At 33.7% G+C, this 115,343-nt stretch carries 88 protein-coding genes, 1 tRNA gene, 1 CRISPR repeat array and 1 riboswitch (1 of these 91 running past the window's edge); of the genes, 33 read left to right on the top strand and 56 right to left on the bottom strand.

Annotated features, from left to right (window positions below; genetic code table 11):
* The 6 genes in view from CLV55_RS03235 to CLV55_RS03210 are tightly spaced (at most 16 nt apart) and all read right to left on the bottom strand, a layout consistent with a single transcriptional unit that may run on beyond the window.
* A protein-coding gene (locus CLV55_RS03235; RefSeq protein WP_112112311.1) for a TIGR03643 family protein crosses the window boundary here: on the bottom strand, window positions 1-307 show its 5' portion. The gene continues 5 nt to the left of window position 1, outside the view; only the first 307 of its 312 coding nucleotides appear in the window; its start codon is at window positions 305-307; the stop codon falls past the left edge of the window.
* A 2-nt stretch (window positions 308-309) separates the two neighbouring features.
* Window positions 310-1,836, bottom strand: coding sequence for a cryptochrome/photolyase family protein (locus tag CLV55_RS03230; RefSeq protein ID WP_317048362.1), 1,527 nt, complete (start codon window positions 1,834-1,836; stop codon window positions 310-312).
* Window positions 1,836-3,146 (bottom strand): DASH family cryptochrome, encoded by a 1,311-nt coding sequence (locus CLV55_RS03225; RefSeq protein ID WP_112112309.1) that lies wholly within the window; start codon window positions 3,144-3,146, stop codon window positions 1,836-1,838. Before CLV55_RS03225 ends, CLV55_RS03230 begins: the two co-directional genes overlap by 1 nt.
* Window positions 3,124-3,237 (bottom strand): DUF2256 domain-containing protein, encoded by a 114-nt coding sequence (locus CLV55_RS03220; RefSeq protein ID WP_394338231.1) that lies wholly within the window; start codon window positions 3,235-3,237, stop codon window positions 3,124-3,126. The genes CLV55_RS03225 and CLV55_RS03220 overlap by 23 nt, the downstream gene beginning before the upstream one ends.
* A gap of 16 nt (window positions 3,238-3,253) precedes the next feature.
* Window positions 3,254-4,561 (bottom strand): ABC1 kinase family protein, encoded by a 1,308-nt coding sequence (locus CLV55_RS03215; protein ID WP_112112307.1) that lies wholly within the window; start codon window positions 4,559-4,561, stop codon window positions 3,254-3,256.
* Window positions 4,558-5,232 carry a TetR family transcriptional regulator C-terminal domain-containing protein gene (locus CLV55_RS03210; RefSeq protein ID WP_245902673.1) on the bottom strand — a complete coding sequence of 225 codons (675 nt, stop codon included), beginning with the start codon at window positions 5,230-5,232 and terminating at the stop codon, window positions 4,558-4,560. The genes CLV55_RS03215 and CLV55_RS03210 overlap by 4 nt, the downstream gene beginning before the upstream one ends.
* A gap of 118 nt (window positions 5,233-5,350) precedes the next feature.
* Here CLV55_RS03210 and gldA point away from each other — a divergent pair, with 118 nt between their 5' ends.
* Window positions 5,351-6,250, top strand: coding sequence for a gliding motility-associated ABC transporter ATP-binding subunit GldA (gldA, locus tag CLV55_RS03205; RefSeq protein ID WP_112112306.1), 900 nt, complete (start codon window positions 5,351-5,353; stop codon window positions 6,248-6,250).
* Between the two features lies 1 nt (window position 6,251).
* Here the strand turns inward: gldA and CLV55_RS03200 are convergent, their stop codons facing one another.
* The 8 genes from CLV55_RS03200 to CLV55_RS03165 all read right to left on the bottom strand — a co-directional run bounded on the left by CLV55_RS03200 (window position 6,252) and on the right by CLV55_RS03165 (window position 13,950).
* A complete protein-coding gene (locus CLV55_RS03200) occupies window positions 6,252-7,001 on the bottom strand; it encodes a head GIN domain-containing protein (protein ID WP_112112305.1) in 750 nt (249 codons plus the stop codon).
* Window positions 7,002-7,003: 2 nt separating this feature from the next.
* Window positions 7,004-8,089 (bottom strand): acyloxyacyl hydrolase, encoded by a 1,086-nt coding sequence (locus CLV55_RS03195; protein ID WP_112112304.1) that lies wholly within the window; start codon window positions 8,087-8,089, stop codon window positions 7,004-7,006.
* A gap of 86 nt (window positions 8,090-8,175) precedes the next feature.
* Window positions 8,176-9,132: a methylenetetrahydrofolate reductase [NAD(P)H] gene (gene metF, locus CLV55_RS03190; protein WP_112112303.1), complete on the bottom strand. Its 957-nt coding sequence runs from the start codon at window positions 9,130-9,132 to the stop codon at window positions 8,176-8,178.
* A gap of 79 nt (window positions 9,133-9,211) precedes the next feature.
* Window positions 9,212-11,872: a methionine synthase gene (gene metH / locus CLV55_RS03185; protein ID WP_112112302.1), complete on the bottom strand. Its 2,661-nt coding sequence runs from the start codon at window positions 11,870-11,872 to the stop codon at window positions 9,212-9,214.
* The gene (locus CLV55_RS03180) at window positions 11,872-12,861 is read right to left on the bottom strand and encodes a homocysteine S-methyltransferase family protein (protein ID WP_112112301.1); all 990 of its coding nucleotides are present in this window, start codon (window positions 12,859-12,861) and stop codon (window positions 11,872-11,874) included. Before CLV55_RS03180 ends, metH begins: the two co-directional genes overlap by 1 nt.
* A gap of 53 nt (window positions 12,862-12,914) precedes the next feature.
* Window positions 12,915-13,021: riboswitch (SAM riboswitch) on the bottom strand.
* A 117-nt stretch (window positions 13,022-13,138) separates the two neighbouring features.
* Window positions 13,139-13,399, bottom strand: a complete 261-nt coding sequence (locus CLV55_RS03175; RefSeq protein ID WP_112112300.1) for a T9SS type A sorting domain-containing protein — start codon at window positions 13,397-13,399, stop codon at window positions 13,139-13,141.
* A complete protein-coding gene (locus tag CLV55_RS13030) occupies window positions 13,400-13,525 on the bottom strand; it encodes a hypothetical protein (RefSeq protein ID WP_112112299.1) in 126 nt (41 codons plus the stop codon).
* Window positions 13,525-13,950 carry a choice-of-anchor J domain-containing protein gene (locus tag CLV55_RS03165; RefSeq protein ID WP_112112298.1) on the bottom strand — a complete coding sequence of 142 codons (426 nt, stop codon included), beginning with the start codon at window positions 13,948-13,950 and terminating at the stop codon, window positions 13,525-13,527. Before CLV55_RS03165 ends, CLV55_RS13030 begins: the two co-directional genes overlap by 1 nt.
* A 243-nt stretch (window positions 13,951-14,193) precedes the next feature.
* Between CLV55_RS03165 and metK the strand changes: the two genes are divergently transcribed.
* Entirely contained in the window at window positions 14,194-15,444 is a 1,251-nt protein-coding gene (metK, locus tag CLV55_RS03160) for a methionine adenosyltransferase (protein ID WP_112112297.1), read from the top strand.
* A gap of 60 nt (window positions 15,445-15,504) precedes the next feature.
* Here the strand turns inward: metK and CLV55_RS03155 are convergent, their stop codons facing one another.
* Window positions 15,505-18,228, bottom strand: coding sequence for a carboxypeptidase-like regulatory domain-containing protein (locus tag CLV55_RS03155; protein ID WP_112112296.1), 2,724 nt, complete (start codon window positions 18,226-18,228; stop codon window positions 15,505-15,507).
* 58 nt (window positions 18,229-18,286) lie between these two features.
* Window positions 18,287-19,231 carry a GLPGLI family protein gene (locus CLV55_RS03150; protein ID WP_112112295.1) on the bottom strand — a complete coding sequence of 315 codons (945 nt, stop codon included), beginning with the start codon at window positions 19,229-19,231 and terminating at the stop codon, window positions 18,287-18,289.
* A gap of 130 nt (window positions 19,232-19,361) precedes the next feature.
* Between CLV55_RS03150 and CLV55_RS03145 the strand changes: the two genes are divergently transcribed.
* Window positions 19,362-20,153 (top strand): hypothetical protein, encoded by a 792-nt coding sequence (locus CLV55_RS03145; RefSeq protein ID WP_146739522.1) that lies wholly within the window; start codon window positions 19,362-19,364, stop codon window positions 20,151-20,153.
* The gene (locus CLV55_RS03140) at window positions 20,153-20,767 is read left to right on the top strand and encodes a deoxynucleoside kinase (protein WP_112112293.1); all 615 of its coding nucleotides are present in this window, start codon (window positions 20,153-20,155) and stop codon (window positions 20,765-20,767) included. Before CLV55_RS03145 ends, CLV55_RS03140 begins: the two co-directional genes overlap by 1 nt.
* A 181-nt stretch (window positions 20,768-20,948) precedes the next feature.
* On the opposite strand, the gene CLV55_RS03135 is transcribed toward CLV55_RS03140, so the two are convergent.
* From CLV55_RS03135 to CLV55_RS03115, 6 genes are all read right to left on the bottom strand, one after another.
* Entirely contained in the window at window positions 20,949-21,986 is a 1,038-nt protein-coding gene (locus tag CLV55_RS03135) for a LamG-like jellyroll fold domain-containing protein (protein ID WP_112112292.1), read from the bottom strand.
* 301 nt (window positions 21,987-22,287) lie between these two features.
* A complete protein-coding gene (locus tag CLV55_RS12785; RefSeq protein WP_146739521.1) occupies window positions 22,288-22,536 on the bottom strand; it encodes a hypothetical protein in 249 nt (82 codons plus the stop codon).
* Window positions 22,537-22,672: 136 nt separating this feature from the next.
* Complete coding sequence (locus tag CLV55_RS03130) at window positions 22,673-25,243, bottom strand: sodium-translocating pyrophosphatase (RefSeq protein ID WP_112112291.1); 2,571 nt, start codon at window positions 25,241-25,243, stop codon at window positions 22,673-22,675.
* A gap of 214 nt (window positions 25,244-25,457) precedes the next feature.
* A complete protein-coding gene (locus CLV55_RS03125) occupies window positions 25,458-25,949 on the bottom strand; it encodes a DNA-3-methyladenine glycosylase family protein (protein WP_245902672.1) in 492 nt (163 codons plus the stop codon).
* Between the two features lie 2 nt (window positions 25,950-25,951).
* Window positions 25,952-28,432 (bottom strand): DUF5686 and carboxypeptidase-like regulatory domain-containing protein, encoded by a 2,481-nt coding sequence (locus CLV55_RS03120; RefSeq protein WP_112112290.1) that lies wholly within the window; start codon window positions 28,430-28,432, stop codon window positions 25,952-25,954.
* Window positions 28,433-28,494: 62 nt separating this feature from the next.
* Window positions 28,495-29,472 (bottom strand): pyruvate dehydrogenase complex E1 component subunit beta, encoded by a 978-nt coding sequence (locus CLV55_RS03115; RefSeq protein WP_112112289.1) that lies wholly within the window; start codon window positions 29,470-29,472, stop codon window positions 28,495-28,497.
* A gap of 246 nt (window positions 29,473-29,718) precedes the next feature.
* Between CLV55_RS03115 and CLV55_RS03110 the strand changes: the two genes are divergently transcribed.
* The 4 genes from CLV55_RS03110 to CLV55_RS03095 all read left to right on the top strand — a co-directional run bounded on the left by CLV55_RS03110 (window position 29,719) and on the right by CLV55_RS03095 (window position 33,308).
* On the top strand, window positions 29,719-30,465 hold the full coding sequence (locus tag CLV55_RS03110) for an electron transfer flavoprotein subunit beta/FixA family protein (RefSeq protein ID WP_112112288.1): 747 nt from the start codon (window positions 29,719-29,721) through the stop codon (window positions 30,463-30,465).
* 81 nt (window positions 30,466-30,546) lie between these two features.
* Window positions 30,547-31,515: an electron transfer flavoprotein subunit alpha/FixB family protein gene (locus CLV55_RS03105; protein WP_112112287.1), complete on the top strand. Its 969-nt coding sequence runs from the start codon at window positions 30,547-30,549 to the stop codon at window positions 31,513-31,515.
* A 317-nt stretch (window positions 31,516-31,832) separates the two neighbouring features.
* Window positions 31,833-32,453, top strand: a complete 621-nt coding sequence (locus CLV55_RS03100; protein WP_112112286.1) for a bifunctional nuclease family protein — start codon at window positions 31,833-31,835, stop codon at window positions 32,451-32,453.
* Between the two features lie 30 nt (window positions 32,454-32,483).
* Complete coding sequence (locus CLV55_RS03095) at window positions 32,484-33,308, top strand: thymidylate synthase (protein WP_112112285.1); 825 nt, start codon at window positions 32,484-32,486, stop codon at window positions 33,306-33,308.
* Between the two features lie 167 nt (window positions 33,309-33,475).
* Here CLV55_RS03095 and CLV55_RS03090 read toward each other — a convergent pair whose 3' ends face one another.
* Window positions 33,476-33,685 (bottom strand): hypothetical protein, encoded by a 210-nt coding sequence (locus CLV55_RS03090; RefSeq protein WP_394338227.1) that lies wholly within the window; start codon window positions 33,683-33,685, stop codon window positions 33,476-33,478.
* Window positions 33,686-34,023: 338 nt separating this feature from the next.
* Here CLV55_RS03090 and CLV55_RS03085 point away from each other — a divergent pair, with 338 nt between their 5' ends.
* From CLV55_RS03085 to porT, 3 genes are all read left to right on the top strand, one after another.
* Window positions 34,024-34,506: a dihydrofolate reductase gene (locus CLV55_RS03085; protein WP_112112284.1), complete on the top strand. Its 483-nt coding sequence runs from the start codon at window positions 34,024-34,026 to the stop codon at window positions 34,504-34,506.
* An 81-nt stretch (window positions 34,507-34,587) separates the two neighbouring features.
* Complete coding sequence (ubiE, locus tag CLV55_RS03080; RefSeq protein WP_112112283.1) at window positions 34,588-35,328, top strand: bifunctional demethylmenaquinone methyltransferase/2-methoxy-6-polyprenyl-1,4-benzoquinol methylase UbiE; 741 nt, start codon at window positions 34,588-34,590, stop codon at window positions 35,326-35,328.
* A gap of 6 nt (window positions 35,329-35,334) precedes the next feature.
* Window positions 35,335-36,039, top strand: coding sequence for a type IX secretion/gliding motility protein PorT/SprT (gene porT / locus CLV55_RS03075; protein ID WP_112112282.1), 705 nt, complete (start codon window positions 35,335-35,337; stop codon window positions 36,037-36,039).
* Here the strand turns inward: porT and CLV55_RS03070 are convergent.
* A complete protein-coding gene (locus CLV55_RS03070) occupies window positions 36,026-36,763 on the bottom strand; it encodes a TrmH family RNA methyltransferase (protein ID WP_112112281.1) in 738 nt (245 codons plus the stop codon). The two genes, porT and CLV55_RS03070, sit on opposite strands and share 14 nt — an antisense overlap.
* 34 nt (window positions 36,764-36,797) lie before the next feature.
* Here CLV55_RS03070 and tamL point away from each other — a divergent pair, with 34 nt between their 5' ends.
* The 3 genes from tamL to accD all read left to right on the top strand — a co-directional run bounded on the left by tamL (window position 36,798) and on the right by accD (window position 41,381).
* On the top strand, window positions 36,798-39,347 hold the full coding sequence (gene tamL / locus CLV55_RS03065) for a translocation and assembly module lipoprotein TamL (RefSeq protein WP_112112475.1): 2,550 nt from the start codon (window positions 36,798-36,800) through the stop codon (window positions 39,345-39,347).
* 47 nt (window positions 39,348-39,394) lie between these two features.
* Window positions 39,395-40,462, top strand: a complete 1,068-nt coding sequence (gene fbaA / locus CLV55_RS03060) for a class II fructose-bisphosphate aldolase (protein ID WP_112112280.1) — start codon at window positions 39,395-39,397, stop codon at window positions 40,460-40,462.
* A gap of 64 nt (window positions 40,463-40,526) precedes the next feature.
* Window positions 40,527-41,381 carry an acetyl-CoA carboxylase, carboxyltransferase subunit beta gene (gene accD / locus CLV55_RS03055; protein ID WP_112112279.1) on the top strand — a complete coding sequence of 285 codons (855 nt, stop codon included), beginning with the start codon at window positions 40,527-40,529 and terminating at the stop codon, window positions 41,379-41,381.
* Window positions 41,382-41,491: 110 nt separating this feature from the next.
* Here the strand turns inward: accD and CLV55_RS03050 are convergent, their stop codons facing one another.
* The 8 genes from CLV55_RS03050 to CLV55_RS03015 all read right to left on the bottom strand — a co-directional run bounded on the left by CLV55_RS03050 (window position 41,492) and on the right by CLV55_RS03015 (window position 52,580).
* Window positions 41,492-42,739: an ABC transporter permease gene (locus tag CLV55_RS03050; protein WP_112112278.1), complete on the bottom strand. Its 1,248-nt coding sequence runs from the start codon at window positions 42,737-42,739 to the stop codon at window positions 41,492-41,494.
* 92 nt (window positions 42,740-42,831) lie between these two features.
* Complete coding sequence (gene rodA / locus CLV55_RS03045) at window positions 42,832-44,097, bottom strand: rod shape-determining protein RodA (protein WP_112112277.1); 1,266 nt, start codon at window positions 44,095-44,097, stop codon at window positions 42,832-42,834.
* A 10-nt stretch (window positions 44,098-44,107) separates the two neighbouring features.
* Window positions 44,108-46,084: a penicillin-binding protein 2 gene (gene mrdA, locus CLV55_RS03040; RefSeq protein ID WP_112112276.1), complete on the bottom strand. Its 1,977-nt coding sequence runs from the start codon at window positions 46,082-46,084 to the stop codon at window positions 44,108-44,110.
* Entirely contained in the window at window positions 46,081-46,587 is a 507-nt protein-coding gene (locus CLV55_RS03035; RefSeq protein WP_112112275.1) for a rod shape-determining protein MreD, read from the bottom strand. Before CLV55_RS03035 ends, mrdA begins: the two co-directional genes overlap by 4 nt.
* Window positions 46,580-47,407 (bottom strand): rod shape-determining protein MreC, encoded by an 828-nt coding sequence (gene mreC, locus CLV55_RS03030; protein ID WP_112112274.1) that lies wholly within the window; start codon window positions 47,405-47,407, stop codon window positions 46,580-46,582. Before mreC ends, CLV55_RS03035 begins: the two co-directional genes overlap by 8 nt.
* An 86-nt stretch (window positions 47,408-47,493) precedes the next feature.
* Window positions 47,494-48,522, bottom strand: a complete 1,029-nt coding sequence (locus CLV55_RS03025; RefSeq protein ID WP_112112273.1) for a rod shape-determining protein — start codon at window positions 48,520-48,522, stop codon at window positions 47,494-47,496.
* Window positions 48,523-48,666: 144 nt separating this feature from the next.
* Window positions 48,667-50,193, bottom strand: coding sequence for a bifunctional phosphoribosylaminoimidazolecarboxamide formyltransferase/IMP cyclohydrolase (purH, locus tag CLV55_RS03020; protein WP_112112272.1), 1,527 nt, complete (start codon window positions 50,191-50,193; stop codon window positions 48,667-48,669).
* 125 nt (window positions 50,194-50,318) lie between these two features.
* Window positions 50,319-52,580, bottom strand: coding sequence for a carboxy terminal-processing peptidase (locus CLV55_RS03015; RefSeq protein ID WP_112112271.1), 2,262 nt, complete (start codon window positions 52,578-52,580; stop codon window positions 50,319-50,321).
* A gap of 154 nt (window positions 52,581-52,734) precedes the next feature.
* On the opposite strand from CLV55_RS03015, the gene surE reads away from it, so the two are divergent.
* From surE to CLV55_RS02990, 5 genes are all read left to right on the top strand, one after another.
* Window positions 52,735-53,505, top strand: a complete 771-nt coding sequence (surE, locus tag CLV55_RS03010) for a 5'/3'-nucleotidase SurE (RefSeq protein ID WP_112112270.1) — start codon at window positions 52,735-52,737, stop codon at window positions 53,503-53,505.
* A 20-nt stretch (window positions 53,506-53,525) separates the two neighbouring features.
* Window positions 53,526-53,798, top strand: coding sequence for a hypothetical protein (locus CLV55_RS03005; RefSeq protein WP_112112269.1), 273 nt, complete (start codon window positions 53,526-53,528; stop codon window positions 53,796-53,798).
* 1 nt (window position 53,799) lies between these two features.
* Window positions 53,800-54,915: a lipid-A-disaccharide synthase gene (gene lpxB / locus CLV55_RS03000; RefSeq protein ID WP_112112268.1), complete on the top strand. Its 1,116-nt coding sequence runs from the start codon at window positions 53,800-53,802 to the stop codon at window positions 54,913-54,915.
* The gene (locus tag CLV55_RS02995) at window positions 54,903-55,409 is read left to right on the top strand and encodes a C40 family peptidase (protein ID WP_112112267.1); all 507 of its coding nucleotides are present in this window, start codon (window positions 54,903-54,905) and stop codon (window positions 55,407-55,409) included. The genes lpxB and CLV55_RS02995 overlap by 13 nt, the downstream gene beginning before the upstream one ends.
* 76 nt (window positions 55,410-55,485) lie before the next feature.
* Window positions 55,486-57,519, top strand: a complete 2,034-nt coding sequence (locus CLV55_RS02990; RefSeq protein WP_112112266.1) for a ComEC/Rec2 family competence protein — start codon at window positions 55,486-55,488, stop codon at window positions 57,517-57,519.
* Between the two features lie 2 nt (window positions 57,520-57,521).
* On the opposite strand, the gene CLV55_RS02985 is transcribed toward CLV55_RS02990, so the two are convergent.
* The 8 genes from CLV55_RS02985 to CLV55_RS02950 all read right to left on the bottom strand — a co-directional run bounded on the left by CLV55_RS02985 (window position 57,522) and on the right by CLV55_RS02950 (window position 71,521).
* A complete protein-coding gene (locus CLV55_RS02985) occupies window positions 57,522-58,067 on the bottom strand; it encodes a thioredoxin family protein (protein ID WP_112112265.1) in 546 nt (181 codons plus the stop codon).
* Window positions 58,068-58,112: 45 nt separating this feature from the next.
* Entirely contained in the window at window positions 58,113-59,636 is a 1,524-nt protein-coding gene (locus CLV55_RS02980) for a peptide MFS transporter (protein WP_112112264.1), read from the bottom strand.
* Between the two features lie 70 nt (window positions 59,637-59,706).
* Window positions 59,707-61,227, bottom strand: a complete 1,521-nt coding sequence (locus tag CLV55_RS02975) for a peptide MFS transporter (RefSeq protein WP_112112263.1) — start codon at window positions 61,225-61,227, stop codon at window positions 59,707-59,709.
* Window positions 61,228-61,255: 28 nt separating this feature from the next.
* On the bottom strand, window positions 61,256-63,424 hold the full coding sequence (locus tag CLV55_RS02970; RefSeq protein WP_112112262.1) for a S9 family peptidase: 2,169 nt from the start codon (window positions 63,422-63,424) through the stop codon (window positions 61,256-61,258).
* 277 nt (window positions 63,425-63,701) lie between these two features.
* Complete coding sequence (locus CLV55_RS02965; protein WP_112112261.1) at window positions 63,702-64,106, bottom strand: hypothetical protein; 405 nt, start codon at window positions 64,104-64,106, stop codon at window positions 63,702-63,704.
* A gap of 78 nt (window positions 64,107-64,184) precedes the next feature.
* Window positions 64,185-64,769: a transposase gene (locus CLV55_RS02960; RefSeq protein WP_112112474.1), complete on the bottom strand. Its 585-nt coding sequence runs from the start codon at window positions 64,767-64,769 to the stop codon at window positions 64,185-64,187.
* A gap of 197 nt (window positions 64,770-64,966) precedes the next feature.
* Window positions 64,967-65,989: a CRISPR direct-repeat array (repeat unit 36 nt; unit sequence AATATCGTGTTTTCTAATCTTTAATCAAACCACAAC).
* Between the two features lie 209 nt (window positions 65,990-66,198).
* Entirely contained in the window at window positions 66,199-69,591 is a 3,393-nt protein-coding gene (cas9, locus tag CLV55_RS02955) for a type II CRISPR RNA-guided endonuclease Cas9 (RefSeq protein WP_112112260.1), read from the bottom strand.
* 661 nt (window positions 69,592-70,252) lie between these two features.
* Window positions 70,253-71,521 carry a hypothetical protein gene (locus tag CLV55_RS02950; RefSeq protein WP_112112259.1) on the bottom strand — a complete coding sequence of 423 codons (1,269 nt, stop codon included), beginning with the start codon at window positions 71,519-71,521 and terminating at the stop codon, window positions 70,253-70,255.
* A 150-nt stretch (window positions 71,522-71,671) separates the two neighbouring features.
* On the opposite strand from CLV55_RS02950, the gene CLV55_RS02945 reads away from it, so the two are divergent.
* Together CLV55_RS02945 and CLV55_RS02940 are read left to right on the top strand one after the other, a co-directional pair.
* Window positions 71,672-72,988, top strand: coding sequence for a hydroxymethylglutaryl-CoA reductase, degradative (locus tag CLV55_RS02945; protein WP_112112258.1), 1,317 nt, complete (start codon window positions 71,672-71,674; stop codon window positions 72,986-72,988).
* 18 nt (window positions 72,989-73,006) lie between these two features.
* Window positions 73,007-73,921 carry a GYDIA family GHMP kinase gene (locus CLV55_RS02940; RefSeq protein WP_112112257.1) on the top strand — a complete coding sequence of 305 codons (915 nt, stop codon included), beginning with the start codon at window positions 73,007-73,009 and terminating at the stop codon, window positions 73,919-73,921.
* Between the two features lie 48 nt (window positions 73,922-73,969).
* Here the strand turns inward: CLV55_RS02940 and CLV55_RS02935 are convergent, their stop codons facing one another.
* The 7 genes from CLV55_RS02935 to CLV55_RS02905 form a co-directional block, all read right to left on the bottom strand.
* On the bottom strand, window positions 73,970-76,069 hold the full coding sequence (locus CLV55_RS02935; protein ID WP_112112256.1) for a peptidylprolyl isomerase: 2,100 nt from the start codon (window positions 76,067-76,069) through the stop codon (window positions 73,970-73,972).
* 105 nt (window positions 76,070-76,174) lie between these two features.
* Window positions 76,175-77,434 (bottom strand): hemolysin family protein, encoded by a 1,260-nt coding sequence (locus tag CLV55_RS02930; RefSeq protein WP_112112255.1) that lies wholly within the window; start codon window positions 77,432-77,434, stop codon window positions 76,175-76,177.
* A gap of 6 nt (window positions 77,435-77,440) precedes the next feature.
* Window positions 77,441-77,641, bottom strand: coding sequence for a hypothetical protein (locus CLV55_RS02925; protein WP_112112254.1), 201 nt, complete (start codon window positions 77,639-77,641; stop codon window positions 77,441-77,443).
* A 3-nt stretch (window positions 77,642-77,644) separates the two neighbouring features.
* Window positions 77,645-78,193, bottom strand: a complete 549-nt coding sequence (gene lptC, locus CLV55_RS02920) for an LPS export ABC transporter periplasmic protein LptC (RefSeq protein ID WP_317048363.1) — start codon at window positions 78,191-78,193, stop codon at window positions 77,645-77,647.
* 12 nt (window positions 78,194-78,205) lie between these two features.
* On the bottom strand, window positions 78,206-79,450 hold the full coding sequence (locus CLV55_RS02915; protein ID WP_112112252.1) for a hypothetical protein: 1,245 nt from the start codon (window positions 79,448-79,450) through the stop codon (window positions 78,206-78,208).
* A gap of 14 nt (window positions 79,451-79,464) precedes the next feature.
* Window positions 79,465-80,733, bottom strand: coding sequence for a hypothetical protein (locus CLV55_RS02910; RefSeq protein ID WP_112112251.1), 1,269 nt, complete (start codon window positions 80,731-80,733; stop codon window positions 79,465-79,467).
* Entirely contained in the window at window positions 80,726-81,457 is a 732-nt protein-coding gene (locus CLV55_RS02905; RefSeq protein ID WP_112112250.1) for a type III pantothenate kinase, read from the bottom strand. Before CLV55_RS02905 ends, CLV55_RS02910 begins: the two co-directional genes overlap by 8 nt.
* 141 nt (window positions 81,458-81,598) lie before the next feature.
* Here CLV55_RS02905 and CLV55_RS02900 point away from each other — a divergent pair.
* Window positions 81,599-81,671, top strand: a tRNA-Phe gene (locus CLV55_RS02900).
* A 118-nt stretch (window positions 81,672-81,789) separates the two neighbouring features.
* Here the strand turns inward: CLV55_RS02900 and CLV55_RS02895 are convergent.
* The 5 genes from CLV55_RS02895 to CLV55_RS02875 form a co-directional block, all read right to left on the bottom strand.
* Window positions 81,790-83,451, bottom strand: a complete 1,662-nt coding sequence (locus CLV55_RS02895) for a T9SS type A sorting domain-containing protein (protein ID WP_112112249.1) — start codon at window positions 83,449-83,451, stop codon at window positions 81,790-81,792.
* A 73-nt stretch (window positions 83,452-83,524) separates the two neighbouring features.
* Window positions 83,525-86,368, bottom strand: a complete 2,844-nt coding sequence (locus CLV55_RS02890) for an alpha-amylase family glycosyl hydrolase (RefSeq protein WP_112112248.1) — start codon at window positions 86,366-86,368, stop codon at window positions 83,525-83,527.
* A gap of 8 nt (window positions 86,369-86,376) precedes the next feature.
* A complete protein-coding gene (locus CLV55_RS02885; protein WP_158527012.1) occupies window positions 86,377-87,687 on the bottom strand; it encodes a SusE domain-containing protein in 1,311 nt (436 codons plus the stop codon).
* A 30-nt stretch (window positions 87,688-87,717) separates the two neighbouring features.
* Window positions 87,718-89,307 (bottom strand): RagB/SusD family nutrient uptake outer membrane protein, encoded by a 1,590-nt coding sequence (locus tag CLV55_RS02880; protein WP_112112246.1) that lies wholly within the window; start codon window positions 89,305-89,307, stop codon window positions 87,718-87,720.
* Between the two features lie 11 nt (window positions 89,308-89,318).
* Window positions 89,319-92,288 (bottom strand): SusC/RagA family TonB-linked outer membrane protein, encoded by a 2,970-nt coding sequence (locus CLV55_RS02875; protein WP_112112245.1) that lies wholly within the window; start codon window positions 92,286-92,288, stop codon window positions 89,319-89,321.
* 227 nt (window positions 92,289-92,515) lie between these two features.
* On the opposite strand from CLV55_RS02875, the gene CLV55_RS02870 reads away from it, so the two are divergent.
* The 10 genes from CLV55_RS02870 (at window position 92,516) to CLV55_RS02825 (ending at window position 107,169) form a co-directional block, all read left to right on the top strand.
* Window positions 92,516-93,538: a LacI family DNA-binding transcriptional regulator gene (locus CLV55_RS02870; protein ID WP_112112244.1), complete on the top strand. Its 1,023-nt coding sequence runs from the start codon at window positions 92,516-92,518 to the stop codon at window positions 93,536-93,538.
* Window positions 93,539-93,732: 194 nt separating this feature from the next.
* Entirely contained in the window at window positions 93,733-95,061 is a 1,329-nt protein-coding gene (locus CLV55_RS02865; RefSeq protein ID WP_211306479.1) for an MFS transporter, read from the top strand.
* 13 nt (window positions 95,062-95,074) lie between these two features.
* Window positions 95,075-95,728, top strand: coding sequence for a beta-phosphoglucomutase (gene pgmB / locus CLV55_RS02860; protein ID WP_112112243.1), 654 nt, complete (start codon window positions 95,075-95,077; stop codon window positions 95,726-95,728).
* Window positions 95,729-95,803: 75 nt separating this feature from the next.
* A complete protein-coding gene (locus CLV55_RS02855) occupies window positions 95,804-98,107 on the top strand; it encodes a glycoside hydrolase family 65 protein (RefSeq protein WP_112112242.1) in 2,304 nt (767 codons plus the stop codon).
* Between the two features lie 184 nt (window positions 98,108-98,291).
* Complete coding sequence (locus CLV55_RS12990) at window positions 98,292-98,507, top strand: GxxExxY protein (protein WP_245902671.1); 216 nt, start codon at window positions 98,292-98,294, stop codon at window positions 98,505-98,507.
* A gap of 144 nt (window positions 98,508-98,651) precedes the next feature.
* The gene (locus CLV55_RS02845; RefSeq protein WP_112112241.1) at window positions 98,652-100,487 is read left to right on the top strand and encodes a glycoside hydrolase family 13 protein; all 1,836 of its coding nucleotides are present in this window, start codon (window positions 98,652-98,654) and stop codon (window positions 100,485-100,487) included.
* Between the two features lie 76 nt (window positions 100,488-100,563).
* The gene (locus tag CLV55_RS02840) at window positions 100,564-102,933 is read left to right on the top strand and encodes a glycoside hydrolase family 31 protein (protein ID WP_112112240.1); all 2,370 of its coding nucleotides are present in this window, start codon (window positions 100,564-100,566) and stop codon (window positions 102,931-102,933) included.
* 3 nt (window positions 102,934-102,936) lie between these two features.
* On the top strand, window positions 102,937-104,595 hold the full coding sequence (locus CLV55_RS02835; RefSeq protein WP_112112239.1) for an alpha-amylase family glycosyl hydrolase: 1,659 nt from the start codon (window positions 102,937-102,939) through the stop codon (window positions 104,593-104,595).
* 1 nt (window position 104,596) lies between these two features.
* The gene (locus tag CLV55_RS02830; RefSeq protein WP_112112238.1) at window positions 104,597-105,943 is read left to right on the top strand and encodes an alpha-amylase family glycosyl hydrolase; all 1,347 of its coding nucleotides are present in this window, start codon (window positions 104,597-104,599) and stop codon (window positions 105,941-105,943) included.
* 17 nt (window positions 105,944-105,960) lie between these two features.
* The gene (locus tag CLV55_RS02825; protein ID WP_112112237.1) at window positions 105,961-107,169 is read left to right on the top strand and encodes a BaiN/RdsA family NAD(P)/FAD-dependent oxidoreductase; all 1,209 of its coding nucleotides are present in this window, start codon (window positions 105,961-105,963) and stop codon (window positions 107,167-107,169) included.
* Between the two features lie 123 nt (window positions 107,170-107,292).
* On the opposite strand, the gene CLV55_RS02820 is transcribed toward CLV55_RS02825, so the two are convergent.
* From CLV55_RS02820 to CLV55_RS02805, 4 genes are all read right to left on the bottom strand, one after another.
* Window positions 107,293-107,532, bottom strand: a complete 240-nt coding sequence (locus tag CLV55_RS02820; protein ID WP_112112236.1) for a hypothetical protein — start codon at window positions 107,530-107,532, stop codon at window positions 107,293-107,295.
* An 838-nt stretch (window positions 107,533-108,370) separates the two neighbouring features.
* Entirely contained in the window at window positions 108,371-109,945 is a 1,575-nt protein-coding gene (locus tag CLV55_RS02815) for a hypothetical protein (RefSeq protein WP_112112235.1), read from the bottom strand.
* 776 nt (window positions 109,946-110,721) lie between these two features.
* Window positions 110,722-112,500 (bottom strand): DUF885 domain-containing protein, encoded by a 1,779-nt coding sequence (locus tag CLV55_RS02810; RefSeq protein WP_112112234.1) that lies wholly within the window; start codon window positions 112,498-112,500, stop codon window positions 110,722-110,724.
* A gap of 10 nt (window positions 112,501-112,510) precedes the next feature.
* A complete protein-coding gene (locus CLV55_RS02805; RefSeq protein ID WP_112112233.1) occupies window positions 112,511-113,410 on the bottom strand; it encodes a NifU family protein in 900 nt (299 codons plus the stop codon).
* Between the two features lie 131 nt (window positions 113,411-113,541).
* Here CLV55_RS02805 and CLV55_RS02800 point away from each other — a divergent pair.
* On the top strand, window positions 113,542-115,343 hold a 1,802-nt coding region (locus CLV55_RS02800; protein ID WP_211306478.1), incomplete at its 3' end, for a choice-of-anchor L domain-containing protein.

The raw sequence follows: 115,343 nt of genomic DNA, 5'->3' as shown, positions 1-115,343 counted from the left end.
TTTTTGAAATTTTATTTCCTGTAATTTGTCTTTGTCTTGTACATTTAAATCGCTTTATTTCAGGATTGCGTTTGTATGCATGCTTTTGACTGACACCCGAATGGACTCTTTTACGCCATAGATTGAACGAGGAACGTTTTAATTCTTTCCGCATCAATTGAATGACTTCTTTTTCGGTCAAACCAAATTGATAGGTAATCGCTTCAAAAGGCGTTCGGTCTTCCCATGCCATTTCTATGATTCTATCTACCTCAACTTCTGTCCATACCCTAGAGGTTCGTGGCGCTATAATTTTGTCTGCACTCATACTTAACAAGTTCGTGTTTCAATTAAATTTCGAGCTTTTTGATTGATTTTCTCTAACTCGGTTTGATTCATTTTATGCAACAACGCATACATCATTTTCATGCGTGGGTTGTTTTGAAATTTATCTTGATTCTTATCTAAAAAATGCCAATATAAACTGTTGAACGGGCAACTGTTTTCTTCCGTTTTTGTCTTTTTATCATAGTCACAAGCCGTACAATAATTACTCATTTTATCAATGTAATTGCTTGAAGAGACATACGGTTTAGTCGCTACGATTCCTCCATCAGCAAATTGACTCATGCCCCTAGTATTGGGCAATTGCACCCATTCAACTGCATCCACATAAACCCCCAAATACCAAGCATCTACTGCATCGGGGTGTGTTTCCATCAACAAAGCATAATTTCCCAACACCATAAGTCGCTGAATATGATGCGCATAGCTATGATCTAGCGAATTTTGTGCACACGTTGCTACACATAACATCTTCGATTTTCCTGTCCAAAATACGTTAGGTAATGGCTTTGTATGTTCTAAAAAGTTACTCGTTTTCAGTTCCGAATAGGTATTCCAATACACCATGCGTACGTATTCTCTCCAACCTAAAATTTGACGAATAAAACCTTCTACTTGGGCTAAGTCTATCGTATCTTGATGTTGATTATAATAGTGTTCCGTAGCCTGCACAACTTCTTTTGGAGAAAGCATTTTCACATTCAAAGCAAACGATAAATTGGAATGAAACAACAGCTTTTCCTCTGTATGCATCGCATCTTGATACGTGCCAAAGTGACGCAATACGTGTTCTAAAAAATAAGACAACTGTTCCAAAGCCTGAGCTCTAGATTTGGGATATTCTGAAATTGTATTTATTTTTCCAAATGTCGAAATACCAGCGTTTTTTAAATTTTGTGTTATTTCGGAAGCGTCATTTTCAAATCGTAATGCTTTGGGAATATGCACTTGATTTTTCCATTTGTTTCTATTGTCAGTATCAAAATTCCATTTCCCACCAATAGGTTTGTCGTTCACTACTAAAATCTGGTGCTTCTTTCGAAGATGACGATAAAAATTTTCTAGTAAATACTGCTTTTTTTCGGCTCCCATTAGGGCAATCTCTTGTAGACTGCAATAATAATGTTCCGAATCAAATGCTTTTACTTCAAAATGGAATACCGATTTAAAACGCTTAAATTCTTGATATAAGCGATATTCATCGGGCCATTGATAATGGAAAGCGGCAATCTTGTATTGTGTGTGTAAAAATTGAAGATTCTTTTCAAAAGAATGTTGATTAAAAGGATCATCAATTTTAAAGTAAAATACATTACATCCTTTAGCTTTCAGTTCTTCTGAAAAATGACGCATAGCAGCAAAAAAGGCAATCACTTTTTGATGATGATGCGTTACATAATTGGTTTCCGACCGCATTTCCATCAACACATACAAATAGTTAGCCTGTGCTTCTTCTCGAAACCATGAATGTTCGCTGTTTAGTTGGTCTCCTAATATCAAACGTACTATCATTATTTAGCGTTTTTTTTAGGCAACCATAAATTTCTATATACATGAAATCCATCATAATTCTTGGCTTGCAATTCGATATTAAATTTTCTATCTCTAGGATCGTTACCCACACCTGCCAAATAGTTCCAATTGCCATAATTGGAATGGACATCATAATCTAGTAATAATGCTTCGAAATAGCTTGCACCGATTCGCCAATCGCACTCCATTTCTTTCGCAAAATAACTGGCTACGTTTTGTCTGCCTCTGTTGCTCATCCACCCCGTGTACTTTAACTCTAACATGTTGGCGTTAACAAAATCGTATTTTGTCTTACCATGAATCCAATCTTGAATGGCTTTATCGTCTGATTTCCAGCGGTAGGTTCGATTCAAAATACCATTTACATGAAATAGTTGATTTCCATATTTCAAGCTTACACATTTAAAAAAGTCACGCCAAAGCAGCTCAAATAGCACCCAATAGGTAGAATCATTTTCGAGGACTTTTGCTTCAAATTGTCTAATTTCATGATAAATCATTTTGGGAGACAGCGATCCGTTGGCCAACCAAGGGGATAATTTAGTGCTGTATTGAATTCCAACAAGCTCATTCCTCGTTTGTTTATAGGTTAAGATTTGTTGGTGTTCCCAAATATATTTTTTGAGATGATGAAGGGCTTGCGTCTCTCCTCCTTTACATGGAAAAGCCGAACGCTCATCTACAGAAACCGTGTCATAACCTAAGTCCTCCACCGAAGGAATTTTTGTAGAAAAAGGTAATTCTACAGAGGAAAATTGTGTATTGGGTTTGGCTACCAATTCATTGACAGCCCATCGTTGTTCCGCTTTTTTTCGGTAAACCGTAAATACATCAGGAAATTGCTCTATAGAAAAAGGTACGTTGCCTGGCTCAATTAAAAACTGGTCATAAAACGAAATCCATCTAACTTCAGGAAATTGTTCTTTGATTTGAAATTCTAACGCTTTTTCTTCAGAAGTCCATTCGTTTTGAGTGAGAATGGTTGTAAAAGGAAAATAAGAATAAAGCTGTTGAAAAACTTTAGAGGCTGTTTCTTCAAAGCAATAAAAAGATATTCCCGATTTGGCTAAATTGTGTTTTAAATCGGCTAAAGTCTCCATCAAAAATTGTGCGCGAAATACCTCCATCTTTTTCCATCCAAAAGGCGTTTTTTTAAACCATTCAGGTTCAAGACAAAAAACAGCAATCACTTCATCATTTTCATGAATATGATTCCAAAAAGAGGCATCATGCGTGCGCAAGTTATTTCTAAACCAAATGATTTTTTTACTTCCTTTTTCTACAAGCATCGCTACAATATTTTACATCTTCCCAATTTTTTTTCCATTTTTTTCGCCATGAAAAAGGCTTTTCACAAGTAATACAAATCTTACTTGGCAAATACGATTTATTTCCTTTAGGAGAGGTATTTTTCAAAATCGTTAATTTTAATTTTAGCTTTGATATCAAACATCAAATTATACAAACCGAAAAACGTTCTATTGACATAGATAAAATGTTTGGAGCCTCTATTGCCATTCATTTTTCGCAATTCTTTGTCGTTGGCAAATTTTTCGCTCAAAGCAGCTATTTTTCCAAAAAAAATTGGATCTGAAAAATCAAACTCAGTCTTGTGAATGGGTTCCGTAAACACCGTTAGCAACTCATGAAACATGGCTGTGAAAAAATCCATTTCTTTTGGAGTATCCGTGCTTTTCAAAATTTCTAATTCGAATAATTTCTTTTTGAAATAGGTGTTATCTGCTAAGGCACTAGGCGTAGAAACTTCAAAATAAGGCTTATAAAAAGACTCTGGAATTTGTTTCATACAACCAAAATCAATCGCGATTAAATTGGCTTCTTCATCAACTAAAAAATTTCCAGGATGCGGATCGGCATGAAATTTTTTCAATTGGTGCATTTGAAACATATAAAAATTCCAAAGTGTTTGCCCTACTTTGTTCCGTTTTTCTTGATTGTTTTCGACTTTGCAAAATTCAGAGAGATGCATTCCTTTCATCCAATCCATGGTGATAATTTTATCTGAAGACAGCTCTGGATAATACGTCGGAAATTTCAAATGATCAATTCGTTCACATGCTTTACGTACGGTTTCACTTTGATGCAATTCTAGTTGATAATCGGTTTCTTCTGTCAATTTATTTTCAACTTCTTGAAAGTATTCATCGGATGTCCCCTGCAAATTAAACATTCGAATCGCAATAGGTTTTACAAGTGCTATATCAGTACTAATGCTTTCACGAACACCAGGATATTGAATTTTAACCGCTAAATCTTTTCCGTATTTTTTTGCTTTGTGTACTTGTCCAATACTAGCCGCATTTATGGAATCAGAAGCAAATTCATCAAATAATTCTTCAGGATACTTTTTAAAATAATTTTTAAATGTTTTTCGCACTAAAGGAGCGGATAATGGCGGAACAGAAAATTGAGACAGTGAAAATTTTTCCACGTACGATTGCGGGAGCAAATTCTTTTCCATGCTCAACATTTGGGCTACTTTGAGCGCACTCCCTTTCAATTCTTTAAGCCCATCATAAATATCTGTGGCATTATTCTCATGCAATTTGTCTTTGGTTAGATTCGGATTTACCACCTTTTCACTGTAATACTTAAGGTAATTCCCGCCAACTTTGACGCCAGTTGTGACTAATTTAGCCACACGTTCCACTTTTTTTGTTGGAATTGAATCTATTTTTTTCATCCTTTAGTATTAAAAGTTCCTAATTTTTCTTTCCAAATGAATTTTCCAAAATCGAGAATACTTTCTATGGGCACATTATACACCATATCAAAACTAGCTTTCACCGATTTTTCAATGAAAACATCTGTCTTTTCAAAACGTACAGAAGTATCTTCCATCCAATATTTTAATATGGACAAAAATTGCAACCAAGCCCCTTCATGAACCACTCGATTTTGTAAGTCTGTTATCTTTTGATGATCAATTTTGTAGGGAGTCTCCAAGACAGTCTTCACAAAAATCAGAAAGTCTTTTCTTAATATTTTTAGTTTCATAAGACTTCTCAGAGGCAACTGATCTTGATTCAACAAGTACAACACAAAACTTCGGTTAGCTGTTGCTATTTCAAAAAAAGTAAAGTAGAAACATGACATTTTTTGAGCCGCATTATAGGTTTTATAATCGGGTGACTTTTCCAACATTTCTATAGCATAATGAAACATATCAGAAAAAAATTGAGATTCTAATATCTCAAATGAAGCAAAGAATTTGTAAAAATCTACTTCATCAAAATTATTGTTTCTAGCAAACTCATAAACCGAATGAGGTCTTTTTCCTTGTGCTAGAACAAAATCCGTGTAAAGAGTTACTATTTTTTCTTTATCTACTTTTATGCTATTCTTTTTTGCCATGATTAAATACATTTTGTTTAACAAAAATACAAATTGTTTAAACAAAATAATCATGTTAACAAATTTTTAATCTATTATAAGATAACTTAAATTTATTACTTTTGCTAAAAAAGAATTAATGTCTATAGAAGTTCAAAATATTTCAAAAAGTTATGGGGCACAAAAAGCCCTTGACGCTGTTTCATTTTCAGTAAAAAAAGGTGAAATTGTGGGTTTTTTAGGTCCGAACGGCGCTGGAAAATCAACATTAATGAAAATATTAACAACCTATATTCAACCCGATGAAGGAAAGGCTTTTGTCAATGGATGTGATATTACAACCCAACCTAAAGCGGTGCAAGTAGCTGTGGGCTATTTGGCGGAGCACAATCCGTTGTACTTAGATTTATATGTTAGAGAATATTTAGAATTTAATGCTGATGTGTATAAAGTACCTCAAAGTAGAATTTCTGAAGTAATTGCTTTAACAGGATTACAGCCTGAATGTCACAAAAAAATCGGACAACTTTCTAAAGGATACCGACAACGCGTAGGTTTGGCAACTGCCTTACTCCATGACCCAGAGGTTTTGATTTTGGACGAACCCACAACAGGTTTGGATCCGAACCAATTGGTAGAAATCAGAAACGTTATCAAAACCGTTGGAAAAAACAAAACCGTTTTTTTATCCACACACATCATGCAAGAAGTTGAAGCCATTTGTGATAGGGTTATCATTATTAACAATGGAAAAATAGTTACGGACAAAAAATTAGACACATTGGTTTCTGAAGTTCACGAACAGATTATTGAAGTCGAATTTGACAGTCTTGTTTCTGAAAAATTATTCTCCTCATTGCCAAATTTGAGTTCTTTTTCCAACACCTATAATAATGTTTGGGAACTGATTTTTGACACCGAAAAAGATATGCGCTCTGTGGTTTTTGATTTTGCACATACCAATGGATTAAAAACACTCCAACTGAGTCACAAAAACAAAAATCTAGAACAGATATTCCGAGAAAAAACTAAAAAATAAGTTAGTTTAAAATCACATGTCCTTGATAGAGTTGTTGCACATCTATCAAAGGTGGATTGTTTTTTAGGATTATATTTCCCGTGCTGTTCATTATACCCGTGATACTTTGTATCGGTTTCACTATCATATCATTAGAACCTCGATGGTAGACATGGATATTTTGTATTGTTAAATCAGATGCTTCAATTCTGCTATCTCCCGCCCAAAAATTAAAGTATGCCTCTTGGACAGTACCAGACAAAAAATAACGTGAAACATTGTTGCTTTCAATATTCAATTGTGTTGCGTTTAGCGTTAAGTAGAAATCTCCCGTCCCTGCTTCATTTTCACCATCTCCATTTTTATCGAGGGCATAGAGGGTTAATTTAGGAAAATTAAGGGCCCCATTAGAACTAATAGTACGATCGGTTTTAGAATATATTTCTTCAATATTGGGTGCCGAAATATAAACTTTGGTTTGACCATAATCTCGTAACCAATTACAGGTCGTATTGTCTTTAATAACCAACTGATTATCATTTTGAGAAATCTCAATATTATCGATTAAATTACTACCCGACTCTACTTCTACTTTGTATTCATTTGCTTGCGTAACAACCAACTCAATTCCATGATACAATTTAATTTTTATAAATGGGGTTACAGGAATGATTCTTTTAACAATATCTCCCGTACTCTCAATACATTCAATTGGCTTCTCACAAGAAACAAACAGAATCAATATTCCAAAGATTGCTATTATTTTTTTCATATTTATAATCGTATTCCAAGACCGTATTCTAATGCCTCTGCCAAAAACATGTGGGTTTTAACAGAAAAACTTGCAAACAATTTTTTTTTAAAATGATATTTAAATCCAATTCTATCATAAACTGAAATATCGTTCACAAAAGGTCTGTAAATGTAATATCCTACTTGCGCTTCAAGAGAAATTTTATTGACAAACAACTCATAACCTACAAAAGCACCCACGCGTTTGTAGTCGATATTAGGATCGATATTCAACTCAGGATAGGCATTTGCTTTATATTTTATATAATCCTTAAATGATTGTGTTAGAAATAATTCGGTTCCTACTTGTAGAGCACTTTTACGACTGAATCGTTTGTCAACAAAAAAACCAATATGGTAAAAAGGATATTGCCCACTACCTATAATTTGACTTTCATTATATCCAGAGCGAAAGACAAAATTATATCGAATAGGTTCTACAATTTTTTGATTGGCAACTAAGTCTCTTACATTTTTAGTCGCCTCTGAAAAATTATATTGTAACCCTAGATTCAAAAGGAATGTATTAATCCCGCTGTTTGGAGACTTGGTTCGTCCATTTGAAAAATGCGTAAAAAGAAAGCCTGCATAAACACCAAAATGATTATAGATATTATCCTTTTTGAAAAATAACCCAATATTGGTATTTGCCATCAATGTAGACCCAAAGGCTTTGTTCTTACTGTTTTCAACTTTATCATAGGGATTTGTTGCGTATCCAATACCCTGAGCTATTTTTAACTCAAGGTGTCTGTTGAGAAAATAAAAATTATACAAAGCGCCGAGCGCATATACTTTTCCCAGAAACTCATTGTTGTAATTTTGATATTGAAAATACACCCCATAATCTGGGAAATTGTATACAGAATGCCACGCTTCTTTACCATGCGTTTGCTTTAAGAAATTAACCATCATCCCATCTGGATGGCCTTGTAGATGGTATAAATCGGTTGTGTGTGGCAAAACATTCCCTCTAAAAAGAGAAACTTCTATCGCATTCGTATCTTGATTGTTTTGAGACCAAAGAACACTAGAACATAGAAACAATCCTAAAAACCACTTTTTCATGCACTTTCTTTAATTCGTACAAATATAGAAGAATTAGTTTAAGATACTAAATCAGCTTTCCTTCTTGTGGAAATATTTAGTTAATCTTAAAATACTTCTTTAGCAATCGCTTTAATATTCGCAGCTTTTCCCATTGAGTAGTAATGCAATACTGGAATACCCGCTTTGACCAATTCTTTACTTTGCGCAATACACCATTCAATCCCAATTTGTTTCACCTCATCATTATCCTTAGCCTTTACCACCTCCATGATTAAATCATCAGGTAATTCTAAACTAAATCGGTGTGGAATCAAGTTCAATTGTTTCTTCGTAGCAATAGGTTTCAACCCTGGAATAATAGGAACAGTAATGCCTGCAGCTCTACATTTATCTACAAATTCAAAGAATTTCTTGTTATCAAAAAACATCTGTGTAATAATGTAATCCGCACCATTTTTAATCTTCTGCTTCAAAAAATGAATATCACTGTCCAAACTCGGCGCTTCCATGTGCTTCTCCGGATAACCCGCCACACCAATACAAAAATTAGTCTTAGCCGTGTTCTTCAAATCCTCATCCAAATAAATCCCTTTATTCAAATTACTAATCTGTGTCACCAATTCCGAAGCATAAGCATTACCCTCTTTCTCCGGATGAAAATAGGTTTCCGTCTTCAAAGCATCACCTCTCAAAGCCACCACATTATCAATCCCCAAGAAATCCAAGTCAATCAATAAGTTCTCTGTATCCTCTTTAGTAAATCCACCACAAAGAATATGAGGAATAGCATCCACATTATATTTATTTTGAATACCCGCACAAATTCCTACCGTCCCTGGACGTTTCTTCACAATCTTTTTCTGCAAAAGACCATTAGGCAATTCTTTATACTCATATTCCTCTCTGTGATACGTCACATCTATAAACGGCGGATTAAATTCCATCAAAGGATCAATTCCATCATAAATAAATTGAATGTTTTGCCCTTTTAAAGGCGGTAATATTTCAAACGAAAATAAAGGTTTCCCGTTGGCGTTTTCTATATGTTGCGTTACTTTCATCTTTTTTAGGTTTTTAGGTTGTAGGTTTTACAGGTTGTAGGTTTTTCTAATACCTACTACCTATAACCTAACAACTTATTTAATCTGCTATATTTGGTGATAGCCATTTGTTGGCTTCTTCTATACTTATATTTCTTCTTTTGGCATAATCCGTCACTTGGTCTTCTTTAATTTTTCCTAAACCAAAATATTTACTCTCAGGATGTGCAAAATAATACCCCGAAACCGATGCTGCTGGCCACATCGCCATACTTTCTGTTAGCTTTACGCCAATTTCCTGTTCTACGTTCAATAGTTTCCAAATCGTAGGTTTCTCCAAATGGTCTGGACACGCCGGATAGCCTGGCGCAGGGCGAATGCCTTTGTATGCTTCCTCAATTAAATCCTGATTACTCAATTTTTCATTGGCAGCATAACCCCAAATTTCTTTTCTAACTTTCAAATGCAAATATTCTGCGAATGCTTCTGCTAATCTGTCGCCCAAAGCTTTCACTAAAATAGAGTTATAATCATCCAATTGTTTTTCAAACTCAGTAGCCTTTTCATCTACTCCAAAACCCGTGGTCACACAAAAACAACCGATGTAATCCTGCTTACCACTTTCCTTTGGAGCAATAAAATCCGCCAAAGCAATATTAGGTGCTCCTGCAGTTTTTTGGGATTGCTGACGAAGAGTCAAAAGTCGAAAGTCAAAAGTCGAAAGCTTGATGTCATCATCATTTATTGTATTTGCAGGAAAAATTCCAAGAACTGCTTTTGCAGTCAACCATTTTTCGGAAACGATTTGTTGCAACATTTTTTGAGCATCTGCAAACAATGTTGTGGCTTGTTCGCCCACAACCTCATCGCTTAAAATCGCTGGATATTTTCCATACAATTCCCAAGAACTGAAAAACGGTGTCCAATCTATAAAATCAATCAATTCTGTTAGTTCAATTTCTATAGTCTTTGTTCCAATAAAATTTGGGGGGACAGGTTGATAATTTTCCCAATCCAATTGCAGTTTATTTTTTCTAGCTTCTTCAATAGACAAGAAATTTTTATATCTGCTTCTACTCAAATACCCTTCACGAAGTTTATCATATTCAGCACGAACAGATTGAGTATAGGCTTCCTTTGTTTCTTCCTGCAATAAATTACTGGCTACGGTTACAGCACGAGAGGCATCATTCACATGAACAACTGTTGCTGCATATTCTGGTGCAATTTTTACCGCTGTATGCGCACGAGAAGTCGTAGCACCACCAATCATCACAGGAATTTTGATATTTAATTTATCCAATTCTTTGGCCAAACACACCATTTCGTCTAACGAAGGCGTTATCAATCCGCTCAGTCCAATGATATCCACTTGTTCTTTGATAGCCGTTTCTATAATCTTCTCTGGTGGAACCATTACACCCAAATCAATAATTTCGAAATTATTACAACCCAAAACCACCGAAACTATATTTTTTCCAATATCATGCACATCGCCTTTTACGGTTGCCATTAAAACCTTTCCAGCCGAACTAGATTTTCCATCTTTTTGAGCTTCGATATAAGGCAATAGATAAGCCACCGCTTTCTTCATTACACGAGCCGATTTTACTACTTGAGGCAAAAACATTTTTCCACTTCCGAATAAATCGCCGACTACATTCATCCCATTCATCAAATAAACCTCAATGACTTCAATGGGTTTGGCACAGAGTTTTCTGGCTTCTTCCACATCAATTTCAATGAACTCGTCTATACCTTTAACTAATGAATGAGTTAAGCGTTCTTGTACAGAACTATTTCGCCATTCTTGAATTACTTTTTCACTCGATTTGTTCTCGCCTTTGAAACTTTCCGCCAAATCCAATAATCGCTCTGTAGCGTCTTCTCTTCTATTCAACAAAACGTCTTCTACATGCTCTAATAAAACGGGGGCAATCTCATCATAAATCTCAAGCATTTCAGGATTAACGATACCCATTGTCATACCATTTTTAATAGCATGAAAAAGAAAAGCCGAATGCATGGCTTCACGAACTTTATCATTACCACGGAACGAAAACGAAACATTACTCACACCACCAGAAACTCCTGCATAAGGCAAGTTTTCTCTAATCCATTTGGTTGCTCTGAAGAAATCTAAAGCATTTAATTTATGTTCTTCCATTCCTGTGGCAACAGGGAAAATATTCGGATCAAAAATGATATCTTCTGCTGGAAAATGAACCTCATTAACCAAAATATCATAACTCCTTTTACAGATTTCAATTCTTCTCTCGTACGTATCGGCTTGACCCACTTCGTCAAAAGCCATTACTATTACAGCTGCGCCATATCTCTTGATTAATTTGGCATGATGTACAAAGGCTTCTTTTCCTTCTTTTAAAGAAATCGAATTCACCACACCTTTCCCTTGAATTACTTTCAATCCAGCTTCGATAATTTCCCACTTTGAACTGTCTATCATCACCGGAACTCGAGCAATATCGGGTTCTGCCGCTATCAGATTTAGGAATTTAGTCATAGCATACACACCATCCAACATGCCTTCATCCATGTTGACATCTATAATTTGTGCGCCACCTTCTACTTGTGAACGAGCAATTTCAATAGCTTCTTCGTATTTTTCTTCTTTAATTAATCTGAGAAACTTACGTGAACCTGTTACATTTGTTCTCTCACCAACATTGATAAAATTGCTTTCAGGTGTAACAATTAATGGTTCAAGACCTGATAACTTTAAGTATTTTACTTCCGCCATTATATCGTTTCTAAAATTTGTCTTGGTTTAAATTCCTTTGCTACTTCAGCTATCGCTTTGATATGCTCTGGTGTCGTACCACAACAACCGCCGATGATATTGACCAAATTATCTTGAAGATATTCTTTTATCAAAGCTTGCATTTCCTGAGGAGTTTGGTCGTATTGCCCAAATGCATTAGGCAAACCTGCATTAGGATGGGCAGAGATATTAAAAGATGTATTCATTGCCAAACGTTTTAAATACGGTTTTAATTGGTCAGCTCCAAGTGCACAATTAAAACCAATACTTAGTAGAGGAATATGTGATATGGAAATCAAGAAAGCTTCGACCGTTTGTCCAGATAGTGTTCTTCCAGAAGCATCCGTTATCGTTCCAGAAACCATCACGGGTATATCAAGGTTTCGTTCTTCTTTTACTTCTTCGATGGCAAACAATGCTGCTTTGGCATTCAATGTATCGAAAATTGTTTCCACCAAAAGCACATCAACTCCACCATCAATCAAAGCTTCTACTTGTTGTTTGTAGGCAATTCGTAAATCATCAAACGTCACCGCGCGAAATCCTGGATCATTTACATCGGGAGACATAGAGGCTGTTCTATTAGTTGGCCCGATAGAACCAGCCACAAAACGTGGTCTATCTGTAAATTCATCGGCAACTTCACGTGCTATTTTAGCCGATTGAAAGTTGAGTTCGTAGACTAAATCTTCCAAGTAATAATCAGTCATACCTATGGTAGTTCCAGAAAAAGTATTGGTTTCTACAATATCTGCTCCTGCTAGAAAATACAAACGATGTACTTTTTTTACTGCTTCAGGTTGCGTGATAGAAAGCAAATCATTATTGCCTTTTAACGGATGTGGAAAGTCTTTAAAACGTTCTCCTCTAAAATCTTCTTCAGAGAAGTTATTGCGTTGCAACATGGTTCCCATGGCCCCGTCGAGCACTAGGATTCTTTTTTTAAGTTCGGTTGTGATTAATACCATCTGATAACTTTTTATATATGTATTTGTTATCAGAATTGGTGAGAGAATTCTTCTAGTTATCTTTTCCTGATTCACATCAGAATAGAATGTAGCACCTTCTATAAGTATAGGGTTGCTAAGCTTTCAATGGGTCTATTCCCTCCAGCTTTCGTGATAACAAACATCATGTATTAGAACGGTACAAAGTAAAAGTATAAAAATTAATATTCCAACTAAAATGTAAAATAAAAAAGGAGCAACGTATTGCTCCTTTAAAATTATATTTGTCAGAATAGATTTATTTTTTTACCACTTTAGTAGTACCAACAACTATTTGTGATTTTACTTTAACAAAGTATACTCCTGAATTAATTTCAGAAATATTCATTGTAGTAGCATCTTCAAAAGTAGCATTCATCTCTTTAATAACTCTTCCATTCATATCCAGAACTTGAACTGATTCAACTGGAATATTATTTTTTGTAGCTATTGTAATTACATCTGAAGCTGGATTTGGAGTTACTGAAAAATTTGATGCAAAAAATTCGTCATTTCTCAATTATGTCGATGTCACAGTAACATTATCTACATCAACTACAAATTGATCTGTAACATCGTGATGTCTGAATGCTACATATATTGTACCTGTTAATGTTGAAGGTAATGTAACCGTTCTAGTGGTCATCACATTAACACCTCCAAAACTTCATTAAAAACAGGTGTAGTTGCCAACATAGCTGTATCTGTATTTCCATTTGAAACATAAACAGAATAATTTTCTAAATCCCAATCTAGGTCACGAGCTACAACATTCCATGATAATGTTATGGTGTTTCCTGCTCCAACATCAATTCCTCTAGAAATTGCCCAATTGTCTGGTGTTAAAGCACCGTCAGTAGAAGACCAAGACATAGAACGCATCCCTTTATACAATGGTGCTGTAGTTGCCATAGTTACTGGTAGCCAATCCCATCCGTCGCCATCAGCATCGATTAAAGTCCAATCTGAGATATCGCTATCCTCAAAATCATCACTAAATAAAGTTACTTGAGCATTCGAATGAAATGCAACAGCAACAAAAAGCAAACTAGAAAGTAATAGTTTTTTCATATAAAATTGTTTTAAATTGGTGCTGAAATAATATTATTTTTTCAGAAAAACACAAAAAACAAAATTTTGTGTATATTTGCACCTGAATAAAAGAGGAAAAATTTGTACTGATTGCAACCTCTATTCTTGCTTTTACAATGTAAAAAAGTAAAGAATAAAAAAAATGCTAAAGCAGAATCCCTTCTTTAGCATATACCTTGCAATTTTTTCCTCACACATTAATTTAAAAAAATAAATTATATTATGGCTTATTTATTTACGTCAGAATCCGTGAGCGAAGGACATCCTGACAAAGTAGCTGATCAAATTTCAGATGCGTTAATTGACAATTTTTTAGCCTTTGACCCTGAGTCAAAAGTGGCTTGTGAGACTCTTGTTACTACGGGTCAAGTCATCCTTGCAGGAGAAGTAAAATCAAACACTTATCTTGATGTTCAATCTATTGCAAGAGACGTTATTAAGAAAATTGGGTACACCAAAAGTGAATACATGTTTGAAGCTAATTCTTGTGGGGTTTTATCAGCCATTCACGAACAATCAGCCGACATCAATCAAGGGGTAGACCGCGCTAGCAAAGAAGAACAAGGCGCTGGGGATCAAGGGATGATGTTTGGATATGCTACCAACGAAACCGAAAACTACATGCCTTTGGCTTTAGATTTATCACATGCTCTATTAATTGAATTAGCCAACTTGAGAAGAGAAAATTCTGAAATTACTTATTTACGTCCAGATGCGAAATCGCAAGTAACTTTAGAGTATTCTGACGACAACAAACCACAACGCATTGATGCCATTGTCATCTCAACCCAACACGATGATTTTGCTGATGAAGCAACTATGTTAGCGAAAATTAAAAGTGATTTGATTTCGATTCTAATCCCTAGAATCAAAGTTAAATATCCTCAATACGCTCATTTGTTTAATGACGATATCACTTATCACATCAACCCAACCGGAAAATTTGTAATTGGAGGTCCTCATGGCGATACAGGTTTGACAGGAAGAAAAATTATAGTAGACACCTATGGTGGAAAAGGGGCTCACGGAGGTGGTGCTTTTTCTGGAAAAGATCCAAGTAAAGTAGACCGTTCGGCTGCTTATGCCACGCGTCATATCGCTAAAAACTTGGTAGCAGCTGGATTATGTGATGAAGTTTTAGTTCAAGTTTCTTATGCTATTGGTGTAGCAAAACCAACCTCAATCAACGTAAACACTTATGGTACTGCCAAAGTGAATCTAACGGATGGTGAAATCAGTAACGTTGTAGAAACTATTTTTGACATGCGTCCTTACTTTATTGAACAACGCTTAAAATTGAGAAACCCAATCTATAGCGAAACGGCTGCTTATGGACACATGGGAAGAACTCCTGAAACAGTTACCAAAATCTTTAAATCTCCAAATGGCGATGACAAAACGGTAACCGTTGAACTTTTTACATGGGAAAAACTTGATTATGTTGACAAAGTAAAAGCTGCGTTTAATATCTAAACAAAGTCCTTTCTATAAAAACAAAAAACCTGATGCTCTCACATCAGGTTTTTTGTTTGTCTATAAATTATATTTTAAACTTAAGATTACATATCGCGGCTGAACAAAATATTGAGAACTTGAAATGGTAAATTGGTTAAAGCTGTTATCGTTCAATGATTTTGTATTGAGCACATTAGTCGCTCCAATTTTATATTCAAATTTTCCATCTTTATTTTGATACGACAAACTAGCATTTAAAAATTGATAATTATTGTTTATCGTGTTGTCTTTATTAAAATAATGGTAATATTGATAATCCGTTACAAAAGCAAAGCCTTTTAGGAAATAGTAGTCCAAAGTTGCCGAAGGTGTGTTAGTATAATATTTTGTATGGTTGTACTCATTAATAGTTGTGGAATATCCTAATTCAATATTCGGCATATTTTTGAAATTAGTAGCCGCTTTAACAGAGTACGTTTGGGTAAAACTCTCAGTAGCTACGGGATCATAAGAACTAGTTGCTGGAGTAAATTGTATGTTATTGAATTTTGACCAATTCACATTTACATTGGCTGATGCTTTATAATTCTTTAAGAACGACCTTCCATAAGCCCCCATAACCGTTGCCGTTTCGTCGGCAAAATTCGAATTATACGGTGTTGAGGTTTGATTAGCGTCAACAAATTTCACAATAGATTTCACTGCATCTATGGTTTTTGTATAGGTCGCATTGGCAAAAATATTCTCAAAATTAAACATATTGTATTTAAAATATCTTAACGAATGTACTTGACTTGTGGCATTCTCTAAGTTTCTATTTCCTCTAAACAAACTGTTATAGCCATTCAAGATATACCCTTGGACCAGTTTACTAATATCGGTAAAGGCGTTATTTAAAGAATAATTATACGTTAATGTTTCCGATTTTTTGATTTGATACAACACATATACATCAGGTAAAAATTTTGAAAATTTGTTAGTAACATCGGTTCCCAATTGCTGATTGGTCATGGTATAGGTATGTCCACTAAAACCAGGGGTTATCGTAAATTTTCCTAGCAACATTTTGTAATGCAATCCAATAAAAGCATCGTTGAAATTATAATTTACTTGGTTGGTGTTGGACGCATCGGTCAAATTGTTTTGAGTCCCATTATCCATCATTTGAAAAATGGAAGAATTAAAATTTTGATAAGAATAAGTATCCCCAAAAGTTATATTAAAATTCGTTTTGGGTGTAATCATATAATAATAATCCACTTTTGAATCGAGCTTATTGGTTTTCACGAAACGATTTTGATTTAGATCATTCCTGTTTTGAGTTCCATCATATCCTATTAATTGAAAGGGTTGTACTCTTAAATTAGCATTATAAAACGGATTTTCATCCTGATACAAATGCTGAATTTCCACATCAAAAACACTTTTCTCTTTCAGAGTGTAGTAGATGCTAAAATTCTGATTGACCGAAGTAGGATTTTGTTTTTTATACGTTGAAATCGTTTCTGAATTGGAACTACCATTCATTATCGTCTCTCTATCAATGAAAGAATTTTCGGTCTGACTCGATTTTTTCATTAACACATCATAATCAAACTGAAAGTTAGTATTAGGCTTATAAGACGAACTCATTTTTACCAAGCCATAATTAGTCTGTTGTATTGGCTTTTCTCCCGTGTTTGTCTGTGTTTTAGAGGCTAAAATAGTCGTTTGCGATTGGGTTTCAATTTGAGTATTGGAATACGATAAAATTCCAAAACCACTTAACGTCCACGATTTTGTTGGATTGTATGAAAAATTGGTAGCACCAAATTTAGTTTCAATTTCTTTAGCTCTATTATTTCGTAAAGCAGAAATTCCTAAATCATTACTGGCCACATTGAACGTACTTCCTCCCTTTTTCATCATCCCCCTAAAACCACCTGTCATTTTAAAATAGTCTTGAATGGTTAGCGGCAATTCTCCTATATTGTTAAAATTTGATATAAGATTCACACTAAATTTAGGATTGTAATAAAACACCTTTGGGTTTACAATATAGCGGTCAAATTTTGAGGCAGTACCCTGCGAACCGGTTCCTCCTCCAGCCGTCATGTCACCAAACCAAAAGTTTTTCTTACCCTCTTTCAGTTTAATATTCATGGCCACATTTTCTTCATTATTTTCTAGAGGTTTCAGCTGACTAATCTCGTTGTAATTTCGCAATACCTGAACTTTATCAATTGCATCGGCAGGAATATTTTTTACGCCTAATTTGGTGTCACCATCAAAAAAATCCTTACCTTCTACCATTAATTTTGATACTTTTTTCCCCTCCACTTCCACTTCGCCGTCGGCATTAACTTCTACACCGGGTAATTTTTTGAGTACATCTTCCAACTTTTTTTCGGTACCCGATTTAAAAGAATCGGCGTTATAAACAATCGTATCTCCTTTAATAGAAACAGGCATTTCTCTCACAATTTCAACACCATCTAGTTGAATTCCACCAGCCTCCATAGTAATATTTTGATTGATGTTTTCTGTCTTAGTTACTACTGTGAGTTCTTTATTTTGCATTCCTATGTAACTCAACTTAATTGTATAGGTCGAATTTGCTTTTAAGTTCAAAACAAATTTCCCTTTGTCGTTCGTAATGGCATACGCATCCATGCCTTTAGTTGCTTGATTGACAGCCATAACATTGGCCATTTCAAGAGGCGCTTTCCCTGATTCTAATACTGTTCCTTCAAAACGAACATTTTGAGAAAAACCAATAATTGAAATAAAACTTGCTAATAGTGTATAAAATGTTTTCATCATTTTTTTTGCATAAAAAAGAAGAATCTATTTTATTCCGATTCTTCTTAGATGTATTATATTAGTTCCCCATTCTCATGTGAAAACGCCCTTCGCCGCCTCCTGGTCCTTGATTCATTTCCCGAAACTCCTCCATTTTTTTAATTACGGTTTCATCATATTCTTTTTGAGACACCGACTTCCCATTTGTTGGAGCCTTAATTTCAACTTTATCTTTTGCATTCAACACTACTTTTGAACACAAAATGGTGGTTCTGCCATCATTTACTTCTAATATCAATCCTGGCAACCCCCAATATCCTTCAGGCCCTTGATTGATAGGAATTTCTGGAGTATACCAAGCCGTTATGGTAATCTCTTTAGGCAAATCTATTTCACTCATAAAATTGGTCTTTTTTTCAGTAGTAGCCCCGTCAGTTTTCGTTTCTGTAGTCGTCTCTGTTTTGGCATCCTGTTTTTTTGCGTCATCTTTATTTTCTTCAGGCCTTTTGGGTCTAAAATTTCTAAAATCAGTTTTACTAGCTGGAATTACCGTGGTTGCTTTATAACAAGTATAGCCTCCTATTTGTCTGCTTTCGGTGTCCATTTTCCATTTATAATTGGTTAAAGTGTCTTTTACCAAAAACTCTTTTCCCATAAACTCTTTGTCGACAGTATAGGCTTTTTCTTTTACATTTTTATAAAAAGTTCCACCGCCACCCATCATGGAAGACATCATTCTAAAACCTCCTTGACCTTGTCCTGGAGCATCTAATTTTTCTTCTTCTTTGTATATCGAAGCTTGCATATCAAAGTTTAAAATAAAGGTTTTTTCAAACATTTTTTTCATGCGTTCTTCAATCATTTTTTGCATTTCGGGCGTGATCTCTTTATTGCCTTCGAAGCGTTTTTTGAAATCGGAGGTGCTGGTTTTGGATTCATAAACAGCCATTCCTTGAAAATCTTTTTGCGCATTTGAGGCAAAGCACACCAATAATAGCGCTAATTTTATGGTAATATTTCTCATTCTAAAGTGATTTACTTTTATTTTCGAAACAAATATGACGATAGATTTCTGGATTTGTTACTAATTTTTTGTTAAAAATTTTACATATCCAATAATAAAAATGACTAGTTTTAAGGCGTTAATTTTTTATATGAAAAAGACAATTTTTTTTATGATGTGCCTCTTTTGGGGAACACTTCAGGCACAAATTGAACAAATTACTCCGGTTGCAATAGATTCTATTACGGTAGATTGCGACCGATTTATTGGTACCGATGGTGCTAAAAACTATTTTTACATAAAAGACAATGTTTTGTATAAAAAAAATGACAAAACAGTAGTGCAATATCAAAATATAGCCTTAGGAAAAATTAGTAGTGTGTCTTTTATCAATGCGTTGCGATTGGTGATTTTTTACGACGCTTTCAATACCATCTGTATTGTTGACAGCCAGTTGAACGAAATCGAACAGATTAATTTTTCAGACAGTGACGCTTCCTTGTTTGCGTCGGCAGTGGGTATTTCAGGACAAAATAAACTTTGGGTATTCAACCAACTCAATCAACAATTGTTGCTCTTCGATTTGCTTTCAAAAAGCTACAAAACTATTGGGGTCCCTTTTTCTAATGGCATTCTCTTTTGCAGTGGAGATTTCAACAACTTTCAATGGATTGATAAGAATTACCAATGGCAAGTGGGTTCGATATACGGAAATACAATTTCCAACGGAACGCTTGAAGTATGCGATGCTGTGCAATTTATCAACCCATATTGTTTGGTTTTTCAAAAGGGCATAGAGTTATTTATAGAAGACAAGAAACAAAACAAACGATTTAAAATAGCACTTGTTGAGAAAAGCTTTAAAAATTTTTATTACAAAGACCAAATTTTATCTATTTTTACATCCAACAGAATTACAAACTATAAACTAAATTTACCATAATGCATATAGCGGTCGCAGGAAATATTGGCGCAGGAAAAACAACTTTAACTCGCTTTTTAGCAAAACATTTTAAGTGGGAACCTCATTTTGAAGACGTGGTTGACAATCCTTATCTAGATGATTTTTACCACCAAATGGAACGTTGGTCGTTCAACTTACAGATTTATTTCTTGAACAGTCGTTTTCGTCAAGTGTTGCAAATTCGTGAAAGCGGAAAGAAAATCATTCAAGACCGAACGATTTATGAAGATGCTCATATTTTTGCGCCCAACCTTCATGCCATGGGTTTGATGACCAATCGTGATTTTGAAAACTACAAATCGCTTTTTGAATTGATGGAAAGTTTGGTAAAAGCGCCCGACTTGCTGATTTACTTGCGCAGTTCGATTCCCAATTTGGTGGGGCAAATTCACAAAAGAGGGCGTGATTATGAAAACTCTATTTCTATTGACTATTTGAGCCGATTGAACGAGCGTTACGAAGCGTGGATTACCACATACAACAAGGGGAAACTTTTAATCATAGACGTTGACGATATTGATTTCGTAAACAACCCAGAAGATTTAGGAAACATCATCAACCGCATTGATGCTGAAATTAACGGATTGTTTTAACCCAAAATAACCTCAACTTGAAAGGCTGTCTATTGATTTAGACAGCCTTTTTTATGTATAGCTATTTTAGGACAAGACAGCAAAGCTTTATCTAAAAATGGTACACGAAAGAATTAGCTACGCTGAACTTCGTTTCGTGCACCAGCGGGGGAAAATTTTCAGATTATTCCCAATTGAAAATTTATTGTAAAATTATTTTTTTGATGTTTAATAAATTATTGGAAGCGTCATAAACTTTAACAAAATAAACACCTTGACCTCCCCAGCTATTAAGTGGTACAACATATTGTTGTGTATTCATAGCTCCACCAAACACTTCTTGCCCTAAAGTATTTACAATTTTTATAGTCCATCCTGAAACATTAGATAAATTACCGCAATCAATTGTAATATGGTCATTAGCTGGATTTGGATATATAGTAATTGTATTATTATAAGTTGGTGGGTTAAAACTCAAAACACCTGTATTAATTACCAAAGATTGGCAAGTATTTTCAGAATAATACAAATTGGTAATTTCCTGTTGAGTTAATGCCCGATTCCATATTCCGATATCATCCAATTTACCTTTCATTCTTCCAACAATATCATCTGGATTAGAACTATTATTAGTACCTCCAAAAACTAATGGTAAAATAGTTTGTTTAATACTATTAGCAGTAATAGTAGAATAATAAATCCCATCTAAATACATTATCATATTTGGTTTATTAAAAGATAAAGTCAGCATATGCCAAGAAGATGTATCACAAAATGCGCTATTTCTAATATAATTTATATTTCCATCTACATCTGTTTGATAAACAGTTGGTCCGCAATTATTTTCATTATATAAAGAATATGAAGAGTTTAAAGAACTACTTTGGTGTTTTGAAACAAAGACCGTATTTAATGTTATAGACCCCATACTATCACTAATCTTGTACCAAACATTTATTGATAAATTATCACTAAGATTATAAAGGCTTGAATTGTTAACTTTAATGTAATTCATATTAAATTCATATGCGTTATTAGAATTTCCAAACCTGTCTATCGTTAATGTAGCACCATTAACTGTCCCGTTATTTCCATTTCCACTTTGGTCATTAGCATTACCACTAAATGGCCAATAACCAACTAAACCATTCGTCGGAACATAAGAAGGAACTTGAGAAAAAATCATTTGGGAAAATAAACCTATTCCCAAAATTAAAAGAAGTAATTTTTTGTTATTCATTTTATTATTATATTAGTCTACAACGTCCCAATTGTAGTGTTAATATAATAAAATCAGCGTGGGACACTTGCTTTACTTGCAACTGAGGTCCGACCAAGAACCCACACAACAAAGTAGAGCAAAGCCCACGCCTTGACGTAAGCATTTACATATACTTTCCCGTTGTGTTTTGAAAATTGGTCGGTTTCAGTCACAGGAACTTATAGCAAACGCTAATATATTTTTTCGATAAAATGGTGCACTTCTAATAACGAGTACCTTGCAAAGGTATAAAAATTAATGTATTATTTATATTCGCAATTCATTTATTAATAGAAAATCCATCACGCTTTAATTTGTGATGGTAAATCAGTACGTTTTCGAGAGGATGCATTAGGGTAATTGATGTCATCCGTTCGGTTTTTACACAAATCCTAACGATTCCAGAGCACTTCCGTTTGGTTTTGAGACAGAATCGTTCGGCTTTGGCGTCAACCTGTATTCCCGTGAGGTAAAACCGTTGGGTTTTGGCGTAAATCCATACGGCTTTGGTGCATGGCACTAGTGCCACGCTTCAAAACCAAACGGATTTGACTCAAAGTCGAACGGTTTTGGGTTTTTGCCGTATCATTTTGTAAAAATCAACAATAGATTAAAAAAAATGCCCCACTTTCGTGAGGCATTGTTGTATCAACTTTTTTGAAATACTATTCCAAAGCTTCCACTTTCGCTTTTACTTCTTCTAAAGAACCTTCAAATACTTGTGTATTTACATTTCCTTTTTCGGTAATTGTTACGGTTGCTTTAGCTTTTCCGTTTTCGTTAGTCATTTCTACTTTTACGTTTTTATCTCCTTTACCGCAACACGATTTTCCTTCTCCTTCTTTGCAAGATGGAGCAATAAATTTTCCGTTAGCGTCATAGTGAGACAAACAAGCTTCTTTTTGTTCTGGTGTACATTTAAGACTGTCGCACATTTTAGCACATTCGTCTTTAGTCATGGTAGCACATTTAGACATGTCGCAATTTCCATTCATTGCCCCTTCAGAACAAGAAGATTTCATTTCGATAGTACATTTCATTTCTTTTCCTTCTGGAGCAGAACCATTTCCTAAGATTGGAGCAATTACTAATCCAATCAAACACGTTAATTTGATTAAGATGTTCATAGATGGACCTGAAGTATCTTTAAATGGATCTCCAACCGTATCCCCAGTTACCGCTGCTTTGTGCGCATCAGAACCTTTGTAGGTCATTTCACCATTAATTTCTACCCCTGCTTCGAATGATTTTTTAGCATTGTCCCAAGCACCTCCAGCATTGTTTTGGAACACAGCCCAAAGCACACCCGATACCGTTACTCCTGCCATGTAACCACCTAACATTTCAGCGATTAATTGGTTGTTATCACCATAAACTAATTTACCTAATAATACAATAGCTATTGGGAAACCAATAGTTAACACTCCTGGCAACATCATTTCGCGTAATGCCGCTTTTGTAGAAATCTCCACACATTTACCATATTCTGGTCTTCCAGTTCCTTCCATAATACCTGCAATTTCTTTGAACTGACGACGCACTTCATACACCATATCCATTGCAGCTTTACCCACTGAATTCATTGCTAATGCAGAGAATACCACTGGAATCATTCCTCCAATAAACAACATCGCTAATACTGGCGCTTTAAAGATGTTGATACCATCAATTCCAGTAAAGGTTACATAAGCCGCAAATAAAGCTAATGAAGTTAAAGCTGCTGAGGCAATTGCAAAACCTTTTCCTGTTGCTGCAGTAGTATTACCTACGGAATCCAAGATATCGGTTCTGGTACGAACTTCTTTTGGTAACTCACTCATTTCAGCGATACCGCCCGCATTATCAGAAATTGGTCCAAAAGCATCAATCGCTAATTGCATTGCAGTTGTAGCCATCATTGCCGATGCGGCTAAAGCCACCCCATAGAATCCTGCAAAAGCATAAGACGCCCAAATAGCACCCCCAAACAACAATACGGTTGGGAACGTAGAAATCATCCCTGTTGCCAAACCTGCGATAACGTTAGTTCCGGCACCTGTTGATGATTTTTGAACAATAGCTAATACAGGTTTTGTTCCCAATCCAGTGTAATATTCAGTAACCGATGAAATAGCTCCTCCTACGATTAATCCGATAATTGTAGCATAAAACACTCTCATCGAAGAGATTTCTTTTAAGCCTTCTCCAAAGAAATTCATATTCATTTTGGCAGGCAACATATATTGAACTAAGAAGAAACAAGCCACAGCTGTTAATACAATAGAAACCCAGTTTCCAATGTTTAATGCTTTTTGAACTTGTGCTTCTTTAGCGTCATCGCTAGATATTTTCACCAACATCGTACCGATGATAGAGAATAAAATTCCAAATCCTGCAATAGCCATAGGTAATAAAATTGGGCCGATTCCGCCAAAAGCGTCTTCGATTTTACCACCCATATCTTTAATTACATAATTTCCTAATACCATAGCAGCAAGCACTGTAGCCACATAAGAACCAAATAAATCGGCACCCATACCAGCCACATCTCCTACGTTATCTCCTACGTTATCTGCAATCGTAGCAGGGTTTCTAGGGTCATCTTCTGGAATACCCGCTTCTACTTTACCAACAAGGTCAGCACCTACATCGGCAGCTTTAGTATAAATACCACCACCCACACGAGCAAACAAGGCAATAGACTCAGCTCCTAATGAAAACCCAGCCAAAGTCTCTAATACTTTAGTCATGTCTTCTCCATTAGTCCAAGCTCCTTTCATAAAGATGGTATAGAAAACAATGAAAAATCCTGTTAAACCAAGAACCGCTAAACCAGCCACTCCAAGCCCCATTACAGTACCACCACCAAAAGAAACTTTTAAAGCTTGAGGTAAACTAGAACGAGCCGCTTGCGTAGTTCTTACATTGGTTTTAGTGGCAATTTTCATCCCCATATTTCCTGCTAAAGCCGAGAAAAATGCTCCAAAAACGAAAGCAATCACAATTAACAAATGCGTTTTAACTCCAGGTAAAAAAGTAATACCTGCTAATACCACACTAGCAATAAGAACAAACACGGCTAACAATCGGTATTCTGCTTTAAGAAACGCCAAGGCGCCTTCATAGATGTAATCTGAAATCTCTTTCATTTTACCATCTCCAGCATCTTGTTTTAAAACCCAAGATCTCTTGATTGACATGAATGCCAACCCAATTAATGCCATTACAATTGGCACATAAATCATCATTGATTCCATAAATATAATTTTTGTTATAAATTTTATCGGACGCAAAAATAACAAAATTTTAAGAACTTCTGCAATTTCAAAGACTTAATAAATCATAATTGCGCTAATTTTATATAGTTTTATTTAATTTATTTCTCTTCATTAAATAATAATGCCATAATATAAAGGAGGCGAGCGTTCTATATGGACTCCATTTATTAGTCAAATATTGCATTTCATCATCTTATTTACAGTTATATAATTCTTTTAATGTATTTTTTATAGCAATATCACCAAGGGGAATATTATCTGGTGATTGAAGACAGAACATCAAATACACTTCAATACTCCAATTGCCAACGCCTTTAATAGAAATGAGTTCATTGCGAATTTGCACTTCAGATTTTGTTGCATAACTTTCAAAATCAATTTCTTTAGAAAGTACTTTGTTGGCTAAATCTTTTAGATAAATTATTTTCTGACGAGAAACTCCACAATTCCTTAATTCTAAATCATCTGAATTTAAAATATTATCTGGCGAAATTGCTTTAAAATGATTTTCTAATTTGACATAACAAGCATTAGCAGAAGCTATAGAGACTTGCTGTTCAAGGATGATATGGCACATTGAAGCAAATCCTTCTGCTCTTTTCTGAATTATTGGATTTCCAAAATTATCAAGAATAAATTTTAGTTTTTCATCTTTAGATGTAAGAAAAGAAATTGCTTGTTGCATTCTTAAAAATAAAATCCAAATTCGCCTTTAATCGTGAAATTATTCGTTCCTGGAATATCTCTATAATTTCCTCTCCAAGAAGCATCTATTCGGAAGAATTTGAAAATATTTCCAATCCCTACACTATACTCCCAATAAGGGGTTGTTGGTGCTTTATACACTAATCCCGAAGCATTTAGCTGTTTATTTTCTTCTGAAAAATCACCATACACTGTTCGAGCCCCAATAATTTCTCGCCAATTTAACTTTCTAAAATAGGGGATTCTTGAAAACAAACGCCCTTGAAAATTATGTTCCCATTGAAATGTAGCATAGCGATCTGTGACAAATTCGTAAAAATTAAGATTGCTAAACGTATTTCCTATAACAAAATAGGATTGGTTTCCTGGAATCACACTCATTAAACCCAAAGGTACAGCACCATTTATTTTACCTAATTCCATCGTAATATTGGTTCTTCCTAATGGGCCGATGGTGATGGGTTGTTTATAATAGAGTTGCAACTTCGAATAATTAAAATCGCTTCTCATCAACCCTTTAAATCCTTGGCTGTAATTGACAAAAAATCTACTGTAGGGACTATCAACAATCATGCGTTCTACCCCATACCCAACTGTTTTTTTCTTAGGTGTGTATTCTATTTGTACATTTATTTCAGTTTGTTTTACGGAGTTTTTAATGGCTGCATGAGTATCGTCTGCATAATAATCTAGACTAAATGTTGGAGAAGCAGAAGCCAACGTTCTGTATGAAAATCCCGTTTGAAACGTAACATTTTTTATAGGCTCTATCTCAATGGATGCCGTGGTTAAGTTAATATTCGTCAACTTTCCATTCGTACGTGTATTAAAAACACCAGAAGACGCAAAACTTCTTCCCAATACATCGTTTGTTGTTGTCAAACTCGCTCCTATCTGCTCTACATCCCTTCTATTTCCACCCTCTAAAATGATACGATTTTTGGAATCAATCATCCATTTTCCAGAAATTCCATATTTGAATTTATCATCTAAAAAACCATAGGCTGTATAGCCTTGCAAACGCCATTTATCATTGGGACCAAAATAGGTTCGTCCTCCTGCCCGTAGCCTCCACCCTTCAACAACATTATACCCTATAGTTGAAAAAATAGGACCATAGTCAAATTTATGATAATTGATGTAACCACTTCCTAAAATACTAGCAAGATTATACATTTGCTTAAACTTGTGGACTGTTTTTAAAGTATCGAGCATTTTGTAAATACCGATTTCATCTTTATTGAGCTTTTCAAACCTATTTTTTTCCCAATACTCGTCGTCTCTTTTATAGACCGCATTGTCAATATAATTGACTTCTTCTTTATAAAATTTTTCTGGTTTTTGTTCGTTAAACTTATGATTTCTAAAAAGTGTCGTACGTTTTCCATAAACCCCCTTGGAGGTCTCTTTTTTGTTGAGCGCAAAATCGGACATCATGTAATCTCTTGTCAACAAAAAAACAGAATCATTGACTACATCAAATTCTTGTTCAATGTAAATATCTTTAATCCAGTTAATGTTGGCACTTTTGGACACAGCCATATTTATGGTTTTAACCGCAAATGTGGTATCATTTACCCAAAAATCCCCTTTAAAAGTAAGTTCGTTTTTTCTTCTGGGATAAAACACAATATTATAGCACCATTTATTTTCAACAAAAGCACTATCTCGCAACACATAATTATATGTATCAATTCCAGTAGTTGACAAGGGACTAGTAAAACTTTTCTCAAAAAAATTCAGGTGATTATTGTAAATATCATAATCATTATACAAATCTTTAATGAAAGTATTTACCCCTTCCCCATCACCTAAGCCCGAATTTTTATTGGCTTTAATAACCGCTTTTTCCTTTTTCAGTTTGGTATCCCCATACACATCATACAACGATTCATTTATAAAGATAGGTAAGTATGTTTTTCCCGTCACTTTTGAGGTGTCAACATTTTTAAAGACAAATTCCATTCCTTTGAAAACTTTGTTTTTCATGAACGCACTGTCAATCGTATTCAAGTCAAATTCTACCTTTTCGTACTTTTCATACTGGTATTGATCAAACATTTTGAGACCATTCTTTCTTTTTCGTGCCCAAATTTTTCTAAGAATGGCGAGAGCGGGATTATTTTTTTTAGATGTTTTTCCTGAATAAATGACTACTTCTTGCAAAACTTTCTCATCACTTAATATGATTTTGAGATTGTATACCACATTTTTTTCTAATGACACCTCCCTTTTAGTGTATCCTACGAAAGCAACAACAATTTCTTTGTATGTTTTACTCGATTCCAGATAAAATTTTCCATTTTCATCGCTAACCGTTCCTTCGTTTGATCCTTTGAAAACAATATTAGCATAAGAAATAGGTTGGTTTTTATTGTCTATCACAATTCCTTCCACTTTTGTTTGTGAATAAACCGAAAAAAAATTTCCTATTAAAAAAAATAAACACAACAGTCTTTTCATAGTGTAAAAAAAAAGCTTCATCAGAATAGCACCGATGAAGCCTCAAATATAATAGAATATTATTATTTATACATCACTTTTTTAACAGCTTTAACAACATCATTTGCATTTGGCAACCATTCTTTTAATAAGGTTGGCGAATACGGTGCTGGTGTATCGGCTGTAGTAATTCTTTGAATAGGGGCATCAAGATAGTCAAATGCGCGTTCTTGAACCATATAGGTAATTTCAGAAGCCACACTTGCAAATGGCCAAGCTTCTTCAAGAATCACTAAACGATTTGTTTTTTTCACCGAGTTGATAATTGCATCATAATCCATTGGACGTACGGTTCTCAAATCGATAATCTCACAAGAAATTCCTTCTTTTGCTAAGTCATCAGCGGCAAGATGTGCTTCTTTAATAATCTTTCCAAAAGAAACGATAGTCACATCGGAACCCGCTCTTTTGACATCAGCAACACCAAGTGGAATGATATATTCTCCCTCTGGCACTTCGCCTTTATCACCATACATTTGTTCAGACTCCATGAAAATCACAGGATCATTATCTCGAATTGCTGCTTTCAACAAACCTTTTGCATCGTATACAGTAGAAGGAACAACAACTTTCAGCCCAGGAGTATTGGCAAACCAATTCTCAAAAGCTTGAGAATGTGTTGCTCCCAATTGACCCGCAGATGCTGTTGGCCCACGAAACACCATTGGCATCGGAAATTGTCCAGCTGACATTTGACGCATCTTGGCGGCATTATTTATAATCTGATCAATTCCAACTAAAGAGAAATTGAAGGTCATGAACTCCACAATGGGACGACAACCATTCATTGCCGAACCTACTGCAATTCCAGCAAAACCTAATTCAGCAATGGGCGTATCAATCACTCTTTTAGGACCAAACTCATCCAACATCCCTTTAGAAGCTTTGTAGGCTCCATTGTATTCTGCTACTTCCTCACCCAATAAATATACGGCTTCATCACGACGCATTTCTTCACTCATAGCCTCAGCAATCGCTTCTCTAAATTGTATAGTTCTCATATTCTTTAATCTTAATATCAATTTTGGAAAGCAAAAGTAAACATATTATGCGAAAAAAAACACAAATTTTAATTTTTATAATGCTCTTTTTTACAGCATTTCATGGAGAAATTAATTGTTTTTACTACCCATACATTACGAAATCGATGTAATACTGAGGTTTTAAAAAATATTTATATGCATGCATATAAAAAATAGAAAAAAATTCATACTTTTACGCTCAGAAAATTTTAAATTCAAAATATAATGAAAATATTAGTTTGCATCAGTCATGTACCTGATACTACTTCAAAAATCAACTTCGTGAATGGCGATTCAGAATTTGATACTAATGGAGTTCAGTATGTCATTAACCCAAATGACGAATTTGGTTTGACTAGAGCCATTTGGTTTCAAGAACAACAAGGTGCTGCCGTTACCGTTGTGAATGTAGGAGGTGCTGACACGGAGCCAACCCTAAGAAAAGCTTTAGCCATTGGAGCCAATGAGGCCATACGCGTCAATGCCAATCCAACAGATGGTTTTTTTGTTGCGAAACAATTGGCAGAAGTTGTAAAATCTGGCGGTTATGATTTGATTATTTGTGGAAAAGAATCATTGGATTACAACGGAGGTATGGTTCCTGGTATGTTGGCTGGATTGTTAGGCTACAATTTTGTAAATTCTTGTACAGAAATTACTGTTGACGGAAACATTGCCAAAGTTGGGAGAGAAATTGACGGAGGGAAAGAAATTGTGTCGGCAGGATTACCCCTAATTATTGGAGGACAAAAAGGGTTGGTAGAAGAAAAAGACTTACGTATTCCAAACATGCGTGGCATCATGACGGCTCGTACCAAGGTATTAACCGTTCTTGACCCTGTTGCCTCTGACGTCAATACAAAAGCTGTGAAATTTGAAAAACCTGCTGCAAAATCGGCAGTGAAATTATTCGCAGCAGACGATTTAGACGGATTAGTAAACGCATTACACAACGAAGCAAAAGTAATCTAGTTTCGGGCTGCAAGTTCTAAACCTTAAACTTTTAAATCTCTTAAACTCATAAACTTTTTTTAAACTTTTAAACTAAAAAAAATGTCATTATTAATATATGCAGAATCAGCAGACGGTAAATTTAAAAAAGTTGCCTTTGAATTGGCATCTTATGCAAAAAAAGTTGCTGAATCTCTTGGAACAACTGTAACAGCAGTAACTGTTAACGCTGGAAATGTTTCAGAATTATCGAAATACGGAGTAGATAAAGTCTTGAAAGTAACTTATGATAAATTAGCTCATTTCAATGCAAAAGCTTACGCTGATGTCATCAAACAAGCGGCTCAAAAAGAAAATGCACACGTAATCGTATTATCCTCAACTACGGATAGTCTATATTTAGCTCCGCTTGTAGCTGTGGGATTGGAAGCAGGTTTTGCGTCTAATGTAGTGGGACTTCCCGTAGCAACTGCTCCATTTCAAGTAAAAAGAACCGCGTTTTCAAACAAAGCCTTTACTATTACAGAAATAACAACTGGGGTAAAAGTATTGTCTTTGGCTAAAAATTCTTTTGGCTTGATAGAAAACAGCTCTAATTTATCTGAAGAAGATTTTACACCAAACTTGAATGAAGCCGATTTCTCTGTAAAAGTAGAATCTGTTGAAAAATCTACAGGAAAAGTAACCATTGCCGATGCTGATATTGTAGTTTCAGGTGGTCGTGGATTAAAAGGACCCGAAAATTGGGGCATGCTAGAAGAATTGGCGGCTACACTTGGCGCAGCCACAGCTTGTTCAAAACCTGTTTCCGATTTAGGTTGGCGCCCTCACAGTGAACACGTAGGACAAACTGGAAAACCAGTAGCAACCAATCTTTACATTGCTGTTGGAATTTCAGGTGCAATTCAACACATAGCAGGAATCAATTCATCCAAAGTAAAAGTAGTCATCAATACCGATGCTGAAGCGCCTTTCTTTAAAGTAGCAGATTACGGTATTGTTGGAGATGCCTTTGATATTGTACCGCGTCTTACACAAAAATTAAAAGAATTTAAAGCCAATAACGGCTAAAAAAATAAACTAACACGAACCTCAATAAGCTACTTATAATTTTTTATAAGTAGCTTATTTTTTTGCAAGTTTTTTATTACTTTGCAATCCGTATTCCTATTAGTAGTGGTTAAACCAATTTATTTTATAATCAACTGATTTTAATAGGATTAAATCAAGAATCATACCACATAATATTTGGTTTTTAAAGATATTTAAACCCTAAATTATTATGTTTAACAATAAATTGAATGAACGATTGAATACCAATGCTTTTTGAATATTAGAATAATGCATTCAAAAAACACCATTCAATATTCAACAATCTAAAAATTTCTATGAGTTTAGTAAAACTTACCATAAAAGGAATATCTTATAGTCAGACACAAAATGGTGCCTATGCGCTCATTTTGAATGAAGTGGATGGAGAACGAAAATTACCTATAGTTATTGGTGCTTTTGAAGCTCAGTCTATTGCTATTGCACTTGAAAAAGAAATTAAACCTCCGCGTCCGCTTACACATGATTTATTTAAAAGTTTTGCCGACCGATTTGACATTGTTGTAAAACAAATTATCATTCACAAATTGGTCGATGGTGTTTTTTATTCAAGCATCATTTGCGAACGAGACAAAATAGAAGAAATTATCGATGCGCGGACTTCCGATGCGATTGCTTTGGCCTTACGCTTTTCGGCGCCTATTTTTACTTATAAAAACATTCTTGACAAAGCTGGAATTTACCTCAACACCCATCCTGAGGTAGAAAACAAAGAATTGGATGAAGACGGTGTGCTTTCTACTCCAGAAACTTTTGGTTTTGACACCGATAATGCCTCTTCTGAAAACAGCTACAAAAAATTTAGTCTCAGCGAATTACAAGACATGTTAGAGCATGCCGTTCAAGAAGAAGATTATGAAAAGGCCGCACGTATTCGCGATGAAATCTCAAAACGATAATCTTTACTATTCATTTAAAACTGCATCACATTGAAACAATACCACGATTTAGTAAAACATGTTTTAGAAAACGGTACTCAAAAAGGAGACCGAACAGGAACAGGCACAAAGAGTGTTTTTGGCTATCAAATGCGATTTGATTTAGCCGAAGGATTTCCAATGGTAACTACCAAAAAATTGCATCTCAAATCAATTATATACGAATTACTTTGGTTTCTTAAAGGCGACACAAACCTCAATTACCTTCATGAAAACGGAGTGAAAATATGGGATGAATGGGCTGATGCAAATGGTGATTTGGGTCCAATATATGGCCATCAATGGCGCAATTGGAATAATGAAGAGATTGATCAAATCACCGAATTGATTGAGACCTTAAAAACGAATCCTAACAGTCGTAGGATGTTAGTATCTGCTTGGAATCCATCGGTTCTGCCTGACACTTCAAAATCATTTTCAGAAAATGTTTCAAACGGAAAAGCAGCACTTCCACCCTGCCATGCTTTTTTTCAATTTTATGTTGCCGATGAAAAACTGTCGTGTCAATTATATCAACGAAGTGCTGATATTTTCTTGGGTGTACCTTTCAATATTGCCTCCTACGCATTGCTGACCATGATAATTGCACAAGTTTGCGAGCTACAAGTTGGTGAATTCATCCATACGTTTGGCGACGCACACATTTATAACAATCATTTTGAGCAAGTAGCGTTACAATTGTCCCGCGAACCAAAACCGCTTCCAAAAATGATTTTAAATCCTAATGTGAAAAACATTTTTGACTTCACTTTTGAAGATTTTACTTTAGTAGATTATGATCCACATCCTCATATTAAAGGAGCCGTGGCGGTTTAAGAAAAACTTTTAAGCAAAAAATCCGAAAAACAACTAAGTGCTTTACGGATTTTTAAAAACAAACAAACTAAACTAATCCTCTTAAACTTCTAGTACACTGTTCTCTGCATTGGCATAGGTGTTCCACTTATAGCAATCTGCTTGAGATTCATTTACGTACTCTCCGTCTATGATATATTTAAATTCATACGAGTTCTATTTAGGCACTTCAAAAGAAGCCTAAAAAGACCACTTTTTAATTTCGATAAAATGCCTTCTTCAGCATTCCAATTATTAAAATCTCCTACTACAAAAACATGTTCTGCTTTTTTTGCATCAACTGAAAAAGTAACTTTAACAACTGGTCTTGACTTAATTACTTGTTTTTTAATTGCCATACAAAATATTTTTAATGTTCGCTTCAACAAAGTAACACATTTATTGCATTGATTTTATACACGTTAGACGATTTATTGATTTATTAAAACTACCATAATTAAAAATTGTAATTGCTAGTTTTTCTCAAAATATTTCTCAATCTAAAAATAAGAAAACGTTTTCTTACTAAAAGAAATTAAAATCGTGTTTTCATTTTTCACCAACGTAATTCCTACAAAAAGGGTATTTAAACCTCATTTCACGCTAAAAAAGATGAAATGAGTTTTATTGTTTCACAATTTATTCCCCTATATTTGGTCACAATTTCAAACATTTAACCTACCAAATTTCAACTTTTATGGTTACTTTAATTGCAGCGGCAAGCGACAATCATGCTTTGGGAAAACAAAACCAGCTTCTTTGGCATTTGCCCGACGATTTTAAGCGTTTTAAAGAAAAAACATCAGGCCATTTTATTGTTATGGGGCGAAAAACTTTTGACAGTTTACCAAAGCGTTTACCCAATCGAACCCATATCATTATTACTCGTCAGAAAGACTATGTTGTTGCAGATTGTTTGATTGCACATTCGTTGTCTGAGGCGCTAGCCATGTGCCCTAAAAACGAGGAGGTTTACATTATAGGAGGTGCTGAAATTTATAAGCAAGCGCTTGAAAATGCCGATAAAATTGAATTGACACGCGTGCATCATATATTTGACGCCGATGCCTTTTTTCCCGAAATAAATCCTTCCGAATGGGAATTGGTTTTTGAAGAACGTCATGATAGAGATGACAAACACCTTTTTGATTATACTTTTCAAACTTTTAAAAAAATTTAGCTTTTGTTTATACTCATTGAAAAGTAAGTTATTGTCATTTACATGTTTATTATTTGTATTTTTGCGCATCAATAATACTATATGTCGAAAAGCATCACTCCATACAAAGACTCCTCTTTAGGTAAAAAAGAACAGGTGACTCACATGTTCAATACTATTTCAGAAAACTACGATGGACTCAATCGGGTCATTTCTTTTGGTATTGATGTAAAGTGGCGCAAAAAAGTCCTCAATATGGTAGCGGAACATCATCCTGAAAGGGTCCTTGACATAGCTACTGGAACAGGAGATTTGGCTATATTACTATCCCAAACCAATGCTCAGAAGATTATAGGTCTTGACATTTCAGAAGGAATGTTGGAGATTGGCAAACGAAAAATTGTTGAAAAAAAACTGGAACATGTTGTTGAAATGATGCTTGGAGATTCGGAAAACATGCCTTTTCCAGATGATTATTTTGACGCCATAACAGTGTCCTTTGGCATTCGGAATTTTGAAACCTTAGAAAAAGGACTTTCTGAAATTTTGAGGGTTTTAAAACCTAATGGCATTTTTGTGATTTTGGAAACTTCTGTTCCTGAACAAACACCATACAAGCAAGGGTATCGTTTCTACACCAAAAACATTCTGCCTCTGATAGGAAAATTATTCTCTAAAGATAATGTTGCTTATGGATATTTATCTGAATCAGCCTCTTTTTTTCCTTATGGAGAAGCGTTAAACAATATTTTGAGAAAAATTGGGTTTATAGATGTAGTGGCTATGCCCCAAACATTTGGTGTGGCTACCATTTATAAAGCATCAAAAAAAACAAACCTATAGTTTACAATGAAACGTTTTTTATACCTATTAATTCTCTTTATTTTTGTAAAAAGTAACGCACAAACAAAAGGAATTTTTTCGAAAGACCCGATAATCAATCTTGAAAATTGGGACAAACAAAGATTGTCTTTTGGCTATTTTTTAGGATTTAACACCTTCGATTACAAGATAGATTATTTAACTACTCCTCAAACAGACATCATTGTAAAAGCCAATACCGGATTTAGTGTAGGACTCATCAGTAATTTTAGACTACAAGAATATTTATACCTTCGATTTGAACCCGGATTATATTACACCCAAAGAAATCTTACTTATTCAGGTTTTACAAAATCTATTGACAGAGAGCGTGAAATTCGTTCTACCTATATTGATTTTCCTATACTATTAAAATTCTCGTCCAAACGAACAGGAAATGTAAGACCCTATTTGGTTGGAGGGGTATCAACTACTTTGAATTTGGCGAGTAATGCTCGATCGATTGACGACAACTACCAACAACGCTTTCGTGTAAAAACATGGACTCAAAATTATCAATTGGGATTCGGAATTGACTTATTTTTGGAATATTTTAAATTTTCCCCTTCCATACGTGGGGTTTTTGGTTTGAATGACGAATTGATTCGCGACAACAATCCAAACAGTCCCTGGACTGGAAATATAAGTTCTCTAAAATCGAGAGGCGTACTGATTAATTTTACTTTTCAATAGTATTTCTTTTAAATTCACTTAAGAAAATAGCAGTGGCTGTAGCTACGTTTAGGCTTTCTGTTTTTTGAATATTTCCAAATCTTGGAATAGATAGTTTATGATGCACATACTGCTCCATGTTTTTTGAAATTCCATTGGCTTCATTCCCAAAAATTAATATTCCGTCTTGAGGTAATGTTTCATTATAAAGAGTAGCGCCTTCCATAAAAGTTCCAAAAATAGGCAATGGTGTTTTGGATAAATATTTTTCCAAATCTAGATACGAAACTATAACGCGCGCCATAGAACCCATCGTGGCTTGAACGACTTTAGGATTGTACAAATCAACGGTTTGTTCGTTGCATACTATTTGTTCCACACCGAACCAATCACAAAGTCTTATAATGGTTCCTAAATTTCCTGGATCTCGAATGTTGTCTAACGCTACAATCAATCCATTATTTTTTTTAGGTTTTGTGGTTGGTATTTTAAAGAGAGCCAAACAAGTATTGGGTGTAGATAAACACGAAATTCGCTTGAGATCTGTATCTGATATCGTGGTGATTTTGGCGGCATCAATCCCTTCAAAAAACGTTTCCGTAACATACACATGTTCCAATTCATAATGAGAATCCAACAATTCCTTGATAACTTTAACACCCTCAGCAATAAATAAATTGTGAATTTGTCTAAATTTTTTTTGCTGTAAACTCGTAATTAACTTGATTTGGTTTTTACTAACCATAAAAAAATGTATTTTTGAATTAAATTTTGCACACTTGAAAAAACGCGTTACAAAAATATCATTATTTATTTTAATTGGACTTATAATTATTTCCTGCACGGTTACAAAACGCGTTCCTGATACTAAGCGTTTATTGACTCGAAATGAGATTGCTATAGATTCCAAAAAAACGACAGATGAAAATTTATTTTTTCAATTGTACCAAAAACCAAACAGTTCGATATTGGGATACCGATTGCGTTTACATCTGTTTTACTTAACCAAAAAAAATCCTGATAGCACGTATTCGCATTTGCTTCAAAAAAATCCGCATACACACGCCACACTAACCAAATTATTATCAGAAAAGCAAGTAGGCCGACTTGGAAAATCATTTTTAGTTTCTGGTTGGAGTAATTTTCTTTCAAAAATTGGAGAAACACCGGTAATTTTTGATTCTGTCCAAGCAGACAAATCTGTAAAACGATTAGAATCCTATTTTTACAATAAAGGCTATTTTAATGTAAAAGCAGGTTACAAAAAAAACACCACACATTCGAAAAAAATTGCCATCACATATGATGTTAACCTACACAAAGTGTTCAATATTGACAGTCTTAAAACTAATATTACCAGCACTAAACTCGATTCTTTATATCAAAGTAAAAAAAGTAATTCCCTCATTAAATCGGGAACCCCTTACAATACAGAAATCTTCAATAACGAACGCAGCAGAATCACCAATGACTTCAGAAATAATGGAGCCTACTTGTTTCAGCAAAACAACATCCTTTACAAACTAGACACCATTAATACGTCGAAAAAAGTCAATGTAACACTTGTCATTAAAGATTATGAATATCGTGAAAATGACAGTTCAAAGACTACTCCTTTCAAACTATATAAAATCAATAAAGTTGCCATATATACCGATCAATCCAATGTAAAAAATGAAGTAAAAATAAACGATAGCCTTTCCTACAAAAACGTTGTTTTTTATACTGAACACAAATTAAAATACAGACCCAAAGCCATTACGGATGCTGTTTTTATCTCTAAAGGAAGTTTATTTTCTGACAACAACACATTGCTCACCACTCGTTATTTGAACAACTTAAGAATATTTAAATACCCAACCATTCTCTACAAAATTGACCCAAAAGATGCCAATGGATTGATTGCAAGTATTTATTTGACCCCTAAGAAAAAATACAGTTTCAATCCTTCGGTTGATTTCACGCATTCTACAATACAAGATTTTGGTATATCAGGATATACTTCCCTAGCTATTCGAAATGTTTTTAATGGAGCAGAAATTTTTGAAGTCGGTTTTAGAGGCAATGTAGGTGCATCAAGAGCTTTATCAAATCCGAATAATACTTTTTTTAATATTTCTGAGATTGGTTTAGATGCCAAGTTGAATTTTCCTCGAATTCTTTTTCCAATCAATACTGAAAAAATTATTCCCAAAAGTATGATTCCTTCTACCGTTTTAAGTGTTGGTTATACCAAACAAAGAAACATCGGATTAGACAAGCAAAATTTCACCAGTACCCTTTCATACAATTGGTCACCACGAAAAAACATCATGGTGAAATATGATATGTTCAATATCCAATTTGTTAAAAATGTGAATGTTGGAAACTATTTTAACATTTATCAATCTTCCTACAATGCATTAAACACGTTAGCTCATCAATACGCTGCTCCTTCGAGTTATTTTGATGGAGCTAACAACTTGGTTATTGAAAATGGAACCAACGGTTTTTTAAATGATGTATTAGGAGCTAACCCAAGTATTTTTCCAAATGACCAAGATTTGAAAACAATTCGAAGTATTGAAGAACGTAAGAATAGGCTGACCGAAAACAACTTAATTTTCGCCTCAAATTTTAGTTTTTCAAAAACCAGTAGTAAGAATCTATCCGATCGTAATTTTTATTCGTTTAAATCAAAAATTGAAGCGGCAGGAAACTTTTTATCACTTTTGGCACGCATGTCCAAACAGTTGGACAATCAAGGTGGGGCAAATACCTTTTTTGAAGTTCAATATTCACAATATATAAAAGGTGAATTTGAATTTATTAAACATTGGAATATTTCTGGGAAAAAAGTATTTGCTATTCGAAGTTTTGCAGGATTGGCTGTACCTTATGGAAATTCGAATAGTATTCCTTTTTCTAGAAGTTATTTTTCTGGAGGCTCGAATGACAACAGGGCTTGGCAACCTTATAGTTTGGGACCAGGTAGAAGTGGTGGATTAAATGATTTTAACGAAGCAAACATGAAATTATCCTTAAGTTCTGAGTTTCGTTTCAATTTATTTTACAAATTCAATGGGGCGCTCTTTGCGGATGCTGGCAATATTTGGAATGTTTTTGACAATGTTGTGGATGAAAACTTTACATTCAATGGATTAAAATCTTTAAAGGATATTGCTCTTGGAAGTGGTTTGGGCATTCGTTATGACCAAGGATTGTTTGTCGTACGCTTTGATTTCGGATTTAAAACCTACAATCCAGCAAAACCGAATGCTGAGAAATGGTTTAGAGAAGTGAATTTTCCGCAGGGTGTATTAAATATTGGAATTAATTATCCTTTCTAATTTTATTATTATTATTTTTGTAAACTCAACTAAAAATCATAAAAAAGATGTCACACAACATTAAACCCGGAGTTGCTACAGGAGATGATGTTCAAGCAATATTTGCCTATGCAAAACAAAAAGGATTCGCTTTACCTGCAGTAAATGTTACAGGATCGAGTACCATTAATGGTGTTTTAGAAACTGCTGCAAAATTAAAAGCACCCGTTATCATTCAGTTTTCAAATGGTGGCGCACAATTTAATGCTGGCAAAGGGCTTTCTAATTCTGGAGAAAAAGCAGCTATCGCTGGTGCAATAGCAGGTGCCAAACATATTCATACGTTAGCCGAAGCATACGGAGCAACGGTAATCTTACATACAGACCATTGTGCAAAAAAATTATTACCTTGGATCGATGGTTTATTGGACGCTTCAGAAAAACACTTTGCAGAAACCGGAAAACCGCTATATTCTTCTCACATGATTGATTTATCTGAGGAACCAATTGAAGAAAATATTGAAATTTGCAAAGCCTATTTGACTCGTATGAGCAAGATGGGCATGACACTAGAAATCGAATTGGGAATTACTGGTGGTGAAGAAGACGGGGTAGACAATTCTGATGTTGATAGCTCAAAGTTATACACACAACCTTCTGAAGTTTCTTATGCGTATGAAGAGTTATCTAAAGTTAGCCCACGTTTTACCATTGCTGCTTCTTTCGGTAATGTACACGGAGTTTACAAACCTGGAAACGTAAAACTAACGCCAAAAATTTTGAAAAATTCTCAAGAATATGTGCAACACAAATTCAATACAGGACCAAATCCCGTTGACTTTGTATTTCACGGAGGTTCTGGTTCCACTCTAGAGGAAATTAGAGAAGCAATCTCATATGGTGTTATCAAAATGAATATTGATACCGATTTGCAATTTGCCTTTACAGAAGGCATTAGAGACTACATGACAAAAAATATAGACTATTTAAAAACACAAATTGGAAATCCTGAAGGACCAGATGCACCAAACAAAAAACATTACGACCCTAGAAAATGGGTACGTGAAGGTGAAGTGACTTTCAACGCAAGGCTGGAGCAAGCATTTGCTGATTTAAACAACGTAAATACATTATAAAAATTACGAATTAAGAATCATAAAATCTTCATAATTCGTAATTTATAATTCATAATTATAAACTATGGCTTGGTTTAAAAGAACAGAAAAAGGGATTCAAACACCAACAGAGGAAAAGAAAGATGTACCAAAAGGACTATGGTATAAATCCCCTACGGGAAAAATTATTGATCAAGAAGAACTGGCTAAAAATTTATGGGTAAGCCCAGAAGATGATTTTCATGTTCGCATTGGCAGTAAAGAATATTTTCAAATATTATTTGACAATAACGAATTTAAAGAATTAGATGCGAATATTACATCTAAGGATCCGCTTCAATTTGTAGACACCAAAAAATATTCAGACCGTTTAAAAGAGGTAATGGATAAAACCAAATTGAAAGACGCCGTGCGAACAGCAGTTGGAAAATCAAAAGGTAAAGACCTTGTAGTTTGCTGCATGGATTTTGCCTTTATTGGTGGTTCTATGGGAGCTGTGGTTGGTGAAAAAATTGCTAGAGGAATCGATTATTCTATTAAAAATAATATTCCTTTTGTGATGATTTCAAAATCTGGAGGCGCACGTATGATGGAGGCTGCCTATTCTTTAATGCAATTAGCAAAAACATCAGCTAAATTAGCGCAATTGGCCGAGGCTAAAATCCCATACATTTCTCTTTGCACCGATCCTACTACGGGAGGAACTACGGCTTCTTATGCGATGTTGGGCGACATCAACATCTCAGAACCTGGTGCTTTGATTGGGTTTGCAGGTCCTCGTGTGGTACGAGATACTACTGGAAAAGATTTGCCTGAAGGATTCCAAACGGCAGAATTTGTTTTGGAACATGGCTTTTTAGACTTTATTACTCACCGTAAAGAGCTAAAATATAAAATCAATTTGTATATTGACTTAATTTTGAATCAAGATATTCGATAAATTTCAATTGATAATTTTAGATAAAAAAACACAAAGTGATTGACTTTGTGTTTTTTTATGCCTTTATTTTAAACTTCGTAATTCTTAATTTTTACGATCGTATTTCAAAACTACATCCCACTTCGAATAGCTTCAACAGGATCTAATTTGGCTGCTGCAATTGCTGGTAAAATTCCTGCAATTAATCCGATTAATATGGCTAAACCAGAACCTAAAAGAATATTACTAAAGCTGAGCACAAATTCGAAATCAAGCAATTTGGTTAGCATCAAAGCAATGAGCCAAACTAAAATTATGCCAATAATTCCACCTATTAAACATAAAATAACTGCTTCAAATAGAAATTGAAAAAGAATAAATCGGTTTTTAGCTCCTAGCGATTTTTGAATTCCAATCAAATTTGTGCGTTCTTTTACAGAAACAAACATGATATTGGCTACACCAAAACCGCCCACTAAAAGGGAAAAACCAGCAATTATCCAACCACCCAAATTCATACTACTTATAATTCCATCGAGCATTTCTGTAAATCCTGAAAACACATTGATGAAAAAATTATCAATTTCTCCCGTTTTCAATCCTCTAAAAGAACGGAGCTTCTGCGTTAAATCGGCTTTGAAAGCTTCCATATCAATACCTTTTCGTGGTTTAATTACAATTACTGGAGTCATGGAGTCGTTATTCTCTCCAAATTTTCTTCTAATAAAATTCACTGGAATAAATGACGAACTATCATCGTTTCCAAACATTCCATTTCCTTGCTTTTTTAACACACCGATAACCGTAAATCTTTGGCCATACAATCGTATTTGCTTGCCAATTGGGTCTAAATCTTCAAATAAATTGTGTGCTAAATCGTAGCCAATCACTGTAACAGCGGCTCCTGAATTTGACTCAGACTCATTATAAAAGCGTCCTTCAGAAAATTCAAGTCCCTGAATAGCTATAAATTCTGAAGAAACAGGCACCACATTGACATTACTCACCGATTTTTTTTCATACTTTACTGTTTCGGCATTTAAAAAAATCTGAAAGCATAGCTCTTGCGCATCGGGTAAAGCATTTTTTAAATATTCGTATTCTGTATACGTCACATTAGGGAATTGATCACGTTTCCATCTTGGAACATCAGACGGACCAAAACTTCCTTTAAAAAGATAAATCGTATTTTTATCTAAACTGCTTAGATCTTTTTTTATTTTTCTATCTAAAGAATCAACAGCGGCTAAAACGGCAATAATAGAAAATATACCAATGGTAACGCCTAATAATGAAAGTAGCGTTCGCAGTTTATTTGTTCGCAAGGCGTTCATTGCAAAACTAAAACTTTCACTCAAAAGTCGAAGGTATACTAACATGAATTGATTGGTTTACTTATAAGTAAGAAGAAAAACAAATTTGTTACAATTTAAAATCGTTTTTATAACTCAAAAACAACTAAACGACTCGCTTACCATTCATTTACTTTATTGGCATCCATTTTAAGAAAAACAAAAAGTAATATGGTAAATCCCCATAATCCAGAGCCCCCATAGGAGAAAAAAGGAAGCGGCACCCCAATTGTAGGAAAGACGCCAATAACCATAGCAATATTTACAAAAAAATGGATAAACAATATACTAGCCACACAATACCCATATACCCTACTGAATTTTGTCTTTTGTCTTTCGGCTAAATATATGATTCTCAGAATTAAGGCGACAAACAAACCAATTACAAAAACAGAACCTACAAAACCCCATTCTTCACCTACTGTAGTAAAGATATAATCGGTATGTTGTTCAGGCACAAAACCTCCTTTAGTTTGTGTCCCTTCCAGATACCCTTTTCCAAACCATCCTCCAGAACCAATAGCAATTTCCGATTGATTAGTGTTGTAACCAATCCCTTTCATATCTACTTCTTTACCAAGAAGAATATTAAATCGGTCCCGATGATGTTGTTTAAAAACATGATTAAAAACATAATTTACAGAAAATGAAAATCCGGTAACAATAAGTAATAAAAGAACACTAGCAATAATATTTCTATCAACAATTCTACTTCTGAAGTAATTGATTACCAATACAACTGTAGTAATTCCTATTACAATAAACGGACTGTTCGTTGCTAATGTTAGTACAAATAAAACTATGGCTATAAATCCCGTCAACAAATACCAACCCGGCAACCCTTCTCGATACAAAACAATAAAGAAAACACTATAAATTAAAGCACTTCCTGGATCGGGTTGAGGGAGAATGAGTAAAACAGGTAAGAAAATCACCATTAATGCCTGTATTTGGCGATTAAAATCTTTTAAATTTACTTGAACATCACTCAAATATTTTGATAAAGCAAGAGCAGTAGCTACTTTGGCAAATTCGGAGGGTTGCAATGTAAAGCTTCCAATCCCGTACCAACATCGTTGTCCTGCTATGGTTTTTCCAACAACAAAAAGACCGGCTAAGGATAATAATGAAAAAGCAAAAATCACTATAGCATACTTGTCATAAAATTTGGCTTCCACGGAAAGAATCACAAATATGATAGGTATTGAAAACAATATGAATAAAAATTGCTTCCCATAAATTTGTGTGAAATCAAAAATAGAAGTCTCTCCAGCTATAGAAGATAAGGACGAAGAATAAATATTGAGCCATCCCATAATTACTAATGTAATATAGATGACTACACTAATCCAATCGATATTGCTCGTTACACTTTGATGCCTCATGGTCAAACTCTTATTTCTTTTTTAGAGTATCTTTCTTGGATTCATTTTTTGGTTTTACCCCTTTAATTGAATCTTGTTTCTTATTTAGGCCCTCCATACTGTCTTTGACTCTTTCATTTAATAACGCCAAACTATCTTGATGTTTTCTTGGATATAATTTAGCGTATTGATCTTTCAAACTACCTTCTAACATACGCTTTTCAAAATCGACACGTGTAATTTTTCTTCTTAAATATTTTTCAATCATTAATGTTGTGATAGGACCTGCCCAACGTTTCCCCCAATATCCATTTTCTACAAAAACGGCAATAGCAATTTTAGGATTATCTTTAGGTGCAAAGGCTACGAAAATAGAGTGGTCTTGAAGTTTGACACGTTTTCCATTGACTTTTAAATAATTTTCAGCAGTACCTGTTTTCCCACAAATGTCAATCCCTTCAACACCCAATCCAAAGGCTGTCCCTTTATTATAGACATCAAACATCCCGCTTATTACAGGCTCAAAATATTTTCTATCGATGGTGGTCACATGTCTGGTTCGGAATTTTTTATCCAACACTTCGCCTTTTATTTTTTTAACAATATGAGGCGTATAATAATACCCCCTATTGGCTACTGTAGCCATCAAATTAGCCAATTGTATTGGCGTCATGAGTACTTCTCCTTGTCCAATAGCATTAGAAACTATGGTTTTTCCATCCCAATTCCATCCAGGATAAATCTTCTTATACGTTTTTGAAGTTGGTATTTTACCTCTTTTCCCAATAGGTAAATCATAGCCCATAAAATCCCCTAATCCAAAACTTTTCACATGTTTACTCCAAACATCTACTCCATAGGAGTGATTGTTATATTTGTTTATGGTTCTGATGTACACATTACCAAAATACGTGTTGCAGGATTCATAGATGCCATTATGTAATTGCATGGCTCCTCCATGGCAGTGGCATTTCATGAACCTTCCTCGTGCATAACTAAATCCGTGATGGCAAAAAAAAGTTGTGTTTTCATCTATAACTCCTTCTTGTAACGCCACTAAAGCCGTGAGAATTTTAAAAGGAGAACCTGGCGGGTATTCAGCCAACAAACCTCTGTCGTATAATGGTTTAGCCACAGAATCATTATGTAAAAGAGTGTAGTTTTTAGAACGTTTTCGACCTACTAATAGTGCGGGATTAAAATTTGGCGCACTGACTAAGGCTAATATTTCACCCGTTTTAGGTTCGATTGCCACAATTCCACCCCATTTATTCACCATCAATTGTTCACCATACTTTTGCAATTCTCCATCAATGGTTAAGGTAATATCTTCTCCTTGTTTCGAAATCGTATCGTATTTTCCCTCTTTATAGGATCCTATTTCTCTATTGAACTTATCCTTTAAAATGTATTTTACTCCTTTTTGACCGCGTAAAAAAGTTTCGTAACTCTCCTCAATCCCTTGTCTTCCTATCAAATCACCTCCAACATAGTACGGATTTTTTTTAACAATATTTTCATTTACCTGAGTAATAAAACCAAAAACATTGGCTCCATAATCAACCTGATAATCCCGAAGAGAACGTTTTTGTATATAAAATCCGTTAAACTTTCTGATTTTCTCTTGGAAAGCGGCATATTCCAATTTATTTAATTGAGGTAAGAAAACAGAAGGGAGCATAGGACTGTACTTCCTAGCCTTTTTCATTTTTTCATGAAAAAAAGTTTCAGAGATATCCAACAATGAACAAAATTCTTTGATATTCATTTCATCTTCTTTAACATCTTTGGGAACAACCATGATGTCATAAGAAGGTTGATTTGCAATCAATAATTTACCGTATCTATCATATACATAGCCACGCTCGGGATAATCATATTTGATTTTAATAGCGTTATTTTCTGATTTTAATTTAAAAGAATCATCGATAATTTGAAGGTAGAATAGCCTAATCAAGAGCAAAGAGGCTATGATTATAACAATAGCTGGAAGCAAGGCTTTTCTCATCTTTTGCTTGGCTTAATTAAATAGATTATTAAGATACAGAGCAATAAAGTAAATAACGTACTGAAAATTGTTCTGAGTATGATATCCCAAATAAATTCGAAAGCAAAAACTTCTAAAACAAATAGCGTAATATGGTGTAAAACAACAGCTATCAATATAAATGAAAAACGTTCAGGAGTTAAAACATCATTTAATCTTACTGTTTGATATTCATAACTTAACCCGAAAGAAAATTTAAAAATGTAGGTTCTAAAATAAGCCAATATCAAACATGCAGCAGCATGAACTCCTCCAGAATTGCAAAACAAGTCCATCATAAGTCCCAGAAAAAAACTTGAAAGGATGAGAGCATATCTATTTCCATTAACAGGGTATAGGATGATAAAGAGAATGTATGGATAAGGGTTTACAAAACCAAAAAGATTAAAATTATTAAAAATAATCACCTGAGCTGCAAGCAACAAAATGAATCGAGCGCTATTAAACAACATGGCACTATTCATCTTTTTCTGATTTTTTTTCTAAGTTAATAATTTCTTCTCGATCTCTGTTTTTAATAATATAAACATGGCCAAGACTGGTCATATCATTAAATAATTTCACATCAATTGTATAAAAATTGGTTTCATTATCGATGTAAATTTTATCTATAGTACCAATCCCTATATTTTCTGGAAAGATGGTTGACTGGGCGCCAGTAACAATAGTATCTCCTTTTCTCACTGATGCTAGTCGGGGTACATCTACAAGTTGCACAAAACCAGTACTTTTCCCGTTCCAAATCAACGAACCAATATGGTTTGATTTTTTAATTTTGGCATTAATAGGAGACTCCGTATTAAGAATACTTAACACCGTACAATAATTTGCAGACGTATTTTCAACTACACCAACAATTCCAAGACTATTAATAACCCCCATTTCAGGTTTTACACCTTGCTTATACCCAGTATTTAAGGTTAAAAAATTAACTTGATTGGTATAAGAGTTTTTTATGACTTGTGATACAATTAAATCTATTTTCTTTACCCCTTTAATCGAATCTATGTCAGCTATTTTTGTAGTATCTTTAAGGTTAAAAAGTAAACTTTTTAATCTGGCATTTTCTTTAGCTAATTCTTCATTTTGAACTTTAAGATTAAAATATCCTTCAACATTACTCGTCATTTGATACACTCCCCCAGTTAAAAAATTAGCGGAACTAATAACTTTGCTTTTGTGATACGAATGGGATTGAACGGTAAGAGATAAGGCAATAATCATAAGCAACAAAAACAACATCCTAAAGCTGTTCTTAAATATGAAACTAATGATTTGTTGCATCTTTTATCTTTTAAATCTTAAAATTCCAAATTCCAAAAAAATCAAAACTGTTTTTTTGGAATTTGGATGGTGTTATTTTTGAAATATTATTTGATTAAAATACTTCTAAACTTAGGTATATTTTTTAATGCCATTCCTGTACCTCTTACAACCGCTTTCAATGGATCTTCTGCAATGTATACTGGCAAATCTGTTTTTAAAGAGATTCTTTTATCTAACCCTCTTAACATAGAACCCCCTCCAGCGAGATATATCCCTGTGTTATAAATATCTGCAGCGAGTTCAGGTGGCGTTTGAGATAACGTTTCCATTACAGCATCTTCGATTCTTTGTATGGATTTATCTAAAGCTTTAGCTATTTCTCTATAAGAAACCTCTACTTGTTTTGGTTTTCCTGTCAACAAATCTCTTCCTTGAACTGACATATCTTCTGGTGGAGCATCCAAAGAATCTGTTGCTGCTCCTACTCTAATTTTGATATTTTCAGCCGTTGATTCACCAACAAATAAGTTGTGTTGGGTTCTCATGTAATAAATGATATCATTTGTAAACACGTCACCAGCAATTTTAACAGATTTATCACATACGATTCCTCCTAATGCAATAACTGCAATTTCGGTAGTTCCCCCTCCTATATCAACAATCATATTCCCTTTGGGTTGCATAATATCAATTCCTATACCGATGGCTGCTGCCATAGGTTCATGAATCAAATACACCTCTTTTCCATTTACACGCTCACAGCTTTCTTTAACGGCACGCATCTCTACTTCAGTAATTCCTGAAGGAATACAAACCACCATTCGTAATGCAGGAGTAAACATTTTCTTTTTTAAAGCAGGAATATTTTTAATAAACATGCTAATCATTTTCTCAGAAGCATCAAAATCAGCAATAACACCATCTTTCAAAGGGCGAATTGTTTTGATATTTTCATGGGTTTTCCCTTGCATCAAGTTAGCATCTTTTCCTACATGAGTAATCTTCCCTGTAATCCTATCTCTTGCCACAATTGATGGACTATCAACAACAACTTTGTCGTTGTGAATAATTAATGTATTAGCGGTACCAAGGTCAATAGCGATATCCTCGGTCATGAAATCAAAAAATCCCATATAATAAAAGGGTTTAGTTTTGTTATATTTTTTTCAGTTTACAAAAGTAATAAAATAAATGATGGATTATTATTTTTTGACTAGAAAAACAAATCTATGTAAAATTCACAAACTTATCTTATTTATTTTAAAAAAAACATGTTACTAATGTTTAAAATGCCTAATTCCAGTGAAAACCATTGACATGTTATTGGCATTACAATAATCAATACTTAGTTGATCTTTTAAGGAACCTCCGGGCTGAATTACAGCCTTTATTCCTGCTTTGTTTGCGATTTCTACACAATCTGCAAAAGGGAAAAAAGCATCACTTGCCATTACTGAATTTTTCAAATCAAATCCAAACGTATTTGCCTTTTCTATGGCTTGCAATAAAGCATCAACTCTTGATGTTTGACCAGTACCTGCGGCTAACAATGTATTGTCCTTTGCTAAAACAATGGTATTTGATTTTGTGTGCTTACAGATTTTAGACGCAAACACTAAATCGTTTATTTGATTGTCTGAAGGCAAAAGGGTAGTAACTGGATTTATATTTTTTTCTGAATCAGTAAGACAGTCTCTATCTTGTACAAGCACTCCATTTAAACAAGATCGTATCAATCGATTGGAAAAACTACACTCTTTTAATTCTAATACAATTCTATTCTTCTTTTGAATTAATATTGAAATGGCTTCATCAGAATAACTTGGCGCTATTACTACTTCACAGAATAATTGATTTATTTCGTTTGCAGTCTCAGTATCAATAGTGGTATTTGCAATTAATACCCCACCAAACGCTGAAGTTGGATCACACTTCAAAGCATCTAAATACGCTTCCTTAATTGTCTTTCTTGTAGCAAGGCCACAGGTATTATTATGTTTTAAAATGGCAAAAGTTGGATTACAATCCTTAAATTCTGACATCAATTGTACGGCAGCATCAACATCCAATAAATTATTATATGATAAATCCTTACCATTCAACTTAGTAAAGATTTCACTAAAATCTCCAAAAAAACTCCCTTTTTGGTGAGGATTCTCTCCATATCTTAATGACAACCCTCCAGAAAAACTTGCCTTAAAACAATCGTCCTCTTCATTGAAATAATTAAATATTGCGGTATCATAATGAGATGAAACTTGAAACGCTTTAGTTGCAAAATATTTTCTCTCAATTAAATTTGTACATCCATTATTTTCAACAAGTACGTTTAAAAAGTATTCATACTCTTTCATCGAGGGAATAATAACTGTATCCGTGTAATTTTTTGCAGCTGCTCTTATTAATGAAATTCCTCCAATATCTATTTTTTCAATAATTTCCTCTTCCTTGGCACCTGATGCTATTGTTTTTTCAAAAGGATATAAATCTACTATAACAAGGTCAATCTGAGGAATGTTGTGCGCTTTCATTTCATCCTCATCTTTTGAGTTATTTTGTCTATTCAATATTCCACCAAAAATTTTAGGATGTAATGTTTTTACTCTTCCATCAAAAATAGACGGAAATTGAGTGAGGTCTTCTACTGAGATGACCGGTATACCAAGACTTTTTATATATTTTTCTGTCCCTCCTGTAGAATAAATTGTAACTTGATTTTTATCTAATTCCTTAACAATTATATCTAATCCTGTTTTATCAAAAACAGAAATTAGAGCTGTTTTAATTCTTTTTGTTGTGTTCATCATAATGTGTTGTGTTGTTATGGCACAAAAATAATTTATTTATCTGATAAGTATTAAAAAAAACAAAAAACCTATCTCAAAGCTTATAAAACTTGAAATAGGTTTATATTTTCTTAAAAAATATATTATGACTTTCTTTTTGATTTTATAGAAGTCTCTCTTAATCCCTTACCATTTAAGTCATCTAAAACATGAACCGCTTCTTCTATGTAAACATCTTTTTCTAAAGCTTCATGCCATCGATCTCTTTTTTCCTTCAGAGTAACATCTTGTTTCATAAGATTTTCTTCATAGCCCAAAGATTTAAAAACCATTCCATTATCATAATCCGACATGGCTTTATATTTTTTATTCGCTTCTTCTAAATTTTTCTGCTCTTCTTTAAACTTATCTATTTGCAAGCTATAAGTTGTCTCATCATTTTTAAGTTTACGCCATTTGGCATTTTCATCAATCAACTTTAATTGCTCGTTATGAACAACTCTATTTTTACTATTTGCAATGGCTAAATCATAGTTTTTATTATTCTGCCAAACTTTATAATCAGCTGGATCTATTTTATCCCAAGGCATAGCATTATCCACATCTTTTTCCCCCATTTTTAAATAAGCTAAAACATCAGGCACAACAACATCACTTTTCACGCCTTCTCGCTGCGTGGATCCTCCATTAATTCTGTAAAATTTTTGTGTTGTTGTTTTAAGCGCTCCTAAATCGCCCAATGTATTTCCTCTAACAAACTGATTTAAATCAATAACATTTTGAACTGTACCTTTACCATAGGTTTGTTTTCCACCCAAAATCACAGCTCTTTTATAATCCTGCATTGCAGCAGCCAATATCTCAGAAGCCGAAGCTGAAAATTCATTAGTCATGATAACAAGCGGACCATCCCAAGCTACTTTTGAGTCTCTATCATAAAGCACTTCTTTTTTACCTGTTGATGATTTTACTTGAACAATAGGACCTTCCTCTATAAAAAGTCCTCCTATATCAACTACTGTTTTAAGGGAACCACCTCCATTATCTCTAACATCCATTACAATTCCTTGAACACCTTCTTTTTTCAGACGCTCTATTTCGATGGCAATATCTTTCCCTGCATCTCGGCTATCTTTATTTTCAAAATCTATGTAAAATTTTGGCAAATAAATAATTCCATATTTTACACCGTTTCGCTCTACAATACTTGATTTAGCGTAAGTTTCTTCAATTTCAACCTCATCTCTAATAATGGAAATCACTTTTATAGAACCATCTGTCTTTTTCACCGTCAACTTTACTTCAGTTCCTTTAGGCCCCTTAATCTTTTTAACCACATCGTCCAATCTCATGCCTACTACATCCACTGGTTCACTGTCTCCTTGAGCTACTTTTAAGACAATATCGCCTGCTTCCAATTCCTTCCCTCTCCATGCTGGACCTCCTGAAATCAACTCAGAAATCTCGGTGTAATCATTTTTCTTTTGTAAACGCGCACCTATTCCCTCTAATTTACCACTCATACTCACATCAAATCGCTCTTTTTCATCTGGAGCAAAATATGAAGTATGCGGATCAAATCGCGTCGCAATGGCATTTATAAAAATCGCAAACCAATCTTCTCGATCCAATTCCTTATTCACAAAATCATAATTTTCTTCTAGTGATTTTAATGCGTTTTTACGTGTCTCACTTTCTAATTGCTCAAACGATTTTATCTTCATAGTATCTTGTTTGGCAATACTTTTTAGAAATTTTTCTTCCGCCTCTTTTGTGAGCTTATTTCCTTGTTTTACTCTAAAATCATTTAATTTTTGCTCAGGCGTTTTGTTCTTATTATTAGTAATTTCCTCTTGAATTTTTTGTTTTTCAACTAACGAAGATAACGTAGATAGTTTTACCTGTTTTCTCCAACGATCTTTCAACTCCTCCACGTTTTTACAGTAGAGTGCTTTTTCATAATCAGTATCTATTTTTTCATCGATAGAATAATCGATAGGATTTTTTAAAACATCTCTGTAATACGTTCTGCTTTCTGCCATTCTTTGCATCAAACGGGTATAGGTCAAATCAAAAAAAGTTAACTCTTTATTTTTAATTTGATCATCAATTTGTGTCTCATATTTAGAAAACTCATCAATATCAGATTGCAAGAAATAGCGTTTAGACGGATCAATAGTTGTTAAATATTCTTTATAAACGCCTTTAGAAAAAGCATCGTCTATTGCTGCTGGACTGTAATGCCCTTTTTCAATAACATACGATAAAAGCTCCAACAACAACTTATCTTTTTCTGTATCTTTTCCTTTTATTTTTGGAATAAAACTCCACAAACCAACCGAAAGTGCTACAACTAGCAAAATAATCTTATAATTTCTTTTCATAAATCTAAAAATTTCATTCATTATTTTTTTCTAAAAATACATTAAAAAATTATGCCAATATGTGTTAGAATCACATAATTTTTTGTTAAAAATCAACACCGATTCAAAGTTATTAATTTAATATCGGAATAAGACACAAAATATGTACTTTTGTTACAGCCTTAATGGAAGTGTCATGCAAAAAAAACCTTTGATATTGGTAACCAACGATGATGGAATTTCGGCTCCAGGTATTCGAGCTCTTATTTCATGTATGGTTGAATTAGGAACCGTTGTAGTGGTGGCGCCCGACAGCCCTCAAAGTGCTATGGGACATGCCATAACAATTAACAACACCCTGCATTTGAATAAAATTTCTGACGAACAAGCCCTTGTTACCGAATACAGTTGTTCTGGAACCCCTGTTGATTGTGTCAAAATGGCCATCAGTGAGGTACTCAAACAAAAACCTGATTTATGCGTTTCCGGAATTAATCATGGTTCGAATTCCTCCATCAATGTAATTTATTCAGGAACCATGAGTGCTGCTTTAGAAGCGGGTATTGAAGGGATTCCTGCAATTGGATTTTCTCTTTTAGATTATAATTGGAACGCCGATTTTGAACAAATCAAACCTTTTGTGCTTTCAATAGCTTCTCGAGTTTTGCAGAACAAATTACCTGAAGGAACTATTCTTAATGTAAACTTTCCAAAACTTAAAAAAGAATCTATTAAAGGCATCAAAATTTGCAGACAAGCCAAAGCGATCTGGCAAGAAAAATTTGACAAAAGAACAACTCCCTTTGGAAAAGATTATTATTGGCTGACCGGCGAATTTATTAATCTCGACAAAGGAGAAGACACTGACGAGTGGGCCCTTGCTAATGATTACATTTCTATTGTACCTGTTCAATATGATTTAACCGCACATCATGCGATACAAACGCTAAACTCTTGGGAATTTTAAATTAAAAACAAGATAATCTTATGAAGAAAACAGATTTATTTATTGGTTTTTTTATTGGTCTTTTTACGACTTTTTTAGGTGTTTTCATTTTTTTAAAATGTTTTACCGAATTAAAAACGTTTACAGATTTACAGCTTGTAAAATCAGAGGGGGTGTTAGGAAAAGTAATTACATTGGGAGCTATTTTAAATATTTTTGTTTTCTTTTTACTTCTAAAAATCAATAAAGAACTGATGGCGAGAGGCATTGTATTAGCCACACTACTTTTAGCAATTCTTACACTGTTTATTTAAAATGAAATACTACATCATTGCTGGAGAAGCTTCAGGAGATTTACATGGTTCCAATTTAATGAAAGCCTTATATCAAGAGGATACAAATGCTGAAATTCGATTTTGGGGGGGTGATTTGATGCAAAAAGTAGGAGGAACATTGATAAAACATTATCGAGAATTGGCCTTTATGGGATTTGCCGAAGTAGTCCTAAATTTAAAAACCATCTTGAATAATATCACCTTTTGTAAAGCAGATATTGAAAAATTTAATCCCGATGTCCTAATTTTCATTGACTATCCGGGGTTTAACATGCGTATTGCAAAATGGGCTAAGAAAAAAGGATATCGAACACATTATTATATTTCGCCTCAAATTTGGGCTTGGAAAGAAAGTCGAATAAAAGCAATAAAAAGAGATTTCGACAAACTCTATGTCATCCTTCCTTTTGAGAAAGATTTTTATGAGAAAAAACATCATTTTCCTGTAAATTTTGTTGGTCATCCGCTTATTGATGCCATTCACAATCGTACTGAAATTGATAACAATAGTTTTAGAACAGCGCACCAACTTGACGACAAGCCTATTATCGCAATACTTCCTGGAAGTCGAAAACAAGAAATCTCGGTTATGTTGTCTTTGATGTTAAGTGTTGTCCATGATTTTCCAAACTATCAATTTGTAATTGCTGGCGCTCCAAGTCAAGAGTTTGAATTGTATAAACCTTTTATCAAAGAACGTAACATTAAATTCATTAGCAATAAGACGTACGATTTATTAGCTCATGCGCACGCTGCTTTAGTAACTTCAGGAACTGCTACATTGGAAACCGCTTTATTTAAAGTCCCCGAAGTAGTATGTTACAAAGGAAGTTGGATTTCCTATCAAATTGCAAAACGGATCATTACTTTAAAGTACATTTCCCTCGTGAATTTGATTATGGACGAACCGGTCGTGACTGAATTAATCCAAAACGACTGTAACACAATGAGAATTAAAGACGAATTGGAAAAAATTTTAAACGAACCACATCGTAACACGCTATTAAAAAAATATTCCGAATTAGAAAAAAAACTGGGAGGTCTGGGAGCCAGCAAAACAACAGCACAATTAATTGTACAAACATGTCAATCCTAAAAAGAAATTATTTAAAATGCTTCGTTTTATTTTTGAGTGTAGGGGTAATGTCATGTAAATCCACTTCCAGATTACATTCATACACAGACAATAGCTTTACAAAAGCGTCTTATAAAACTGTAATCCAACTTATTGACGAAGCGAAAACCTACTTAGGCATTACTTACAAAGCGGGAGGTACTGATTACAGAGGACTTGATTGCTCTGGGTTAGTTTTTATTGCGTTCAAAAAAATAAACATTTCGCTTCCCAGAAAATCGATTGATATGTCAAAATCAGGGCGCATCATTTCTTTTAATGATGTTCGTAAAGGTGATTTATTGTTCTTTAAAACAAACAACAAACTTGAAATAAATCATGTGGGACTTGTCACGGATGTTGATGATGATATCAAATTCATACATACCTCGAATCAATTGGGTGTAATCATCTCCTCTACCAAAGAAGCTTATTACGCTAAAACCTTAGTACAAGTCAATCGCATTATTGACTAATCTGTTCTACAAAAAAGATTATTTTATTTGATAAATAAAATTTGGAAACCTAATCCTTTTTCATACTTTTATTCCTATGAAAACATTTGAGTTTCCATTAATTAAAATAACAGGCTGCTTTGTGCTAGGGCTTCTCTTCGCTCATAGTGCCTCTTTTTCTCTAGCGCCAGTGTTGCTTGCTTTACTTCTTTCATTGGGCTCGTTATCCTATTTATACTTCCGTACTCAAAATACTCTTTTTCAAAAACCTTATTTTGGAATCAATGTTTTTGTTGTTTCTTTTCTTATTGGATGTTTTACCTTGTTGATTCACCAGCAAACACGCTATCCGAATCATTATATCCATTTACTAAGCTCCAAAAAGCAAGCGCATACCTGCGAATTGGTTATTAATGAAAAATTAAAAAACTCTAATAATACCATTCGCTATGATGCCAGTATCATTCGAATTGACACAAGAAATTGTATTGGAAAAACCGTTCTTAATATTGATAAAGATTCTTTTAAATTTCCCATCAAAACAGGTTCCCATCTCTTGGCCAAGGGTTATTTATTTCTTACTAAAAAACCAAATAACCCAAGCCAATTTGACTATGGAAATTATCTAAAAAACAAACAAATCTATTCTCAATTTTATTGCCAAAGTAAAAATTGCATTTTGACCAAAAAAATCGATCGCGATATCTTTTATTTCGCCGATGGTATCCGAACAAGAATTATACAAAACCTAAAGAAATACAAATTTAACGCGCCCGAGTTACATGTTTTAGTTGCTTTAATTTTAGGACAACAACAAGACATTTCTCCAGACCTTATCAAAGACTACCAATATGCTGGTGCCGTACATATTTTATCCGTTTCTGGTCTCCATGTAGGATTTATTTTACTCTTCATCACCTTTCTTTTAAAACTATTTCCCAATACCAAAAATGCTGCTTTGGTAAAATGCATCATTACCATTCTATGCCTATGGGGTTTCGGTGTTTTGGCAGGATTGGCTCCATCAGTATTGCGTTCAGTAGCCATGTTTTCATTTGTTGCCCTTGGAAATTTCTTAAAAAGAAGCATCAACATATATAACACCCTAGCTATATCTATTTTTATCATCCTTTTATTTCAACCTGCTTTCTTGTTTGATGTCGGATTTCAACTCAGCTATATTGCGCTCTTCTTTATTGTTTGGCTGCACCCTCTCATTTCATCCCTTTGGACACCCAAAAACAAGATTAGTAAGTATTTTTGGGATATTGTTTCCGTATCTTTTGCCGCACAGATTGGAACATTCCCTATAAGCATTTACTATTTTCATCAATTTCCGAGTTTGTTTTTTGTAACGAATCTTATCGTGCTCCCAGGCATGTCTTTCATATTAGGACTTGGCGTGATTGTCATGCTCATCGCATTATGTGATTCACATTATTCTTTTTTGTACAACACATTAGAAGAAAGCATCTATATCCTAAACAAAATCATTTCATGGGTAGCCTCATTAGATTCATTTGTGTTCAAGAATATTTTTTGCAGTATTGGGATGATGTTGGGAACCTATCTTCTGATTTTCAGTTTGATTATTTGGCTAAAGAAACCCAACTATCAGAAGGCAATAGCTTTTTTAATCAGCTTAATTGTGTTTCAAATTATATGGATTGATTCGAAGGTAACTTCTCAAAAAACGAACGAGTTCATCGTTTTTAGTGGAAAGAAAAAAAATATTATCTCTGAGAGACATGGCACAAATGTAGTACTTCACAGTAATGATGTCACTCCAAAAAATTGGAAAGAAGAAGCGGCTCTTCAAAATTATATTACAGAAAATGGCTGTAGAATAAGCAAAACCTCGACCTTAAAAAATTTCTACTCTTTTCAAACTTATAAGATTATGATCATCGATAAATCGGGTGTCTATTTAAAAAATATTCATCCCGACATTTTGATTCTAATCGATGCTCCAAAAGTAAATATCGAGCGACTCTTCCGTTTTTGGAAACCTAAAATGGTTGTTTTTGGGACTACAAATTTTAAAAGCTATGTTACCCAATGGAAAGCAACTTGTAGTAAAGAAAATATCCCATTTCACGATATTTCAGAAATGGGATATTTTAAAATTTAGGTTTATTTTTTCTTGGCACTTTTCTTGGCACTTGTTTTTTTGATGGGAGTTTCTTTAACTATTGGCGGCTCTTCTAGAGGAATGTATTTAGCAATGATTTGATTGGCTCCTTCAAGCCATTTTGATGGACCGCCTGCTACATATCCTGTACTTCCTAATTGCTCCAAATTGATTTTTCCGTCTTCTTTAACCGTTGGTTTTACAAACCATACTGTTGGATATCCTTGTACTTGAAACATCTGTTGCATTTGAGCATTTTGCATTTTTATCTGTTCTGGTTGTTCCGTTCTTCTTGGATAATCCAATTCGACCAACACGACATGTTCTTTTGCCCAAGAAATAAATTCAGGGGTTTTGAACACTTCATTTTGCAATCTCATACACCAACCACACCAATCACTTCCAGTAAAGAAAAGAAACATTGGTTTTTGTTCTTTTTGAGAAATTGCTACGGCCTTGGTCATATCATTATACCATGTAAGCCCCTCTTGTGCATAGGAAGAAGCACTTACTGCTACAAACAACATCACAATAAATATTTTTTTCATCTCTATAAATGTTTTGCTTTAAAATAGTGTCGAAATTTATGAATTTTATTTTACTTCTTGCATAAGTTTTTTTACAAATGGCGAAATGGTGATTAATAAGATTCCAGCAATTAAAGCAAACCAACCCAATTCTTTATAACCTTCGGTGTACGTATTCAAAACTTCATACTTGCTTGCTCCTGCTTTTGCCTCCGACAAAAAAGCGCCAATTAATCCTGCAACATACTGACCATAAGCACTTGCCAAAAACCACATACCCATCATCATTCCCTGCAAATTTTTAGTAGAAAGTTTTGTCATGATAGACAACCCAATTGGCGACAAACAAAGCTCTCCAAAGGTAATCACAAGTAATGCCAATGTAAACACATTTAGTGAGGTTATCCCTGCTAATGTTGCAAAAAACTTGGTAGCGAATAAAACATAATATCCAAACCCCAACAAAATAAATCCTAAACCAAACTTAATAATCGTGTTGGGTTCTATCTTTCTTTCACTCAACCAAATCCACAACAGCCCTAATATAGGGGCTAAAAATATAATAAAGAAAGCTCCCGCAGAATTATTAACCCCATTAGGATCAAGTTTCATGCCTAGTAAGTTTTTATCTAAATTTTCAGCTGCAAAAATACTCAGCGAACCGCCACTTTGTTCATAGATTCCCCAAAAAACTATTGAAAAAAGAATGAACACTAAAGCCGCCCAAAGTTTTTTTCGTTCGGCTGATGTTACTTTTGTCATCTCATAAAAAAGGTAACATAGTGTAAGAGGGCCAATGGTCCACATGAAATAATCGGTGAATTGAGTCTTTGAAACCATTATTTTTATTACGGGAATTAAAAGTAATGTCCCAACATATACCCCATATTCGAGAAATTTAGACACTTTTTGATGAGGAGCTTCTGAATCTGGATGCCCTGGCTGTACTCCAATACTCCCAAGAGAACGTTGTGTAAAAACAAAATTAATCAAACTAATAACCATAACAACAGCAGCCAAACCAAAAGCGACATTCCATCGTTTATCAGCGGGAATCGTTGTGGCTAACATTTCGCCTTTTCCTATTGCAATACACAAATATCCTCCTAGCAACGCACCAAGATTGATTCCGGCATAAAATAAAGAAAATCCAGCATCGGTTCTAGAGTCTCCTGCTTTATATAATTTCCCTACCATTGTGGATATATTAGGTTTAAAAAAACCTGTTCCAATGATGGTAAATGATATTCCCAAAAAGAAATATTGGTGTGGGTCGGTAGCCAAAATCATACTCCCTACAATCATCAATATTCCGCCCCAAAACAACGACTTTCTAAAACCTAAAATTTTATCCGCGAAAAGACCACCGATAAACGTAAAAGCATATACAAATGCTTGGGTAGCACCATATTGCAAGTTAGCCTCTGTTTTTTGAAAATTTAATTGAGATATCATAAAAAACACCAACATGCCGCGCATGCCATAAAAGCAAAAACGTTCCCACATTTCCGAAAAGAAAAGACTCCAAATTTGCTTTGGATATTTTCCTTTAAAGTTTTGAATTTGCTCTAAGGTTAATTTTTCTGCCATAAGTTTTGAATTAAAAAACCTGCAACAATTGAGTTACAGGTTTGAAAGATATAAAATATTTTGAAAAGATTTATCGGTTTTCTACTTCTAAATCTACCCCTTCTACATGATCGTTGTGCATTCTTTTTTCCAACCATGAGCTTAAGAAAAACAAAATGGCTGAAGCAGAACCCGACATGATGATAAACAATACGAAGAACTCATATAAATTAGTAATTTGGAATCCTAAGAAATGAGTCGCTCCTCCCGTTCCATCCTCTCCTCCAGGAATCAAGGCACTTAATGTTCCTGCAAATTTATTCGCCGCAGCATTAGCCAAGAACCAAGTTCCCATCATTAAAGAAGATAATCGTAACGGCGCTAATTTAGAAACCATTGATAACCCGATTGGTGACAAACATAATTCTCCAATAGTATGAATTACATACAACCCAATCAACCACCACATCGATACTTTTTCACCAATTCCCAATCCTTTCACCGCAATAGCAATAACTACATACCCCATAGCCACCATACCAAGACCTATCGCCATTTTTTTGGGAGAAGAAGGTTCCAATTTTCTAGCATATAAAAAGCCCCATACAATAGTCATGATTGGTGCCAAAGAAATAACTGCTAATGGATTTACAGATTGAAAATATGAAGCTGGCATTTCCCATCCAAATAAAGTTCTGTTTGTTTGTCTATCTGCAAACAATGTCAAAGAAGCTCCAGCTTGTTCAAACGCTCCCCAGAAGAAAATCACGAAGAACGCTAAAATAAAAATCACTGTGATTCTTTGTAATTCAATTTTAGACAAACTTTTGTCAGTCAAAATTAATACAGGCATGGCCACCATAGCACCATAAATAAAATATCCAATAATATCTGTATCACTATTGAACATTTGCTTGAAATTCAACATAAAGAAGATAATTCCAATAGAACCAACAATCATCGCAATACTTGTGGCATCCAATTTCTTAACAGGTAAACCAATGTGTTTCCCTTCTTCAGAAATAAGGAATTTCTTTTGACCAAAAATAAATGCTACTAATCCTAATAACATCCCTATACAAGCTGCCAAGAAGCCCCATTTGAAATCCATAGAACCACACACTAAAGGTGAAAAGAAAGCGCCCAAGTTGATTCCCATATAGAAAATAGTAAAGGCACTATCAATTCTTCTATCGTTTGCAGGATACAGTTGTCCTACCATCGTTGAAATATTGGGTTTGAAGAATCCATTACCAATAATAATTGCTGTTAATCCCAACCACATTAATGAAACTCCGCCATTGGCTCCTGCTGAAGCACTCAAAAACATAAAGAATTGCCCCAAAGCCATTAACAAACCTCCGATAACGATACTTCTTCGGTTTCCTAAAAATTTATCACACAAGTACCCTCCTAAAAGTGGTGTAAGATATACTAATCCAGTATAACTTCCATAGATTTGAGATGCATCTGCATCTTTCATCAATAAAATTTTGGTCATAAATAGAATAAAGATGGCCCTCATTCCATAATAACTGAATCGCTCCCACATCTCTGTAAAGAAAAGGAAGAAAAGCCCCTTTGGATGTCCTGTTTTTACTTGTTCACTCATAATTATTGTTTTAGTTTATTTAGTTTGATTATAGTTTATCTTTGATAAAATTGGTCATTTTATTAAACAACTGTATTCTCGTTTTACCTCCATAAATGCCATGGTTTTTGTCGGGATAAATCGCCCAATCAAATTGTTTATTCGCTTGAACCAAAGCTTCAATCATTTGCATGGAATTCTGAACATGTACGTTATCATCTGCCGTTCCGTGAATTAACAAAAAGTTCCCTTTTAATTTGCTCACATGATTGATTGGCGAATTGTCATCATACCCACTTGCATTTTCCTGTGGGGTTTGCATGTAGCGCTCTGTGTAAATGCTGTCATAAAACCTCCAATTGGTCACCGGAGCTACCGCAATCGCCATTTTAAACACCTCAGCACCTTTCATGATACAATTACTTGCCATAAATCCACCAAACGACCAGCCAAAGATACCAATTCTAGATTTATCCACATACGCATAATTTCCAATTACTTTTGCGGCATCAATTTGATCTTCTACTTCATATTTTCCTAATTCTTTTTGCGTGCATTTTTTGAATGCTGCTCCTTTAAATCCGGTGCCTCTTCCATCTACACATACTGTTATATACCCTTGTTGCGACAACATCATGAACCAATAATCGTTGATATCCAACCAATCATTAGCTACTTGTTGCGAACCTGGACCCGAATATTGATACATAAAAACGGGGTATTTTTTGGAAGCGTCAAAATCTTTCGGTTTGATCATCCAAGCATTCAATTTGTTGCCTTTTTCAGTAGTCAATTCAAAAAACTCTTTGGTGGGTAGATTATACTTTTTCACCTTTTCAGCCAAAGCAGCATTATCTTCAATCAATTGCACTTGTTTTCCGTCTTTAGAATTGTTCAAAGAATAGGTTGTTGGTACACTTGCGCTAGAATATGTGCTGATGAAATACGTAAAATCTGGACTAAATGTTGCCGAATTGGTTCCCACTCGTTGCGACAATTTTACTTTTTTCTTTCCATCCAAACTGATTTTATACACATCTCTCACTGTCGAACCATTTTCTGTTGATTGATAGAAAATCGTTTTTGTTTTTTCGTCAAATCCGTAGTAAGCCGTTACTTCCCAATTGCCTTTAGTCACTTGGTTTTTTAGCTTACCGGTTTTGTCATACCAATAAATATGATTGAAACCGTCTTTCTCTGAAGTCCATATAAAACTGTTGTCTTTCAAAAACGTCAAATTATCGGTTACCTCTACATAAGCAGCATCTTTCTCATTCATCACCACTTTAGCCACACCCGTAGTTCCATCTACAAAAATTAAATCTAGATTATCTTGATGGCGATTCAATACTTGAGCACAAAGCACATTAGCCTCATTAGTCCATTTCATTCTAGCAATATAAAAATCGGAATAATTTCCTAAGTTTATTGCTTTAGAGGCTGCACTAGCCACATCATAAACAAACAATGAAACCGTTGCATTTTTTTCACCCGCCTTAGGATACTTGAACGTCTCCACCTTTGGATACAAATCTTTCTTGTAGATATTCATCGAAAACTCGGGCACTTCGCTTTCATCAAATCGAATAAACGCTATTTTTTTGCTATCGGCACTCCAATCGAACGCTCTTACAAAGGCAAATTCTTCTTCATAAACCCAATCTGTAATTCCGTTGATGATGGCATTTTTCTTTCCATCGGTAGTGATTTGAGTCGTCGCTTTAGAAGCAATATCATACACAAATAAGTTGTTTGCTTTTGCATAAGCAATTTTAGTCCCATCGGGAGAAAAAGTAGGCTCTTGCACTTGCTCAAACAATTTACTGGTTTGTTTGGTTATTAGGTCATACAGATAATAATCGGCAGTGAATGAATGGCGATAAATAGCATTACTATTGTTGGCTATCAAAAGCTTTTTCTCGTCATTACTAAACGTGTAGCTATCAATACCGTCCGACAATAAAGTGGCATTTTTGGTATCAACAAGGGTTGCTACTTTTTTTAATGTGGCGTAATCATATAAATCTATTTGTTGGGTTCTAGTAGCTCTATCCGAATTAAGAACCGTGTATTGATTGGTGTTTTTCATGGTTTGCAATTCGTCCATTCCTTTGGCACGAAAAGCTCCGGCATAGATTTCTTCAACCGATAATTTTTGTTGAGCTACAAGCGAAAAACCACATAATAGAAACAACACAACAAGTTTAATTGACTTCATTTTTATCTTATTTTTAAAACGACTTCAATTTTAGTGAAAAAATTACAATTAATGGTTGTTTTTCGAAGAAATTCTACTTTGGATGGTTTGGTTTTGGAATTTTTGGGTAATTGAAACCCGAAAGCTCTGATTTGCAGTCCAAGTCAGTAACAACCTTTAAAACAAAAGTATAAAAAAACGGTTTCTTTTTATCGTTGTCGTTTGTGCGTTTTAAGCTCATTGTTGCTCGGAATTGCATTCCGAGCTATCTGGACATTACCTGTACCAACTCCAAATTTTACTTTTTTAAAAATAACGTAGCATACATAAAAACAATAGAAATCATAAAATACCAAGCAAATAGTTTTTTATTATAACTATTATTATATTCTTTTATAAGCTCCTTATATCTATTTTCTTTAAAAATCAATAAATAGTTTACACTCATAATTGGTACTACAAAATATATTACCATATTTAATATAAAATTGTATTTACCATTGAGAATAATTTTTAATTTAAAAAAATCTAACTGATGATTTAACAAATAATTATTTACTACTGAATACATAAAAAGTAAATATATTGAAGTTGCAAATGCAAAATAAAAACTAGACGCATACTTCCATATATCACTCATAATACCATTGTTTTTAGCGGCATATATAGAACTTATCATTATTTTGTAATAAATTTTTTTCATTATGAAATTATTTTAAAGATTATTTGCATCATAAGCAGAAGTTCCAAAAGAACCACAACCTACCCAACTAGAACTATTTTAATCGTTATTGTAAAATCTATCTTTAAACCATTTTTCAGGATTCAAATCTATATAATTTGAAATATTTGTATATGATTTTTCGTCTCTAATAATATGGTCATGAAAAGAACGATGCCAAGCAAAATCTGTGAAATTTTCTTGATGAATTAATTTTGACGAAGTCGTTTTTAATGCTCCTATTAAACTTGATAATGATTTTATTTTTTGTTCGGACTGCTCTCGAGCTGTCCTTTCAGAATTATTTTCTGAAATTTTATTTTTCAACAAACTTGAATCTATCTCTAAAATAATATGAAAATGATTTGGCATCACTATATAATTATGAATATCTACATACCCATATTGACTCATCAACCAATGGATTCTTTCTTCAACAATTAAACCATATTGATTTAATTCCATTATATATTCTTTCTCGGGATGATGAATTTCGGGATGATGTACGGACAGGTCGCGACCTGTCCCTACGGGAATCACACGACCCAAACAACACAGATTATTTTTTACACAATTTGTGACGAAATATAAATTATTCTTGGAATAATCATATCCTTTTAATCGATTGGATTTTCTTTGCTTCATGGCTGATATAATTTTAAATGGCTTTGAAATTTTTGAATAGAATACTATTCTATTACAAACATAGAACATTTAATGCAATTTTATTTCATACAAATAAAAAAATGCTTCAATCTTGCCTTATCACTGCAAAAAAGAAGCATTTTTTATCACGATATAACACTTTATTTACCTGACTATTAGAAGCTAACGCCGCAACTAATATCGTGTTTTCTAATCTTTAATCAAACCACAACTATACGCTTATTTTTAATAAAATACGTGAAAATATCGTGTTTTCTAATCTTTAATCAAACCACAACGGGAACTTTCTCAAAAATACATATCTTTTAATATCGTGTTTTCTAATCTTTAATCAAACCACAACTAAACACGTCTAGTTGTACTTTAAAGCTTCAATATCGTGTTTTCTAATCTTTAATCAAACCACAACTTTCAGTTAATGTAACTGTTGAAGTTGCACAATATCGTGTTTTCTAATCTTTAATCAAACCACAACTATTTGTTTGACATTTTTTTCTTTTATTTTAATATCGTGTTTTCTAATCTTTAATCAAACCACAACAATCCCTCTCGCTTTTACCCATTGTAAAAAATATCGTGTTTTCTAATCTTTAATCAAACCACAACATAGATATTTATTTTAGAATATTTGAGTTTAATATCGTGTTTTCTAATCTTTAATCAAACCACAACTATATACCTATACAAGATTATTAATTCATAAATATCGTGTTTTCTAATCTTTAATCAAACCACAACATTTCGTTCGCTGTCTTTTCTGTCTGTGTAAATATCGTGTTTTCTAATCTTTAATCAAACCACAACATATTTAGATTCAACTAGTCAAATAGACGTAATATCGTGTTTTCTAATCTTTAATCAAACCACAACATTTAAACATGGATATCGCTTCAGCGGTAGAATATCGTGTTTTCTAATCTTTAATCAAACCACAACATTAATGACTAAAATTTCAGAACAACAAGAAATATCGTGTTTTCTAATCTTTAATCAAACCACAACTGTGGCTATAGCTTTCAATTCTGGATAAGAAATATCGTGTTTTCTAATCTTTAATCAAACCACAACTACATATACGACAACGATAACGAGCCGAGAAATATCGTGTTTTCTAATCTTTAATCAAACCACAACATTACAAGTTCACAAATTTTCATACATATAATATCGTGTTTTCTAATCTTTAATCAAACCACAACGAAAAGATTACTGCATCTTTTGCAAGGCAGATGCCATAACTTCCAGTTGTGGTTTGGCTGTTTAAGACTATGAAAATCTCATGTCAAAGAACTTTTTAAGTACTCTTGTCATTACGACGAAGGAGGACTCAAGAGCTTAATCGAATAGGAGAAGCAATCTCATATAGTTTTAGATTATGTGATTTCTCCCTGTGGTCGAAATGACAAAACTACACTTTTTGTATTTTCCCTGAAACAGATATTTTTACTTTTATTGGATTAAATGTAAACCAACCTGTTTTTCCCTCACCAAAACCTTTTATATAAACATAATCTGCTTTTGCATTTTTATCATCTCTTGAATCATTGTGCTTTCTGAAGCAAATCTCCATGAAATAATCAGCTCCGGCTATTTTTTGAACTTTATATAAATTATCAGATAAATCATTATTTGCATCCCAATTAATTTCATCCTCATTTTTAAATAAAATGAACATGTCATTTTCTTTGAATGTTTGAATTATCTTCTTACCATCAATAGGTAGCTTAATTTTATCTATACCTTGCTTTTTCCTCTCAACGACTTCCCAAAAACTTACTACATCCTTTTCTAGTTTTCCTTCTATTGTTTCATAAATTAAAACATGGTCATTATTCCTTGGATTTACAAACTGATTTGAATTATTCTTTAATTGTTTGGCTTTATTTATTGTCTCTTGAATTCTTACTCTCAAAATTGGAACTTGTTTTCCATTTTTATTCGGCAAGAAAATTTGTGGTTGCTTAACTCCATTCTCGTCTACTATAAAAAAAGTATTGGCTGGAATTTTATCTTTATCAAAACCTCCCATTTCATTAACTCTTTTAAAGATTAAATTTCTTATTGTAATATCAACAACTTTTTCAATATGCTTTTCCGTCAATAAACTTTCAATAGGTTTTCTAATGTGAAAAGCCTCATCACTAAAAGGAGCTTTTCTTTTGCCATAAACAAATTCTTTGTGCAATTGTCCTCTAGCCGCAACTCCTTTATTAGTATATTTTTTACCATTTTTTTCAACTGTTTTATAACGAACCGTAATATCGTTTGAAACTTTTTTGTGTGATATCAATATTTTATCTACTGCTTTTTCGGCATCAAATCGAAACGTTTCCCAAGGCATAGGAAAATCTTTTAAATCATAGTTTCTACTGTATCGATTCCATTTTGACAACTCTTGCAAATAACTGGTTTTGCCACAAGCCATAACTAAAGCATCAATAGCATGGTGGCGATGGTCTTCACGTGTTTTTGCATTTTCATCATTTAATACCGTGTTCAATCCCCACTTTTGGCGCAAATTAGCCGTCATTTGTCCTGGTGAAACAGTTACTTTGCTACATATTTGCGATAAATATTCTTTTGCTTCTTTACTAATGTATCGAGTATCATTCAATTGTCTCGATGAAAAATCATCATCAAACTTTTGTTGTACAAAGCGTTTAAATTTTTGATAGGCATTTGGATATTCTTTGGTATCCGAAAATAACTTGAGTGCACGTTCTTTGATGGCACTCCAATTTTGCTCATCACTACCATAAAACTCAAATGGTGTTTTATCTCCTTTACGACGGTTTTCGTCAGCCCAACATAATGTTTTATTATTAAAGCTATCATTAAGCGAACGACTCCATGGATGAATATGTTCTATTTGTATTTCACCTGTAAAGAGTTTATTTACAGGAATAGCAACTCCAGTGTAAGGACAAGTTTGTTTACACTCTTCCCAAAGTTTGAACTTTAAAATGTTATCGTTAGTAACTTTAATATATTTTTCAACCTCTGCTTTTACTCTATCATTTTCACGCTCTAAACGTTTTTGATCTCTTCTTATTTTATTACGCTGTGATTTAGATATTTTTAAATCACGCGCCATTTCTACCTTAATTTCGTCTAATTGTCCGTGTTCTTCAATTAATTCATTTACTAATTTTCGCAACTCAAACAAGGCTGTAATAACAATAGGGTTTCTAATAGCTTGAATTTCTTTATCTGCTTCTCTACCAATAGGTAATTTATCAAGTAATTCTTTTACATCTATAGTAGCCGAATGATGATACAATTTTTTTAATTGTTTTTCATTCAAGCCAAATTCTTTTCGCAACAATTCTTTAATAACATCTATAAAACCACCCGATATTTTAGACCTAACAATGTCATATACATTATCAATTACATCTAATTGCTTTTGATTGTTTTCTGCAGTATCATTTTGCCATTTGTCACCAAAAACATTTTTAATACCAGCCATTACCACTGCCACATCATAAGTATAGCCTTGCTTTAAAAAAGGCAATATGTTACCGATAGCTTTTCTACTTAAACTTGCATAACCGTCTTTTACATTAAATTTAGAAATAGCTTCAGCTTGTTCTTCAGTAAAATTCCATTTTGATAAAGCATATTCTTTCACATTAGATTTACTATCAAAAAAATAGAGCACATGCCAGATATCTTCTTGCTCTTTTTCTGTAAAGTCAAACCATTGTTTGCCAAAAAACTTTTTATTAGACAAGTTGGAGATTGTATGAGTCCCTACAATTTTATCATCGTCTTTATAATTAAACTTAAACTCTGCACTTTCTTTTCCAATAGCTTTTCTTAATTTTTTAAATTCAATTTTATCATGCGAGAGCAATTGTTCAATTAATTTGCTTTTTTCATCTTGAGTGATTTTATTTCCATTATATTCAACAGTATTCACCCATTGATAAATTCGGAATAACTCAACTGGAATAGCACTAATAGGACATTTTGTTTTGCTTGGTTCAAAAGAACAATTACCCACTAAATGTTTTTGTGAACGCAAAGGACGTTGATGAAATAAGATTCCATCTTCTTTGTAACCATCTTGTTTTCTACCACCAAACAATTCTTTTAAACTATCGTTTAAAACAAAATGATATTGACATTGTTTGTTCCATATCATTTCAAATTCATCAACGTACATTTTACGAGTAGTATACCGGTTTCTGATTCTTTCCAATCCATATTGAAAAGGTTGGTTATCTTTTGGGTATATTTCATACAGGTAAGAACCCAATGTTTTACCTTCAATACTTTCTAATGTATCATCAATTCCTATTTTTCCCTCTTTAGCATTTCCTTTGAAGATAGCACCATCATCACTGCCGCCTTTTCTGCTGTTGCTCAAAAATCCTCTGCGTTGTATTAGATGATAAAAAATTCTTCCTATTTCTTCCAAAGAAAGTTTTTCATGCAATGCTTTTTGACGTAATTCATAAGGATTTAAGGCAAACCATGTTGCTAATTTTTCTGAAGGAAATTGTTTAGTCTTTTTCCAATCATCAAAATCCTTGGTATCTATCGGACACATTTTATTTTCAGAAAGTGCTTTTAGCAAAACTTTTTTTCTTAATCTTCTTCTAAAAAATTGCCTTCTTACACCTCTTGCTCCTGTTCGACTTGCATTTTTAGATACTTCTCCATCACCATCACCAAGATTCTCAACACCCATTGGAAATATTCTACTTCCAATACCAAGTATTTTATTTTGTTTGTCTTCTATTAAAGCCCATCCAATACTATTAGTACCTAAATCTAATCCTAAAATCTTTGCCATTTTGTAATCCTTTTATGAAGTTTTAAAAATAAGAAAAAAATAAATAGCTCATTTACGGGAAACCTCATTTATTTATAATTATTTTTCTTTACATTTGTATCAGATTAAAACAATTCTAATCTTTAATCTTATCACAATAAGGCTATATGCCGTAGGTGAAAACCTTTAGTCCTGCTTCGGTGGGACTTTTTTTTTATCCCTTCCCTAAAAATTTTCTACGCATTAATTAATCTTATACGTTTTACAAACTCGTAAGATTTTTTGACAAGCACTACATTTATTTGCTTTTATCAGTATGACTTTTTTTATTCCTAAAGACACAAAAAAATTTTCCTCCTGATGAATTTTATAAAAGATGTGCATCTATTGACTAAAAGATGTACATGTTTTAAATAAAAGATGTACATCTTTTTTATTAAAGATATACATCTTTTGATTTTATTGTCAGGAAGAATTCATTTTTTCTTCTTGAACATTCATTTTTTTCCTCTTGAAGAATGAATAACGTAAAACTTTATTACCGCTATTGGATTGCTGGATTATTGGAATGTTGGAATGTTGGATGTTTAGACTTTATAACTCATAAACCTCATAAACTCTTAACCTCATAAACTCTTAACCTCATAAACCCTTAAAACCCTTAAAACCCGCCTCTCTCACCTTAGTTAAATTCAACCGTTTCATTAATCCAGCAGCCTAAAGAGATGGTTTGTGTATTTCTTTTTAATTTTTTGAGTTCTTTTTCAGTAAAGGTTTTCCCAACATATTTTGCAGCAAACTTATCGGCTTGAGGTTTCCATTTTGGGTCAAGATCACTGGCTTTATTGGCGGTTTGAATGGCAAGATAAAATAAAGCTTTGGTTTCAAGTGGTGTTTGAACACAATCTTCACTATCGGCATACAATTGCGCCCAGAGTAGATAGGCTTTATACATTTTGGGGTCAATTACTAAAGCCTTTTTCACATATTGACACGATGTAGTTTTGTCGAGTTTACTCAATTGCACAGCGGTGTTGTAGCAAATTTTAGCCTGCTCAGAGGTATTTTGTTCTATGGCAATGGCTTGGTCGAAAAAAGGAAGCGCATCGGAAACCTTTCGTTGTTTGAGAAGAGCCAAACCCATAGCATAATTCGATTGTGTGGTAGGCTCCAATTGATGGCATTGCGCAGCTATTTTAAAAAAGATATCGGTCGTATTGCATTTTGTGACGAGATTATGGTTGGCAATTTGCAACCATACCACTTGGTTTTTATGTGCGTCGAACTGGGCTTCATAATAATGCGTAAAATCAGTACAAGTTATAGCTTTTATAGCTTCTCCTTCAACTAATTTAAGGAGGTTTTCAAAGTTCTTTTGAAGTTCGGGTGATTTCTTTTTCGAATCTTCATAAAGCTCTTGAATTTTGTGAAACCGATCGACTAGCTCCCCCCCTGTCAATTGCTTGTTTTTATACTCTGCCACACTAAGTACAAAATACACCTGAAGGGCGTTGACATCGGTAAAATTTTTATAATGATCTAGAAAACTGCTGTTCAATAACGTATAGACCTCTTCCAATTGCAAATCTGATTTTTCGGAATTCGTATAGATTAGCATGGCTTTGGCTACTTGAATATCGTCTATCATTTGAGGATAATTTTTATGGTATTCTTCCAGCAATCGTAGGGCATCTTTCAATAAATGCTCTTTCTCTGCTTCGTTTTCCATGCGATTACTATACGCTTGAATGAGTTGAAGTCCATCTTGATAACACGATTCGGATAAGGGTTTGCATTGATTTTTAACTTGTTGCCAAACCTGATACGCGATCTCAATTTTTTGGGCTTGAAACAACGTTCGATAATCATGTATTTGTGTGGCGCAATCGTCGGTTTGTGCCAAAACAGACCCCACAAAAAAACTAAAAAAACTAATCCATAAGGTTTTCATCTGTATCTCCTTTTCATTTGAGTAAAAATATAAAAAGGATAGGACTTCCTTCTTAATAAAAACTTAAAAACAAAAGGGAGGGTTCTTGATGGAACAACCTCATCGAAATCAACAAAAAACGTATCTTTGCACCTTCAAGAAACAGAAATCATGAATTCGAACATAGCCGGTTTTTCTAAATTAACAAAAGAAGAAAAAGTACAATGGATTGCTCAAACGTATTTTGCCAATCCCGATACAGCCCTAGATACAATCAAGCAGTATTGGAACAGCAACCAAAAATTGCAACAACTTCACGATGAGTTCATAGAAAACACGATTACCAACTTCTATTTGCCAATGGGAATTGCTCCCAATTTTCTCATCAACGACCGTTATTATTCCGTTCCAATGGTTATTGAAGAAAGTTCGGTTGTCGCAGCTGCGGCCAAATCAGCTAAATATTGGAGTACGCGTGGCGGATTCAAAACCAAGGTCTTGAGCTCTGAAAAAATTGGACAAGTCCATTTTAAATACACAGGAAATTCTAATACCCTACATTCGTTTTTTCAATCCATAAAATCACAATTGTATAGCGCGACAGAATCTATTACCAAAAACATGCAAAAAAGAGGTGGTGGAATTTTAGACATTCAGTTGGTCGATAAAACTCACGAGTTGAAAGGATACTATCAACTGCATGTTACTTTTGAAACTAAAGACAGCATGGGTGCAAATTTTATCAACTCGTGCTTGGAACAATTAGGAAAAACTTTAAAAGAAGCGGCTTGGTACTATGACTCCTTTTCTGAGGATGAAAAAGAGATTCAAATTATCATGTGTATTTTATCAAATTATGTTCCCAATTGCCTTGTTCGTGCTTCTGTTTCATGTCCCGTTTCTGATTTAGCCGAGAAAAAAATAGAAAATCCTGTTCTTTTTGCCGAAAAATTTGTTCAAGCCGTTCAGATTGCAGCGGTTGAACCTTACCGAGCAGTCACCCACAATAAAGGCATCATGAACGGTATTGATGCTGTTGTATTGGCCTCTGGAAATGATTTTAGAGCTGTTGAAGCGGGAGCCCATGCCTATGCCGCTCGTAATGGAAAATATACAAGCCTCTCGCATGCCTATATAGAACATGATGTGTTTCATTTTTCTCTAGAAATCCCCCTTGCCTTAGGAACTGTTGGAGGGCTAACTTCATTACATCCTATGGTAAAAATGGCTTTAGAAATCTTGGGCAAACCATCGGCACACGAACTAATGGAAATCGTTGCCGCAACTGGATTGGCACAAAATTTTGCCGCTTTACGTTCGTTAACGACAACAGGAATTCAAGAAGGCCACATGAAAATGCACTTAAACAATATTTTAAACCAGCATCAAGCCACACACGCCGAGCGCCAAGCAGTTGCTGCCTTTTTTGAAAATCATACGGTTACTCACGCTTCCGTGATAGAATTGTTGGAAAATTTAAGAAAATAAACCAAAGCTGTTTGCCTCATGAAAAAGACATTTTACAGCAATGGAAAATTACTCATCACTGGAGAATATGTTGTGCTTGATGGTGCACAAGCTTTAGCGTTGCCCACAAAATTTGGTCAAAATTTGATCGTTGAACCTTCTCAAAACAAAATAATTCATTGGAAAAGTTATGATTATGACCAAAGTCTTTGGTTTGAAGAATCCATTCCATTTTCGTCTATTATAGCAAAAAAAACACATCCAGAAGTTCATCAAATTAAAAACACTTTAATTGAGATTTTGCATGAAGCCTATCAGATGAATTCTAATTTTCTGACCCAATCTGAAGGATACCACATTACTACTGAACTGACATTTCCACGCTTTTGGGGATTAGGGACCTCGTCAACTTTAATCAACAATATTGCACAATGGCTCGAAATTGATTCGTATGAATTATTAAAAAGGAGCTTTGGAGGAAGTGGCTACGATTTGGCATGTGCTCAAAACAATACAGCCATTTTATATCAATTGGTTAACGAAAAACCAAAAGTGACCACTGTTCGCTTTCATCCCAATTTTACTGAAAAAATATATTTTGTTTATCTAAATAGAAAGCAAAACAGTCGTACGGCTATTGCTTCCTATCTCGAGCATCAAAGTTCCATAGCTAAAACCATTACGGTTATTAATTCAATTACACAAAAGGTTATAAGCACAGAGGACCTTAAAGAATTTGCTGTAGCCTTACAAAATCATGAAATTGAAATGAGTACCGTTTTGAGACTTCAAACGGTTCAAGAAGCCTTATTTGACGATTTTAATGGGGTCATTAAAAGTTTGGGGGCTTGGGGTGGAGATTTTGTTTTGGCACTTTCCAAAGAAAATCCTACTCCGTATTTTAAAGACAAAGGATTTGATGTGGTCATTCCTTACCACGAAATGATCTTATAAAAAAACCCGATGCGAACATCGGGTTTTTGTATAGATTATAGAAATCCATTAATAGAATTCCAATCGGTTGTCATCAATTTTAGCATCGTTTTTCAAGGCAGGGAAAATTCTACCAGAAGCTTGAGCATTGGCTGCTTTTACTTTATTGATGTAATCATCATATTTAGGAAGTTTTGGTGCTTTTGTAACTGTTTTTGTTTTCACTACATACACTCCTGAGTTTCCTTCAATTGGGGCAGATACTTTATTCATTGGTGTTCCAAAAGCGGCTCCTACTACTTTAGGCTCAGCTCCAACATTAGCTAACACTGAATTTTCTACTGAAGCCGCTGGTGCATTTTGAACCGTAGTCGCATTAGTTTTTGCGATTTCTTCTAATGTAGCCCCTTTCATTTTAGCCATTATTTTTTCAGCTTTTTTCTTATTTTTAATAATGCTTTCAACCATTGGTTTAGCATCTTCAACAGGCATTAATCCTTTTTCATTGATTTTTTTCAAACGCGCAATAATGTTACCCACATTTACTACTTCAAAACGCTTTACATCACCCACATTTGTATCTTCACTGTAAGCCCATTTAACGATTTGTCTTTGATTTCCAGCTACCCCAAACGCTTCATCCATTGCTTTTGCTTTTACTGGAGGATTAATAGTAAGTTTTGCTGCTTTAGCAACCGCTGCAAAATCTTTATTTTGCGCATCCATTTCAAATTGCGTCGCTTTCGTATAGATTTCATTTGATGTAGCATCAGAAGCTTCTATTTTTTGAGCAATTGTTGCTAAACGAATCGCATCTTGCTTATCTGTTACATTGATGATGTGATATCCAAATTCGGTTTCTACTAAACCAATTTTACCCACTGGGTTGTTGAATACAAAATCATTAAAAGGTTTTACCATTTGTCCTGGTTGAAAATATCCTAGATCTCCACCTTGTTGAGCTGAAGAATCATCTGAATTTGTTAAAGCCAACATCATAAAAGAACTTGGGTTAGCTTGTACTTGAGCTAACAAAGACTCAGCTTTAGCCTTAGCTTGTTCTTTAGTTCTTTTCTCTTTTTTGTTTGGCACTTTTGTTCCTTCCCAACTGATTAAGATATGACTTGCTTTAGCTTTAGCACCCGCTTTTCTTCCCATAGCTTTAGACAAACAATAGTATTTTCCATTGATATAAGGCCCATAGATTTCTCCAGCAGATAACGCAAATAACTTATCGGCGTGTTCAGCTGGCAAATCTTGTTTGGTTACATAAGTAGAATCATAAGGTTTGTCAGAATTTTCATTTACAAATTCAGCTACATTGGTTGCTGATTTAAAACTTGGCAACGTATCATTTTTACCCGTTTGACTGTTGTAAACCACGCTTCCTGACAATAATCCGTTCACTTTAGCTTTTACTTCTTCTTCATCTTTAGCAGAAGGTTTGTCTTCAATGAGAACATATTCAATTTCACGAGTTTCCTCTGCTTTAAATCTTTTTTCATTTTTCTTCATGTAATCCGTAACATCAGCGTCTGTTACTTTTACATCACTATCCTTAACAGTAGAATATAACACAGAAACGTAATCAAAATTTACTTTATCTGATTCTAATTTGTATTTGAACTCTCCATCTGCTTTTGTAGCATACATCCCTCCTTTGATCATAGCGCTATAGATTTGAAATTTAGCATTAATTTCAGCATCTTTTTGTCTATCCTCAAAAGCTTTGGCTTGCTCAGGATTGTTTTTGAAAAATTCTTTAAATTTGTTCAAATCAAATTTTCCTACTTGATTTAAAAATGTAGGGTTCTGTCCAATATTTGGATCTTTTTTAAACACTTCTATAATGCTATTTTCGCTACAACGAATGCCTGCTTTTTCTAATTGCTCATTCAACAAAGCGATTGCAACTTCTTGATCCCATACTTGATTTGCTGCTTGCGTTTGCGTCATAGGCTGCCCGTTTTGAGCGTTTTTCTCAACATTGGCTACTTTGATTCTAAATTGATCAAAAGAAATATCTTTTCCATTAATACTTCCTACATCTTTTGATTGACTTTTGAATCCTTTTGTAATCAAATCTTGAACAACAAAAGCCAACAAAGCAAATCCAATCGCTAGTAAAAGTAATCCTGAACGCTTTCTAATTTTTTGTAAAACTGCCATTTCTATTATGTTAATTTTTATTTTAGTTTGCGAAAATACAATTATCTGTGAAATAATTACAATAGTAACTCTAATTATTTATTGAAAAAGTTACATTTTTTTTCTTTAATCCGAAATTATCATTTTAACCACATCAATCTTATTGTTTGATGCGGCCTCAATTTCAAATAAAAAATTATCGATTCGAACTTGTTCCCCTTTTTGAGGAATTTCTTTGGAAGCATGAACTATAAAGCCCCCGAGAGTACTATATGAATCATCTTCTGGAAGATCCAATTTGTAGTTTTCATTAAGGTATTCCACTTCTAAACGAGCTGAAAAAAGAAAGGTATTTTCGGTTATTCTTTGTTCTATCAAACTGATATCATCGTCATGTTCATCTTCTATTTCACCGAAAAGTTCTTCAATAATATCTTCAACGGTTATTATTCCTGAGGTTCCTCCATACTCATCCAAGACCACTGCGACACTTTTCCTTTTTTTGGTTAGAATATTAAGCACATCTTTAATATAAATAGTCTCAGGTACAAATTCTACAGGAATCGTCACGGCCTTTATGTTTTTAGGCTTTTTAAACAATTCGAATGAATGTACATATCCCACAATATCGTCCAATGAATTTTGATACACAATGATTTTTGAATATCCCATACTTACAAAAAGTTCTTTCAATTCATCAATAGAACTATAGCTATCTATGGCGACCAATTCTGTTCTTGGTGTCATAATCTCTCGCGCTTTAACCCCAGAAAATTCGAGTGCGTTTTGAAATATTTGGATTTCAGAATCAACCTCTTCATGATTTTCTACTGCGCTCATTTGTTCACTTATAAAGCTACCTAGTTCTCCCTTACTAAAAAAAGCAGGCACATAATCGCCTTCTGTATTTAAGAACTTTTTTAAAATAAAATCGGAAATCCAAATAATAAATGAAGAGATGTAATTGAAAATAATATAAAAAAGATAACTTGGCAGTGCAAAAAACTTCATCAAACGATTGGCATAGACTTGAAAAAAAACTTTAGGTAAAAACTCGGCTGTAATTAAAACAACTAACGTTGACAACACCGTCTGAAAAAGCAAACTTGAAAAATTGGATAAATGAAAAGCATAAGACTCCATGATTTGGAGAATAAACTTACCCATATAAAATCCATAAATTACCATCGAAACATTGTTTCCCACCAACATTGTGGCGATAAATTTTGATGGTTTTTCGGTAATTTTGGCTAAGATTCTAGAAACGAAATTGTCCTGTTTTTTTTCTATCTCGAGAAAGATTTTATTGGAAGACACAAAGGCAATTTCCATTCCAGAAAAGAAAGCGCAGAGAAGTAAACATACTATGATTACTACAATTTCCATATCACATTAGTTGGATTGATTCTTCTTATCGCGTTCAGCAAATTTTTTAGCAAATCGATCTCTAAAGAAAAAAGTAAAAATGGCCAACCCAGCAAGTATTACACTTAACCATGGTTTTTCTTTATCATTCCATTTGGTTATGGCATCAATAATCATGATGATTCCAATGATTAAATAAAGGTATTTCGTTATGTTTAAATATTTCATATTTTAATTATTAGCTTGTACTTCTCCGGATACACTTTGAGAGTTGATGATTTTAAAATCTTTACTAAAATCTACACCTTCCCCATAGGAAACACCTTTAGGATCGGTAAATTTATAGCGCTTCTCGGTGTAAAACCATTCATTTTTCTTATCAAAATACAACTGGTCTGTTTCAAAAACCTGTCCAGTCTCGTTAGTTATTTTAACCTTTCCTCTTAAATCAATTATATTCGAATCTTTGAAAGACACTCCATAATTTGCTGTAACAAATGTTTTTCGTGCGTGATCATCATAAAGCGTTACGTTAACACCTTTAGGAAATTCAGTAAAAGGAAATTTAACCGTTGCATAATCTAACATTTTTGGGCTAACCAAAATAGATTTTATCTTACCCGAATCGGTGTACTTTATATTAATTGAATCGGCTTCTCCACTGGGGTTAAATTCTGAGAATGTGGATTTCTGAACTTCTTTGAAATTACCTTCGCAAGAACTCCATAAAACCACAAAAAAGAGTGTAAAAGAAAAAAAGAGTGTCTTTTTATGGCACATTCTCATACTAAATTAAAACTGAACTTTCTGATTAATCCAGCATCCCACTTTTATACTTTTGGGTTTTGTTTTTCCTTCAAAAGTAACTTTTTTCAAATATTCATCCGAGCTGGTTTTTGCTGTTTGTTTGAATCTTGGCTCTACCTCACCTGCTTTTAACACTGTATCTGAAGCTAGTTTATAAATTGCCTTTTTTTCATTGTCATTGGAAGCACATTCCTGTGCAGCGGCATCATAAAGATTGGCAAGAAATACATAATAAATTCCACTAGCGGGGTCATTAACAATTGCGTTTTGGATCATTTCAGCTGCTTTTGCTTTATCAGACAAGGCCAATATTGAAGCAATGGTATAACTTCTATTGGCTTTTTCTAATTTATTGTCTGACAATTCAATCGATTCTGTAAAAAACTTAATTGCTTCTTCTTGATTGGCTGATTTTAACTTGTAGGTAGCCATATAAAAGGCCGATTTTGAGGTAGCTTTAAGGGTATAATAAGCTTGAGCTACCGTTCCAAACATGGGTACATGAACACATTTCGTATACAAAACATTCGCAACCGCGCCCAACCACTGTTGATTCTTCTGATTGGCTGTAAAATTTTGGTTTACATAAGTATTCAAATCATCGCAAGTAATGACATTTTGCATCCAAGCTTCGATTCCCATTCTAACACGATCATATTCCGATTTTTGATTGACTTGCTTTTGGCTATTTTCTTCGATAAGACTTATAATATCACTATATTTTGACATCAAATCAGCAAACGATACTCCTTTTGCTTTGAATTGGTTGTAATAAAGTTCAAAATATAGGTAAATAGCTCTTGGGTTTGTAAAGGTGTTTTTTTGATTTTTAAACGCTAGGTTCAAATAGTTAAAAATTTCATCAGGTGTTCCGAGTTTATTTTCATGAAGAGCCATGGCCCTTTTTTCATTATTTCCATTTTGGTTTTGTGGAAAATATTGATCATACAAATCGAATAAGGCTAGCAAATCTCGAACTTTTTTCTCTTTTTCAGAAGCGTCAGAAGCTTCTACATTATATTGTAGAATTTTAGCCCCTAAAAGCACAACACTTTCATCCGATTTCGCACATGTTTTTTTTAATTCCAGCCAAGCATCATAGGCTTTTTGATACTCTTTATCATTAAAATATTGGTTGCATTGTTTTTGATTTTCTTTGCAAGAATCATTTTGACTCCATGTCAATTGAAAAAACAATAACCCAAACAAAAGTATCCCTATAGCTTTCATAAAATTATTTTTGATTAATCATATTTTCTTCTGATGAACCATCTGTCATTGAAAGACAATCCAATACTAAAATTCATGTAATTTTCTTTAACTAGTCCATTATTTTTTGTTCCTCTTGAGCCCAATTCAAATCCTAAGTTGATGTTTGAAAAGGTTCCTCTAAGAGGCATGCCTATACCTAAAGTAAGTGCGCTATCATTAATAGATTGATTATTAATGAGTAATCCTGTATTTTCATATCTAAATCCTCCTCTATAAGTTACTCGATGAAAATATTTGGTAAAAGATTTATAATTTGGTGTATAATAGCCTCCAAATGAAAATCTTTTTGCATTCTCAAAACTAACATTAGTAATATCATCATAACGATTTCCAAAATCACTAGATTGTTGTAGTATAACTTCCGAACCAACAAACCATTTTTTGGGATCACCGATACCTAGCCCAAAAGTAAACTTAGAAGGCAATCGCAACTTAGTACTTGGTACTGATACATCAATGGGATCACCCACAATAGCCTCTGCGGTTCCAGCTACTTGTACTGTCGCCAGTGTACGTGTATTGGCAACATTTACTTTGGCTTCTGGCGCATAAGTTATACTTGAAAACAAAGATACATTTTGATTAATTTTAGTATCGAAAGAGAATCCCGTATTAAAATTAACCCCATTAATAACAGAAGAGTTCACTTCTCTTGAGCCATATTGTATTTGAACACCATTGGCATCGTACATAACGGCAACATTTTTAGTGTCAATTTTTCCAAAATCATATTGTACATCGGCTCCAAAACGAAAATGCTTTGTAATCTGATACCCCAATCCAAAGAACACTTTGTTTAACCCACCATTACCCGTGTAATAATGTGTCGCATTGATATTGTTTTCCACAACAGAACTACTATTATAATACCCAACAGATGAATAGGGCAATAATCCAAACCCAAATCCAAATTTTTTGAACGGTATAGCAACGGCTAAATAATCTAGCGTTGTCCGTTGTGCTTTCTCATCTTGAGTGTCTGTATGTAATTTATTTGCCGTGAAAGAACCTCCTATGGTATAATTTATCAATTTTAAACCTGCATAAGAAGCGGGATTCAGTATATTAACATGAATACTATCTGGAACAACACCAACACCCCCAATAGATCTGTTTTCAACAGATCCTTTATATCTTACATCCCCTATACCATAAAAAGAATAAGGAGAGGAAGTGCTTTGTTGCGAAAAAGAGGCCAGAGAAAAAAGGAGTGTAATACTAAATATTAATTTTTTAATCATTGTAATTGAATTGAAAAATGAGATTCAAACTTTCCAATAGGAAATTTGGATTCGCAAATATGGTGTTTTTTAATCGTTCAGCCAAAAAAAGTGCATCGCCTCCCGTTAAAATTATGATAAAGTTATCATTTTTATTTAAAATTGCGTTAATAAAAGCATCTATTTCTGCAACAACTCCATGAACAACCCCCGAATGTATAGACTGACTAGTAGAGTTCCCTATGAGTTGTTGAGGAGATTCTAAAGCCAGTAACGGCAGTTTAGCAGTGTAATCGTGCAATGACTTATATCTTAGATTTATTCCTGGGGAAATTGCCCCTCCATAATACTTATTATTTGCATCAATAAAATCATACGTTATGCAAGTGCCTGCATCTATCACCAATCTATTCCTATCAGGAAATTTAAGTACGGCTCCAGCAGCTAAGATCATTCTATCTACCCCTAGCGTATGAGGTGTAGTGTATACATTTTCGAATGGAAATCGGGTTTCTCTTGACACATAATAGACTTTGATAACCTCACTGAGTTCTTCAAAATCATTTTTTTGCAATTGAGCCACAGAAGAAACTATAATATTTTCGATGGTTGGAAATTGGTCAAGAAAATATTTTAATAATTCTTTAAAATTCAAATAAGAAATTTCTTCCTTACGAATTAATGTATTCTGCTCAAAGACAGCTATTTTGATCAGAGTATTCCCTTCATCTATTGTTAATAGCATATGCTTATTGTTTAAAAGGCAAAATTACAAATAGATTTTTTTAAAAATTGTTTTGGATAAATTAAAAAACATTATATATTTGCACCCGCAATGAAGCACTAGAAAACGCTTTCTTAGTAATTTTTAAGGTTTCAAAGTAACGGTACCTTAGCTCAGATGGTAGAGCAATGGACTGAAAATCCATGTGTCCCTGGTTCGATCCCTGGAGGTACCACACAAACCCCTGAAAATAATTTCAGGGGTTTTTTGTTTTTATACAAAATTCAAGAAAATCTTATAAAAACAAAAAGAGACGCTAAAGCGTCTCTTTTTTTAAGTTGTAAAAGTATCAATTAGTTTTTGATAACTTTAGCTACACTAGTTTTTTGATTTACATCAGTAGCTTTTACGAAATAAATTCCTGTTTTTAACTCAGAAACATTATAGCTTTCAGAAGCTGTGAATGATTTAACAAGTTGACCAGCGATATTATACACTTCAACTTTAGCAAAGTCTCCATTAATTGTAAACATATCGTTTACAGGGTTTGGATATAATGTTAAATTATTTCTAGTAAATGAATCTGTTGCTAAGTTTCCAAAAGAATAAGCCCCTGTAGTTCTGTTAAATGAGATATCATAAACACCCGCAACAACAGGAATATTTCCAGCAGAAGTTGTAGCAATACCTGAAGGAAAATCAGTATCATTACCCCAAGCGATAGACCATGAATTGTTAGAACGGAATTTTAATCCTCCAGCTGTTAATGTAGCACTAGACAACGTAAAGTTAACCCCATTATCGGTTGTATTCATTGGAGTTTCAGTAGACCAACCTCCAGCAGTAGCATCACCAATAATAGCCACTGGTGTTACTGAGAACGAATAATCTAAAGTAGTTTTGTTGAATGTTACATTGTAATAACCCACTTGAACAGGGATCGCAGAAGCACTAGCTACTGCAGTTCCAGCTGGGTATGAAGAACCTCCATATGTTGAAGATGAAGTCACATTAGCAAAAGTCACACCTGGAGTTGACACATAAAAATCTGACATTGTATAACTAGTACCGTCAGAAGTATTCATATTTACCCCATTAATTTGCACCTGATCTACAGTTTGTTGCGTCAATACAAAAGAATAATCTCCAGTAATTCTATTGAAAGTAACTGTATAGATCCCTGGTGTTGTTGGGATGTTACTTGAAGAGTTCAAAGTTCCTGTTCCTGATGGGAATGCAGAACCACCCCAGTTATTTGCCCAAGAATTGTTTGATCTGAATTTAACAGAACCTGAATACAATTGAACATCAGTTAATGTAAAAGTAACTCCACCATCAGTAGAAACCATGTATACATCAGTACTCCAATCCGATACACCATCTCCAATTAACGCAACAGGTACTTGTACAAAGTTATACAACAAAGTGTTTTTATTAAAATCTACATTGTAAAACCCTGCTGTTAAAGGAATTGTAGCTCCTGAAGCAGTTGCTGTTCCTGAAGGAAAAGCAGTACCTCCCCAAGTTTGGTTAGTATTATTATCTTTTAAGAATTTTACACCATCAGCAGTGAATTGGTATTCGATTTTTTGATACGCAATACCATCTGTAGTAACCATATCTACACCAGGAGTAGCAAATGAATTGAATCCACCATAGAATCCAATGTGATCAAAGTTTGTTACAACAGTTTGAAAACTATAGTCCCCAGTAGTACGATTAAATGTTACATTGTATGTTCCAGCTGGTACTGGAATATTAGGTCCACCTCCAACACCAGTTCCTGATGGGAAGGCACTTGAACCCCAGTTTGTAGCCCAAGAAGCATCTTGTCTGAATTTTACACCTCCAGTAATCAAGAAAGTGTATTGTACTGTGTAGGTAGTGTTGTCAACGGTGTTCATTACCACATCACTTGCCCAACTGTTAAAATCCCCTATCAAGCCAATACTTTGAGCATTTGAGCTAAAAGACACTACTGACAAGAGTAACGCAAAAAATAGTTTTTTAATCATGATTTAAAAATTTAATTAATTTAACATTTATACTTCAACTTAAAAGTTGATTTTTTCTAGTACAATATAGTACTTATTCTTTAATAATTTTGAATTTTTTTTCGTTGTTATTAGAGTCATTACACTTCATTAAATAAATTCCTCTTTCTAAATTTTCGAGATTTATTTTATCAAATGCTTTCACATCTTCAAATTTTGAAATTAACTGACCCGTCATGTTAAAAATTTCGACATTTTTAACATCTGTATTAATCATCACTTCTGACACAACAGGATTGGGAGAAATACTCACAAAATCCATAGTGTTAAATGTTTGATTTTCTAATGCCGCTGATTGGTTTCCATATACTCTAAATCCCCCCGCTTCAATATTAATAGCTGCTGAAGTACTAGTAACATTTATAGTAGAATTATCCATTAGATTTACCCATGTACCTGTGTAAGGAAAATCTGGAGTTACATTCGTTGCAGAGGTATTAAAATTGGCAAGTACTACAACATTTTTCAATTGTGTAGAAGGAAGCGTGTTATCCCAAATGTAAATCCTTGGCAACAATAAGTTTCCAGCTGGACTTATAGCATAACTTCCATCAAAAACAGCATTTGTTTCTTTAAGTTGGTTTAGTTTGGCATATGTATTATACACATTTAATCTTTGTTGATCAGTATACCAAGTTGACCATTGGGGTTGTGGTTTAGTAGATAACTTACAATCCCCAGTTGTAGAATCGGTATCAGTATTTACTGTTCCGTCAGTACACGTAAAAATTGACTGCGTAGATCCTAATTCTCCAAATTGATAGATCATTTTTGGACCAGGCACTAAAATACTTGTAGCTGCAATAGCACATAATCTAGTTAATACATTAGATATATTTCCTGAAACACTAGACGCTCCATAAGAATTAGCCATATTACCAATTCGATCCTTATCGTGACTTTCAGGATATCCTAATAATCTTTTTGCTGTAAAACCTCTACTTGAACTACCCATGCGAGAAATATCCGCTCCAGTTGAATATCCCATAGCCAATTGACCATAAGCATAATTCATTTCTCCCCACATCATCACCCCTTTGCTTGGTGTTTCATTTATTCTGTAATTGGCCCATTGCTGTTCTTCACTATCGATTCCTAAATGCTCAAAAATAACGTAATGATATGGATCTAAAGACCAAGCATAATCAGCATATTCTTTTAAAACATCTACTCTATCTTGCAAGTAACCATTTGTACACGCATCATTTCCGCTACTACAAGATTGGGTAAAACCTTTTGTTAAATCCCAACGGAATCCATCTATTTTAAATTCTTGAATCCATTGTTTTATAACTCTTTTTGTATAATATTTCGTATATGTAGATGAATGATTAAAATCGGATCCGACACCATAGCTATGCTTTGCATATTCATTAAAGTAAGGGTTGTCATTAGCTGGATCTCCCCAACCATCACCGTCAGAATCTTTCATCCACATGCGAACCATTGGATTTCTCCCAAACGCATGATTTAATGCCACATCTAAAATAACAGCAATTCCGTTTTGGTGACACAAATCTACCAATTCCTTTAATTTTGCAGCTGGTCCATAAAATTTATCTAAAGCTAAATGATAACATGGATTATACCCCCATCCTTCATTTCCTTCATACTCCATTAAAGGCATAAGCTCTATAGCATTGATATTTAAATCCTTAAGATAGCTAATTTTATCAATTAAATCTTGATAAGTTCTTTTAGAATTAAAATCTCTAATAAGCGCCTCATAAACCACCAAATGATCTTTGCTTGGTTTAACAAAATTTGTTGTTGCAGAACTCCACGGATATGTTGTCTGACCCGTTTGTAGAACAGTTACCTCACGTTCTTGTCCTGCTGGGTAAGTAGGAATGTTAGGGTATGAGGTAGCTGGAATCCAAGGATCATCAAATGGCGAAAGCACTAATGTAGAATATGGATCTGCTGTTTTTACTAGTTTTGGCGAGCCTTGAGCCGTATTTGGAGTTTGGTCTCCTACCCAATATTGGTAGGTATAAACTATTCCTGAAGTAAGACCCGATAATTCCAACCAAAATTTACTTGTGGTAGGGTCTTGCTTCATAACATAGGTATTATTAGGTTGCCAACTATTAAAACTACCTGCCACATAAACAAAATCTTTACCTGGTGCAGTTAACACTAATGTTGCTTTTGTTGGATCGCTCGAATTATAGTTAATACCATCTTCCATACCTGACGGTAATGCAGCACTTACAACTGTAGGATTAACTAGTGCCATAAACTTATACGTAAATGTTACGGATCCCAAAGTTACCGTTAATGTATAAAATTTGTTTGAAGTAATATTTGTTTGTGTATAAGAAAAAGTACTTCCAGTATAGCCGTTTAAAAAAGACCCATTTGCTAATAATGTATAATTTGCACTCCCTCCTGTATTTGTTGCTGAAATCGTCAAACTAGAACCTGATACTAAAAATGTTGTACTATTCGCTGCAGGTGCAGTTAAATTAGCTTGAAATGATCCAACATTAACAAAAATATCTGAAGACTGAGCAGTTCCTGCAGCATTTCTAAAAACAACACAAATTTTAGTAATTGAGCTTGTTGTTGCCACACCAAAGTAGGTATATAAATCAGGTGTAATATCTAACTTATATACATTTCCAGAAACCAAAGTTAAAGCAGGTTGTGTGGTGTTATTACCCCAAGTACCAATAACATTTGACCAGTTTGTACCATTAACTGTTACACCAATATGAGCATAAATTGTACCCGTATAGGATGCTAAAGGGGTACCTGTTTTGTCAAAATTTAATGTAACCGATTGAGTAGCCTCAAATGGACTTGGCGATGTAGTAACTTGTGCAAAACAATTTGCAGAAACAACGAAAACAAATAATAATAAAATCTTTTTCATAGCTTTGTTTAATTAGTTTTTATTGCTCTCAAATTGTAATTAGCAGAATTTCTCAAATCTAAAATAATTGTATAAACTCCTGGTATTGTAACTGTAAAATTGGCTGCACCAAATTTAAGCTTATTTTTAATCATGGCACTAGAATTATCAGAATTAATCAAGGTTGTTATGGTATTATCAATACCGAAACGCTCTAATTTAGAACCATCCGCTGAACTTAAATTTTTAACTTGTACATACATAGAACCTGCACTTAGAGAAATATTTTCACCAACATACATTCTATAGAAAGGTGAGGCAGGATCAGTTACATACGTTAATGCTTTTGCGACATTACTTGTAGCTATACCAGTCACAGACATTGTGCGTTTTAGTATCACATATTCATTACTAGTCCAATTCACTTTTACAAAATAAGAACCAGCGGCAGGTGATGGTGGAGATATTACATTACCTGTTGAGACATCTGTTGAAGCTGCTAATGTACCTGGCGTTGATACTCCAATAGCACCAGAAGTATTTCCAAATGGGATTGGAGGATCTGCTGAGTCATTCACCCCTATTACAGCAGTTCCTGTATATGCTGTTCCTACTCCTTTAATATTTAATTCTGTATCTGTTGGATTTGCAAATTTAAATTTTGGCAAAGCATTGTTCATATATACAAATCCCTCATAAATACCATTGTTTTTTGAAGAATAAATTATAGGAGAGTTTGAAGTCCCTAAAGTATTAATATCCCAATCAGCGAATGAACTTGCGGCTCCGAAATTTCCAAATACATACAATTTTGCTGCTTCATCAATAGGGTCATATACATTACTATTTATTATATTCGTTTGAGTATAAGCTTTTAATCCATTAGAAGAAGAATCTAATTGTCCAGCAGGTTTCCCAAAAATTCTTACCTTAAAAGATGAAACAGAACCAATATTTGCTCCCAAAGCTTTCAACTTTAAATTTAAATTTGTTGTACTCACATCAACTTGGTGAGTGGTATTCGAATTTTCAGAATAGGTTCCTAACCCAATAACTTGAGGAACAACACCATCAGAATCAAAGCTATCAGATGATTTTATTATTTGCAGAGAATAAACAACTGAAGCATCATATCCAAAATCTAATGAAGACCACTTAACTGTCATCGCAGTTGCAGTATATGTATTTGGATTTAACACAAGTGTTGATCCGTCACTTGGTGAAATCAAGTTAGGATTTGCAATATTACTCGCATTTGGATTATTCATATCCTTATCACATGAGTTCAATCCCATTAGCACTATACTAATAAGAAATACATTTTTTATAATATTTTTCATTTCTTTCATTTTTTAAAAAAATAATTAACTTTAGTATCCTGGATTTTGAACCAATAAACTATTAGAATGCAACTCTTTATTTGGAATTGGATAAATTAACACATGATCGTCAACCGAAATTCCCGCTTGATATCCACCTTTCCATTCCCAATTATAAGCATCTTTATATTTACCCAAACGAATTAAATCCTGTCTTCTATGTCCTTCCCAATACAATTCCTTAGCTCTTTCTTTAAGGAAAAACGTAGCTGGGTCAGCAGTGATTTCTGACATTGTTGCAGGTGTTACACCTGATCTACTTCTTAAAGTATTTATATATGATAATCCTGTACTGTTACTTCCTTTACCATTAACAAAAGCCAATTCTGCATACATTAAATATGCATCACCCATTCTAAACATAGGAAAATCTGTATCCGGAAAATCTGTACTTTGTCCACTAGTACCATCAGCTCTTTTGTTAGAAAATTTGATTAATTTTTTACCTTGAGTAAAGACTGAATAGTTACTTATACTTGCTGGATCGGTATTTCCTGGCACATATGTTACACGAGAATCAGTGCCAACAGACTCTGTAAATTCTTTTCTAGTTCTAAATCCTTGCCATCCATTTGAAATACCTAAAGATGCAGCCGTTGCATTATCACAAGAACCATGAATCAAATATGTTGTTCCTCCCCATGTTTGTGTTTTTAAACCATCGAAACAAATTGGAAAAATTATTTCATTTTGAGCACCATTTGAATTATTATCTGCCTTAAACAAGTTTGGATAAGGAATATTAGCAATTGTGTAACCAGAATTAATCACTAAATTTACTGCGTCTAAAGCCTCTTGACTTCTATCTACACCCGTGTAAACTTTCGAATTCATTAAAACTTTTGATTTCAACATCCAAGCAGCTGCTTTATCTGCTCTCCCATATTCATTCATCTTTGCGTCTACTAAATCTGTATTTATAGCATCCAATTCATTTATAATGTAATCAAAAATAAAAGTTCTTGGTTTCATAGGAGGTGGTGTACCCAGATAATCTGCTTCAGTACCAAAAGGAAGAGAACCAAAAATATCCATACCATGATAATACGACAATGCTCTCAAGAAACGAACTTCGGCTCTATAATGAACTATCTCAGCACGTAATTCTGGTGTAACTCCTCTTGAGTCAAGTTTTGCATCAGTAGTTTCTCTCAAAAATTCGTTACAAAGACATATTTGATAGAAAATTCTAGCAAAAAAAGCTTCTGTAAAAACGTTATCAGCGTTCCAAGTGTTTAGATTTAAATCTTTAAGAGTTGGATCTCCCCATGCAATAATCGCCTCATCTGTTGGCAATTCTTGCAACTGCCAATATCCTCTTAAATATTGAGAAAAACCTTCATCTACAGTACCCGGACCTGAACCTAAATCGGAATCACCAGCTGGTGCATTCTGACCAGTTACTGCTAAACCAGCATAAATTTTAGCCAAATATTGTTTATATGAAGCTGGATTACTAAAAAACTGTTCAGATGTAAACTCATCATCATCCTTTGGAGCAATATCCAAACTACAAGAGTTTAACATGAATAAGGCTGTTAGCAATACTAAAACCTTAAATTTATAATTATTTTTTTTCATTTTTTAATACATTAAAAAGTAACATTAGCACCTAACATATACATTCTAGCTCTTGGAAAAATTCCAGAATCGACTCCATTATTAAAACCATTAACTTCTGGATCAATGTTTTTGTATTTTGTAATAGTCAACACATTCTGAACACCTGTATAAAATCTCAATCCTGTTTTATCTCCAAAAATCTTATTAAATCGATATCCTAAAGTGACATTGTTCAATTTTAAGAAAGAACCATTTTTAATATAATAATCGGATTCTTTACTAGAATTAATTTTTGCAAAATTAGAGTCACTATAGCTCACAGGCGAGTTATTCAAAGTGTTACTTTGTGGATTCACAATAACATCTGCTGCCGATCTTCCAGAAGAAATGTTGTCATAAATATAATTTCCAATACTTGCTTTCCACGCCATTGAAAAATCCCAATTTTGATAAATTGTTGCATTTACCATAAATCCCATAATCACGTCTGCTTGAGGTTTTTTGTAGTTATATTTATCTTTACTATCAATTACCCCGTCATGATTTCTATCAACAAAAACCCCTTCAATTGGTTTTCCATTTGCATCATAAACTTGTTCATACACCCAAAAAGAATAAGGTGCTAAACCAATTTTATGAATTTCAGTATATTGTTGTAAACCAATCCCTCCTACTAACAATTCATCAGAAAATAAATCTCCAATTTTTAATTTGTTATAGGTTATGTTGTAATTTATGCTTAAATCAAAGTTTTTCTTTTTTACAGCATTATAGTTGACAGAAAAATCAATACCTTTCGATTCAAATTCTCCAATATTTCTATACCCATAAATTCTTAAATTCTGCAAAGCTCCTTCTGCTACTTGAGAGAACAAATCATAGGTTTTAGACAGATAAACATCGGTTGTGATTTTTAATCTATTGTTAAACAATCCTAAATCCAATCCTACATTATATTTTTTACTACTTTCCCACTTCAAGTTTTCATTATAACCTTGAGGTTTTGAAATAATAATAAAATCATTACCAAATTGATAATAGTTATTGTTTGAAGTACTATAGCGTTTAAACCAATCATATGCTACAGGAATATCTTGTTGACCTACCTCTCCATACCCCAAACGTAATTTTAATTCGGATATTGATTTGATATCTTTCATAAAATTTTCTTGGTTAATCTTCCATGCAAAAGCATAACCTAAATAACTTTTATATTTATTTACAGGCGAAATTCTAGAAGAACCATCTCTTCTGTAATTTGCGGTTAACAAATACTTATCATTATATCCAAGATTAACACGACCAAATACTGCGTTTAATTTATTTCCAGGATCAGTATAAACATCTGAAGCTTTAACTTCTGAATAAACATCATTTAACACTCCATAAACATAAGCATTTTTATTTCCTGAATAGTAACTATTTGAATTAAATTCTTGATAATTATACCCAACAATTGCATCTAAGTTAAACTTATTAAATTTTTTAGCATAATCTAATTGATAACTCACGTTTTTGTTTGTACTATGCCACCATGTTGTTTGATAATATCCAATAGGCAATAATTGTGAAGAATTATTTATAACTATTGGTTGCCATCCTATTCTTGCATTTGGATTTGTGGTCACAGATCCATCTCCATTAGTAATATCGATACCTCCGTTAAAAATAAACTTTAATTCAGGAAGAAAATGAAATTTGTATTCCATATTCAAATTTCCAAAAAAACGATTATTATTAGATATATCTCTTTTTTCCAGCAATAGCGCAACAGGATTTGAATTACCATTAGGATAAATTGACCCTGGATTAGGACCTGGCGTAGTCCATTCAGTATATCCCGCAAAAATTGAATTTGAATCATATACAGGTCTAGTCGGGTCAGCAGAAATAGCACTTCCAATAGCTCCTTCATCAGCACTTCTTCTAAAGGCGTAAGAATAGTTTGCGGTTATATTAAATTTTAAATGGTCTTTTAAAAAACTAGGATTTAAAGAAGTTGAAACCGTAGTTCTTTTGTAATTTGATGTTAAAAGTATTCCATTGTTATCTGTATTACTAATAGATAGCCTTGACGGCAACACTCCTCCAATATTCCCAGACATGGATAAACTTACATCGGAAGTAAAAGATGGCTTAAATATTTCTTTTTGCCAGTCTGTATTGCCATTCGACAACAAATTTGTTGCAGATGGATTTATTGAAGCCACAAGATTCCTAAATTCGTCTGCAGAATATACATCTATTTTTTTTGCTAACGTATTGTATGTAGTAAATGTATTAAAATCTACTTGAAGCCCTTTCTTTGTTCCTTTTTTTGTAGTAATAATAATTACCCCATTAGAACCTCTGTTTCCATATATTGCCGAAGCTGAAGCGTCTTTCAAAATTGAAAAACTCTCAATATCATTAGGATTCACAGAAGTAATATCACCAGTAATTGGCAATCCATCTACAACAATCAAAGCATTGTTACTAGCTGATAAAGAAGAACCTCCTCGAATTGTAATATTACCTCCATTTCCTGGTGTCCCTGAGCCTGTTATAACAACTCCAGCTGCTCTTCCATCTAACAAACCTTCAACTGTGGTAATTGCCCCTTTGTTAAAATCTTTATTTGTAATTACAGCTACTGAACCCGTAGCATCTTTCTTTTTCACAGAACCATACCCCACTTGAACCACGACTTCTTGAAGTGTATTGGCTTCTTCATCCAAACTCACCACAACTTCTTTCTGTCCTTTATAGGTTACCATTTCATTTTTATATCCTATGTAACTGAATTTTATTACATTCCCATTTTGAAGCTTTACCAACTTAAATTTACCATCTAAATCTGTAGTGGTACTTTGCTGTGCTCCTTGAGTTACTATTACATTCACACCCGGTATGGCTTTCTTTGTCTTTGCATCAACCACTGTTCCTTCCAGTGTTTGAGCAAAAACCCCAAAGGGCAGAATTAATAATAAATATAACAATTTTTTATAAATTGTTTTCATAAATTTTGTTTAGGTTAATACTTAATTTACATCTTAAACTTTACTTCGAAAAGATAAAATTAATACATTTTTTCTGATAAAAAAAATACTCGATAAATATATAGAATCGAAAACGTTTTCGTGTTGAAAACTTTCTCAATAATCATTATTTTTTACTATAAAATTGACAGTGTAAAAAAATAAATATACCTTTATTGAAAATTTAATGACTCCCTAACTTTCGTTCAATGAGAAGAAAAGTAACTTTAAAACAAATTGCCAAGGAATTAGATGTATCCATTTCAACAGTTTCTAAATCCTTAAGAGATAGTCCCGAGATTAGCGAAGATACCCGTCAAAAAGTTCAAGCTTTTGCAAAACTTTACAACTACAAACCCAATAATATTGCTTTGAGTTTAAAAAACAAAAAAACTAAAACAATTTGCATTATTATTCCCGAAATCATCCATCATTTTTTCACAACAGTTATTAGTGGGGTTGAACATGTTGCTAATGAAAAAGGATATAATGTTATCGTTTGTTTGTCTGACGAATCTTTTGACAAAGAAGTCATCAACATGGAAATGCTTGCCAATGGAAGTATTGATGGATTTATTATGTCACTTTCCAAAGAAACCCAACTCAAAAAAGATTATCATCATATTACCGAAGTCATCAACCAAGGAATGCCTGTTGTTATGTTTGACCGAGTAACCAATGATATTCTGTGCGACAAAGTAATTATAGACGACTTTCTAGCAGCATATAATGCCACACAATACCTTATTGACAAAGGGTTTCGAAAAATAGGTCTTATCTCAACCGTTGATTATGTAAGTGTCGGAAAACACAGAACCGACGGGTATTGCAAAGCGCTACAATCGAATGAAATTCCGGTAGATGACAAAATGATTCTAAAAATAGAAGACACGAACGATTTCGAAAAAGAAATCGAGCAATTGTTTCAAACAACTGATTTGGACGCAGTCTTTGCAGTCAATGAAATTTTTGCCGTAACTGCAATTAAAATAGCCCGAAAAATTGGAAAAAAAATTCCTGATGATTTGTCTATTATAGGATTCACAGACGGAATTATTTCAAAATACTCTTCGCCTTCGATTACAACAGTTAGTCAGAACGGAGTAAAAATGGGAGAAAAAGCTGCTAAAATGCTCATCGAAAAACTCGAAATTGAAGATGATGATTTTGAAGAACAATACAAAACTGAGGTAATTGAAACAGAATTAATTGAGCGAGAATCAACAAAATAAGACTATTTAGACTCAAAATTTACTTAACTATTTTTTAACAAAAAACGATTTCGTAGCAAATTTGTTTTAATAAACGATTAACAATAAAAAAACTTTTATATTTTTACAGCATCAAAACTTGAATTTTACTTCGAAAATAAAAGTAAGTTTTGATAAGCAATTCGCTTATCGTAATAGTTAAATTATTTACGATAATGAAAAAACCTAAATTAAGTTTTTGGCAAATCTGGAATCTAAGTTTCGGATTCTTAGGCGTACAAATTGGATACTCTTTACAAAACGGAAACACCAGTAGGATTTTAGAAGCTTATGGTGCAGATGTTCACAGCATTGGGCTTTTTTGGCTCGCTGCTCCTCTTGCAGGTCTTATTGTTCAACCTATCATCGGGTTATCAAGTGATAAAACATGGACAAGACTGGGCCGTAGGATACCTTTTATATTTTTTGGCGCTTTAGTTTCGGCCTTGGCGATGTACTTCATGCCAAATGCAGGAAGCTTTACCCACCTCATTCCTCCGCTCATTTTTGGTGCCTCGGCGTTATTGCTTATGGATACTTCTTTTAACGTAACCATGCAACCTTTTAGATCTTTAGTAGGAGATATGGTAAATGATGAACAAAAAAACTTAGGATATTCCTTACAAAGTGCGCTTATAAATTTCGGTGCCGTTTTTGGTTCGTTATTACCTTATATTCTTACGGAGTTAAATGTTGCAAATGTTCCTGCTGCTGGGGAAAAAGTAGCCGATTCGGTTATTTGGTCTTTCTACATTGGAGGGTCTATACTATTGATAAGTGTATTGTGGACGGTTATTAGAACTAAAGAATATGCTCCAAAAGAGCATGCCACCTACAACAACATTAATCTTGATGCACCAGAAACAAAAGAAAAAACTAACATTTTAGAATTAATCTCAAATGCCCCAAAGATATTTTGGCAATTAGGAGTAGTTCAATTTTTTTCATGGTTTGCCTTATTTTTGATGTGGGTGTATACTACAAGAGCAATCGCCAATCAAGTGTGGGGTCCTGAAGCACTGGATGCTAAGTCTTTAGGGTTTAACGAAGCTGGGAATTGGACTGGGGTTATGTTTGGCTTTTACAGCGGTGTTGCAGCTATTTTCGCACTAATGATTCCTTCTATTGCAAAATTAATTGGCAGAAAAAAAACATATAGCTTTTCATTGTTTTTAGGTGGGATTGGACTTCTATCCATGTACTTCATCCATGACAAAACTTTGTTATTATTCTCCATGATTGGAGTGGGAATTGCTTGGGCTTCTATTTTAGCTTTGCCTTATGCAATGTTATCCAGTTCGCTACCTGCAAACAAAATGGGTGTTTATATGGGGCTATTCAATGCGACCATCACAATTCCTCAAATAGTTTCAGGAGTTTTGGGTACCATTATAGCTAGTTATAATTTTTCTCCCATCATCATCACATCAATTGCAGGTGTTTCACTGATTCTTGGTGGTTTTTCTGTTTTTTCTGTGAAAGAAAAATCTTCTGATTTAGTATAAATTTTATTTAAAAATGACAAAAAAAGCTTTCATATTCGACCTAGATGGTGTCATTGTTGATACTGCTAAATATCATTATTTAGCTTGGCAAAAGTTGGCTCATGAATTGGGAATCGAATTTACACCCGAACATAACGAAGAATTAAAAGGCGTGAGTCGTGTTCGATCTCTCGATATTATATTAGAGCTTGGAAACATTCAAGCGTCACAAGAAGAAAAAGACAAATGGCTCATTCAAAAAAACGAAGATTATTTATCTTATCTGGTTGATATCGACGAAAGTGAAATTTTACCAGGAGTACTTCAAGTATTACATCACTTAATAGATAAAAACCAACCTATTGCTTTGGGGTCTGCCAGTAAAAATGCAAAACCAATTTTAGAAAAAACAGGCATCATACATTTTTTCGATGCTATTGTTGATGGAAATGATGTATCTAATGCCAAACCCGATCCTGAAGTATTCCTACAAGCTGCTAGAAAATTAGATGTAGCCTACGAAAATTCAATCGTCTTTGAAGATTCTGTTGCTGGAATTCAAGCAGCTAATATCGCCAAAATGGTCAGTATCGGAATTGGTGATGCTACAACATTAAATGAAGCCAAATACATATTTAAAGATTTCACTTTTATTGATTTGTCGTTTATCGATTCATTAATAAACTAAAAATTCAGTTTCAAGTTTTAAGTTTTTGAATCCCTTAAACTTTTAAACTTCTAACTTTTAAAATAAAAATAAAAAATGAACCAAGATTATATAAAACCAGACAACTGGTCGATTATTGAAGAAGAATTTGATGTAAAACGAGTAAAATCGTCCGAAAGTTTATTCAGCATCGGAAATGGTGCTATGGGACAACGCGCCAACTTTGAAGAGCACTATTCGGGAAAAACATTTCAAGGGAGCTATATTGCTGGAATATATTATCCTGACAAAACAAAAGTAGGTTGGTGGAAAAATGGTTATCCTGAATATTTTGCAAAAGTTTTAAATGCTCCAAATTGGATTGGAATTGACATTGAAATCAACAATGAGATTTTGGATTTAGGAAAATGTAAATCTGTCTCAAATTTTAGACGTGAATTGAATATGAAAGAAGGATTATACTACCGTTCTTTCAATGCTATTTTACAAAATGGTATCGAAATTGCCGTAAAAGCAACTCGTTTTCTTTCATTAGACCTTGACGAATTGGGTGTTATTAATTATGAAATAACTCCGATTAACGCTGATGCTAAAATACTATTTAAACCCTATGTTGATGCTGGGGTTCACAACGAAGATGCCAATTGGGAGGAAAAATTTTGGGAACCGCTTGATGTCCAACATTCAAGCAATGAAGCTTTCGTAACAGCCAGAACATTCAAAACGCATTTTACAGCAACTACTTTTATGCAAAATACGATTTTGTTAGAAGGTCACAATTTGAACAATACTCCGTTAAATATAGAAAAGACATCAGATAAAATCCAGTTGACTTATGAAGTGACTGCTTCTAAAGGACAAACAGCTAGCATACAAAAATTAGGAGGGTATACCGTTTCGTTAAATCACGAAAACACACAAACTGCTGCTCAAAATGTAATTTCAAAAGGATTACAAATTGGATATACTAAATTGGTTGAAAATCAAATTCAAGCTTGGGCAAAAATTTGGGAAATGAGCGACATCACTATTGATGGTGATGTAAAAGCACAACAAGGGATTCGCTTCAATATCTTCCAACTGAATCAAACCTATTTAGGAAAGGATTCGCGTTTGAATATTGGTCCTAAAGGATTCACAGGTGAAAAATATGGAGGTTCAACATATTGGGATACCGAAGCGTACTGCATTCCATTTTATATGGCTACTAAAGACCAACAAGTAGCTAGAAATTTATTAGCCTATCGATATAATCAATTGGATAAAGCCATTGAAAATGCTTCAAAATTAGGTTTCAAAAACGGTGCTGCTTTATATCCGATGGTAACTATGAATGGAGAGGAATGTCATAACGAATGGGAAATTACTTTTGAAGAAATTCACAGAAACGGTGCTATTGCCTTTGCTATTTTCAACTACTATCGTTTTACAGGCGATTACTCCTATATCCCTGAAAAAGGATTAGAAGTATTGATTGGGATTGCTCGTTTTTGGCATCAAAGAGCCACTTACTCTACCTATAGAAATCAGTATGTAATTCTAGGAGTTACAGGTCCAAATGAATACGAAAACAATGTCAACAATAATTTCTATACCAATTATATTGCAAAATGGTGCATTGATTATGCTGTAGAACAAATCAACAAAGTCGAAAAAGAGTATGCTTCAGACTACGCTCGAATAATGAGTAAAGTCAATTTAGATCAAGCGGAAATTGCTCATTGGAAAGCCGTAGCGGATAATATGTACTTCCCATATTCAGAAGAACATGGCGTTTACTTACAACAAGACGGCTTCTTGGACAAAGAATTAGTTAAAGTGCACGATTTAGATAAAAGTCAGCGTCCTATAAATCAAAAATGGTCATGGGATCGAATTTTACGTTCCCCATACATCAAACAAGCTGATACCTTACAAGGTTTTTATTTCTTTGAAGATCATTTTTCGAAGGAACAATTAGAGAAACATTTTGATTTTTACGAACCGTTTACCGTTCATGAAAGTTCGCTTTCTCCATGTGTACACTCCATTCAAGCGGCTACTTTAGGTCGAATGGAACAAGCGTATACCTTCTACTTGAGAACGTCTCGTTTGGATTTGGATGATTACAACAAAGAAGTGGAAGAAGGTTGTCATATCACGTCAATGGCGGGAACATGGATGAGTATTGTGGAAGGATTTGGAGGCATGCGTGTTAAAAATGACACGCTTCATTTCGAACCTAGAATTCCAAAAGAATGGAAAGGTTATTCGTTCAAAATTAATTTTAGACATCAAATTTTGAAAGTTTCTGTTCATCAAAATGAAACCACATTCTCATTAGAAGGGAATAAAGAAATTTCAGTTTTCGTAAACGGAAAAGAAGTTTTAGTAGAGCCGAATAGTTTGGTAACGGTTTAAAAAATATAATTTTATCATGAAGCATTAAGGTATTAAGTTTCATTAAGTTTGTTTTTGATTTCTTAATACCTTAAATCTATAATATAGTCTTTAATGAAAATAACTTTGATCAAAAAAGAGTACACAATTATCCTATGAAATAATTAGATTTGCTATTAAACTTCATAAAGAACTTGGTATCGGTTTGTTGGAAAGCATTTATGAAGAATGTTTAAAATATGAATTAGAAAGAAATGGCTATGATGTAAAACAACAACTAACTGTAAAGATTGATTACTACGATTTAAAAACAGAAACTGATTTAAGATTAGATTTATTAGTAAACGATTGCGTTGTTGTTGAATTAAAAACCGTTGAAAGTATTTTACCAATTCATGAAGCTCAACTTTTATCTATATGAAATTATTAAGAAGACCTCAAGGTTTGATAATTAATTTTAAAACAAATAACATAACAAAGTCTGCCAAACCTTTTATAAATGAATTTTACAAAATGCTTGACGATGAGTAATCTTAATTAAACTTAATACCTTAAGGGTTAACCAATGAAAAAAATCTTCTTCTTTTTATTAATCTCTTCTTTTTCATTTGGACAAATTGACAAAGTAGAGCCCCCATTTTGGTGGAGTGACATGAATCTTTCGGATGTTCAAATCATGTTTTATGGTAAAAACATTGCTCAAAACGACGTAAGTGTTTCTAACGGAATCATCATTAAAAGCATTCAAAAGACGGAAAACCCCAATTACATCTTTGTCACTATAGACACAAAAAATGTAGCCGCTCAAGATTTTATTTTCACTTTTAAAAACAAAAACAAATCGTTTACTAGGAATTATTCTATAAAACCGAGAAGAGACAATTCTCGTTTACGAAAAGGATTTGATAGTTCCGACATGATCTATCTTATAATGTCCGATCGTTTTGCAAACGGAAATCCTAATAATGACAGTACAAAAGAAACTATCGAGAAAGCAGACAGAAGCGATAAAGACGGACGACATGGTGGCGATATAGAAGGAATCATTCAACATTTAGATTACATCAAAGAATTGGGCGCAACAGCTGTATGGCCTACTCCACTATGTGAAGATAATGATGACAGAGGCTCGTACCATACCTATGGTCAATCGGATGTTTATACAATAGATTCCCGTTTTGGAAACAACGAAGACTACCTTCGATTGAGTATGGAATTGCACAAAAGAGGCATGAAAAACATCATGGATTATGTTACCAATCATTGGGGCTACAAACATTGGATGATGAACGATTTACCAACTTATGATTGGATACATCAATTCCCAGGTTATGCACAAACCAATTACCGTATGACGACGCAATTCGATACCAATGCCTCAAAAATAGATGCTAAAATGTGTATGGATGGCTGGTTTGTAAAATCAATGCCCGACTTGAATCAATCGAATCCTCTAGTATTAAATTACTTGACGCAAAATGCCATTTGGTGGATTGAATATGCTGATTTAGATGGGTTTCGAGTGGATACATATTCCTATAATGACAAAAATGCAATTGCAAAATGGACAAAAGCAATAACAGACGAATACCCTAATTTTAATATTGTTGGAGAAGTTTGGATGTACGATCAAGCTCAAATGGCCTATTGGCAAAAAGACAGCAGAATTGGTGCTATTCAAAGTTTTAATTCCTACCTACCTAGTGTTATGGATTTTACATTACAAGATGCTATTGCAAATGGCACCTTCAATGAGGATAAACAAGATTGGAGAAACGGAATGGTTAAAGTGTATGAAAATTTCAATAACGACTTTCTATATCCAAACATCAACAACATATTGGTTTTCTTTGAAAATCACGACACCAATCGACTAAACAACTTGTATAAAAACGATTTTAAAAAATACCAAATGGCATTATCGCTGATTGCAACTGTTCGTGGTATTCCGCAAATTTATTATGGATCAGAAATCGGAATGGCTGGTGATAAAAATAATGGGGATGGTGATATTCGTAGAGATTTTCCAGGAGGCTGGAATGGAGATGCGAATAACGCATTTACAGCTTCAGGAAGAAGTGCTGAACAGCAAAAATATCACGATTTTACAGCTAAACTATTCAATTGGAGAAAGTCAAAATCTGTAATCCACAGCGGAAAAACTACTCATTATGTACCACAAAATAATGTTTATGTCTACTTTAGACACAATCAAAATGAAAGTGTTATGGTTGTAATTAATAATAATTCAGAAAAACAGATTCTAAAAACAAACCGATTTCATGAAAATATTAAAGATTATAAAACCGGGAAAGATATTATATCTGAAAAGTTATTTGACCTACAAAATGATTTAGAAATCGAAGGCAAATCGGTTTTTATATTAGAATTAAACAAATAGAATTACAACATTTAGTCAGAAAATTTTAACTAAAATATGATTTACAGTCATATGATTTTGGGAGATTAATTAAAAAATGAAAAAACTTTTACTTCTATTACTTATCACAACATTTTCATTGGCGCAAAATGCAAATCGAAAATACGTCTCAAATACTTGGAAAAAAAACACGTTACAAATAAAAACTAATGATGGTTTCTATCTAATAAAACCTTTATCAGATAATATCATTGAAACCTCATTCGTACCCAATGGCGAATCTTTTAATCCCAATTCACATACGGTTAATCCATCAGAAATAAAAAAAATACATAAAAGTAAATATGCAGATTTTTCAGATTATATCGTTTTAAGTAGTGAAAACATCAGCGTAAGAATTACTAAAAACCCTTTCAAAATAACATACTACTATACAGATAGTGAAGTGCTATCTGAAAAAAATGGTTATGTTAAAAAAGACGGTTTTGAAACAATAGAATTTAATATTTCTTCTACCGAAAACTTGTATGGAGGAGGTGCGCGCGCTTTTGAAAAAATGAATCGACGTGGTAACCGACTACAACTTTACAATCGGGCACGATATGGCTATGAGACTGATGCCGATTTAATGAATTTTTGCATTCCCCTTGTGATTTCATCAAATAATTATGCTCTCCATTTTGACAATCCTGCTATTGGCTATTTGGATTTAGATTCGAAAAAAAACAACACCCTAACTTATGAAACCATTTCAGGCAGAAAGACTTATCAAGTTATTGTTGGAGATGAATTGGTTAAAAATTACACCGAATTAACAGGCAGACAACCGATGCCTCCAAGATGGGCATTTGGTAATTTTTCATCAAGATTTGGATATCATTCACAAGAAGAAGTAGAAAAAACAATTCGGAAATTTAAAGAAAGTAACATCCCCGTTGATGCGCTTATTTTAGACTTATATTGGTTTGGTAAAACAATCAAAGGTACGATGGGAAATTTAGATTGGGATAAAGATAATTTTCCAGACCCAGCCAAAATGATCTCGGATTTAAAAGCTAAAAACATTAATCCGATTCTTATCACCGAACCTTTCATCTTAACTTCTTCCAGCAAGTGGGAAGAAACAGTGTCAAAAAAAGCTTTAGCTACTAACGCTGATGGAAGTCCAGCCACATGGGATTTCTATTTTGGAAATACAGGAATAGTAGACCTTTTCAAGCCTGAAGGAAAAGATTGGTTTTGGAATGTTTATAAAAGACTACTAAATCAAGGGATTACAGGGCTATGGGGTGATTTGGGAGAACCCGAAGTTTTCCCCTCTTCAGCAAGAACAGCTGGAGGATCTGCAGACCAAGTTCATAATATCTATGGACACCAATGGGCTAAATTGATTGCTGAAGGTTATAAAAAAGATTTTCCGAATCAACGTCCCTTTATTTTAATGCGCGCGGGCTATTCTGGAAGTCAGCGCTACGGCATGATTCCATGGAGTGGCGATGTAAGCCGTAGTTGGGGAGGATTGCAAAGTCAAGTGGGCATCGCTGTACAGATGGGCATGCAAGGAATGGCCTACATGCACTCCGACTTGGGAGGTTTTGCCGGAGATTATTTTGATAACGAATTGTACCTTCGTTGGTTACAATACGGAGTTTTTACACCTATTTTCCGTCCTCATGCTCAAGAAGAAGTGGCTTCAGAAGTAGCTTACAAAGACATTGTAACAAAAGAAAAAGCAAAAAAACAAGTTGAGTTACGGTATCAACTTTTACCGTATAATTACACATTGGCGTTTAATAACAACCAAACAGGCGAAGCGTTGATGCAACCTTTTTATGTAAAAAGCGAATCAAATCCTCTGCAAAATGACATTAAGTCGGATCAATACTATTGGGGAAATAACTTTTTAATAAAACCTATAACCCATCCTAATGTAACTGAAACGACTATACAATTTCCAGACGACACTACTAATTGGTTCGATTTTAACACAGATAAAGAATATCAAAAAAACTCTATTGAAACTATTGAAGTACACCAAGATTATATTCCCGTATTCGTTCGTGGTGGAAGTTTTATTCCCATGATAAAAACCATTCAAAACTCTAGCGAATACAGTTTAGACACGTTTGATTTACATTATTATTTTGACAAAACCGTTTCTTTTTCTGATGGAAAATTGTACCAAGACGATGGAACTACGCCAAACGCTTATGAAAAAGAAAATTATGAACTGCTAACCTTCAACAGCCATTTACAAGGCAAGGAATTAAAAATCAATTTTTACAATCAAGTGGGTAAAAAATATTATTCCATAAATAAAGTTGTAAACCTAATTATTCATAATATCGAACCCAAAAAGATATGGGTTAATGGTAAAGAACAAATTTATAAGACCTTCCAAAATCCGATAGTGATTCCAGTAACATGGGAAAAAGGAACATATCCAGAAATAAAAATTGAATATTAAATTATGCTCAAAAAATTAAACTTACTTGTACTTGTTACCTTACACATTGGCATAAATTCATTAGCGCAAAAGAAAAATATTGCTCCTATAAAAGTACCGTTTGTTTGGGAAAACGCTAATGTATATTTTATCGTAACAGATCGATTTAATAATGGTGACAAAACGAATGACCATACTTTTAATAGAACTAAAGAAACTGGAAAACTCCGAGGTTTTGAAGGCGGTGACTTACGTGGCATCATTCAAAAAATGGATGAAGGATATTTTGACAAATTGGGAACAACCGTGATTTGGTTGACCCCTATTGTAGAACAAATTCATGATGGCGTTGATGAAGGCACTGGGTTTACTTATGGATTTCATGGCTATTGGACTCGAGATTGGAGTGCAATTGACCCAAGTTTTGGAACCAAAAAAGATTTAGCTGAGTTGGTTCAGAAAGCACATGCCAAAGGCATTCGCATCATGCTAGATGCCGTGATTAACCACACGGGGCCTGTAACACCAGAAGATTCTGTATATCCAAGTGATTGGGTCCGGACGTCTCCTAAATGCACGTACAACTCGTATGACAATTATATTTCATGTACGCTAGTAGAAAACCTACCGGACGTAAAAACAGAAAGTAATGAAAATGTAGATTTGCCCCCTTTTTTAATTGAAAAATGGAAAAAGGAAGGACGTTATGAAAAAGAAATAGCTAGTTTGAATCGTTTTTTTCAAAAAACTGGCTATCCCAGAGCTCCAAAATATTACATTATGAAATGGCTTTCAGATTATATTACAGAATATGGCATTGATGGGTATCGAGTAGATACTGCCAAACATGTTACAGAGGATGTTTGGGCCGATTTTAGGAAAGTTTGCGAAGCTGCTTTTGCCGAATACAAAAAAAATAATCCAAAAAAAGTTCTAGATAACAATCCCTTTTTTACTGTAGGCGAAGTATATGGATACAACATTTCAGGAAAAAAATTCTATGATTTTGGTGATAAAAAGGTTAACTATTTTGAAAACGGGTTTACAGGCCTAATTAACTTTGGTTTTCCGTGGGATGCTACCATGAGTTATGACGATTTATTTTCTAAATATTCCACTATTTTACATAAAGACATTTCTGGAAACACTGTGATGAACTATATCTCCTCACACGACGATAGCAACCCCTTTGATAAAAAAAGAGAGAAAACCTATGAAAGTGCTATAAAGTTATTACTGGCGCCTGGGATTTCTCAAACTTATTATGGTGACGAAAGTGGTCGTTCATTGGTCATTGAAGGTACTCAAGGTGATGCTACCCTGCGTTCGAATATGAATTGGGATGATCTCAAAAATAACACAAAGACAAAAGAACTTGAAACTCATTGGCAAAAATTAAGTACTTTTAGAAAAAACCATCCTGCTATTGGTGCAGGCGAACATAAAAAAACAACCAATATACCTTATGTTTTTAGTCGTACCTTTACCCACGATCAGTTTACAGACGCTGTTCTCGTGGGATTAGACTTACCTAAAGGAAAAAAAGAAATTTCGGTAGAAACTATATTCAAGGATGGCACCAAAGTGAGAGATGCCTATTCTGGAAAAACTAGTGTTGTTTCAAAACAAAAAATACAATTTGACACCCCTTACACCCTATTATTAATAGAAAAAATACAATAACATGAAAAAGATTATTTTAGTTGCCTTGTGTGTTGCTTCCATGGGAATTAACGCTCAAAAACAAACTGTTACAAAAGAAATTGCACTTCCCCCAGTTTCAGATAAAATGATGGAAAATGCGGTTATTTATGAGGCAAATATTCGTCAGTATTCTCCTGAAGGAACGTTTAATGCCTTTGCAAAAGACATCCCGCAATTAAAAAAATTAGGCGTAAAAATTCTTTGGATTATGCCCGTTCATCCTATTGGTGTAGAGCGTAGAAAAGAAGGCTTGGGAAGTTATTACTCTGTTAAAGATTACAGGGGTATTAATCCAGAATTTGGAACCTTATCTGATTTCAAAAATTTGGTAAAAAAAGCACACGATAATGGTATGTATGTTATCTTAGATTGGGTTGCTAATCATACTGCATGGGATCACGAATGGGTACGAAATCATCCCGACTATTACACCACTGATAAAAATGGAGCTATGGTTTCTCCATTTGACTGGACCGATGTAGTTAAATTAAATTACAACAATCCTGACATGAGAAAAGCCATGATTGATGACATGGCATATTGGTTAAAAACAGCCCATATTGATGGCTTCCGATGCGATGTGGCGATGGAAGTTCCTGTTGATTTTTGGAATGACGCTTTTGAACAATTAGGAAAAATAAAACCTATTTTTAAATTGATGGAAGCGGAACAACCTGATTTAATGGAAAAAGCCTTTGACATGTGCTATGGTTGGGAGTTTCATCATTTAATGAACGGAATAGCACAAGGCAAAAAAACCGTTTTAGATATTGATTCTTATATGAACAATCGAATAAACAAATTTTCTCCTGAAGATATCACGATGAATTTCACCTCAAATCATGATGAAAATTCATGGAATGGTACCGAATATGAACGTCTAGGAAATGCTGTTGAAGCTTTCGCAGCCTTGACTTATCTCACACCTGGTATGCCTTTAATATATAACGGTCAAGAATACGATTTCAACAGACGATTGAAATTTTTTGTGAAAGATCAAATTACACACGCTAAAGGAAAAATGTTTCCTATTTATGAAAAATTAGGCGCTTTAAAAAACTCAAATCCTGCTTTGAATGGAGGTAAAGACGCTGCCTCTTACCGACGTTTAAACACGACGGCAGACGAACAATTTTTAGCTTTTGAGAGAGAACGAGATCATAAAAAAGTACTTTATATTGCTAATTTATCAAGTGAAAAATTAGCTGTTACCATCCCTATTGAAGGAACTTTTATTGACTACATGACAGGCAAAAAACTAAGCTTTAAAAAAGATGCTAAATTAGAATATGCCCCATGGGAATATCATATTTTACTTAAACAATAAAACAACATCCAACCATGATGGATTCCACATTTGATGTCATCATTGTTGGTGGTGGGGCAGCTGGATTTTTTTCCGCAATAAACATTGTAGAAAAAAATCCAAAGCTCAAAGTTGCCATTCTCGAAAGAGGCAAAGAGGTCCTATCAAAAGTCAGAGTTTCTGGAGGGGGTCGTTGTAATGTAACACATGCATGCTTTGTTCCGAATGAATTGGTTAAATTTTATCCCCGAGGCGAAAAAGAACTTAGAGGACCTTTTCATCAATTTTGTTCTGGCGATACAGTGGCATGGTTTGAAGAACATGGCGTTTCGCTTAAAATAGAAGATGATGGAAGAATGTTTCCCTCATCTAACAGTTCGCAAACTATTATTGATTGTTTTCTTGCAGCAACTAAAAAACTAGGTATTACCCTACTCACTTCACAAAGTGTACAATCGATTTACAAAGCCGATTTGTATTGGAAAATAGAAACCAATACGCATCAATTTGTATGTGATAAATTGGTAGTAACAACAGGTAGTAATCTTAAAATTTGGGAGGTCCTGTCAAATTTAGGACACACGATTATTCCACCAGTGCCCTCTCTCTTTACGTTTAATATCAATGACAAACGCCTTAAAGATTTAATGGGCATTTCATCTTTTGCTCAAGTAGCTGTAAAAGAAACTAAACTTTCTGCCACAGGTCCTCTATTGATTACACATTGGGGACTGAGTGGCCCTGGAATTCTGCGACTATCCGCTTGGGGAGCTCGATTATTGGCCGAAAAAAAATATCAATTTGTGATTCGAGTAAATTGGTTGATAGAAGAAACCCTTGAGGATACCGAAAACGTTCTGAAAAACCTCAAATTAGAACATGCAAAAAAAATCGTTTCAAAATATTCTCCTTTCAATCTTACACAACGCTTGTGGGAAAGTTTAGTTGTCGCTTCTGAAATTGCTAAAGAAACCAAATGGGCAGATTTGTCGAAAAAACAACTTCAAAATTTAGCACAACAACTAACACAAAGCGAATTTCAAGTGGAAGGTAAAAGTACATTCAAAGAAGAATTTGTTACGGCTGGAGGAATTGATTTAAAAGAAATCCATTTCAAAACCATGGAAAGCAAGCTGCATCAAAACTTATACTTTGCAGGAGAAATCCTAAATATTGATGCCCTTACTGGGGGATTTAATTTTCAAAATGCTTGGACTGGAGGGTTTCTTATTTCACAAGCAATGTAAAAATCCATTAACTATTTTTGAGAAATTGTGAATAAAGTCAATATTTTTTCAATAGTAAAATTATATAATTTCAAATTACTTTAATAACCGCCCCAATTATATGAGGCGGCTTATTAATTCCTTTTAAGATTTTTTAGAAAAATAATTTATAATTTTTTTATAAAATCTGAAAACAAAATATATGATTAATGTTAAAATTATTAAAGCAACCATTTGTCCAACAAACAAACCCACACTCATATCTTTGAATATTTTTTCCATATTTTTAATGATTACAATTGCTGAAATTATATCTCCTGTTGTTTTATCAATCTTAATCTGAAAATGCTGATTTTCATGATAAATTGTACCAATTCCTTGCATAAATATTTTTACAGAACTAACACCAAAATATCTATAACAACAATATCACTTTTTTCATTATTATTTACAGAATAATCTGATTGATTCCAATCTACAAATACAGTTAATCCAAATAACTCATTTTTACATTATCAACATGATAACTTAGAGTCATCGTTTGTTTAACATTTATTTTTACACATTAAAAAACCTCCCCAAAAGTATAAGGAGATTTATCAACTATTTTTTAAGCTTTTTGTAAATTTTTACCAAAAAATAAATAACTATAAGTATTAAAACAAACATTAATACTTGTAAAATCATTAACCCAGAACTAAATTGTTGAATTTCCATATATCTTGATATTTTATTTTATTTCTTTACTCCATATATATTAATACATTCACCTGTCTGATTGTTAAAAACTAATGTATATACCCACTGCTCATGGTAATGGAAAGGTAAACCATTATCTGCGAAACATTGAGATTCACTCCACTTTTTGAAGTAAGTACCAAGACCATCCAATGAAGTTGTTTAGCAGAAATTTAACATTTTTTTAGTTTGATTGTATAAATAAAAAGCTAATAAAACACAAATATAATCAATATTAAAATTTATCTAATTGAACCGATGATATAATCAATATGATTACTGGCTCTATGTAATAAATTTCTGGTTTTTTATAAGATTTTTTATTTAATTATTTACGTATTTGATTAAAGAATTTATAAATTTTGCTTGTAGCGTAACAAACAACAAGTATTATAAGTACAATACCTAGTATCTGTAAAATGCCAGATAAATAATAAAATGTATTATGAATTGGCTCACCTTGAAAAATTTGACGTCTCATTTTTTAAGGATTAATAAATGATGAAATAATTTGACCATTGGAACTGTCGATTATAACTGTAATATGGTAAGGCTGATTTACAACTATACCATAACCATAAACAGTTATATTCATTGATACAGTATCATAAACATCAATTTTAATTGTTCCCATAGGACTATTATTTACAGTATAATTTGTTAATGTACTGTTGAGAAAAGATGCTATTCCAACTAGTTGAGTAGTTAAATTTGATACTCTGTATGTTGGTGTCAGTTTTTGTTTAATATCAATCTGAAGGTTGGTTCCTACATTGTTAATTTGAAACTTTACTGATGATAACACTTCATTTAATAGAGTTGCTGATTGTATATCAAATCCATTACCAGTTTTAATTATTGAATTCTGAAACTCTTGAACATTATTGAAAACTTGAGCATTATTACTATTAATTGAACTATCTAATGTAAAAGTAGAACCATTTGATATAGATAAATTTATCATTTGATTTACAAGATTAATACTTTCCTGAGAATAATTATTTTGAGTTAAAAACTCACTAATTGAATCATAAGATTCTGGATTGCTATTAAGATAATTAACAATTGGAATAACATTATTACTACCTTGACTCATCGCCTGATTTATAAGCCAATTAATAATTTCATCGTTATTATTGCTTTGAGCCAAAGCTGTTAAAGCAATTACTAAATTATGTTGAACAGGTATTTGCAAAAAATTAGTTTGCGCAACTGTTAGTGTAAATTTTATTGAATTAATAAGTTCTTGAAAACTTTGTTGAATTTGGGCAATTCCATTGCCATGAACTGGCAATGTAATTATATGTATTCCAGTAGGGTTTGATGCTGCACTAATACCTCCTCCCGAACCATTTCCACCACCACCTTCACCTCCTGAAGAACCACCAGATCCTGAAACTCCTCCGCTAGCTCCTGCATCTGAACCGCCGCCACCGATTCCTCCAGTCCAAAAACAATATGAGGCATTTGTAACCCATTCATATTGTGCGGGAGAATCTGCTCCATGTAATTCCCCATTATCAACAAGCTCTTGAAATTCAACACACAACAATTCAGGCACTTCCATTTTCTCGTTTGTAATGTTATAATATTCTATTTGTCTTTGTTTTAATTCTTCTGGACTTAATGTTTTTAACTCTTCCTCCGTAAAATCGTATTTAACTTTATATATATCATACTGCTGTAGATAGTTTTTGGTAAAAAGTAAATTTTCAATTTTTTCACTTTCAGAGTTTAATATTTTAAAAGTGTAAGATTCATAATCTTCTTTTGATACCTTAACACCTTTTTCATCATCAAAATAAATACCTTTTTCACTATCATAAACGATTTTTCCAGCTATATTTTTCTTTGAAGCTTTTTTTACTTTTTTTACTGCTTCGAACAACCGTTGATTGTTAATGTTATTTTCCTTTAAATTCTTTAATGAAAAATTCTCAACTTTAATCTTACTTTCCTTTTTTAGAGTGTCATCATACAAATCTTTTTCACAACTAGTGAGAATTAGAAAAAATAATAACAGAGAAACTTTAGTTAATTTCAATAATAATGTCTTCATGTTTTCAAATGTTTAAAAATTAATAAAACATTGAAAAATAAAAAAGCGTGGTACTCAATTTACTGTTAAGGAGGCACTGGTATACCCATAGAACAAATAAACCAAGCCCACGCCGTGCGTGGGCATTAGCCTATTCCTGTTCTATTTATGAAAATTACCAGTTTTCCTTAACAAGAATAAAAGACTTAATGCTTTTGTATTTTTAACAACGTATGAACGTAATCATTGCAATAATTAGGCTAATATAATCAATATTCTTATTACTTTCAAAAAAAATTAAAATTTTTACAAAAAAATCAAAACAATCTAAAACATTTCTCTAAATATTAACACATTAACCCTTTATTATATACATTTTTTAGAGCCGATACATATAATTAATTTTGACACATTAACATAAAGAAGTAACAGTAAAACATTAATACTCCTAAGCAATAAATTTATGCTAAAAAATTTAAACCTATTGATATTTCTGGAAAAGAAACCAAAATATTTTTACAAAATATATCCTTACTCTCAATATATAAAATGAACTACCTCGGGGCAGAGCCCACAAGGTATCAATCGGAAGAAAGTAAATTTTTAGTTTTATGAAAACCTTAGGTTTTCAAACTTTCCTCTTTTACACACGAGGCAGAGCCTTCGGGAATCCTTTTTGATTAAAAAATAGCTTTTAACTAAATATCATCAACTTATTTATTATCTTTAACTAAAACATTTATTCTTTCGAAGTAATCTAAAAATTGAATTAAAGAATTCAACCTTTTAAAAAAATTTTATTTTTCAGATTGAATCCACTTATTAATTTTAATTTCTAATAAGGCAAGTGGCATCACACCAGATTCTAGCACTTTGGCATGAAATTTCTTAATATCAAATTTAGCTCCTAGAGTTTTCGAAGCTTTATCTCTAAGTTCTATGAGTTTTAGTTGTCCAATTTTATAGGACAATGCTTGACCCGGAATAGCCATGTAGCGTTCAACTTCAGAGGTGATACTCGCCTCACTTTCAGCCTCATTTTCTAATGAATATTGAATAGCTTTTTCTCTACTCCACCCTTTAGAATGGATTCCAGTATCTACAACCAATCGAATGGCTCGGTGCATTTCATCATTAAGCATGCCAAGATATTGATATGGGTCTTTGTATAATCCAAGTTCTTTTCCTAAACTTTCGGTATACAATGCCCACCCTTCGCCATAAGCTCCAAACCAATTGTATCTTCTAAAATCGGGAAGACTGGTGTTTTCTTGTTGCAAAGACATCTGAAAATGATGCCCTGGAATAGCTTCATGCAAAAACAAATCTTCATCCTCTAAAACATTATATTCTTTCGAATTAGGAATAGGAACATAAAAAATTCCAGGTCTCGAACCATCCACTGCACCTTGAACATATTCTGCACTTGCAGTTTTTTCGCGAAATGCTTCTGTTCTTCTTATTTCGAATTTAGTTTTTGGTTGTAAAGAAAATAGTTTGTCAACATTGGGTTTAATGGTGTTATAAATATTCTGAAAATGCGCAATAACTTCTTCTGGTTTTGAAAAAGGCATGAGTTCTTTTTTAGATCTAACATCATTTAAAAACTCCTTTAATGTGCCTTTGAAACCCACTTGATTTTTTACTTTTTCCATTTCAGCATTTAAACGAGCTACCTCTTTTAAGCCTATTTCATGTATTTCTTCAGGTGTTTTTGTTGTAGTTGTCCATTGCTCACTGTAAGCTTTATACATTTCTTTTCCAAATGGCAGACTACCAATTCCGCTCGTACTTCTTGAAGCTGGCAAATACTCATTTTTCAGAAAATATATCATTTTTACATATTGAGGCATCAATTTATTCTGAATCATATTAGCATATGCCTTTGTAATTTCTTCTTTTTTAGACCTAGAAATAGTAGAAGGCATCGTCTTAATCGTTGAATAAAAAAGATTATCCTCAAGATTTTTCGTTAAAATTTCTTCAAATTGTGGAATTACTTTTATAGTTAACGCTTTGGGAAGCACCAGCTTCTTTTCGATTCCCTTTTTCATGTATACAATTGCTGAATCAATCCAAACGGCATACAAGTCCATTCTTTTCAAAAAATTCTTATAATCTTTTTCCGTTTTGAAAGGTTGAGCCGCCGAACCACTTGCAAATTGCGCCATGGTTAAATGCGTCCCCCAGAATTGCTGAATAGGCATTACATTCGTAGGGATTTTCAAGATTTTCTCACCTTGTTTAATTTCCCATTTCATAATTTCAAAACTATTTAATTGCTCTTCATTTAATTTTGAAGAATCAATCTTAGAAAGTTCGGCTTTATAGGTTCTGAAGAAATTAGATTGCTTTTTCCTATAGAAATCTGTCATTTCAAAGACGAGTTGATCATTAAATTCATTTTGTCCATTCAAAGTAGCATCTAACGGATTTAAACTATTTTTATCATAAAAATATTTCTTTGTGAGTAAATCAAATTTTTGAGAATCATCTTGATTTTTACAGCCATTTAAGGCTCCAAAAAAAAGTATTACAACTAAAGCTTGTATGATTTTAGCACTTATTTTTTTCATCAGGTTTTATTTATGAATTTAACGCTTCTACTATTATCGCATCATCATTCAACATGTTTTTTAACATATTTTCGATACCATTTTTTAAAGTAAACGTTGAAGAAGGACACCCGTTACAAGATCCCTGAAGAATTACTTTTATTCTTTTTTCATTGGAATCATAAGAATCGAATAGAATATTTCCGCCATCTGCAGCAACAGCTGGTTTCACATATTCTTCTAAAATATTGATAATCTGCTGAGAAGTAGTATCTAAATTTTCAAAATTTTTTATTTGTTGCTTCTCTTGTTTGATATGATTTGAATATAAGGATTCATCTAGAACAACTCCTCCATTATCAATGTATTGTTTAATAAAAACTCTCATTTCTGTACCAAACTCATCCCATGTTCCAAGCTCATTTTTTGTAATTGAAATGTAATTTTCATCAATGAAGACTTCTTTTACAAAAGGAAATTGGAATAGCTCATTTGCCAATGGTGACGTCGTAGTTTCCTCAATTGATTTATACTCTGCAGCAACAGTAACTAATTTTTTATTGGTCACAAATTTTAATGTTGCTGGATTTGGAGTAGTTTCTCCATAAATTGTTACAACTTTATTTGTTAAATTGCTAATTGATTCTGAAAATATTTTACCCCCATTTGAAATAAATTCCACGATTTGATCAGCAACAGCCTCTTTCACATCTTCCCAATCTACAATACTAAAACGTTCGATGGCTATAAAATTTCCAGAGATATACACTGTCTTTACAAAAGGTAAATAAAATAATTTTTGAGCTAAGGGAGAATTTTGAGCTTCGTCAATGTTTTTGAATTCGAAACTTTCATTTTGAGTAATAAAATCAGGAAATTCAAACTTTAAAATGGTTGGATTTTGTGTTTTCTTTATAGTAACTTTCATTATTATTATCTTATTTTTTTACAAATTTAACAAAGTTATTTTAAAGAAATACTTACATTTGAACTTTTGAAAATTAATTAACAGTTACTATTCATATTTAACAATAAACCATTTATTGCTATTCGTTTTTATTTATGAAAAAATTATTATTCATTTTTTTATTGGTTGTGATTCCAAATACTATTTTTGGGCAAGCTATTACAGTCAATACAACTACTTATACTGTACCACAATTAGTACAAAATGTTTTGTTTGATTCGACAGTATGTCCAGGCACAATATCTAACATTACTTGGAGTACTGGAACAAATTTTAGCTCGACAAATGGAATTGGGTATTTCACTAACACAAACCCTAACTTCCCTTTATTAAAGGGTGTGATTTTAAGCACTGGTAATGTAACTGCAGCACCAGGTCCCAATACTACCACACAGAGCAATGGGAGCACTACTTGGACTGGTGATACTCAACTATTTAACTACATAAGTGGTTTAGGCATAGATCCTCTCTTAACTGGATATAAAAATGCCACAAAATTAGAATTTGATTTTGTCCCCCTTTCTTCTACAATGAGTTTTGATTTCTTATTTGCCTCGGAAGAATATGGAACATTTCAATGTGATTATTCAGATGCTTTTGCTTTTTTTCTTACAAATGTTACCGCTGGGACAGCAGCAGTAAATTTAGCTTTAGTTCCCTCTACGACAACTCCGATTTCTGTTACAACTATCAGAGACAATGCCTATAACAGCTCATGTAATTCCTTAAATGCAGCCTATTTCGGGTCATATACAGCGCCCCCATCTGCTGCTGCCAGTGCATCTGCTACCAATTTTAATGGTGTTACAAAAAAAATGACAGCATCGTCTAATGTAATAGCAGGAAATACTTACCATATAAAATTAGTTATTGCCGATAGAAACGACACTGCATATGATTCTGCGGTTTTCTTAGGCGGTGGTAGTTTTAACATCGGGAATTTAATAACTTCTGGCTCTGGTTATCACAACACAAGTTATACTGTAGCAAATAATACTGCCATTTGTAATAATCAAACGCGTGATATTGTCTTTGGTCAAAATCCAATTCCTGGTGCAACGTATTCATGGTATAATGGCACTACATTAATGTCTTCTGGGCCAAGTAATGTATATACTGTATCACAACCTGGGACCTATTCAGTTGTTGTTACTACCTCTTCAAGCTGTCAGTTCAGTAGCTCAAACAGTTTTGTTTGTGAGTTTTATCCTGATTTAACGGCAAATCCAACAAACCTTTCCAATGCAAATGGAATATTTAATTTAGAAACAAACACTCCAATCATTTTAAATGGTCAAAACCCTAATAATTATGAAATTAATTATCATTTAAATTTGACCGATGCTCAAAATATTAACAATCCCATACTTAATCCTACAAATTATCATGGAACAAACGGACAAGTAATTTATGCTTCTATTCAAGATCTTACTGGAACTGGCTGTACTGAAGTAAAATCCTTTGTTCTATTAACAAACTGCCCAACAATTACATCACCATCTACTAACCAGAGTCTTTGTCTATCATCTAATCCTGTTGCTTTTTCTGTAAACACTACTTTTACTGGGACTAATATAATAGACTATGTCTATTTTAACTCTCCTCAAACAGGTGCTACTATGTATTCTGGTGGAACAATATTAGGAAGTAGTACTCCAAATTCTTCTGAAATTGCAAGCTATGATGCTCCAATCCTAGGTACTTCAGGTTCATTACCTAATAATCCTGGTACCTATTATGTATATGCTATTGCAAATCCCGCACCCGCTGACAATACCTGTAGACCATTTCAGGAAATTATTGTAACGGTTAATCCAAATCCAACGGTAACGGTTAATAACCCAACCGTATGTCAAGGACAATCGGCTGCGATAACCGCGTCTCCATTGCCTGCCAC

Source organism: Flavobacterium aciduliphilum, assembly GCF_003268855.1.
In the GTDB taxonomy this organism is placed as follows: Bacteria; Bacteroidota; Bacteroidia; order Flavobacteriales; family Flavobacteriaceae; genus Flavobacterium; species Flavobacterium aciduliphilum.
The sequence above is the reverse complement of the archived record's forward strand: the minus strand, read 5'-3'. Positions and strand labels throughout refer to the sequence as shown.

Coding starts and splice junctions, on each gene's coding strand:
- CLV55_RS03165 (WP_112112298.1), bottom strand. CDS start 13,950: ATGAAAAAACTATTACTTTCTAGTTTGCTTTTTGTTGCTGTTGCATTT.
- CLV55_RS13030 (WP_112112299.1), bottom strand. CDS start 13,525: ATGACCACTAGAACGGTTACATTACCTTCAACATTAACAGGTACAATA.
- CLV55_RS03140 (WP_112112293.1), top strand. CDS start 20,153: ATGCATATAGCGGTCGCAGGAAATATTGGCGCAGGAAAAACAACTTTA.
- CLV55_RS02815 (WP_112112235.1), bottom strand. CDS start 109,945: ATGAAGACATTATTATTGAAATTAACTAAAGTTTCTCTGTTATTATTT.
- CLV55_RS02915 (WP_112112252.1), bottom strand. CDS start 79,450: ATGAAAGCTATAGGGATACTTTTGTTTGGGTTATTGTTTTTTCAATTG.
- CLV55_RS03145 (WP_146739522.1), top strand. CDS start 19,362: ATGAAAAAGACAATTTTTTTTATGATGTGCCTCTTTTGGGGAACACTT.
- metF (WP_112112303.1), bottom strand. CDS start 9,132: ATGAAAGTAACGCAACATATAGAAAACGCCAACGGGAAACCTTTATTT.
- CLV55_RS02925 (WP_112112254.1), bottom strand. CDS start 77,641: ATGAAATATTTAAACATAACGAAATACCTTTATTTAATCATTGGAATC.
- cas9 (WP_112112260.1), bottom strand. CDS start 69,591: ATGGCAAAGATTTTAGGATTAGATTTAGGTACTAATAGTATTGGATGG.
- CLV55_RS02975 (WP_112112263.1), bottom strand. CDS start 61,227: ATGAGTGAACAAGTAAAAACAGGACATCCAAAGGGGCTTTTCTTCCTT.
- pgmB (WP_112112243.1), top strand. CDS start 95,075: ATGACAAAAAAAGCTTTCATATTCGACCTAGATGGTGTCATTGTTGAT.
- CLV55_RS02895 (WP_112112249.1), bottom strand. CDS start 83,451: ATGATTAAAAAACTATTTTTTGCGTTACTCTTGTCAGTAGTGTCTTTT.
- CLV55_RS02875 (WP_112112245.1), bottom strand. CDS start 92,288: ATGAAAACAATTTATAAAAAATTGTTATATTTATTATTAATTCTGCCC.
- CLV55_RS02985 (WP_112112265.1), bottom strand. CDS start 58,067: ATGAAAAAAATATTTATTGTGATGTTGTTTGTAGCAGTAAGTGCTTCT.
- CLV55_RS03110 (WP_112112288.1), top strand. CDS start 29,719: ATGAAAATATTAGTTTGCATCAGTCATGTACCTGATACTACTTCAAAA.
- metH (WP_112112302.1), bottom strand. CDS start 11,872: ATGGCGGAAGTAAAATACTTAAAGTTATCAGGTCTTGAACCATTAATT.
- CLV55_RS02905 (WP_112112250.1), bottom strand. CDS start 81,457: ATGCTATTAACAATAGATGAAGGGAATACTCTGATCAAAATAGCTGTC.
- CLV55_RS02965 (WP_112112261.1), bottom strand. CDS start 64,106: ATGAAAAAAATTTATTACAAAATAATGATAAGTTCTATATATGCCGCT.
- CLV55_RS02840 (WP_112112240.1), top strand. CDS start 100,564: ATGAAAAAACTTTTACTTCTATTACTTATCACAACATTTTCATTGGCG.
- CLV55_RS03115 (WP_112112289.1), bottom strand. CDS start 29,472: ATGAGAACTATACAATTTAGAGAAGCGATTGCTGAGGCTATGAGTGAA.
- CLV55_RS03130 (WP_112112291.1), bottom strand. CDS start 25,243: ATGGAATCAATGATGATTTATGTGCCAATTGTAATGGCATTAATTGGG.
- porT (WP_112112282.1), top strand. CDS start 35,335: ATGAAACGTTTTTTATACCTATTAATTCTCTTTATTTTTGTAAAAAGT.
- CLV55_RS02945 (WP_112112258.1), top strand. CDS start 71,672: ATGAATTCGAACATAGCCGGTTTTTCTAAATTAACAAAAGAAGAAAAA.
- CLV55_RS02830 (WP_112112238.1), top strand. CDS start 104,597: ATGAAAAAGATTATTTTAGTTGCCTTGTGTGTTGCTTCCATGGGAATT.
- CLV55_RS02820 (WP_112112236.1), bottom strand. CDS start 107,532: ATGCAAGGAATTGGTACAATTTATCATGAAAATCAGCATTTTCAGATT.
- CLV55_RS02950 (WP_112112259.1), bottom strand. CDS start 71,521: ATGAAAACCTTATGGATTAGTTTTTTTAGTTTTTTTGTGGGGTCTGTT.
- lpxB (WP_112112268.1), top strand. CDS start 53,800: ATGAAATACTACATCATTGCTGGAGAAGCTTCAGGAGATTTACATGGT.
- CLV55_RS02845 (WP_112112241.1), top strand. CDS start 98,652: ATGAAAAAAATCTTCTTCTTTTTATTAATCTCTTCTTTTTCATTTGGA.
- mreC (WP_112112274.1), bottom strand. CDS start 47,407: ATGCAACAAATCATTAGTTTCATATTTAAGAACAGCTTTAGGATGTTG.
- CLV55_RS02855 (WP_112112242.1), top strand. CDS start 95,804: ATGAACCAAGATTATATAAAACCAGACAACTGGTCGATTATTGAAGAA.
- CLV55_RS03225 (WP_112112309.1), bottom strand. CDS start 3,146: ATGCTTGTAGAAAAAGGAAGTAAAAAAATCATTTGGTTTAGAAATAAC.
- CLV55_RS02825 (WP_112112237.1), top strand. CDS start 105,961: ATGGATTCCACATTTGATGTCATCATTGTTGGTGGTGGGGCAGCTGGA.
- CLV55_RS03215 (WP_112112307.1), bottom strand. CDS start 4,561: ATGAAAAAAATAGATTCAATTCCAACAAAAAAAGTGGAACGTGTGGCT.
- CLV55_RS02890 (WP_112112248.1), bottom strand. CDS start 86,368: ATGAAAAAGATTTTATTATTATTTGTTTTCGTTGTTTCTGCAAATTGT.
- CLV55_RS02865 (WP_211306479.1), top strand. CDS start 93,733: ATGAAAAAACCTAAATTAAGTTTTTGGCAAATCTGGAATCTAAGTTTC.
- CLV55_RS02980 (WP_112112264.1), bottom strand. CDS start 59,636: ATGGCAGAAAAATTAACCTTAGAGCAAATTCAAAACTTTAAAGGAAAA.
- CLV55_RS03050 (WP_112112278.1), bottom strand. CDS start 42,739: ATGTTAGTATACCTTCGACTTTTGAGTGAAAGTTTTAGTTTTGCAATG.
- CLV55_RS02835 (WP_112112239.1), top strand. CDS start 102,937: ATGCTCAAAAAATTAAACTTACTTGTACTTGTTACCTTACACATTGGC.
- surE (WP_112112270.1), top strand. CDS start 52,735: ATGCAAAAAAAACCTTTGATATTGGTAACCAACGATGATGGAATTTCG.
- CLV55_RS02870 (WP_112112244.1), top strand. CDS start 92,516: ATGAGAAGAAAAGTAACTTTAAAACAAATTGCCAAGGAATTAGATGTA.
- CLV55_RS02970 (WP_112112262.1), bottom strand. CDS start 63,424: ATGAAGTCAATTAAACTTGTTGTGTTGTTTCTATTATGTGGTTTTTCG.
- CLV55_RS03135 (WP_112112292.1), bottom strand. CDS start 21,986: ATGAATAACAAAAAATTACTTCTTTTAATTTTGGGAATAGGTTTATTT.
- CLV55_RS02910 (WP_112112251.1), bottom strand. CDS start 80,733: ATGATTAAAAAATTAATATTTAGTATTACACTCCTTTTTTCTCTGGCC.
- CLV55_RS03005 (WP_112112269.1), top strand. CDS start 53,526: ATGAAGAAAACAGATTTATTTATTGGTTTTTTTATTGGTCTTTTTACG.
- CLV55_RS02940 (WP_112112257.1), top strand. CDS start 73,007: ATGAAAAAGACATTTTACAGCAATGGAAAATTACTCATCACTGGAGAA.
- purH (WP_112112272.1), bottom strand. CDS start 50,193: ATGAACACAACAAAAAGAATTAAAACAGCTCTAATTTCTGTTTTTGAT.
- CLV55_RS03155 (WP_112112296.1), bottom strand. CDS start 18,228: ATGATGAAAACATTTTATACACTATTAGCAAGTTTTATTTCAATTATT.
- CLV55_RS03150 (WP_112112295.1), bottom strand. CDS start 19,231: ATGAGAAATATTACCATAAAATTAGCGCTATTATTGGTGTGCTTTGCC.
- CLV55_RS03035 (WP_112112275.1), bottom strand. CDS start 46,587: ATGAATAGTGCCATGTTGTTTAATAGCGCTCGATTCATTTTGTTGCTT.
- CLV55_RS02990 (WP_112112266.1), top strand. CDS start 55,486: ATGAAAACATTTGAGTTTCCATTAATTAAAATAACAGGCTGCTTTGTG.
- CLV55_RS03200 (WP_112112305.1), bottom strand. CDS start 7,001: ATGAAAAAAATAATAGCAATCTTTGGAATATTGATTCTGTTTGTTTCT.
- CLV55_RS03125 (WP_245902672.1), bottom strand. CDS start 25,949: ATGCAACAAGCAATTTCTTTTCTTACATCTAAAGATGAAAAACTAAAA.
- accD (WP_112112279.1), top strand. CDS start 40,527: ATGGCTTGGTTTAAAAGAACAGAAAAAGGGATTCAAACACCAACAGAG.
- CLV55_RS02880 (WP_112112246.1), bottom strand. CDS start 89,307: ATGAAAAAAAATAATTATAAATTTAAGGTTTTAGTATTGCTAACAGCC.
- CLV55_RS03015 (WP_112112271.1), bottom strand. CDS start 52,580: ATGAATGAAATTTTTAGATTTATGAAAAGAAATTATAAGATTATTTTG.
- CLV55_RS02930 (WP_112112255.1), bottom strand. CDS start 77,434: ATGGAAATTGTAGTAATCATAGTATGTTTACTTCTCTGCGCTTTCTTT.
- CLV55_RS02935 (WP_112112256.1), bottom strand. CDS start 76,069: ATGGCAGTTTTACAAAAAATTAGAAAGCGTTCAGGATTACTTTTACTA.
- CLV55_RS03230 (WP_317048362.1), bottom strand. CDS start 1,836: ATGATAGTACGTTTGATATTAGGAGACCAACTAAACAGCGAACATTCA.
- CLV55_RS02885 (WP_158527012.1), bottom strand. CDS start 87,687: ATGAAAAATATTATAAAAAATGTATTTCTTATTAGTATAGTGCTAATG.
- CLV55_RS03210 (WP_245902673.1), bottom strand. CDS start 5,232: ATGGCAAAAAAGAATAGCATAAAAGTAGATAAAGAAAAAATAGTAACT.
- CLV55_RS03090 (WP_394338227.1), bottom strand. CDS start 33,685: ATGGCAATTAAAAAACAAGTAATTAAGTCAAGACCAGTTGTTAAAGTT.
- CLV55_RS03100 (WP_112112286.1), top strand. CDS start 31,833: ATGAGTTTAGTAAAACTTACCATAAAAGGAATATCTTATAGTCAGACA.
- gldA (WP_112112306.1), top strand. CDS start 5,351: ATGTCTATAGAAGTTCAAAATATTTCAAAAAGTTATGGGGCACAAAAA.
- CLV55_RS03195 (WP_112112304.1), bottom strand. CDS start 8,089: ATGAAAAAGTGGTTTTTAGGATTGTTTCTATGTTCTAGTGTTCTTTGG.
- rodA (WP_112112277.1), bottom strand. CDS start 44,097: ATGAGGCATCAAAGTGTAACGAGCAATATCGATTGGATTAGTGTAGTC.
- CLV55_RS03180 (WP_112112301.1), bottom strand. CDS start 12,861: ATGGTATTAATCACAACCGAACTTAAAAAAAGAATCCTAGTGCTCGAC.
- CLV55_RS02960 (WP_112112474.1), bottom strand. CDS start 64,769: ATGAAGCAAAGAAAATCCAATCGATTAAAAGGATATGATTATTCCAAG.
- CLV55_RS02810 (WP_112112234.1), bottom strand. CDS start 112,500: ATGAAAAAAATAAGTGCTAAAATCATACAAGCTTTAGTTGTAATACTT.
- ubiE (WP_112112283.1), top strand. CDS start 34,588: ATGTCGAAAAGCATCACTCCATACAAAGACTCCTCTTTAGGTAAAAAA.
- CLV55_RS03025 (WP_112112273.1), bottom strand. CDS start 48,522: ATGGGATTTTTTGATTTCATGACCGAGGATATCGCTATTGACCTTGGT.
- mrdA (WP_112112276.1), bottom strand. CDS start 46,084: ATGAGAAAAGCCTTGCTTCCAGCTATTGTTATAATCATAGCCTCTTTG.
- CLV55_RS03070 (WP_112112281.1), bottom strand. CDS start 36,763: ATGGTTAGTAAAAACCAAATCAAGTTAATTACGAGTTTACAGCAAAAA.
- CLV55_RS03085 (WP_112112284.1), top strand. CDS start 34,024: ATGGTTACTTTAATTGCAGCGGCAAGCGACAATCATGCTTTGGGAAAA.
- metK (WP_112112297.1), top strand. CDS start 14,194: ATGGCTTATTTATTTACGTCAGAATCCGTGAGCGAAGGACATCCTGAC.
- CLV55_RS02995 (WP_112112267.1), top strand. CDS start 54,903: ATGTCAATCCTAAAAAGAAATTATTTAAAATGCTTCGTTTTATTTTTG.
- CLV55_RS03105 (WP_112112287.1), top strand. CDS start 30,547: ATGTCATTATTAATATATGCAGAATCAGCAGACGGTAAATTTAAAAAA.
- CLV55_RS03120 (WP_112112290.1), bottom strand. CDS start 28,432: ATGAAAAGACTGTTGTGTTTATTTTTTTTAATAGGAAATTTTTTTTCG.
- fbaA (WP_112112280.1), top strand. CDS start 39,395: ATGTCACACAACATTAAACCCGGAGTTGCTACAGGAGATGATGTTCAA.
- lptC (WP_317048363.1), bottom strand. CDS start 78,193: ATGTGCCATAAAAAGACACTCTTTTTTTCTTTTACACTCTTTTTTGTG.